The following is a 111,176-nucleotide window of genomic DNA, read 5'->3' as shown; positions in this document are numbered from 1 at the left end:
CCGTCCGATGCACGCGGTCACTTCACATTCAGGATCATTGCCCTATATGGGCACCTGCCGGCCTCGGTCGGATATGATGATAAATTGCAGCGTGCAATAGATGCAGCGGACCCGGGGGCGGTACCCGGCGGCTCCACCATCACCCGTCTCCGCAAGGAGGCTACCCTGTTGTCGCAGGGGTGATGACGGGGCCGAACTAGGATCGACGTGTGTTGAAAAGCGTTGTTTTCATCCGGGCTGAGTAACCCGTTCAAGGCTCAAAACTCATAAGTGCCAACGACAACGACGCACTTGCTCTCGCGGCGTAATTCTAGGGGCTAACGCCCTGAAGTTACAAAGTTAGAACACGGTTGGGCCCACCGGGTAACAGAAGGGATTCCAGGGGCTGGGGGCGAGCCTGTCAACAGAATCGCCCCACCTTCTCCTGTCTTTGATCGGTCATTGCCGGTTGGTCATCGTCGTCGCGGACCTGATCCGGGACCGCCGCCGTTCATCGAGGCGATTCCTCGCCGGATGCCGCTCCTAAAGACCGACGGCGCTCCCGGCCTTCGCAGCGCCGCGGGGGGCCTCGCCCAGCCTCGTGGCTTTCTCGTACTTGATGCAGTCCAGAATCTTGGCGCCGGCCATGAACACCGCGCCAGTGCAGGCGAGGAACAGCAGCTTGCCGCCGAAGCCCGGGAACCGGGTGAGATAGACGCTGCCACGCTCCACCGCGCCCAGGGCCAGCGCGTAGATGATCATGTACGCTTCCCAATTGGTCTTGATGACAAACAGGCGACCGATTTTCCGGAGCATTTCCATCCCTTTGTACTGGTCACCAATGAGCAACGTCCGTGCCAGGCACGCGTTCCCGCCGAGTCCGATGCTTAACGGAAGCTGGAATGTAAGGGTTTCCGACGCGTTATGTAAATCCGGTAAGACCCCGGAGGGCATGCTCGGTCCGGGCGAGCGACAAGTATCTGAAAAGGCGCGCGGGTCGGCGACGTGCCGGCGGGTTGCGGGGGATTTGCAAATGGGACCTTGGGCGCTGTTGCCAATCGCGCGGGCTTGCGCCATATCGCTGGCGATCCTTCCCCAGGGCAGTTTTGGTAGTTGTAATGACCGTGCGTGTCCCTCGTCGGGCATCGCGCGTTCCAAACAGTGCGAGGAAGTATGACTGACAGGGTTGATCGTTCCGGGCTCAAGGTCGACGCGGAACTGGCGCAGTTCGTCGAGGAGCAGGTGCTGCCCCCGATCGGGCAGGACGCCGCTGCGTTCTGGCAGGGCTTCGCGCAACTGGTGGCGACGTTCGCGCCGCGCAACCGCGCGCTGCTCGCCACGCGCGATTCGCTGCAGGCGCGGATCGACGCCTGGCACGGCGAACGGGCCGGCAAGCCGATCGACCAGGGCGAATACCAGGCCTTCCTGCGCGAGATCGGCTACCTCGTGCCCGAACCCGCCCCTTTCACCATCGACACCAAGGGCGTCGACCCGGAGATCGCCTCGATGGCGGGACCGCAACTGGTCGTCCCGGTCCTCAATGCCCGCTTCCTGCTCAACGCCGCCAATGCCCGCCGGGGCAGCCTCTACGACGCCTGGTACGGCACCGACGCGCTCGATGCGGCGCCGGCGCAGGGGCCGGGCTACGACCCGGTCCGCGGCGCCGCGGTGATCGCGGCGGGCAGGGCGTTCCTCGACCAGGCCGTGCCGCTCAAGGCCGGTTCCTGGGCCGACCTCGAGGACCCGGAGGTCCTCGAACTCGCCAACGAGGCGCAGTTCGTCGGCGATACCCAGGGCGGGCTGCTGTTCAGCAACAACGGCCTTACCATCGAGGTCGTCTTCGATGCCGAAAGCCAGGTCGGCAGAACCGACAAGGCGGGCATCGCCGACATCGTCCTGGAAGCCGCGCTGACCGCGATCGTCGATCTGGAGGATTCGATCGCGGCGGTCGACGCGGCCGACAAGGTCCTCGCCTATGCCAACTGGCTGGGCGTCATCCGCGGCGACCTGACCGACACGTTCGAGAAGGGCGGCAGGACGCTGACCCGCGAACTCGCCGGCGACAAGGTCGTGACCCTGCCGAGCGGCGAGGAAGCGACCCTGCCGGGCCGAAGCCTGCTGTTCGTGCGCAATGTCGGCCATCTCATGACCAATCCGGCGATCCTGCTGCCCGACGGGAGCGAGATTCCCGAAGGCGTGATGGACGCGGTCATCACCAGCGCCATCTCGACGCAGGACGTCAGGGGCCTCGCGAAGTACGGCAACAGCCGCGAGGGCAGCATCTACATCGTCAAGCCCAAGATGCACGGGCCCGAGGAATGCGCCTTCACCAATGACCTGTTCGACGCGGTCGAGGATCTGCTGGGCCTGCCGCGTCACACCGTCAAGGTCGGCGTCATGGACGAGGAGCGCCGGACCTCGGCCAACCTCGCCGCCTGCATCCATGCGGTGCGCAGCCGCATCGTCTTCATCAACACCGGCTTCCTCGATCGCACCGGCGACGAGATCCACACCTCGATGCGGGCCGGACCGATGATCCGCAAGGCCGCGATCAAGGGTTCGGCGTGGATCGCCGCCTACGAGAAGCGCAACGTCGCGATCGGGCTGGCACACGGCCTGTCCGGCGTCGCGCAGATCGGCAAGGGCATGTGGGCCGCGCCCGACCGCATGCGCGACATGATGGAACAGAAGATCGGCCATCCCCGGACCGGCGCCAACACCGCCTGGGTGCCGTCGCCCACCGCCGCCACGCTCCATGCGATGCACTATCACCAGGTCAACGTCTTCGGCCTGCGCGAGGATATCGCCGGCGAGGAGATCCCCGGCCTCGACCTGCTGCTGCAGGTGCCGCTGGCCGGCGGGGCGAACTGGTCCGAGGAGGAAGTCCGCGACGAACTCGACAACAACGCGCAAGGCCTGCTCGGCTACGTCGTGCGCTGGATCGACCAGGGCGTCGGCTGCTCCAAGGTGCCGGACATCGACGACATCGGCCTCATGGAGGACCGCGCGACGCTGCGAATCTCCAGCCAGCACATGGCCAACTGGCTGCTCCACGGCGTCTGCAGCAAGGAACAGGTGCTCGATTCGCTCAAGCGCATGGCCGCCAAGGTCGACGCGCAGAACGCGGGCGATCCGCTCTACGAGCCGATGGCCGGGAACTGGGAGACCAGCATGGCCTTCCAGGCGGGTTGCGACCTCGTGTTCAAGGGCGTCGACCAGCCCAACGGCTATACCGAGCCGCTGCTCCATGCCTGGCGCCTGAAGAAGAAGGCGGCTGCCTGAGACCGGCCCGGCGCTGCTGCCCTCGAAAGGAGCGGCGGCGCCGGGCGAATGAACCAGATTTAACGTGAAGTTAGGTATTTATACGTAGTACGTTTCCAGCTCTGGCTAGGGGACGGCTGGTATGTTCATTCACAGGCAACGCATGCTCGCTCGCACGGTCGTCGCGGTTAATGCGACCATGCGCATCGGCAACAGGACGGCGGACGTGACGCTGACCAATGCCTCGTCACGCGGGGTGCTTGCGACCGTCGAGGCGCCGCCGCCGCGCGGCACGGCGATCGAACTGGAGATTGGCGGCCATGTCCTCAAGGGCCAGGTCCGCTGGCGCGGCGCCGACCGCTGCGGCATCGCGCTGCGCAACGAGATCAGCGTCGCCGACCTGATCGAGGGCAAGGCGGTGCCGATCCACTACGTCGCCGAGCGGCCGGTTCGCCGCGGTCCCCTGGAAATCTTCCGCGCCATGCTCGGGTAGGGGTGTGGGGCCGGTGCCGCTTGAACAGGACACGTTCAGCGCGCGTCGAAATCTTCGCGCGCGCGTTCGACCTTGTCGAGATTGGCCGCGGCCCAGATCCATACGCCGCAGAAAGCCTCGCTCAGGCTGGAGCCTAGCGGGGTGAGCGCGTAGTCGACGCGCGGCGGCACCACGGCGTGGACGTGCCGGGTAATCATGCCGTCGCGCTCCATGCGGCGCAGTGTCTGCGTCAGCATCTTCTGGCTGATCTCGGGAACGCGCCGGGAAATCTGCGTGAAGCGCTGTTGCCCGTGCTCCTCGAATACCTCGAGCAGGATCATCGTCCACTTGTCGGCGACGCGGCCGATGAGTTCGGTGACCAGCGCCTCGACGCGCGGGTCGATGTCCGCGCAGGCGGGCCCCTGGAGCGGCGGCGTGGTCATGGGCGCAGTTTCGGTCTCCATCGGAGGGTCACTCTCTTTTGGGTGAGTATAAATCTTTCGGGTGCCTTCTTTCCGATCGAGTGTGAGGGGTTACATCGTTCGCGTCAACCAAGGAGGCCCCCATGAAAACGACCGGAAACACCATCCTCATCACCGGCGGCGGCTCGGGCATCGGCGAGGCGCTGGCGCATCGCTTCCACGACCAGGGCAATGTCGTGATCGTCGCCGGGCGCCGGCTCGAGGCGTTGCAGGCGGCCTGCGCCGGGCGCGACAACATGCATGCGCTGGTGCTCGACGTCGAAAGTGCCGTGGGCGTGGCGGCCTTCGCGAAGCAAGTGCTGGCCGATTTTCCCGCGCTCAACGTCGTCGTCAACAATGCGGGGATCATGCGCTACGAGCGGCTCGACCGGGCGCGCGACCTCGCCGATGCCGAAGCCACCATCGTCACCAACCTGCTTGGCCCGATCCGCCTCATCGACGCACTGGTCGACCATCTCGTCGCCCGCGGCGACGGTGCGATCGTCAACGTGACCTCCGGGCTCGCCTTCGTGCCGCTGTCGGGCACGCCGACCTACAGCGCGACCAAGGCGGCCATGCATAGCTATACCCAGTCGCTGCGCGCAATGCTGGCGGGCCGCGTCGAGGTGATCGAACTGGCGCCGCCGGCGGTGCAGACCGACCTCACGCCCGGCCAGAGCACGCGCGAGGGCTACCAGCCGCTCGAAGAGTTCGCCGCCGAAGTCCTGTCGCTCTTCGCGCAGGAGCCCACGCCGGGCGAAGTGCTGGTCGAGCGGGTCAAGCCGCTGCGTTTCAGCGAAGCGCAAGGCAAGCAGGCCGAAATCCTGGGGCATCTGACGGGAGCATCGATGCAGATGTTCGACGAACTGGGGATTTGAGGGCAACCGTCTTCCCGGGTCGAGCCCGGGACGACGGTGTTGTTCAATCCTCTTGCGGGTCGCTCAATCCTCGCGTGCGTCGAAGGTCGTGTATTCGCGGCGGGTGAACAGCCAGGCCCCGTCGATCTTCGCCAGTTCGTCGACGTAGCGGCCGCGCAGGCGGCGGGTCTTGCCGGTGGCCGGGTCCTCGAAGATCTCCGAGGTATAGGAGATCGCCGAGGCCCGGTCGCCCTCGACGCGAATTTCGCCGGGGTGGGCGACGTAGACCATCGGCCGCGCCACCGTCCCGTCCGGCCCGGCGCCGCCCAGGCCGTAGTGCTTCATCGATTCCACCCAGCCCGCGACGATCGCTTCCTTGCCGGTGAAGCCGCCCAGGTCGGGGAACTCGGGCAGAGCCCAGAAGGCATCGTCCGCCCAGGTCGCGGCCCAGGCCTCGGCGTCGCGGGTCATGACGCCGTGGGCATAGGTGTCTAGCAGTTCGCGGATGAGGATGCGGTCCTCCAGCGGGCCGGTGAATGCCATCGCCGGTCTCCTTACCAGGGGTGCTTCTCGCCGTTCCACTTGTAGAACTCGCCGGTGTCCTCGAGCGCCCAGCCGTCGGCGAGGGCGATGATGGAGGAGGCGCTTTCCTGCGGGGTGATCTCGGCGTTGGGGCCGCCCATGTCGGTCTGCACATAGCCGGGATGGATCAGGCCGACGACGATCCCGCGATCCTTGAGGTCGAACGCGACCGAGCGCATCAGGCGGTTGAGCCCGCCCTTGGTCGCCGCATAGGGCCAGTAACCGCCATAAGGCCAGGTCGAGGCGGCGAGCTGGCTGGAAAAGTTGATGACTTTCGAACCCGATCCGAGCCTCGGCAGGAAGGCATCGAGCACCCGCAGCGGGCCCTTGAGGTTGATCTCGATGGATTCGTCGAAGTCGTCCCAGTCGATCGCGCCGAACTGCGCCTCGCTCCGTCCTCCGACCCCGGCGACGTTGTAGAGCACGTCGATCGGCGCGTCGCCGGTCGATGCGGCACCGGCGGTGACCGAGGCGTTGCTGGCGACGTCGAGCGCATGGACGGTCAGCCTGCCGTCGGACGAGGCGGCGAGGGTGGCGAGGTCGGTCGCGCCGTCGGGATTGCGGACGAGGGCGAAGACCCGGTCGCCGCGCTCGAGGTGCTGCTTGACGAGTTCGAACGCGATGCCGCGCCCCGCTCCGGTGATTGCCACGTTCGCCATCAGGTTTCCTTCCTTCCTTCGATTCAGGTTTTCCGGCGCGTTACGATCTCGCCGCTTCGAATCGTTATCTAGGGGTGTTCTGGAAGAGCGCGGCGGCCCGAACACCTGTGACTTTGGAGAGAACGCGTGCCCCGCCGATCACCGCTCCTCGCTCAGCCGCTGCATGGTGCGCGCGGCGAAGCGGCGCAGGCGTTCGAGGCGCTCGCCGGTGCCGAAGACCGAAGCCTGGAGCAGCATCCCCATGTGGATCGCGCTGGTGAAGTCGTTGGCCAGCTTGAGGTTGTCCCAGTGCTCGCGCCCCGATCCCTCGCCCCATTGCGGGAAGGCCTCGATCATCTCGCTGGTCCAGATCGCGTCGTAGCGCCGCGCGGCGGGTTCGAAGATCGCCGCGAGTTCGCCGTCGGTGCGCGCGGCCAGCGCCAGCTCGACCCAGGCCGCATAGTCGCGCGTCTGTACCGAGCGCCAGTGCGCGTCGACCGCCAGTTCGATCATCGGCTCGTCCGGCCGGCGCCGGGCCACGGCCTCGAAGTAGTCCGCGAGGAACGTGCGCATGCGATGGTAGACGACGTGGTCGACCACCGCCGACACAAGCTCCATGCGCGAGGGGAAATGGTGGTGCATGGCGCCGCGGGAAACCTCGCAGGCACTGGCGACGGCGGCCGTGGTGAGGCCGGGATAGCCGCCGGCGACCAGGCAGTCGATCGCGGCGGAGACCAGCCGCTCGCGCATCAGGGCGCTCTTGCGCTGCTGCCACTTTTCGGGAGGCTCGGCATGCATCTCGGGCATGAGGGCAGCGAGCATCCGATCCTGCAGCGATTGCGTCTTCATCGTTTCTCCCCACGCTCCACCGCTTGTCGGTCCTGTCGCTGCCGATCCCACCTAGCAAAAGTCGCAGGTGAGCAAGCGGGCCGGATGGTAGCATAAAAAACCGGCAGTTGAGTCGGTTTATTTGTGATAGACTGCTGACGGGCAAGAGTGCGCAAGGATAGACGCGCTCGGCCCGGGTACGGGAGAGTGACAAGGCATGACTGCTAAGCGCGCGCATTTCGATCTTGAAGCCGAGGTCCGCGACCTTGCCGCCCGTCGCGACATCGCCGACGCCGCGGCCCGCTACATGCGCGGGCTCGACCGGCTCGACCCGGTGCTCCAGCGCAGCGCCTTCCATGACGACGCCGTGGTCGACTGTGGCCTGATGAAGGGCACGGCCGACGAATTCGTCGATTTCGCGCAAGGCTTCCTCGGCGACATGGGCGGCAGCCACCACATGCTCGGCCAGTCCCGTATCGCGATCGACGGCGATGCGGCGAGCGGCGAATGGTATTTCCAGGCCTGGCACTCCACCCGCGGCGAGGACGGCAGCCCCCGCGATCTGTTCATCGCCGGCCGCTATCTCGACGATTACGCCTGCCGCGAGGGTGAATGGCGCATCGTCCGGCGCCTGCTCGTCACCGACTGGTCGATCGACGACCCGGGCTCGCTCGATTTTCTCGCCACGTCCGGCGTGGTCCGCGGCGGGCGCCGCGGGGAGGACCCCAGCCAGCAACGTTTCCAGGAACTGACGTCTCACTGACGCGCCCCGCACAGGAATCAGGAACCAATCCATGAACATCCAGTCCACAGCCTCACGCTACTCGCCCGACTTCGACATCGCGGTGCGCGGCGACCCGATCACCGCCGACCGCTACATCTCGAAGGAGTGGATGGACGGCGAGATGAAGAACCTGTGGCCCAAGGTCTGGCACCTGGGGGGCCTCATCGCCGAACTGGAGGAGCCGGGCGACATCATCCGCCACAACTTCGCCAAGGAATCGGTCATCATGGTCCGCCAGGAAGACGATTCCATCAAGGCGTTCTACAATTCCTGCCCGCATCGCGGCAACCGCCTGATCGTGGGCGAGCAGGCCAGCGTCATGCGCATCACCTGCGCCTACCATAGCTGGACCTTCGACCTCGACGGCACCCTCGCCAAGGTCCAGGACCCCGACGACTTCGAGGGCGGCACCCCCTGCGGCCGGGTCCACCTCTCCGAACTGCGCTGCGAGACCTGGGGCCCCTTCGTGTTCTGGTGCATGGACGACGACGTCCCTCCGCTGCACGAGTGGATGGCGCCGCTGCCCGAGCGGCTCAAGGGCTACGGCGTCGACAACTGGGTGCGCGTGCTCAAGGTCTCGGCCGACGCGGACTTCAACTGGAAGATCATCCGCGACAACTTCAACGAGAGCTACCACCTCCCCACGATCCACCCGGAACTGGCGACCTTCATCAACGATGGTCTGCCCGACACGCTGTTCGAGATGTACCCCTCGGGCCACAACTCGATGTGGATGAAGGGCCATCAGGCCACCACCCGCGTAGACTACCACACCACCGAGGTTCCTGCCCCGCTTGGCGAGGTGGCGCGTGCCTGGGACATCGACCCGGACGAATACAACGGCCGCACCGGCGATCTGCGCGAAGCGGTGATCGAGGCCAAGCGCCGCCTCGGCCCGGGCCGAGGCTACACCAACTACAACGACATGTCCGACCAGCAGTTGGTCGACTACTTCCACTGCACCCTGTTCCCCAACCTCACGCTCACCATGAGCCCGGAGCAGCTACAGGTCCTGCGCACCGAACCGCACCCGACCGATCCGGAAAAGTGCGTGTTCCAGCACTGGTGCCTCTATCCGCCGGTGGAAGGCATGACGGAGGTCTTCACTCCGCTCGGCATGCTGCCGCTGGAGCACGACGCGGTGGCGCGCCACTCGGTCTACGGCGACGGCGTTTCGGTGGGCTACGTGGCCGACCAGGACCTCTCGATCGGCACCACCCAGCAGCAGGGCCTCAATTCGCGCGGCTTCAAGGGCTGCAACCTGCCCGGCCAGGAAAAGCGCATCCAGCGCTTCCACGAACTGCTCGACGACTACGTGAAGGGCGAGCGGCCGGCTTGACGATGATACCCGTTCCCGGTGTTCCCGGTCCCCATGTGATGCAGGTCGCCCTGATGGTCGAAGACATCGAGAGCGCCTGCAGGAACTGGGTGCGGACCACCGGGATCGGGCCGTTCCTGCACGTCCCGCATGTCGTGATCGACGAATACGACTACCGCGGCCGCATGGTCTCGGGTCTCGATTTCTCGGTGGCGATCGCCCAGTCGGGCGGGGTGCAGATCGAACTCGTGCAGCAGCACTGCGACAGCCCGTCCGCCTATCGCGACACGATCGCGCGCGGGAAGGGCGGCTTCCACCATCTCGCCATCTACACCGGCGACTACGACGGCGCTTACGCCGGCTACGTCGACCGGGGTTTCCTGCCCGCGGTCGAAGGCAGCTTCGGCGGCTTCCGCTTCGCCTACATCGACACCAGCGCCGCGATCGGCTGCATGATCGAGCTGATCGAGGAAAGCCCGCTGCAGGGCGACTTCTTCGCGCGCATCGCCGATGCCGCGAACGGATGGGACGGCGTCACCGACCCCATCCGCCCCGGCTTTCCCGCCGCGGCACGATAATCGACTTGCCCGGAGGATTTTCCCGAATGACCGCCAGCCCCATCGCGACATGCCCCATCGAAGATCGTCTCGCGATCCAGGACCTGCTCGTCTCGTACGCCCACGCGGTCGACAGCCTGCACGACCTCGACGGCATCTGCGACGTGTTCGTCGAGGATGCGGTGTTCGATCTTTCGGGGATCGGCTTCCCCAGCCTCGTCGGGCATGGCGAGATCCGCACGTTCTTCGAGGATACGTTCGCGGCGATGGCGGCGCATGCCCACTATCTCACCAACTTCGCGATCACCGCCTATGCGGGGGACACCGCCTCGATCCGGGCCTACGTCATCGGCATGGGCAAGTACAAGGCGGGCGGCGGCATCACCGTGAACGGGCGCTACTACTTCGACGTGGTGCGCACCGCTGCCGGGTGGAAGGCCACGCGCTACACGATGGACTTCCTGATTCCGCTGGAGGGGTAAGCTGCCGTTGTCCGGGGCTCGCGCCCCGCGACCGTGGGCAAGGCCGCCGCCTCGACGGTACGCCGCGGTCCCGGAGCACGTCCGGGACGACCTACGTGCCACACCTCAGCGCGAACCGAGGCTCACCCCGAAGATCTCCCGGCGCGGCCAGCCGTCATCGTCGTAGACCGGCTCGATGCCACTGGCGGTGTAGAGCTGCACATGAAACCCCGTCAGCTCGTAGGTTTCCAGGTGGCCGCGCATGTCGAGGTAGGCCGGGTCGGCGAAGTGCTGCAGCAGCGCCTCCTCGCTTTCCCATTCCTCGTAGACGTGGACCTGCCCGGGTTCGAGCGGGTCGACCGCCCAGTTGTAGGCGACGCAGCCCTGCTCGGCGCGGGCGGCGGCGATGTGCGCGGCGCCTCCGACGATGATTTCGGCGCAGGTCCTCTCGTCGCCAGCGAAGCGCAGCCAGCCGGCCACGATGATGCGCATGGAAATGATCCTCTCTCGGTCTTGTGGAGAGCAGGCTAGTGCGGGGGCAGGAACCGCGCCGCTGGCACTTTGCGCAGGTGCGCCGTCAGGCCGAGCGCGCCTCGTCCACCGCCAGGGTATCGGCCTGGCCCAGCACGCCTTTCCAGAACCGCACTATGTTGTGCGCATTGACGCCCCAACTGAAGCGGCTGACGTGCTCGGCGACGTCGGCCTGGCTGGGCGGGCGGGCGAGAATGTCGTTCACGGCCGAGGCGATGGCCTCGGGCGTGCGCGCGGCGATGCGGCCGGCGTTCTCGTCGCTGACGATCTCGCGCGCGCCGCCGATGTCGGGGATGACGATCGGGGTACCGCAGGCGAGGCCTTCGATCCACACGTTGGCGAGGCCCTCGCTGGCGGACGGCAGCACCAGCACGTCGGCGGCGCACAGGACGTGGGGAAGCAGTTCGTGGTCGATCAGGCCGAGGAAGTGGACGCGCTCCTCCACTCCCAGGCGCCTGGCGAGCGCCTTGAGCCGGGCTTCGTCCTCGCCGGTGCCGGCCAGGGCCAGGCGGGCGTCGGGCAGGCGGGCCAGCGCCTCGATCACGAGGCCCTGGCCCTTGCGCGGGATCAGCGCGCCGGGCGTCACCACCAGCGGGCCTTCGTCGGAAATCTGCAAATTGGGCATGGCCGAGACCAGCGCGCGGGCGGCGCCGCGCTCGATCGGGTGAAATTTCTCGCGGTCGAGGCCGGTGTAGTGGATCTCGATCCGGTCGGCCGGCATGCCCAGCGCGATCATGTCCTCGCGCAGCGCCCGGCTGACCGCGAGCAGTCCCGTCGCCTGATTGGCGGCCCGGCGCATCTGGTCGAGCGCGCGCGGGCGCTGGCCCCAGAAGTGGATGTCCGCGCCGCGCGACTTGATCGTCAGCGGCAGGCCCAGTTCCCGCGCGATGATTGCCGCGGCCGGCCCGTCGGGAAAGAAGAACTGCGCGTCGACGAGGTCGAACGGTCTTTCGGCGTGGAGGCGGCGCACCAGTGGCAGCACGGCCCGGGCGATGCGCGCCGGGTTGGTATCCCCGCCGACCTTGGGATAGGTGGTGAACTTGGGGTAATGGACGCACAGGCCTGCCGCATCGCTCACCTCGGGAATGTCCTTCAGGCGCACATAGGGTTCGCGCAGGGACAACGGCCAGGGCGGCACGCCGACGGGGCTGACCATCGTCAACTGGACTTCGCCGCTGGCGACGACCGCCCGCATCTGGTTGCCGACGAAAACCCCGAACGAGGGCTTTACCGGGTTCGGGAACAGCGTGGCTATCGAGAGGATGTGCAAGGGGCGTGCGCCTTCAGAGTTTCCGGACCAGCGTTTCGGCAACGGCCACCCACGCCGGATGTTCCACCGCGATCCGGTCCTGTCCGCTGGCCGGAGGCAGGAGCGCGACGGTATCGCCGCCAGCCTCGATGAGCCGTCCGAACGCGAAGGCGCCGCCGGGCAGGGGGGCGAGGACATCGCGGTTGAGGAGATTCGAGACCTCGGCGAAGGGGTGCTGGCGCAGCCAGACCTGGTCTCCGGTGCGGTATTCGCCGACCGACGCCTCGACCGCGAGCACCAGCCAGGGCACGTCTGCGGAAAGCGCGTTGGGCAGGACCGCCTCGATCGGCGTGCGCATCGGCTCGGCGCCCTTGCGGCCGAGCGCGGCGACGATCCGTGCCGGCTGGATCGTCTCGCTCCGCAGCAGCGTCTCGGGCTCGACGCCGAGCGCGGCGGCGATGCGGTTCATCCAGACCAGCGAGAGATTGCGCATGCCGGTCTCGAGCCGGCCGATGGTCTGCGCCGTCGTCTGCGGATCGCAGGCGAGCGCCACGTCCGCCAGGGTCAAGCCCTTCTGCAGGCGGATGTCGCGAATGCGGTTTATCATGACGGCGCCCCTAACCGATCTGGTTTTTTCGCTTTCCTACAGGCAATCCGCTTTGGCAAGCCTCCAGCCCAGGTAATTCGGGAGGTGACGGGCATGAGGCAGCAATGGGTGGAACGCGAACTGACGGCCGAGGGACCGGGGCAGAGCGGGCCCCGCCGGGGCGGGCGCAGCGTGACCGTGAACCTCGCCGAATCGCCGCTCACCTGGCTTCATGCGCGGGGACACCTCTCCGACCGGCAATATGCGGCCGGCGAACAGCTGCGCGCCGACTGGGAGCGTGCCCAACTGGCGCCGAGCGTGACCATGCGCTGGGACCCGGTGCGCGTATCGGGGAGCGGCGACGGGCAACTCACGCCCGGCGAGCGCCAGCTTGCGGCACGCGCGCGCCTCGACGGCGCGCTCGCCGCTGCCGGGCCTGGCCTGGCCGACGTGCTGTGGCGCGTGGCCTGTGCCGGCGAAGGACTGCCAGCGGCGGAAAAGGCGCTCCGCTGGCCGGTGCGGAGCGGCAAGCTGGTCCTGGGCCTGGCGCTCGACCGGGTGGCGGGTTTCTACCGGGTTCCCGGAGGAGACCCGTCGTCCCCGACCTGATCCGGGGCCGTGGGCCGTGTCTCGCAAGCTTGCACAGGAACGCCGCGCCGTAGTGGCCTACGGTGCGCCAACCCTGTTCTCCCGGATCAGGTCCGAGGGACGACGGGGTTGGACGACGATCAGCCCTCGACCTGCTCGGCCAGTTCGAGCCAGCGTTCCTCGGCGGCTTCCTTGTCGGCGCGGGCCTTTTCTATCGCAGCGGTGAGTGCCGCGAACTTCGTCGGCTCGCGGGTGTAGAGCGCGGGGTCGGACAGGGCCGTCTCGTCGCGCGCGATCGCGGCCTCGAATTCCTCGATGCGCTTGGGCAGCAGTTCGTAGTCGCGCTGGTCCTTGTACGAGAGCTTCGCCTTCTTGGCGGGCATCGGCGGCGGCGGGGCGGTTTCGGCCTTCTTCTTCGCAGCCCCCGCCGTGCGTTCGCGGCGCTTGGCTTCCCAGTCGGCATAACCGCCTGCGATCACGTCGATGTGCCCCGATCCGTCGAGGCCCAGCGTCACGTTGACGGTGCGGTCGAGGAAGTCGCGGTCGTGGCTGACGATCAGGACGGTGCCCTGGTAGTCGGCGATGACTTCCTGGAGCAGGTCGAGCGTTTCGAGGTCGAGGTCGTTGGTCGGCTCGTCGAGCACCAGCAGGTTCGAGGTCTTGGCGAACTCGCGCGCGAACAGCAGGCGCGAACGCTCGCCGCCCGACAGCGTGCCGACTTTGGCCTCGACGAGATTGGGGTCGAACAGGAAGTCCTTGAGGTAGCCCTGGATGTGCTTCCTCACGCCGACCACGTCGATCCAGTCGCCGCCTTCGGCCAGCACGTCGCGGATGCGCAGGTCCGGGCTCATGCGGCTGCGCTGCTGGTCGATCACCGTGGCGTCGAGGGTGTTGGCCAGCTTGATCTGTCCCTCGTCAGGCTCCATTTCGCCGGTCAGGATCTTGAGCAGCGTGGTCTTGCCCGAGCCGTTGGCGCCGACCAGGCCGATGCGGTCGCCGCGCTGGATGCGCAAGTTGAAGTCCTTGATGACCGTGCGGTCGCCGAAGCGCTTGGTGACGTGTTCGGCGACGATGACCGACTTGGTCTTGCTGTCGTCCGCCACCACGGCGAGCTTGGCGGACCCTTGCGGGCCCATCATCGCGGCGCGGGTGGCGCGCATCTCCCACAGCTTGGCGAGGCGGCCCTGGTTGCGCTTGCGCCGCGCGGTGACGCCGCGTTCGAGCCAGTGCGCCTCGATCTTGAGCTTGGCATCGAGCTTCTGCGCGGCGCGCTCCTCCTCGGCATAGACCTCGTTTTCCCAGGCCTCGTAGCCACCGAAGCCTATGTCCTTGCGGCGCATGCCGCCCCGATCGAGCCACAGCGTCGCATTGGTCAGGCGGGTGAGGAACGTGCGGTCGTGGCTGATGACCACGAAGGCACCGTTGTAGCGCTGGAGCCAGGACTCCAGCCAGTCGATCGCGGCGAGGTCGAGGTGGTTGGTCGGCTCGTCGAGCAGCAGCAGGTCGGGCTCGGAGGCCAGCGCCCGGCACAGCGCGGCGCGGCGGCGCTCGCCGCCCGAGGCGCTGTGTGCCTCGCGCGCGAGGTCGATGCCGAGCTGGTCGGCGATGGCTTCGACTTCATGGCGCGGCGGAGCGTCGTCGCCATGGATGGCGAAGTCGAGCAGGGTGTCGAAGCCGGTGAAGAAGGGGTCCTGCTCCAGCGTCACCACGCGGGTGCCGGGCTGGACCGAGCGGGTGCCCTTGTCGCCTTCGACGATCCCGGCGATGAGCTTGAGCAGCGTCGTCTTGCCCGCGCCGTTGCGCCCGATCAGCGCCAGCCGGTCGCGCGGACCGATGTTGATGTCGAGGTTCTGGAAGAGCCAGCCATTGCCCTGGACAAGGCCGAGGCCTTCCCAGCTAAGAATTGGTGCGAGTGCCATGGCGCCGCCCCTACAGGTGGGGGAGGGGGCAGGGCAAGCGCCGCGTCGTCCCGGACCTGACGCTGGATCGCCGGCCGTGCTCGAGGCGATGGGTCGCGTTGCAGCGCCCGGGGGTAAAGCTCGGACCGAAGTGACTGCCCGCGATCCCCGATCAGGTTCTGGATGGGGATCGGGACATTCAGGACTTGTTCAACGCTCGGGAATTAGGCACCGAAGCCGTGATGAAAAGGTTTACCGCTCCTCTCGCAGCGTTCGCCCTGCTTCCCTTGCTTGCGAGCACCCTTCCAGCCCAGGCCGATTCCGGCGGGGAGCAGGGGGAAGTGCGCAGGGAACGCCGTGCCGGCAACGTGCGTCCGCTGCGCGAGATCGAGCGCGAGGTGATCCCGCGCATGTCCGGCATGCAGTACCTCGGCCCGGAATACGACCCGGCGGCGATGGCGTACCGGCTCAAGTTCATCCAGAACGGAAAGGTCTACTTCGTCGACGTCGATGCCCGCACCGGGCGGATCATCGGGCAAAGCCGCTGATGCCGGGGCGCCTGGCCGGCGCGGGGAACCTTGGCGGCGGTCCGTCGCTTGACGCTTACGGCCTTTCAGCCCATCTCGTGCCCGTTCATAAAGGGAGGACGAACCATTGCGCATCCTGATCGTCGAGGATGAGCCCACCCTGGGCAACCAGCTCAAGACCACGCTGGAGCAGAACGGCTATGCCGTCGACCTCTCCACCGATGGCGAGGACGGGCATTTCCTCGGCTCGACCGAAGACTACGACGCGGTGATCCTCGACCTCGGCCTGCCCGAGATCGACGGGCTGACCGTGCTCGGCATGTGGCGTCGCGAGGGTCGCACGTTCCCGGTCCTCGTGCTGACCGCGCGCGACAGCTGGTCGGACAAGGTCGCCGGGCTGGATGCCGGCGCCGACGACTATCTCGCCAAGCCCTTCCAGACCGAGGAACTGATCGCCCGCCTGCGCGCGCTGATCCGCCGCGCCTCGGGCAATACCTCCAGCGAACTGACCGCCGGCGGCGTCCGTCTCGACACCCGCTCGGGCCGCGTCACGCTGGCAGGCGAGCCGGTCAAGCTGACTGCGCAGGAATACAAGCTGCTGTCCTACCTGATGCACCACAAGGGCAAGGTGGTCAGCCGCACCGAACTGATCGAGCACATCTACGATCAGGATTTCGACCGCGATTCGAATACGATCGAGGTCTTCGTCACGCGCATCCGCAAGAAGCTGGGTGCCGACGTCATCACGACGATCCGCGGCCTTGGCTACAGTCTCGACGATCCTGCCGAACCCGGCCGCGGCTGAGCCCGCGATACCCGCGAGCGCGGCGCCGCCGACCGTGACGCCGGTCGCGGCGGCCGCGCGCCGGCCGGCTTCGACCGGCTCGCTGGCGCGGCGCATGATGCTGATCGCGGCGGGGTGGATCTCGTTCCTCCTGCTCGCGGGCGGACTGGCGCTCGACCATACCGTCACCGGCATCGTCACGCGCAACTTCGACGAGCAGCTTGGCTACATGCTGACCGGCATGATCGGCTCGGCCGAGATCGGCCCGGACGGCGAGGTGTTTTTCATCCGTCCGCTCGGCGACCAGCGCTTCCTCGAGCCCAATTCCGGCCTCTACTGGCAGATCCGCGCCACCGGGCATGAGGATTTTCCCTCGCGCTCGCTGTGGGACCGCAGCCTTGCCGTGCCCGCCGGCCACTTCGACGCGCAGCCCCACGTCTACGACAGCGACCAGTTCGCGGGCGAGCCCCTGCGCGTGCTGGAACGCTCGATCATCCTGCCGGGCAGCAACACCCAGTGGATGTTCACCGTGGCCGCCAGCCGCAAGGACCTGAACGAGCAGATCAAGATGATCCGCTCGATCCTGGTCTACAGCTTCGTGGCGCTGGGCTTCGGGCTGTTGCTGATGGCGGGGATGCAAACCTGGTACGGGCTGTTCCCGCTGCGCCATGTGCGGCGCGCGATCCAGAAGCTGCGGACCACCGGAGCCGCGCGCGTCAACGACCCGCTCCCGCGCGAGGTCGAGCCGCTGGTGAACGAACTCAATGCCCTGCTCGCCCATACCGAGCGGCAGGCGGAGGAGGCGCGCACCCATGCGGGCAACCTCGCCCATGCGCTCAAGACGCCGCTGACGGTGGTGATGAACGCCGCCACCGCCAAGGCGCCGGACCTGGCCGATACCGTCATCCGCGAGGCGGCGGTGATGCGCCGGCAGGTCGATCACCACCTGGCGCGGGCGCGGGCAGTGGGCCGCCGCGCCGTCGGCATGTCGCGGGCCGAGGTCTGGCCCAGCCTGGAGGCGGTGCTGCGCGCGGTCGAGCGGCTCTACGACCAGGCCCGCTTCGACCTCGACGGCCCGCGCGACGTGACGGTCGCCATCGAGAAGCAGGACCTCGAGGAAATCCTCGGCAACCTCATCGAGAATGCCGCCAAGTACGGCGGCGGCAGCGTCTTCGTGACGGTGGACGCAGGCGAGCGGGATAGCCGCTTCTGCGAGATCTGGATCGAGGACGACGGCCTGGGCATTCCCGAGGCCGAGCGCATCCGCATCTTCGATCGCGGCGCCCGGCTCGATACCGGCAAGCCCGGCACGGGCCTGGGCCTTGCCATCGTGCGCGACGTGGTGGAAATCTACGGCGGCACCGTCCAGCTCGAGGAAAGCGACGACCTGGGCGGCCTGCTGGTCAAGCTGCGGTTGCCGCGCATCGCGGGGTAACCGATACCATTTTGGGGGTAACCGCCATCATGTGGTTGCCGTCGGTGCCGATCATGCTCAAGTGCGGCGCTTTGCACACTCAGGAGTTTTCATGTCCAAGACCATCAACGTCCCGCTGACCTCGGACGAGATCGAAATGCTGGTCGATGCGCTGGAGGTCGATCTCGAAGGCTATCTCGAATCCGCGAAGGAAGCCCGCGGCAACGGCAACCGCGAGGACGTGAAGACCTTCACCGAAGCGGCGACGCGCATCCAGACGCTGATGGCGCGCCTGCAGGATTTCGTGGAGGAGTGATCCTTCCCCGCCGGGGGAGGGGGGACCACCCGCAGGGTGCTGGAGGGGCCGCGCGCAGGCCGTGGGCCCTCGTCACCCCAAGTCCCTGTTGCGGGATGATTTTACACTGAATTGTCACTGCGAGCCCGACGAGGCGATCCATTGGCGGTCTACGCCACCCTGGTTCGCCTCGCCCGGCCTTTGCCGCGCCCGAAATGACGAAGAGGGTTTCAGGCCTCGTTCTTGGCCCGCTCGTGGTGGCGGATCACTTCGTCGATGATGAAGCGGATGAACTTCTCGCCGAAATCGGGGTCGAGGTGCGCGTCTTCGGCCAGTGCGCGCAGGCGGGAGATCTGGCGCTCCTCGCGGCCGGGATCGGAGGCGGGGAGATCGGTCCTGGCCTTGTATTCGCCCACCGCCTTGGTGATCCGGAAGCGCTCGGCGAGCATGTGGATCAGCGCGGCGTCGATGTTGTCGATGCTGGCGCGGTAGCCCGCGAGAACAGGGTCGGGTGCGCCGGTTGCCGGGCCAGTCGACGGGGGGGTGGCCGGGCCAGCGGCCAGAGATGTGTCCTGGGTCATATGGGCTCGCTCGCTAGCACGGGCGGGCGGGCTCTGCCAGATGGCTCGGAGCCTGGCGGCAGAGCGGGCACGACTTTGGCCGCATGAGTCAAGCACGGGTTCAGGCAGTCCGGTCGATCCACCATTTCGTGGCAATTGCACTTGCGTTGGCGGCGCCTTGCGCCCAAAGCGCGGGGCAATGAGTGCAGATGTCGTCGCCCTGCGTTCCCGCAGGCCCCAGCCCTCCCTTGCTCCCATGCTGGCGCTCACCGCGGCCGGTATGAACAGCGTCAACGCCGTCATTCTTGACCGCATGCAGAGCGAAATTCCGTTGATACCGGCCCTGGCCGGACACCTCATCTCGGGTGGCGGCAAGCGCATGCGGCCGATGCTGATGGTCGCCGCGGCGCAGCTCTGCGGCTACCAAGGCACGCGTCACCACAAGCTGGCGGCCGCGGTGGAGTTCCTCCACACCGCCACGCTGCTCCACGACGACGTCGTCGACGGTTCGGACATGCGGCGCGGCAAGGCCGCCGCCAACATCGTCTTCGGCAATCCGGCGACGGTTCTGGTGGGCGATTTCCTGTTCACCCGGGCGTTCGAGCTGATGGTGGAGGACGGCAGCCTCAAGGTCCTCAAGATCTTCTCCAAGGCCAGCTCGATCATCGCCGAGGGCGAAGTCGACCAGCTGACCGCGCAGCGCCGGATCGAGACGAGCGAGGAGCACTACCTCCAGATCATCGGCTCGAAGACGGCGGCGCTGTTCGCCGCGGCGACCCGCATCCCGGCCATCGTCGCCGAGAAGAGCGACGCCGAGGAACTGGCGCTCGACGCCTACGGCCGGAACCTGGGCATCGCCTTCCAGCTCGTGGACGACGCGATCGACTACGATTCGGAAAGCAGCGAATCGGGCAAGGACAAGGGCGACGACTTCCGCGAGGGCAAGATGACCCTCCCGGTGATCCTGGCCTATGCGCGCGGCAATGCCGAGGAGCGCAAGTTCTGGGAGGAAGCCATCGCCGGCTTCCGCACCGAGGACGAGGACCTCGCCCACGCCGTCACCCTGATAAACCGCCATGGCTGCGTGGAAGCGACGCGCGAGCGCGCCCGCCTCTACGCCCAGCGCGCGATCGACGCGATCGCCGGCTTCCCGGCGGGCGAGGCGCGTGCCGCGATGGGCGAGGCGGTCGAGTTCGCGGTGGCCCGCCGGTACTGAACATCCGGTAGTGAACTCCGTCGCCGGGCAGGCGTCGTTTTTGCGACACTCTGCAACATTGCGGTAATTGCGGTGCGAGCCCGGCTCGCTTATTGAGGCGCGCCATGCCCTCCGATGCAGATCGGGTCGCCACGGGCTACCAGCCCGGCTCGCCCCGCCAACGCCTGATCTCGACGCTGCTTTCCGCGGCGATCATCGTCATTGCCCTGCTGATAGCGCTCTACCAGACGACGGTGGCGCCGATGCGCGACAAGGCACGCAATCCCGTGACCTTCAACGTCGAGGGCGAGGACGCCGACAGCGGCCAGAAATCGCCCGAGAAGGCCAAGCAGGCGCAGAAGGAAGACAAGGACCTGCCAAAGCAGGACCAGGTCAGCGTCGAAACCCCGGTCACACCCGTCGAAAAGCCGCCGGTGCCGACCGAGAAGCCCGCCTTCTCGTTCCTCAAGGTCTCGCGCTCGGACATGGCCGCCGCCGACATCGGCGCGATGAAGAGCCCCGGCAGCGGCTCCCCTTCGGCCGGCGGGGGCAACAGCGGCTCGACGTACGGGCCGGGCGAAGGCCCGGGCGGGGCGACGCTCTACAATGCGGACTGGTACAAGGAGCCCACCGACGCCCAGCTCGGCGGCTATCTGCCCGCCAAGCGCCCGCCGGAGGGCTGGGGCATGATCGCCTGCCAGACGATCGAGCATTACCGCGTCGAAAACTGCCAGATCCTGGGCGAATCACCCCGTGGCTCCGGCTTCGGCCGCGCCGTGCTCAACGCCGCCTGGCAGTTCCAGGTGCTGCCGCCGCGCATCAACGGCAAGCCGCAACTGGGCGAATGGGTACGCATCCGGATCGACTACGGCGTGCGGCAGGCGGGATGAAATGCACGGGGTAACCGTTCCGGCTATCGCCTGACGGAGTACCCCACGGTCCCGGATCGGGTGCGGGACGACGCGAGCTTCACCCCGCCACGCTCCACATTTCCGCGCCGGGCTGCCGGGCGAGCCGGGCAAGCACGTCGTCCAGCGGCATGGGGCGCGCGATGAAGTAGCCCTGGGCGAGCGAGAAGCCGGCCAGTCTCGCGCTGACAAGCTGGTTCTCGGTCTCGATCCCCTCGATCACGCATTCCAGCGACAGCGAGCGCGCGAGGTGGCGGATCGCGGTTATCAGCCGGCGGCCGGCCGCCTCGTCGAGCCGGGTGGCGAAGCTGCGGTCGATCTTGACCATGTCGAGCGGGAGCTGGTGCAGCGAGGAGAGGCTCGAATAGCCGGTGCCGAAATCGTCGAGGGCGATGCGCATGCCCGTCTCGCGCAGCCGTTCCAGCGCGCTGCTGGCCTTGTCGAACTCGGAGATGAGCGAGGATTCGGTGATCTCGATCAGCACGCGGCGGGGATCGCATCCCGCCGCCGACATGCGCGCCAGCAGCGCGTCGATGGTGCCGGGGTTGCAGATGTCGTTGCCCGACAGGTTGAACGACACCCGCAGCGACGCGGGCAGGCGAGCCAGCGCGCCGAGCGCCAGGTCGAACAAGGTCAGCGTCACGTCGCGCGAGCGACCCAGTCGCTCCGCCGCGGCGATCAGCAGTTCCGGCGCGACCTGGCCCAGGCGCGGCGAATGCCAGCGGGCCAGGCATTCCACGCCGACGGGATCGAGGTCCTCGGTCGCGACGATGGGCTGGAACACCAGCGACAACTCGCTCGCAAGGTCCGCTCCCTGCAGCGCGGCGTCGATCGCCTGTTCGGTTCGGATCATCCGTTCCAGCTTATCGGAGAACAGCACGCACTGGCCGCGCTTTTGGTTCTTGGCGTGGTAGAGCGCGAAGTCGGCGCGATCGAACAGCAAGTCCACCGTCGTGGCGGTGTCGGGAAACACCGAAAGCCCCGCCGAGCAGCCGACCGATATCATCACCTCGCCGATGCGGGCCGGCTCGCGGATCGCCTTGCACAAATCGTTGGCGATGCGCTCGGCCTGCTTCGGGCCGCCCATGACGATCAGTCCGAACTCGTCGCCGCCGAGGCGCGCGACGATCGCGTCGGCCGGGCACTGGCCCATCATGCGCCCGCCGATCACCTGGAGCAGGCGGTCGCCTTGGGCGTGGCCGTGGGTGTCGTTGACCGGCTTGAAGCGGTCGAGGTCGATCAGCCCGACGCTGAAGGCATCTTCGGGGCCGCTGCGCAGGAGGAGACTTTCGAGCGTCGCGAAGAAGTAGCGGCGGTTGGGCATGCCCGTCAGCGCATCGGTCTGGGCGAGCCGGGCGTTCTCCTCGCCGAGGGCCTGGGCCTGGCGCCGCTCGAGGTTGAGGTCGCGCTGCGAGGTCTCGAGATCGACGAAGGAGCAGTACGAATCGCGCAGGACCTTGAGGATCAGGCCGGCGACCAGGACGATGTTGCAGGCGATCGCGATCAGCACCTCGGTGCCGATCCACAGGGAATAGGCCAGGAACGTGCCCAGCACGGTGACACAGACCGCCACCGCCGCCAGCGGCAGGAAATTGAGGCAGAACACGCAGCCCAGCACCGTCACCGACACGAAGACCGCGACGTGGCCGTGCTCGTAGGGGCCGCCGTACTGGTCGAGCCAGAGCGCCCAGGCGACGAAGGCCAGCGCCAGCACGACCGCGACGCCGAACGTGCGGTGCAGGCGGCTGCGAGCGATCGCCGGATCGAGATCGTCCGCCGTGACGGGCCGCATCCACGTCATCATGCGGATCATGCAGGCGGCGATGAGTATGGCGGGAAAGATGTAGACCAGCAGCGGCGGTGCCAGGTTCCGGTGGGTGAAGGCCAGCACGGCGGCATTGACCGACAGCAGCCCGTAGAGCGGCGGTATGTGCTCACGCAGTCGCAGGTACTGAGCGACGCTGAGGGGATACTGGCCGGCGCGATGCATTATGCGGATCTGCGTACAGTTGACGGGCAGGAGGCGGAGCGTGTGTCTTAGGTGCATAAGTCTTTAGGAAGAGTGGACGCGGCAGGCGGATTGATCTGTTGCGGTGCCGGCTCGACCCATGGCTTTGCGCGGATCGATTAGGCAGTTAAGGGAGCGCGCGTGACCACGCTTCCCATCCATGCCGTCCTGCCGGACCTGCTCGGCGCCCTGCGCGAGAACACCGGCGCGGTGCTGATCGCGCCGCCGGGCGCGGGCAAGACCACTGCGCTCGCCCCGGCGCTGCTGGGCGAGGACTGGTGCACCGGCACCGTCATCCTGCTCTCCCCCCGCCGCGTCGCCGCGCGCGCCGCCGCCGAGCGCATGGCCGAAGGGCTGGGCGAGCAGGCCGGCGGGACGATCGGCTATCTCACCCGCCTCGACGTCAAGCGCTCGGCGAAGACGCGGGTGCTGGTGATGACCGAGGCGATCTTCGTGGCGACGATCCTCTCCGACCCCGAGCTTTCCGGGGTCTCCGCGGTTTTGTTCGACGAAGCGCACGAACGCCATCTCGACAGCGACCTCGGCCTTGCGCTGGCGGTCGAGAGCCGGGCCGTCCTGCGCGAGGACCTGCGGATCGTGGTGATGTCGGCGACCATCGACGGCACCCGCTTCGCCCGCCTGCTGGGGGGCGAGGGAGAAGGAGGCACGCCGGTGATCGAAAGCGCCGGCAAGGCCTGGCCGCTCGCCGTCCGCTGGCTCGGCCACGCGCCCGAGCGGCGGATCGAGGAGGCGATGGCCACCGCGCTCCTCACCGCCTGGCGCGAGGAGACGGGCGATATCCTCGCCTTCCTTCCCGGCGTGCGCGAGATCGAGCGGGTGGCGGAAAGCCTTGCGCAGAAGCTGCCCTCGGCGCTGGTCCTGCCGCTCCACGGCCAGTGCGAGCCGGCGGCCCAGCGCGCGGCGATCCGGCGCGATGCGGAAGGCCGCCGCCGCATCGTTCTGGCGACCGCCATCGCCGAGACCTCGCTGACGCTCGACGGCGTCTCGGTCGTCGTCGACGCGGGCCTTTCCCGCCGCGCCGAGTTCGACAAGGGGGCAGGCGTCACGCGCCTCGTCACCCACCGCGCCAGCCGCGCCTCGGCCGCCCAGCGCGCCGGCCGCGCCGCGCGCCAGGGGCCGGGCACGGCCTATCGCCTGTGGGAAGAGGCCGCGCACGCCGGCCGGCCCGAGTTCGACCCGCCCGAAATGCTCACCAGCGACCTCGCGCCCCTGACCCTGACGCTGGCGCAGTGGGGAGCGGGCGATCCCGCCGCGATGGCGTGGCTCGATGCGCCGCCGGTCCCGGCGCTCGACGCGGCGCGCAAGGGCCTCGCCGCCCTGGGTGCGCTCGACGGGGAGGGGCGGATCACCGCGTTCGGCCGCAAGGTCGCCAGCCTGCCGATGGACCCCGCGCAGGCGGCGATGATCCTGCGCGCGAGCGAACTGGGCGCCGGCGACGTCGCCGCGCGTCTTGCGCTGCTGCTCCAGGAACGCGGCCTCGGTGGGCGCAGCGACGACCTCGTCCAGCGCCTCTCGCGCTGGGACGCGGACCGGTCGCCGCGCGCGCAGGCCTCGCGCAAGCTGGCCCAGGGCTGGGCGCGGCGGGCGCAGGGGATGGTGTCGGCCCCAAGCGCGGCCGAAGACGTGCCGCCCGGCATCCTGCTCGCGCTCGGCCGCCCGGACATGCTGGCGCGCCGCCGCGACGGTTCGGGCGAGACCTGGCTGAGCGCCGGGGGCAGGGGCTACGTGCTCGACCCCGCCTCACCGCTCGCCTCGCGCGACTGGATCGTGATCGGCGATGCGCAAGGGCAGGCCAAGGGCGCGCGCATCCTCTCGGGCGCCTCGCTGGAGACCGCCGAAGTCGAGGCCTGGCTGGCCGACATGATCGAGCGGCGCACGGTGCTGCGCTGGAACGACGACGATGCCCGCGTCGAGGCGCGGCTCGAACGCCGGCTCGGCGCGATCACGCTCGCCACCGGGCCCGATCCGTCGCCCGATCCCGACGCGATCCGCGCCTTCCTCATCGCTCGCATCCGCGCGAAGGGCCTGTCGCTGGTGCCGCTCGGCAAGGGCGCACAGGCGCTGCTGCGCCGGGCGCGCTATGCCGGGATCGCCGCGCTTTCGGACGAGGCGCTGCTGGCGGACCTCGAGGAGTGGCTGGGCCCGCTGCTGACCCGCCGCCTGGATGCGCTCGACGGCGCGGCCCTGTCGCAGGCCTTGCGCGATCGCCTCGGCTGGGACGACCAGCAGGCGCTCGAACGCCTGGCTCCGCCCAATTTCCGCAGCCCCGCCGGGACCACCCATCCGATCGACTACGAGGACGAGGGCGGCCCTTCCGTCGAAGTGCGGGTGCAGGCCTTGTTCGGGCTCGACCGCCACCCCAGCTTCGGCCAGCCGCCGCAGCCCCTGCTCCTCAAGCTGACCTCGCCTCCCGGCCGCCCGATCCAGACCACCGGCGACCTGCCGGGCTTCTGGCGCGGCTCGTGGCGCGACGTGCAGCGCGACATGAAGGGCCGCTACCCGCGCCACCGCTGGCCGGACCAGCCCTGGACCGAGGACCCCAGCCTCAAGACCCGCAACGCGTTCGAGCGCACGAAAGGCGATGGCGGCCGCAAGGAATGATTCGCGCTTGATTTCGGGCACGATTCGGGGGCAAGGCATCGGCTCATGAGCGCACGCATCTATCAACGCCCGAAGAACGCCATGCAGTCCGGCAAGGCGCTGCTCGACCAGTGGACTCTCGAGTTTACCCCGGCCGAGGCGAAGAAGCCCGACCCGCTGATGGGATGGGCCGGTTCCGGCGACATGCAGCAGCAGGTGGTCCTGCGCTTCCCCACCGCGGACGAGGCCAAGGCTTACGCCGACCGCTACGGCATCGAGGCGGCAATCCACGCCACCCCGCCGCGCCGGCTCAAGATCCAGGCCTACGCCGACAACTTCCGCTGAGCCTCTTGGTAATCGCACCAGGCGATTGCCCCAGGAAACAACGTCAGGAAATCGCATCGTCCCGGACTTGATCCGGGGGCGTGGGCAAGGCCGTGTCCGCGTTTCGGCGAGGCACTGCCTGAAGCACTGTCCACGGTCGCGGATCAAGTCCGGGATGACGAGGGCTCGAACGCATCTGCCCACTTGCATTCCTCGAAAACCCCCGCCATATGCGCGGCCGGGAGTCGGGGTGGGCGTTTGCGTCCGCCAACTTGGTCAGGTCCGGAAGGAAGCAGCCACAACGGGTTGCGGCGGGTCACCCGGCTCCTTTACAGCTTCACATCGTTACAGCTTGGGCTGAACCTCGCGCGCATCGGACTTTCTGTCCGGTGCGGCGCGAAGGCTGTGGACGGCAGCGGTTTTCCCCTGACATTCCCCGGCCCAGCCCCTAGTTTGCGCGACGATGGACGATTCACGCGACATGTTCGGCGACACGCCCCCCTGGGACGACGAGGACGAAGACCAGGACGCGCCCGACGCCGCCGAGCTGGAGGCGGCGGGGCAGCAGTCGATGTTCGGCGCGCCCGAGCCGGAAGCCGAGACCGGCCCCACCGCGGCCGAACTCGAAGCGGCGGGGCAGGCGGCGATGTTCGCCGAGCCGGCACCGGCCAAACCCACGACCCCGGCGCCCGCAGCGACCCCGGCGCCCGCGGCCGCGCAGCCCTACCGCGTGCTCGCGCGCAAGTACCGCCCGCAGACCTTCGCCGAGCTGATCGGCCAGGAAGCGATGGTCCAGACCCTCGCCAATGCCATCAAGCGCGACCGGCTGGCCCATGCCTTCCTGATGACCGGCGTGCGCGGGGTGGGCAAGACCTCGACCGCGCGCCTGATCGCCAAGGCGCTCAACTGCATCGGCCCGGACGGGCAGGGCGGCCCGACGATCGACCCCTGCGGCCAGTGCGAGCCCTGCGTCGCCATCGCCGAAGGCCGTCACATCGACGTGATCGAGATGGACGCCGCCAGCCACACCGGCGTCGACGACGTGCGCGAGATCATCGAGGCGGTGCGCTATTCGGCGGTCTCGGCGCGCTACAAGATCTACATCATCGACGAAGTCCACATGCTCTCGCGCAATGCTTTCAATGCCTTGCTCAAGACTCTTGAGGAGCCGCCGGCGCATGTGAAGTTCCTCTTCGCCACCACCGAGGTCGACAAGCTGCCGGTCACGGTGCTCTCGCGCTGCCAGCGGTTCGACCTGCGGCGCATCCCGGCGCCGATGCTCGCGGGCCACTTCGCCCACGTCTGCCGCCAGGAAGGCGTCGAGGCCGAGGACGAGGCGCTGGCCATGGTCGCCGCCGCCGCCGAGGGCTCTGTGCGCGACGGGCTGTCGATCCTCGATCAGGCGATCGCGCACGCCGACCTCGACGGCGAAGGCCGGGTGCTGGCGGACAAGGTGCGCGACATGCTCGGCCTGTCCGACAAGAGCGTGCAGCGCAATCTGGTCGCCGCGATTCTCGAAGGGCGCGGGCCCGACCTGCTCGATATCGTTGCCCGCCAGTTCGCGCTCGGGGTCGAGCCGATCGCGATGATGCGCGGGCTGATGGACCTCGTCCACCGCATCGCCGTGGCCCAAGTCGCCGGCAACGCGGCCGATGCGCATTCGACAGAGGAGCGCGAGGCGATCGAGGGCTGGGCCAGGGGCTTGCGCGCCGGCCAGCTCCACCGCCTGTGGCAACTGCTGCTCAAGGGCCACGAGGAAGTGAAGTCCGCGCCCGACCCGCTGGTCGCAGCGCAGATGGCGCTGTTGCGGATCATGCACGCGTCCGACATGCCCGATCCCGGCGCTCTGGTGCGCAAGCTGGAGGAGATCGCCGCGCGCGCTCCGGCCGCACCGGGGGCCGGCGAGGGCGTTGCGGCAGTCCCTGGGGCGCCGTCCGCATCGGCCCCGGCGGCGATCACGCCGCGCTGGGAAGCGCTTGTCGACGACGTCGAGCATGCGGGCGAAATGTCCACTGCCAACACCATGCGCATGCAAGTGCGGGTGGTCGAACTCGCGCCCGGCCTGCTGCGCTATACCCAGCCGCCCGCGTTCCGCGAGGATATCGCCGCGCTCGTGCGCGCAGGGCTGCAGGCCGCCACCGGCGAGCGCTGGCAGGTCGAGCGGGTCGATGCCGAAGGCGCGCCCACGCTTGTCGAGATCGCCGAAGTGAAGCAGAGCGCCGACGCCGAGGCGCTGCGCAGCGCGCCGCTGGTCGAGGCGACCCTGGCCGCCTTTCCGGGCGCCGAATTGATACAGGAAGACCGTCCGGCCGCGATCGGCGGCGGTCAGCGCAATTGGAGACGTTGAAATGAAGTCGATGGAAGAGATGATCCAGGCCGCGCAGGCGGCCGCCGAGACCATCCAGAAGCAGATGACCGAAACCCAGGGCAAGCTCGACCAGATGGAAGTCGAAGGCCTTTCGGGCGGTGGCCTGGTCAAGATCCGCTGCTCCGCCAAGGGACGCGTCATCGGCGTGGCCATCGACGACAGCCTGATGCAGCCCAGCGAAAAGCCGATCCTCGAAGACCTCATCGCCGCCGCCTACAACGACGCGCGCGTCAAGGCGGACTCGGTCGCCAACGAGGAACTGGCCAAGGCACAGTCGGGCATGGGCCTGCCGCCGGGCTTCAAGCTGCCGTTCTGAAAGCATTTTCCCGGCCCCGCCGCGGACCCGCCTGCGCGGGGACGGGGCGGGGCCTTCGTGCATCCGGTCCCGATGAAACTACCGGGGAACTATCCGCAACGGATCTACGCCCACATGGCCAGGCGGCGGTCTTGCGGATAATATCAAGGTGCAGGAAAAGGCTTTGCACAGTCTTTAGCCCGCAACGGATTGCATGGCGGTACATTGACCCCATATCGTCCGGGACAGCGAAGGGCGCTTCATGGGCACTCTTTGCGCGTGATGATTGGAATTTGCCTAGTGAACCTGCTTCCGCTTCTGCCTTTGCGCGACATCGTCGTCTTCCCGGGCATGGTCGTGCCCCTGTTCGTCGGCCGCGAGAAATCCGTGGCCGCGCTCGAGGCGGCGATGGCCGGCGACAAGGACATCTTCCTGCTCGCCCAGCTCGATCCGGGCTGCGACGATCCCGATCGTGACGATCTCTACGACACCGGCGTGGTCGCCAGCGTCCTGCAACTGCTCAAGCTGCCCGACGGCACCGTGCGCGTGCTGGTCGAAGGCCAGGACCGCGCCCGGCTCGAAACCCTCCGCTCCGAAACGACGGAAGAGGGCGAGATGCTGGTCGCCGGCGTCGAGATGCTCGAGCCCGTGGAGGCCGAGGGCACCGAAGTCGAAGCGATGATGCGCACGGTCGTCGACCAGTTCGCCGAATATGCCAAGCTCAACAAGAAGCTGAGCCAGGATGCCGGCGAGCAACTGGGCGACATCGAACATGCGGCCAAGCTGGCCGATACCGTCGCTGCCCAGCTTTCGGCCAAAGTGTCCGACAAGCAGGCGGTGCTGTCCGAGCCCGATCCGCTCAAGCGCCTGGAAATGGTCTATTCCTTCATGGAAGGCGAACTCGGCGTCTTGCAGGTCGAGCGCAAGATCCGTGGCCGCGTGAAGCGCCAGATGGAAAAGACCCAGCGCGAATATTACCTCAACGAACAGCTCAAGGCGATCCAGTCCGAGCTGGGCGGCGGCGAGGGCGACGAGGCCAACGAGCTTCAGGAACTGGCCGAGCGGATCGAGAAGACGCGCCTTTCCAAGGAAGCCAAGGAAAAGGCCGTCGGCGAGCTGAAGAAGCTCAAGTCGATGCAGCCGATGAGCGCCGAGGCGACCGTCATCCGCAACTACCTCGACGTGCTGCTGGGCCTGCCCTGGGGCAAGAAGAGCAAGCTCAAGCGCGACATCTCGACCGCGCAGGACATTCTCGACGCCGATCACTACGCACTCGACAAGGTCAAGGACCGGATCATCGAGTATCTCGCGGTGCAGGCGCGGACGAACAAGCTGAAGGGCCCGATCCTGTGCCTCGTCGGCCCGCCGGGCGTGGGCAAGACCTCGCTGGGCAAGTCGATCGCCAAGGCGACGGGGCGCGAGTTCATCCGCCAGTCGCTTGGCGGCGTGCGCGACGAGGCCGAGATTCGTGGCCACCGCCGCACGTACATCGGTTCGCTGCCGGGCAAGATCGTCACCAACTTGCGCAAGGCGGGCAAGTCCAACCCGCTGTTCCTGCTCGACGAGATCGACAAGCTGGGCCAGGATTTCCGCGGCGATCCGGCCTCCGCGCTGCTCGAAGTGCTCGACCCGGAGCAGAACGCCAAGTTCCAGGACCACTACCTCGAACTCGACATCGACCTTTCGGACGTGATGTTCGTGTGCACCGCGAACAGTCTGAACCTGCCGCAGCCGCTGCTCGACCGCATGGAGATCATCCGCCTCGAAGGCTACACCGAGGACGAGAAGGTCGAGATCGCCGAGCGGCACCTGGTTGCCAAGCAGGTGGAAGCGCATGGCCTGAAGAAGGGTGAGTTCACCCTGACCCAGGACGGGCTGCGCGACCTGATCCGCTACTACACCCGCGAGGCCGGCGTGCGCACGCTGGAGCGCGAGATCGCGCGCCTGGCGCGCAAGTCGCTGCGCCAGATCCTTGAAGGCAAGGCCACCGCAGTCACCATCACTGCGGAAAACCTCGCCGACTTCGCAGGGGTGCGCAAGTTCCGCCACGGTATGGGCGAGGAAGAGCACCAGGTCGGCGCGGTGACGGGCCTCGCCTGGACCGAAGTCGGCGGCGAACTGCTGACGATCGAGGCCGTGACCGTACCCGGCAAGGGCGCGATCAAGGCGACCGGCAAGCTGGGCGACGTGATGAACGAATCGATCCAGACCGCCTACAGCTTCGTGCGCGCGCGCTCGCCAGCCTACGGCATCAAGCCCAGCGTGTTCCACAAGAAGGACATCCACGTCCACATGCCGGAAGGCGCGGTGCCCAAGGACGGTCCCTCGGCCGGTGTCGGCATGGTCACCTCGATCGTCTCGACGCTGACCGGCAATCCGGTGCGCAAGGATATCGCCATGACCGGCGAAGTCACGCTGCGCGGCCGGGTGCTGCCGATCGGCGGCCTCAAGGAAAAGCTCCTCGCGGCCCTGCGCGGCGGCATCACCACGGTGCTGATCCCGGAGGAGAACCGCAAGGACCTCGCCGAGATTCCCGACAACGTGAAGCAGGGGCTGGAGATCATCCCCGTCGCCCACGTCGATGAAGTGCTGTCCCAGGCCCTGACCGAGCCTTTGACCGCGATCGAGTGGACCGAAGCCGACGAACTGGCCGCCGCCCCGCCACCGCACGCTTCCTCGGCAAGCACCACGGCTCATTGAAGCCAGGGCCGGAACCCGCCCGGTCCACGAACAAGAAAAGGGCGTCGGGTTCCGGCGCCCTTTTTCGTGTCGGTGGATGAGGGTGATGGCGCAGGCGGGCCACCCGACGGCCCTGTTCTATGGGTGGCCGGCTGGGCCCCGCGCGAGCGGACTTTTCCCCTGCGCTGCACAGGGGGCCTTGCGGCAATTTACCGGCCCGATCGGTTATGCCGGCCAGGGCGGGAGCGCGCTCTCCGCGGGTGGCGGCCCGGTGTCTCCTGAATGGGACAGCCTCGGCGCAAGACGGGTGTAGGTGACAATCGGACATCTACGCCGCCGAAACGAAGTCGAAGATATCCGGCAGCAAAAGATTGAACGCCCATCCAAAAGATCCGAAGAAGAACGCGACATTCATCGAATTGGGTGAAATACCAACATAATACCCCAAGCCCGGTTAAATTGACGAATTTCCGACCTTGACGTAACGTACTTGCAAACAACCTGCGGGGGTATGCATGGCGGGCGGATCTGCGGAATTCGGACCGGTGCGGGGTCGTGCCCGCATCGAGGTGCTCGACGTGCTGCGCGGGATCGCGATCCTGGGCATTCTCTACATGAACATCCCCTTCATGGGGACCAACGTGTCCTCGTGGATGAACGATTTCCGTCGCCTCTCGTGGAGCGCGGCGGACCAGGTGACCTGGGCGACGATCGCGATCATCTGGGAGGGGACGCAGCGCGGCCTGTTCGAATTCCTGTTCGGCGCCGGCATCCTCATTTTCACCGCCAAGGCCATGCGACCGGACGATCCGGTGGTGGTGGCGGACCTCTACTATCGCCGCAACCTGCTGCTCGTCGGCTTCGGGCTCATCGACATCTTCGTGATCGCCTGGGTGGGCGACATCCTGCTTGCCTACGGCCTCACCGCCCTGCTGCTGTTCCCGTTCCGCAAGGCGCCGCCCAAGGTGCTGCTGGCGATGGGCCTTGCGTTCGCGACCGTGATGGCGGTCGGCTGGCCTGGCGGGGGCGGGGTGATCGGCTATCAGGAGCGGATCGCAAAAATCCACAAGGTCGAGGTGCTGGAAGCCCGGCGTGCGCATGGCCAGAGGCTCTCGGCCGAAGACAACAAGACGCTGGAGAAATGGCAGGAGAAGCGCGACGCACACGACCTGTCCAAGCCGCCGGGCAAGGAAGCGCAAGCCATGATCGACGCCGAGCGCAAGGCGCGCGAGGGCGGGCCGCACAAGTACGTCGTCTACGCCTGGTTCGTCTGGAACAAGATCTTCGGAGACGGCAACGGCACGTTCTTCACGGTGCTGGAGGCGGCAAGCGGAATGTGCCTGGGCATGGCGCTGTTCAAGTGGGGCGTGATCCAGGGCGAGCGAACGGCGCGCTTCTACGCTTTGCTGGCGGTTTCGGCCTATGCGGTCGGCTGCGGGCTGCGCGGCTGGGACGTGGTGGAGGTCTATCGTTTCACCCCCTGGCCGGTATCGGGCATGATCTCCGGCGAATTTGCGAGGCTGGCCGTCACGCTGGGCCACGTCGGGCTGTTCAACCTGGTGATGAAGAGCGCGGCCGGGCGCAGGCTGCTGGCGCCGTTCAAGGCCGTGGGCCGCACGGCTTTCTCGATCTACATCCTGACCAGCATCGTGACCTTGTGGTTCGTCTTCGCGCCCTGGGGCCTGGGCTTGTGGAACCGGTTCGGGTGGACCGACCTTGTGATCGCCGCGACGGTGATCGACGTGTTCATGCTGGTGCTGGCCAACCTCTGGCTGCGCTTCTACCTCTGCGGGCCGCTCGAGTGGGTCTGGCGCTCGCTCGCCTATGGCCGGCGCCAGGCATTCGTGCGCCGTGCCGCCGGACCGGAGCCGGGCACGCTGGCGCCGGCCTGATCGGCCACTTGCCCTTCGTGTAGCGAGCCTGTAACCCGCCGCCTTCATATCGGGCGCCTTGTGCGGGCGCTGCTGGAAGGATCTTGCCATGGGTTATCGCGTAGTCGTCGTCGGAGCGACGGGGAATGTCGGCCGCGAAATGCTCAACATCCTGGCCGAGCGTGAATTTCCCGCCGACGAGATCGCGGTCGTCGCTTCGTCGCGTTCGATCGGGATCGAGATCGAGTACGGCGACACCAATCGCATGCTCAAGGTCAAGAACCTCGAGCACTTCGACTTCGCGGGCTGGGACATGGCGCTCTTCGCGGCCGGGTCCGAGGCGACCAGGATCTATGCCCCCAAGGCTGCCGCTGCCGGCTGCGTGGTGATCGACAACTCCTCGCTCTACCGCATGGACCCGGACGTGCCGCTCATCGTGCCCGAGGTGAACCCCGAGGCGATCGACGGCTATACCGCGCGCAACATCATCGCCAACCCCAACTGCTCGACCGCGCAGATGGTCGTCGCGCTCAAGCCGCTGCACGACAAGGCGCGGATCAAGCGCGTCGTCGTCTCGACCTACCAGTCGGTCTCGGGCGCGGGCAAGTCGGGCATGGACGAACTGTTCGAGCAGAGCCGCGCGATCTTCGTGGGCGACCCGCTGGTGCCGCGCAAGTTCACCAAGCAGATCGCCTTCAACGTCATCCCGCACATCGACGTCTTCCTCGACGACGGCTCCACCAAGGAAGAGTGGAAGATGGTGGTCGAGACCAAGAAGATCCTCGATCCCAGGATCAAGGTCCAGGCGACCTGCGTGCGGGTGCCGGTCTTCGTCGGCCATTCGGAATCGCTGAACATCGAGTTCGAGGACGAGATTTCGGCCACCGAAGCGCAGGACATCCTGCGCGAGGCGCCGGGCGTCATGCTCGTCGACAAGCGCGAGGACGGCGGATACGTCACCCCGGTGGAAGCGGTGGGCGACGGCGCGACCTACGTCAGCCGCGTGCGCGAGGACCCCACGGTCGAGAACGGCCTGGCGCTGTGGTGCGTGTCGGACAACCTGCGCAAGGGCGCCGCGCTCAACGCGGTGCAGATCGCGGAACTGCTTGGCCGGCGTCACCTCAAGAAGGGGTGAGCCTCGTCGCCCCGGAACCTGATCCGGGGCCGCGGGGTTTGCAACCGGCCTTGTCCGCGATATCCTCCCCGCATGACGCAGACCATGACCGGCGGCTGCCAGTGCGGCCGCATCCGCTACACGGCCCAGGTCGAGCCTGACGACGCCTACCTGTGCCACTGCAAGATGTGCCGCAAGGCGACCGGGGGCGTCTCGATCGCTTTTGCCAACGTCCCGCTTGACAAGGTGGCCTGGCACACCGAGCCGGACTGGTATCGTTCCTCCCCCATCGCGCATCGCCCGTTCTGTTCGCATTGCGGGACGCCGCTGGGATTTGCCTTCCTCGAGGGCGGGGAGAACATCGACCTCACCGTGGGCAGCTTCGACGATCCCACGCCGTTCCGTCCCCGCCGGAACTACGCCACCGAAAGCATGTTGACCGCGTGGACCGACGTGCGGCACTTGCCGGGCATGACCAGCGCGGAAAACCCGAACGTCGTGAAGCGCTGGGAGGAGGCGGGCCTCCAGCCGCCCGAGTGACGATACCGGCCGACCCGGCCCAGCGAGCGAGATTGCCGTGAACGATGTGAATACCGAATTCGTCGAGGGATTCGGCGGCGCGAAGCTGGCCGTCCACCGCATGGGCGACACCGGCGGGCGGCCGCTGGTCCTGCTCCACGGGCTGTTCTCCAGTGCCGAGGTGAACTGGATCAAGTTCGGCAATGCGAAGATCCTCGCCGATGCCGGCTTCGACCTCGTCATGCCCGACTTGCGCGCCCACGGCCAGAGCGACGGCCCGCACGATCCCGCGGCCTATCCCGCCGACGTGCTGGTGCGCGACCTCAAGGCCGTCGTCGCTGCGCAGGGCCTGGTCGACTACGATCTCGGCGGCTTCTCGCTCGGGGCGCGCACGGCGGTGCGCGGGGTGCTGGCCGGCCTCGCGCCGCGCCGGCTGGTGCTGGGCGGGATGGGGTTGACCGGCCTGTCGGGCTGGGCGCGGCGTTCCGCACATTTTGTCGATGCCATCGACCGTTTCGGAACCATCGAGCGCGGCGACAAGGCCTTCGTCGCGCAGGCCTTCATGAAGACCATGAAGATCGACCGCGTCGCCGCGCGCCTGCTGCTGGGATCGGTGGACGACACCGCGCCCGATGCCATCGCGCAAGTGGGGATGCCCACGCTTTGCGTGTGCGGGGCGGACGACCGCGACAATGGCTCCGCGCCCGAGCTTGCCGCCGCGCTGCCGGACGGCCTCTATGTCGAGACACCGGGCAATCACATGTCGTCGGTGACGTTCAAGGACATGGGGCGGGCGATCGCCGAGTTCCTGGACTAGCGGGGGCATTTCCCGGATCGTCGTCCCGGCGCGTGCCGGAATCGCCGGCAAGGCAGTGAAAGGTTGAGCCGCCGCGCCGCGTCGCGGTGGTCCATCGCAAGCTATCGCGCCAAGGATTGCCGGCAGTCCCGGATCAAGTCCGGGACGACGAACCGGCAACGGCCTTCCGGGAGGGCGCTCGTGCCTGCGGCCGTCCGCTTTCCTACAGCCATGGCGCTGCGATATCGTCACGCGATGACCCGCCCCACCCATTCTCTTCGTCCCGGTCGCCATGCGCGAGGCGACGGTTTCTGGCCCCGAGGTGACACTCGTCCCCAGGACAGTGTAAACCGTGTAAACCACTGTCACCTTGGGTCCACGGTCGGCGCAAATCGACCTGGCGGCGTTGATCTGCGGCGCAGGCGGTTTAGGGTCGCGCCATACGAAGGTTCGAAAGAGGTCCCCCCATGAAATTCGCTTCCACCGCGCTGGCAGCGCTTGCCGCCGGCCTGTCGTTTTCCGCCGTCCCGGCGCTCGCGCAGGAGACGCCGCAGGCCGCCTATCCGATGACGGCCGAGGGCGCCGCGAAGTTCGTCGCCGCCGCCGAGAAGGACCTGTTCGACTTCTCGCTCGACAACAACCGCACCAACTGGGTCAACTACACCAACATCACCGAGGACACCGACGCGCTGGCCGCCAAGTCGAACGGCGACCTTACCGAAAAGCAGGTGAAGTACGCGGTGGAAGCGGCCAAGTTCGCGCGAGTGGGCGGACTGGATGCGGACGTGTCGCGCAAGCTGGGCATCCTGCGCCAGGGCATCGTCCTGCCCGCGCCGACCACGCCGGGCGCCGCCGCGCAGCTCAGCGACATCACCACGCGCCTGTCCTCCACCTACGGCAAGGGCAAGGGCACGCTCGACGGCAAGCCGATCAACGGCTCCGACATCGAGGAGCAGATGGGCAATATCGAGCACACGCCCGCGCAGCTCGGCGAGATGTGGACCACCTGGCACGACAACGTCGGCAAGCCGATGAAGGGCGACTACGTCAAGATGGTCGGCATCGCCAACGAGGGCGCCCGGGAGCTGGGCTATGCCGACGTCGGCGCGATGTGGCGCTCGGGCTACGACATGACGCCCGAGCAGTTCGCCGCCGAGACGCAGCGGTTATGGGAGGAGACCAAGCCGCTCTACCTCGCGCTGCATACTTACGTGCGCCGCAAGCTGAACGAGAAGTACGGCGATGCGGTGCAGCCGCGCACCGGCCCGATCCGCGCCGACCTGCTGGGCAACATGTGGGCGCAGGAGTGGGGCAACATCTACCCGCTGGTCGCGCCTGCCGGAGCCGGCGATCTCGGCTACGACGTGGGCGATCTGCTGAAGGCCCAGGGCAAGACGCCGGTGGACATGGTCAAGGCCGGCGAGGGCTTCTACTCCTCGCTCGGCTTCGATCCGCTGCCGGGCACGTTCTGGACCCGCTCGATGATCGTCAAGCCCGCCGACCGCGAGGTGATCTGCCACGCCTCGGCCTGGGACGTCGACAACAAGGACGACATCCGCATCAAGATGTGCACCAAGGTGAACGCGGACGACTTCACCACGATCCACCACGAACTGGGCCACAACTACTACCAGCGCGCCTACAACAAGCAGCCGTTCCTCTACCTCAACGGTGCCAACGACGGCTTCCACGAGGCGATCGGCGATTTCGTGGCGCTGTCGATCACGCCGCAGTACCTCGTCCAGATCGGCCTGCTCGACAAGGCGCGGGTGCCCAGTGCCGACAAGGATACCGGGCTGCTGCTGCGCCAGGCCATGGACAAGGTGGCGTTCCTGCCCTTCGGACTGCTGATCGACCGCTATCGCTGGGGCATCTTCGATGGCACCATCAAGCCTGCCGACTACAACAAGGCGTGGAACCAGCTCCGCCTCGAATACCAGGGCATCACTCCGCCTTCGGCCCGGCCGGACGACGGCTTCGATGCGGGCGCCAAGTACCATATCCCCGGCAATACGCCCTACACCCGCTACTTCCTGGCGCGCATCCTGCAGTTCCAGTTCTACCAGGCCGCGTGCAAGCAGGCCGGCTGGAAGGGACCGCTGCACCGCTGCAGCTTCTACGGCGACAAGAAAGTCGGCGCGAAGCTGAATGCGATGCTGGCAATGGGCCAGTCCAGGCCCTGGCCCGAGGCCCTCAAGGTGTTCACCGGATCGAGCCGGATGAGCGCGAGGCCGATGCTCGACTACTTCGCGCCGCTCAAGACCTGGCTCGATGCGCAGAACAAGGGCGAGAAGGAGGGCTGGTAGAAAGCGCGAACGCCGTCGTCCCGGGCTCTGCCGGGACGACGCGTTTCACGCCACGGCCCGCGCCGATGCGCCCGCGCGCCTGCTTTCGCATGCGGCGCGCCACAGCGCGAAGTCCGCGGCGTAGAAGTCACGCACGAAGGCTTCCTGGCTCGGGCTGAGTGCCGGGGCCGGAGCGCTGCCGCAGCGGTTGAGTTGCGGCAGTTCGTCGAGGTCGCCCAGGCCGACGATGTCGCCGAGCTGGTCGAGTGCTTCGTAGGGAACCAGGGTGTCGATGCGGCAGCGCCCACGGGCGTCGGTGAGATACCAGTTCTGCGGCCGGAAGATGTGGTCGATGTCGAAGGGCCCGCGCGCGCAGGCGAGGTGGTCGATGGCATCGTCGATGCCGCGGAAGGCACGGTAGCGGGCGTTGAAGGGCCGGGCCACGGCGCGGTCGCCGGTGCCGCCGTTGCGGGCGTAGCGGTAGGCGGAAAGGAATCGTCCGATCGGATCGCGGACCACCGCGAAACTCGGCAGATCCAGCACGTCGGGGGCGACCATCGCGTAGTAGCGGACCGTCTCGTGCTTGATCTGGCGCCCGTAGAGGCTCTCGCACACCGAGGTGCCGGCATTCTTGGGAACGTGGATGAACAGGACTCCGCAGTCTCGGATCGCCGCGATCCGCTCGCGCCGCTTCGCATTGGGAAGGTAGGGAACGCGGCAACGCGATAGCCGCTCGGGCACGTCGCTGAGAAGCCGGACCCGCAAAGCGGAGGCGATGAGGCGGTTGAGGCGGGACTTGCAGGGGCGGGCGGAGGTCGGCTGATGCATGGTGCCGGGCCTAGCGGCTGCAGTTTAGCCGATGATTTCACGATGTTGCAGCCGGGGATGCAGCGAAATCGCGATTCGCGCGCTCAACGCAATATGCTAGGCAGACGCGAAGGAGGCGTGATGGGAGTGCTGGAAAACGAGGTCGATGCGGTACGGAAGATCGACATCGTTCCGACTATCCTGGACACCGTCTGCCGGCTCACCGGCATGGGCTTCGCCGCCGTCGCACGGGTAACCGAGGACCGCTGGATCGCCTGCGAGGTGCTCGACAAGATCGACTTCGGCCTCCTGCCCGGCGGCGAACTGAAGGTCGAATCCACGATCTGCCACGAAATCCGGCAGTCCGGCGAACCCGTCGTCATCTCCGACGTCCAGGCGGACCCGGTCTATCGCGAGCACCACACGCCGGCGCTCTATGGCCTGCGCAGCTATATCTCGATGCCGATCGTGCGGGCCGACGGCAGCTTCTTCGGCACCCTCTGCGCGATCGATCCCAACCCGGCGGACCTGGGACGGCCCGAGGTCCTGGCGACGTTCCGGATGTTCGCCGAATTGCTGGCCTTCCATCTCGACGCCTCGGACCGGCTGACGGTGTCGGAAGCCAGGCTGGCGACCGAAGTGGAGACGGGCGAACTGCGCGAGCAGTTCATCGCCGTTGTCGGCCACGACTTGCGCAACCCGCTTGCGGCGATCGACGCCGGGGTGGCGATGCTGCGCAGGTCGCCGGAACCGGAGCGCACCGAACTCATCCTCGACCAGATGCACCGCAGCGTCGAGCGCATGTCATCGCTGATCGTCAACATCCTCGATTTCGCGCGCGGCAGGCTGGGAGGCGGGCTGACGTTGGAGCGCCGCAACGAGGACGTCACGCGCATCGTACGCGAGGTCGTGGCCGAACTCGCGGCAACGCATCCCAACGGCGACCTGCAACTGAAATGCGATGCCGGCCCGGTGCTGGTGCGTTGCGATGGCCGGCGCATCGGGCAATTGCTGTCCAACCTGCTGGGCAATGCCTTCAGCCACGGCGACCTCGACCAGCCGATCATGGTGGACTGCATCGTGAGGGACGGCACGTTCGTGCTTTCGGTGACCAACGGCGGAACAGAAATCCCGCTCGCTGCTCGTGGCCGGCTGTTCCATCCCTTCGCGCGAGGGCATGACAGCGCCGGCAGCGAAGGGCTGGGGCTGGGGCTCTACATTGCCTCGGAAATCGCCAAGGCCCACCACGGCGGGCTGTCGGTCGCGTCTTCGCCGCAGCGGACGACGTTTACGTTCACGATGCCGCTGGCGTCCTAAAGTCTGTCCGGTTGGAGCGGAATCGGCCCCGGTGTAGGCCGGTGCCGATCAAATCAAATAGCCGGCCGTCCCGGGTCCAGCCCGGGACGACGGTCTTCAGCGGAACGGCGGTTCGTTGAACGCGCGCAATTTGCGCGAGTGCAGGCGGTCGCCCTGTTCGCGCAGCAGGTCGCAGGTGATGAGGCCGATCTTCAGGTGGCTGGCGATCGCCTCCTCGTAGAAGCGGTTGGCCTGGCCCGGCAGCTTGAGTTCGCCATGGAGCGGCTTGTCCGAGACGCAGAGCAAAGTGCCGTAGGGCACTCGGAAGCGATAGCCCTGGGCGCTGATGGTCGCGCTTTCCATGTCGATGCCGATCGCGCGGCTGAGCGAGAAGCGCTTGGCGGAATCGGTGTAGCGCAGCTCCCAGTTGCGGTCGTCGGTCGTGACGATCGTGCCGGTGCGCATGCGCTTCTTGAGGTTCGCGCCGCCGCCGCCGCTGACGATCTCGGCCGCCTGGGCCAGCGCCATCTGCACTTCGGCGATGGCAGGCAGCGGGATTTCGGGCGGAAGGACCGGATCGAGGACGTGGTCGTCGCGCAAGTAGGCATGGGCGAGCACGTAGTCGCCAATGCGCTGGCTTTCGCGCAGGCCGCCGCAGTGGCCGATCATCAGCCAGGCCTCGGGGCGCAGGACCGCGAGGTGGTCGGTGATGGTCTTGGCGTTCGACGGGCCGACGCCGATGTTGACCAGGGTGACGCCCGAGCGGTCCTCACGAACGAGGTGGTAGGCCGGCATCTGGTGGCGGCGCCAGGCAGTGTCGGACAAGCGGGCGCGGGCGTTGTCGACCGGCGCGTCGAGGTAGAGGCCGCCGGCGCCCGAGAGCGCAACGTAACCGTCCGAGCCGACCTGCTTGCCGGCCCAGTCGACGAACTCATCGACATAGCGGTGGTAGTTGGTGAACAGGATGAAGCGCTGGCAGTGCTCCGGGCTGGTGCCGGTGTAGTGCGCCAGCCGCGCCAGGCTGAAGTCGGTGCGCAACCCGTCGAACAGTGCGAGCGGCTGCGGCTCGTCCTCGCCGAAGACGTGGATGCCGTCGGCGATCTCGTCGCCGATCATGGCGAGGTCGGTGCTGGGGAAGTGGGTCGCCAGCTCCTGCGGGGTCACGGCACCGACGGGCACGCCTTCGAGCACGTAGGGGAAGGGGATTTCCTGGGTCGAGCGGGTGACTTCGAACTCGACTTCGTATTCCGCCTCGATCAGCGCCAACTGGTCGGCAAGATAGTCGGCGAAGAGGTGGGGACGGGTGACCGTGGTGGCGTACGTCCCGGCGACTTCGAGCCGTCCGAAGGCGCGCGAGGCCCGGGCGGCGCGCTCGGTGCCGCGATAGGTGATGCGCAGCTCCGGATACGTCCAGAGCCGTTCATCGCGGCGATCGGTGGGGGGAAGGGTGCCGTGCTCGACGAAGGCGGTGATATCAGCCTTGAGAGTGGAGACAGCGGCTTCGTAGACGCGGACCAATTCCGCGAGGGTTTCTTTCATCATCTGCATGGCCATCTATTACGCAAACCGTGTTGTGGCGCAATAGGGGGCGTCCTGGGCGGGCATGTGACGGTGCCTAGGCGGTTATGGGATATCGACGAAACACGTCGTCCCGGGCTTGATCCGGGACCGTGGGATACTCTCGGGGCGATAGCTTGCCATGGGCCATGCCGGCGTGGCTGGTCGTCGAAATCGCGTGCGGCCTTGCCGGCGGTCCCGGGTCGAGCCCGGGACGACACTGGTATCAGAGTTCCAGCGCGAGGTAGGTCACCGTCTTGCCATTCTCCAGCATCGCCTCTCCCACCGGCGCGAAGCCCAGCGCGCGGTGGAAGACTTCCGAGGGCGGGTTCGGCGGGTCCGAATTGACTTCGCACACGATCCGTTCGTGCCCGGCCGCACGGGCCGCTTCGAAGAGGTGCGCGTAGAGCTTGCGGGCGAGGCCGCGTCCGCGCGCTGGCGGCGCGGTGACGACCCGGTCGATGTAGACGAAGCTTTCGTAGCGCTTTGCGAACCACAGGAAATTGGCGCTGTCGTAGGCGGCGCCCGGGGCGAATGCGAGAAGCATGGCGTCGACCATGCCGACCCGCGCCGCGAGAAAGGCCCGCGCGACCAGCAGTTCCATGCGCGCCTCGTCGGCCCAAGAAAGCTCGACGGCATGGGCATTGTTGAGCACCAGCATCGCGGCGCGCAGGCGAGCGTCGGTGCGGTAGTCGGCGGGGGAGATGGGCGTAATCATGGCTGTCCCGTTGGATCGTCCCGGTGCATGCTGGCACCGCTGGGTACTCTTGAGGCGATGGCTCGCCAAGGGCACGGCGGTTTTCCACCTTGCCTGCCGTTGGCGTCGCCTTGCCGGCGGTGCCCGCCTTCGCGGGGACGACGGGCAAAAGAAAAGCCCCCGCTCCGGAGGAGCGAGGGCCTTTTATTCCTTGGCAGGAGCCGAAGGGAAAGCTCAGGCCTGAGCTTCGCCCTCTTCGGCTTCTTCCTCGACCGCGATCTCGCCGGGTTCGGCGTTCGGGTCGTAGGCTTCGGTGAAGCCCGAGACGTCCTGTTCGAACATCGCGGCCATCACGTCCACGCCCTGCGTCTGCAGTTCGGCTTCGTCGGGCGAACGGGCGACGTTCACCTTGACGTTGACCGACACTTCAGGGTGCAAGCTGACCTTGACGTCGAAGATGCCGAGCGTCTTGATCGGGCGTTCCAGCACGATCATGTGCTTGGCAACCTTCGCGCCGTCGGCGTTCAGAGCGTCGACGATGTCGCGCACCGAAACCGACCCGTAAAGCTGGCCCGAGTTCGACGAAGCGCGGATCAGGATGACCTGCTTGCCTTCGACGTCGCTCGAGTGGCCCTGCGCGGCGGCGCGGCGCTCGGCGTTCTCGGCCTCGATCTTGGCGCGGTTCGCCTCGAAGACCTTCTTGTTGCGCTCGTTGGCGCGAAGGGCCTTCTTGTTCGGCAGCAGGTAGTTACGGGCGTAACCGTCCTTGACCGAAACGACGTCGCCGATGGCGCCGAGCTTCTCGACGCGCTCCAGGAGGATGATATCCATGGGTCAGTCCCTCCTTACTTGACGATGAAGGGCAGGAGGCCGATGTGCCGGGCGCGCTTGATCGCCTGGCTCAGCTCACGCTGCTTCTTGGCGGAAACCGCCGTGATGCGGCTGGGGACGATCTTGCCACGCTCGGACATGAAGCCCTGCAGCAGACGGACGTCCTTGAAGTCGATCTTCGGCGCGTTCTTGCCCGAGAAGGGGCAGGACTTGCGGCGACGGAAAAATGCACGTGCCATGACGGTCAGTTCCCTTCACGTTCGCGACGGCGGGTACGCTCGCGGTCGCTCTTGCGCATCATGACCGAAGGGCCATCCTCGTGCTCTTCCACGCGAATGGTCACGTAGCGGATCACGTCTTCGTTGATCGAGGTCTGACGCTCGAGCTCGGCGACGGTGGCGCCGTTGGCTTCGATGTTCAGCATCACGAAGTGCGCCTTGCGGTTGCGCTTGATCTTGTAGGCGAGATTCTTGAGGCCCCAGGTCTCGGTCTTGGTGACCTTGCCCTGGTTCGACTCGACGATCTCGGTGGCGGCGGCGGCAAGCGCATCGACTTGCGCCTGGCTGAGGTCCTGGCGAGCCAGGAACACGTGCTCATAGAGAGCCACGGCATTTCCTTCCATCTATCTAACCGATCGCTGGCTTGTCCGCGGGATTGCGGGGCCCCTCCGGCTTTCTTTCGGGTGTTCCGCGCCATCGCATGACGACGGGGAAGGCGGGCCCTTACCGGATTCTCACGGGAATGCAAGCGCCGCGGTCCCGGGCATGCGCGACCACTCGCTCGCGATCTGCGTGCAAAGTTGCGCACATCTGCATTTTTGTTGCGTGATGAGGAGCGGGTGTTAGCAAGGCGCACTCCCGGAAAAAGCACGAGTCGCCCATGAAAACAACTGTCCGCTCCGCCACGCTGGGGCTTCTTGCCGGCGTTGCTCTCCAGGCGCTCGCGCCGCTTCCCGCGTTCGCACAGGCTTCGACGAGCCAGGGGGCCACTGCCGAGACCGTGACCACCCAGCTTCCCCGCGCCGTACGGCCCAGCCACTACGACGTGACCGTGACGCCCGACGCGAAGGCGCTGACCTTCGCCGGTAAGGCGTCGATCACGGTGGACGTCGTCGAGGCGACGAGCACCATCACCCTGCAGGCGGCGGACCTGACGATCGCCGAGGCCGCGCTCGCGAGCAGCGCCGGCAAGCAGGTCGGTGCGGCGACCGTCTCGCTGGACACCGAAGCGCAGACGGCGACGTTCACGTTCGCCAAGGCCGTGGTGCCGGGGCGCTACGTGCTGTCGATCGATTATACGGGCAAGATCAATACCCAGGCTTTCGGCCTCTTCGCGCTCGACTACAAGGCGGCGGACGGCTCGGACAAGCGCGCGCTGTTCACCCAGTTCGAGAACTCGGATGCACGCCGCTTCATGCCCTCGTGGGACGAACCGTTCTACAAGGCGACCTTCAGCCTCAGGACTATCGTGCCGAGCGACGAAGTCGCCGTCGGCAACCTGCCGGTCGAGAGCCGCAAGGACCTTGGCGATGGCACGACGCTGGTCACGTTCGGCACCAGCCCGAAGATGTCGACGTACCTGCTGTTCCTCGGCCTCGGCGATTTCGAGCGCAAGACCACGCAGGCCGCCGGCACCGAAATCGGCGTGCTGACCAAGCGCGGCGACCTCGCCCAGGCGGACTATGCGCTCGATTCATCGGCAGCGCTGCTGCCCTGGATGAACGACTACTTCGGCACGCCCTATCCGCTGCCCAAGCTCGACCACATCGCAGCGCCCGGCCGCAGCCAATTCTTCAGCGCTATGGAGAACTGGGGCGGCATCTTCTACTTCGAGAACGCGATGCTGCTCGACCCCAAGATCGCGTCCAACGAACTGCGCGAGCGGATCTTCACCGTCGTCGCGCACGAGATGGCGCACCAGTGGTTCGGCGATCTCGTCACCATGGCGTGGTGGGACGACCTGTGGCTGAACGAAGGCTTCGCCTCGTGGATGGAAAGTCGGGCGATCGAGAAGTTCCATCCGGAATGGCACCCGGAACTGACCGCCCTGGGCTCGCGCGAACTGGCCATGGGGCAGGACGCCTACCTTACCACGCACCCGATCATTCACCCGATCAAGACGGTGGAAGAAGCCAGCCAAGCCTTCGATTCCATCACCTATTCCAAGGGTGAGGCGGTGATCCGCATGCTGGAGGCCTATGCCGGTTCGGCGCAGTGGCAGGCCGGCGTGCAGGCCTACATGAAGCGTTACCAGCATGCGAACACGGTCACCGACGACTTGTGGGCCGAGATCGAGAAGGCCTCGGGCAAGCCCATCGCCCAGATCGCCCACGACTTTACGCTACAGCCGGGAATCCCGCTGGTGAAGGTATCGGCCTCCTGCCGCGCCGGGCAGACCAGCGTGTCACTGGAGCAGGGCGAGTTCACACGCGACCGCGGCGCCGACAAGCAGCCGCTCGCCTGGCGCGTGCCGGTGCGCGCGGCGGGGCTGGGGGGCGATGCCGTCGAAACGCTGCTGCAGGGCAAGGGCGCGCTGACGGTGGCGGGCTGCGCGCCCGTCGTCGTCAATGCGGGGCAGTCGGGCTATTACCGCGTGCTCTACGATCCTGCGACGTTTGCCGGCCTCGCCGGGTCCTTCGCCAAAGTGCAGCCGGTCGACCAGTTGGGCATCCTCAACGATGCCGTGGCGCTGGGCTATGCCGGGCGCCAGCCGATGGCCGACATGCTCGGGCTGGTGAAGGCGCTGCCCGTCACGACTTCCCCGCAGGTGATGGAACGGGCGGCGAGGGTGATCTCCGAACTGGGGGGCTACGCCCGCGGCGATGCCAGCCGCGAGGCCACCTTGGCGCGGTTCGCCACGGCGCGGCTGCTGCCCGTGCTCCGGCGCCTGGGCTGGACTCCGCGCGCGGACGAACCGGTCGTCGACGGCGACTTGCGCGCCACGCTGATCGAGACGCTGGGCAGCCTTGGCGAGTCCACGGTGGTCGCCGAGGCACGCCGCCGCTTCACCGCCTCGAAATCGAGTAGCTCGGCGATCGATCCGTCGCTGCGAGTGCCGATCCTCACCGTCGTCGCCAAAAACGCCGATGTACCGACCTGGGACGCGCTGCACGCGATGGCGAAAAGGGAGACTTCCGCCCAGGTCCGGACCACGCTCTATTCGCTGCTGGGCATGGCGCGCGATCCGGCGCTGGCCGACAAGGCGCTGGCGCTCTCGCTCACCGACGAGCCGGGCGTGACCACTACTCCGGTCATCATCAGTTCGGTCGCGGCCGGCCAGCCCGACAAGGCCTTCGATTTCGTGGTGGCCCACCACGAGGCGGTCATGGCCCGCGTCGACAGCTCCGGCGCGACGCGCTACGTCGCCAAGCTGGCGCAAGGCAGCGCCGACCCCGCGATGGTCGACAAGCTCAAGGCCTATGCGCAGGCGCATCTTGCGCAAGGCGCGCGCCGCCCGGTGGACGAGGCGATCGCGAAAATTCGCGACCGGATCGAGGTCAGGCAGGCGCGGATGGGCGAAGTCGGCGCCTGGCTGGCGAAGGCGGGTTACTGAAGGATACCATCGTCCCGGGCTAGACCCGGGATCGCGGGGTACTCTTGAGGCGAACGCTTGCCGCGGGCCACAGCGGCCTGGCGTTCGTACTCAGGCTTGCGCGGACTTGCCCGAGGTCCCGGATCAAGTCCGGGATGACGAGGTCCGACAGCTCAAGCCATCGCCAGGATCATGTTGCGCACCTGCGGGTAGACCTCGCGCTCCCACTTGGAGCCGGAGAACACGCCATAGTGCCCCACGCCGGGTTGCAGGTGGTGGCGCTTGAGGTGAGGGCGCAGGCTGGTGCACAGCAAGTGGGCCGCCGCCGTCTGCCCCACCGCGCAGATGTCGTCGCGCTCACCCTCGACCGTGAGCAGGGCGGTCTTGCGGATCGCGGAGCAGTCCACCTTGCGACCCCGGTGCGTCAGTTCGCCCTTGGCGAGCAGGGCCTGCTGGAAGACCTTGTCGATCGTCTCCAGATAGAACTCGGAGGTGAGGTCGAGGACGGCGAGGTATTCGTCGTAGAAAGTCTCGATCTTGTCGGCCTCGGCCTGCTCGAGGTCGGCGAGATGCTTGTAGAGCTTGCGGAACTGGCCGAAATGCCGGCCCGAATTCATCGACATGAAGGCGCTGAGCTGGATGAAGCCGGGGTATACCTTGCGCCCGGCGCCCTTGTGCCGCCAGGGAACTGCGTGGATCAGGTTGTTCTCGAACCATTCGTAGCTGTGCGCATTGGCGAGTTCGTTCACCACCGTCGGCGATTCGCGCACGTCGACGGGACCGCCCAGCAGCGACATCGTGCGCGGCTGGCAGGGATCGTCGTCCTGCGCCATCAATGCCACGGCGGCAAGCACGGGCACGCAGGGCTGGCACACCGCAAGCACATGGGCACCGCGGCGCCCCGCGTTCGCATCGGCCGGATCGGCCAGTTCCTGCAGGAACCGGATCACGTAGTCGATATATTCGTCGAGGCCGAACTTGCCGGCAGACAGCGGCACGTCGCGGGCGTTGTACCAGTCGGTGACGTAGACGTCGTGATCGCGCAGGAGCGTGTGCACGGTGTTGCGCAGCAGCGTCGCGAAGTGCCCGGAGAGCGGGGCGACGACGAGCACCTTGGGCTGCGGTACGCCGATCTCGGGCTTGGTGAAGTGCAGCAGGTCGCCAAAGGGTAGCGACAGCGCGACTTCCTCCACCACTGGCGTCACGGCATTGCCCGAGAGTACCTCATGGATGGCGTAGGGCGGGCGCTTGTGGGTTATCGCGGACTTTTCGAACGTTTCGGCAAGCGCGAAGAGGCGGCGCGCGAAAGGCATGTTGCCGGCGCCGCCCAGAACCTTGTCGCGAAATCCGGTTGCCGTGCGCGCGGCGAAGCGGGCCGGGGCCAGCGTGTCGCAATATGCCTGGTAGGCCTGGTAGAGCATCTGCAAAAAATCCCCGTACCGCTGCAGGCCCTGCCGGTCGAACGGGACGATTCGACAGGCGGGTGCAATCGGTTCTGGATTCATGCTGCGCTGCATCATAAGCTGATGCAAGAAAAAGCGCCCAGGCAACTCGAACACAGGACCCAGGCTGATGACAATAGCCGGCGAAACCGTCGCAACTCTGACGATCTCGAGCAAGACCTACTCTGCCTGGTCGTTGCGCGGCTGGCTGCTGTGCCGCCTCGCGGGGCTCGACGTGGTGGAGAAGATGGTGGCGAACGATGCCGCCAACCGTGCCGAACTGCTGCTGCTTTCGCCGTCGGTCCTGGTGCCGCGCCTGACGTGGCAGGGCGCCAGCGTGTGGGATACCCTGGCGATCGCCGAATTCCTCAACGAGCATTTCCCCGACGCCGGCATGCTGCCCAAGGACCCGATCGCGAGGGCGCACTGTCGTTCGATCTCCGGCGAAATCCACTCGGGCTTCACCAACTTGCGCTCCGCACTGCCTATGAACCTCAAGGTGCGGCACGAGAAGTTCCCCGTCTTCTCTGGCGCGCGCCCGGATATCGAACGGATCGAGGCGATCTGGATCGATTGCCTGCAGACTTACGGCGGACCGTTCCTGTTCGGCGCGACACCGACGGTAGCGGACGCGATGTATGCGCCGGTGACGACCCGCTTCGTGACGTACGCCGTCGCGCTGCCGCCCGAATGCTCGGCCTATTGCCGCACGATCGCCCAGTGGGCGCCAATGGATGAATGGGTCGCGGCGGCAAAGGTGGAGCCTGAGGAGATGGAGGAACTCGACGTCGAGTTCTGATCGTCCTATGATCGGCGCCAAAGGAGGCAACGAGACCTCCCATCGCACGAGAACCATGGATACGAATTCGCCGTGATACTGCAAATGCCCTATTGCCTCATCAATCGCCACAAGCCGAAGAAGGGCAGCGATCGATGGAACGGCAGCATGTACGTCCGGATCTGCAAGGGGTGCGGCAGTGACGTCGTCCGCCTTCCCGGAAGCCATCGCTGGATCCGTAAGTCCACCTGACGCCGTCGGCGGGGCGAAAGGCCAGGCCACGGCGCTTGTCGGTCGCCTGGCGACAGCGCCAATCGGTGCAGAGAACTCAGTCCGCGCCAACGGTCGATTTCGGGAAGGCTGGGAAACGTGTTGGTCGGGGAGACAGGATTCGAACCTGCGACATCCTGCTCCCAAAGCAGGCGCGCTACCGGGCTGCGCCACTCCCCGACCTTACGGGCGTCGATGGTCCGATGCCTCCGGAAAGAGGCAGCAGTGTCCGGCATTGGTGGGCCCGGCAGGATTCGAACCCGCGACCTAGCCGTTATGAGCGGCCAGCTCTAACCGCTGAGCTACAGGCCCACCGTACCGGACCCGACCCCATCGACGGGGCCGGACGGATGCGCGTTAGCTTGGCTTGCGCGTGGTGGCAAGCGCCTCTCGCCGAGTTTAGTCGACTTTCAACGATGTCATGATGTCGGCGACGCTGGTCGGCTTCACGCCGCGCTTTTCAAGGTGGGTGAACAGCGCGCGCCACCAGTCGTAGAGCGCGTCGAGGTCGGCGGCGTTACGGACGTAGGGCGTGTGCCCCGGCGCGAGCGAGGGGCTGTGGAACGAGAAGACCAGAACCGGCAGTCCCTCGTCGATGGCGATGTCGACGCCGCGCAGGGCTTCCTCGGCGGTGATGCCCTCCGGCGTAAGTGGAATGCGTTCCAGCAGGCCGGCACGCGCCAGCACGCCCCGCACCTGCGGCGTGCGCCACAAGTGAGGGTAGATCACGTTGCCGACCTGCCGCAGCGGACCCCAGTACACGGTGGTCAGCGGCAGTTCGAGCAGGCTGCGTTCCGGGTCAGCCCAGTAGGGATGCAGCGGATGCTCGCGGTAGTTGGGGCCGCCGGTGCCGCTGTAGTCCCAGCGCGCGCGGACGGACGTGTCGATCGCGATGCCGCATTCGCGCAAAATCTCGGCAGTGCGTGGCCCCAGTCCGTAGCGCCCGGCGCGGTAGATCAGCGGGGCGACGCCAAAGGCGCTCTCGATCCGGTCGCGTAGAGTGCGCAGCTTCTCGCGCTCCAGTTCGAAAGGGAGGTTGCCGGCGAAGCTGTTGAACTCGCCCACTTCCTCGACGAAGGGCGGGCTGACCCAGGGGTGCAACTGTACGCCGACTTCGGCGGTGCCGCGCGAGACTGCATCGCCGATCGCCTCGGTTGCGGAGGCGGAGGAGGCGACCGGCCAGTCGATGAGGTAGGACGGCACCACGCCGAAGCCCTCGCAAAACTGCTGGAACTTGCGCAGCGCCGGCACGGTGACGACGCTGTGCTTTTCACGGTCGAGCGGGGCCGACCAGTCGAACTCCTCTTCGGTATCGACAGTAACGATGAAGCGTTGCCCGAAGCCTTTGCCGAACGAGGCAAAGGCCCGCCTGCCGGGCGGCTCCAGGAGATTGGGTCCTGGCAAAAAAATTCCCCTCTGCGGGTCGCATCCGTCAGGGTGACAGGGTTGGAAGTGCTTTAGGACGAAAAGGTTGCGGAAGTGCTATTGCCTGTATTTACAGTGGTCAAGGCGGGCAGGGACAAGTGCAGGACACGGTCGACGCGCTGCAGCATTCCACCGGCCGCGGCAGCTTCGGCAAAGGCGAGGCGCAGGGTGAAGCCGATCCCGAACATGCCGGTGGCAAGGGTCTGGCCGCGTTCGCCCGCGACTGCATCGAACAGCTCGGCAGGGTCGCGCTCGGCCAGCAGGGCCGGCAGGGCGACAACCACTTCGACCATTGGCGCGTGTGCCGGTCCGCCATGGGACCAGGTCAGTTCGAGCGCCTCACCCGGCGCGGTGGAGCCGGCAAGCGCGGCGAAGAGGCGCCAGACGAGGCGTTCCACCTCGGGCCGCGCCACCCGCACCGGAAGGCTGGTTGCGGATGGGTCGGACGCGAGGGCGAAGCCGCTGCCGCGAGGCTCGGTCCAGGCGCGCAGGCGCACCACGGTCTGCGCTAGCACGCGCGCGAGATCACACTCGCCCTCGTCGAGCGGAAGCGCGCCGGTCTCCAGCTTCACCAGACGGTCCAGTTCCTCGAACCCGGCAAGGATGTGCGCGCAGTCACCGGCAATGGCGGCGGCAAGCGCGCGGTATTCGTGCGGAGCGGGGCCGTAGAGTTGCTGCTGGATGATCTCGGCGGCCACCTGGATGGCGTTGGCCGGGGTGCGCAGTTCGTGGAGCACCTCGCGCATCCGGTCTGCCTCGGCCGAGTCGGCTACCGGGGCGGCCGGGACCACGACGGGCGGCGGCGGGCGGCGCAGGCGGCCGCAGTAACCGACGAAGCTGCCTGCCTCGAAACTGGCGATGGCGTCGACTTGCCAGGCTCCGCGGACGGCGGGCGCTCCGGAAATGGTGATGCGGGCGGCGCGCAGCGGCAGGCGCTGGCGCATGGAGACGGCGAGATCGCCCGCGCCGTCCTGTGCCGCGGCGAGGTTCAGGCCGATGACCGAGGGTGCGTGAGGGCCATCGGCCCAGGCGACCCGGCCGTGCGCGTCGGTCGTGAAGTCGATCGCCTGGGCCAGGCGTACTGTGGGCGGCGCCGTGTCGCCAAGCGGCAGGCGGGGCGCATCGCTCCCGACGTCGGCACCGGAGCCTGCAGCGTTCATCGCCGCGCGCGCCTTGCGGAACTCCTCGATGCGCCGCACGATCGCACCGATGCCGGCCTCGCTGCCGGCGCTGCCATCGGCACCGGGCTTGTGCTGCGGGTCCCTGTGAAGAAGGTCTCTTTGCTGCTGGGCCGCGCGCGCCTTAGCCCATTCGCTCAGCGACGTGGGGGGCGGCGGGTCGTCCGCCATGTCGAGCAGTTCGAGCACGGCTTCGGACATGTCTTGGTCGACGGCGATGTTGCCGGTCGGGGCCTTGAAGGACGTGCGTGGTTCTTCGGGAAGCGAGGCGTCGGGATCGGGTTCGGGTTCGAAGACGAGATCGGGAACGAGGACCAGTTCCGGCTCGGCGGCTTCAAGTGCGGCGGGAGCGTTGTCGGGCAGCGCGCGGTCGCGCACTCCCAGCCGGGCGAGCAGAGCCTCGACCCGCGGCGACAGGTCGGTGCGGTGACGCAGGATGCCGCGGGCTTGAACGGGCAGGGCGGGAATCAGGACGAGCCAGGCGTCGTCGTCGAGCCGGGCGGCGCGAATCGCTGCGCCGGCGACGTCGGGCTCGGCTTCGGCGAGCCATGCGAGCAGGCGCGGGTTGACGATCGGCTGCAGGGGCTGGCGCAGCAGGCGCGCGCGATCGGGTGCCGGGATCTGCCGGCCGAGTTCCTGCAACCGTGCGAATCCGGCCTCTACCGTCGCGCTGGTCACGGGCGAATCAGGCGCGCGCCCGAGGATGTCGACGAGCTGCCGGAACTGGATGCGCGCCAAACCGTCGCCCGAAGGCGGCAGGCGCAGAACCGTGGCTAGGCGATCGTCGAAATGCATTCGGTCTCCGAAAGGCTGCCGTGTCATGGCAGACCAGTCCCTATGCCCTCCCTATGTTTACCATAAGGAAAACAACAGGGGGGACACTCTCCTAGCAAAGCCGGGGAGAAGCGGAAGGGGACAGTTGGCACTGCATGGGAGGCGTTGCAAAGCGGGACGATTACGCTATGGCATAATATTATTACGGCGCACTGGCGTTTTCGATGTGTAAGTTGCAACGCGGGGATGCGAAAGCACTCCGCCGGGGAAATTTCGAATGATTAATCTCGATGAAATCGACCGCCGCCTGCTTGCGGAGCTGCAGGCCGAAGGCCGGGTCACCAATGTCGAGCTGGCCCAGCGCGTGGGCCTGACCGCCCCGCCGTGCCTGCGCCGTGTGCGCAGCCTCGAGGAAGCGGGCGTGATTCAGGGCTATCACGCGGATCTCGATGCATCGAAACTGGGCTTCACGATCACCGTCTTCGCGCTGGTCAGCCTCAAGAGCCAAGCGGAAGAATCGCTGCGTGCCTTCGAGGACCACATGAAGGGCCTGCCCGAAGTGCGCGAGTGCCACATGCTCAACGGCGAGATCGACTTCATCCTCAAGATCGTCAGCCGCGACCTGCAGAGCTTCCAGGAATTCCTGACCAGCAAGCTGACCCCGGCTCCCAACGTCGACAGCGTCAAGACCTCGCTGACGATTCGTACCGCGAAGAACATCCCCGGCGTGCCGCTGGGCTGAGGACGGTCGAATGCGCAAGACGGGACGTTCGTGGCGCACCCCGCTGCTGGTGGCGGTGGTCCTGACGCTGGCCGCGGCGAACTTGTGGTGGTTCGTGCTGCGCACGCCTGAGCCGCCCAAACCGGCCTTCGAGCTGGGCAGAACCGATGGTTCTACGCTTGGTGTCGACGCCGCCGAGGCACTCTCCGTACCGCTTTTCGACCCTGTGCATGACCGATGGACCGTGAACGGCGCTGTCGTCACGGACTTGCCCTCCCGGGTGCGCCGGTCGCAGCCGGCTGACGACTATCATGCCGCAGGCTTCCTGATGGTCCGCATCGCCGATGATGCCGATACGGAACAAGTTCGTCGTGCGCTGCTAAGTCTCACGCAGCAGCATATTTGCTGGGTCGCGCTGGTGGATCAGGTGAAGCCCATGAGCGACGGTAAAGTGGTGCCTACCCCCGTCCATCGCATCGTCTCCGTCCGTGACAACGATGGCAATGTGGTCGCCTGTACCCGGCCCTGATCCGTCTTCCCGGACTGGGGGCGGCAACGTGGGGTACTCTTGAGGCTATAGCTTGCCGTGGTCCCCTGCACCGGATGCCAATACTCTGGCACGCATTCGTCATTGCGGCCTAAGGGACGACGCCCGGCGCAAAACGCGCCCGCTCAGAGCCCCGCGACAGCCTCCAGCGCCACCATGTAGCTCTGCGCGCCGAAGCCGGCCACGGTGCCCTTGGCGGCCATGCCGACCCAGGACTTGTGCCGGAATTCCTCGCGGGTGTGCGGGTTGGAAAGGTGGACCTCGATCACCGGGACCTTGATCGAACGGATCGCGTCGTGCAGCGCGACCGAGGTGTGGGTATAGGCCCCGGCGTTGAGCAGGACCGCGTGCGCGCCGGCATCCTCTGCCTCGTGCAGCCAGTCGACGAGGGCGCCCTCATGGTTGGACTGGCGCATGTCGATGGCCAGGCCCAGCGCCGCGCCGCGTTGCGCCAGCATCGCGCCGATATCGTCGAGCGTCTGCGATCCGTAGATTTCAGGTTCGCGCTTGCCCAGCCGGTTGAGGTTGGGGCCGTTGAGGACATAGACCAGCTTGTTCGCCATCGTTGCGCGTGTTCCCGTTGTCGATGGCGTTCGCTTTAGCGGGCTGTCCGACCGGCGCAAGCAGCAGCGATCATTGCGGGACCGGGTTTGGCGGTCCAACCGGCATCGGTTCCGCAGCCGGCGGCGGCGGAGGGGCAGGCGCAGCGTCGGCCGGGGAGGGGCCTTCGTCCTCGTCGGGTGCCTCGGCATCGTCCGCGGCGCTGTCGCCCGCGTAGAACTGTTCGAGCGACTCCCGGCTCTCAGCCGCCCGCGCCGAGGCAGCGTCGCGCTCGGCCTTGAGCGCGGTCGCTTCCTCGCTCGCGGTTGCCTTGGCATCGGCGAGCTGCTTTTCCAGATCGTCCTCGTGCGAGGAGCCGCAGGCGGCCAGCGCCAGCGCGGGCAGCGACATCAGGGCGATGCGCGTGACAATGCGAAACACTCGAAGGCTCCTTGGATGACGTGAGCGCGGCTATAGCAGGGGATGGTTAGCGTTTGCTTATAGTTCGCCTTGTTTGAACGACACCGGTGCCGTTTACGCTGCAAGCGGGCAGTCCCTAGCGGTCGGACCCCTTGGTCTTGCCCCATTGGCGCATCGCCGAATAGCCCAAGTAGCCGGTGCCGAAGAGGGCGTAGAGCGGTTCGGGAATGCCGTTGAGATAGGCGGTCATGCTCTGGCCAATGGCGCGGGCGGTCGCCGGGCTGAACGCGCCTATCAGGCCCATCGGCAGGGCCCACAGGATCATGAGGTAGATGACATAGAGAAAGCTGGGCCGTGCGCGGCTGGTCCAGGGATCGGCGGAGTTGGCCTCGGCGACGATCGCGGAGAGGCTGGCCTGGAGCATATCGAGTTCCTGCGAATTCTCGAGCTTGAGCAGTTCCAGCTTGGCGCGGTCGCGCGCTTCGGGGTCGGGGACGACCTTGTCGATGATGCGGGTGACGGGGCCGAGGAGCGAATCGAGCAGGGCCATGGCGAGTCCTTTTCCGGTGCGGATGGATAACTCGCGCTCAAATAACCATATCGGTTCATGTAGGAAAACGGAAAAGCAGTCGCGCGCCCGCTGGGCGGCAACCCTTATGTCATGGCCTCGACCGATGGGTTGATGCCGCGTTCGATCAGCGCCTGGTGCGTACCGGCGGGGTGCCAGCCGAGCGCGGCGACGCTTTCCGCCGGGTCGTAGATTGCGCGGTGGGAGCGGCATTGCCAGTCGTGCAGGCTGGAGAGATGGCGATTGGGATGGCGAATCGCGGTCTTGACGATTCCGCGGGCGAAGTCCTCCAGCCAGTAGCGCCAGATTGCGCGCGGCGCGGCCCGGACGTTCCCGCCGGAACGCGCCTGCATCGCTGCGACATAGTCGCGCGCGGAAAGCAGCGGGGCATCGGTAATCAGGAAACTGCGCGTCTCGATGGCCGGCACGTCGAGCGCGCGAACGAGGGCATCGGCGGCGTCCTCGACCAGCACGAAAGGCAGCTTGTGTCTACCGTCGCCCCAGTAGGTCAGCCGGTTCCATGCGCTGAAGCGGCCGACGCCGTAATGGATCGGGGAACTGCCGGCGCCGATCACGATCCCGAGGCGCAGGATCACCAGCGGCAGGCCCCGTTCACTCGCCATGCCCAGGAGCATGCGCTCGCAGGTCGCCTTCGATCGCGCGTAGTGGTTGCGGCGGTCGATGCGCGGGTCGAGGGCCGTCGATCCGTCGATGCGGTCCGCGGCGCTGCCGGATGCGTAGGAGTCGATCGATCCGACGTAGATGAACCGGCGCACGCCCCGGCGCAGCGCCGCCTCCGCGACCTGACGTGTCGGCTCCACGTCATTGTCGAGATATTCCTGCCAGTTGCGTCCTTCACCCTTGGCGAGATGGCAGACCGCGTCGACTCCATCGAGCGCCGCATCCAGCGTGGCCGGATCGCGGTAGCTTCCCTTTACCAGCTCGACATGTTCGCGGTGCAGCTCGGGCGGCGCAGTTTGCGGATCACGGGTGAGCACACGCGAAGCGCGCCCGTCTTCCGCCAGCCGCGCGACGAGGTGCCGTCCGACGAAGCCGGTGCCGCCGACCACGAGAACGCGCCGTGCTTCCCCCGCGAGGTCGCAAGCGGGGGTGGCCTGCGCCTCGGCGCCGTCTTGATCCAATCGTGAAGGCATGGCGACGGCGCTCTCCTCGAGGGCAGATCGGCGCGAGGCCGGCCCCGGTCCGCGGGACCAAATCGCCTCAGTGTAATACCCGGATCGCACGGTGGAATTGGCAGAACTAAGGACAGGAAAATCCGGGTTGCCTATGTTGCTGAACCGTATCAGACGTTTAGTCGAACGGTTAGAAATTGCCCCGGATTCCGGGGCCAGTTGCTTGCCGAAGCCGGGCCAGACAGCCGCATCGTCAAGAAATGCCTTATTACAGGAGGCGGGATGTCCAACAGCCTTTCTCAGAGAATATTGAATCGGCTTGGAGACAAGCCGGCACAACTTGCCTTCAACTTGTCGAACACGCCGCTGATGCGGCGCCGGCTCGGCCGACGCTATAGCGAAGCGCTCGACCGGCATCGCCCGTCGCTGCCGAAATTGGACGGCATTCATCGCGAGATCGTCGAAGGGCTGGAGCGGGACGGCATTTTCGTGACCTCGCTGGACGCGCTTGGTCTGCCGGGCTCTGCCGAAATGCTCCGCGCGGCGCAGAAGGTGGCGGGCGAGTGCACCGAAAGAGCCTGGCGCGAAGCCAGCGCCGGGCGGGAATTCATCTGTGCGCCGGCCTCGGCCACGATCGACAATCCCGAGATATTCCACTGGGGCCTGAACGACCGGTTGCTCGACATCGCCGAGGCCTATATTGGCCTGCCAGCCGCCTACGACGGCATGTCGCTCATCTATACCGTGGCCGACGGGACCGAGCTTGGCCCGCGCCAGTGGCATCGCGACCGCGAGGACCGCAAGATGATAAAGCTTGCGGTCTACTGCACCGACGTGACCGACCGCGGTGGCCCGTTCGAACTCATCAGCCGAGTCGACACCTCGCAGGGGGTCGACGATCGCTACGCCTTCGAGTTCGGAACCGAGGAAGTGCTGAACAAGCGCCTCGGCCCCGATTATTCCCGCGACATCGTCAGTTGCACCGGCCCTGTCGGAACGGTGGTGTTCGCAGACACGGCGCGTTTCTTCCACCGCGGCGCGCCGGCGCACGACAAGGATCGCGCCGCGCTGTTCTACGGCTACTTCGCCAATCGCACGCGGCACCCGTACTTCTGCGAGCGATCGGGATTGAAACGGCGCGAGATCGCCGCGCTGACGCAGGGCCTGTCGTTGCGGCAGCGCGCAAGCGCACTCTGGCATGAGGCATTGCCCCCCTGGCTCAGGCTGATCCCTTCGGCCCCGGTCTGAAACGGCCTTGCTTGTCTCCTTGCCGCAAGGGGCGGCGAGGGCGTTGTTCGAAGAACGGGAAATGAGTGCGCGATGTCGACTATGCAAACCGGGAATGACGATCGCGATGCCACGGGCGTGGTCGTAATCGGACGCAACGAAGGCGAACGGCTGCGGGCGTGCCTGCAATCGGCAACACGGGCGAGCGAGCACGTCATCTACGTGGACTCCGGTTCGAAGGACGGCAGCCCCGTTCTGGCGCGCACCTTCGGGATCGAGGTGATCGAACTCGACGCAACCTTGCCGTTCACGGCCGCGCGCGGCCGCAATGCGGGCTTTGCCCGCATGCGCGCGCTCTGGCCGGATACGCGTTTCGTCCAGTTCATCGATGGCGACTGCGAACTCGATCCCGGCTGGCTGGACGCGGCCCGCGCGGGAATCGCAAGGGACGAGCGCACTGCCGTAGTCTTCGGTCGCCGCCGTGAACGCTACCCCGACAAGACCGTCTTCAATCGCGTCTGCGACCGGGAATGGGACGGGCAGGCCGGCCCCGTCGACAGTTGCGGCGGGGACGCGCTCATGCGAGTCGAGGCGATGCTGGCGGTCGGCGGCTACGACGCCGGCCTGATCGCCGCCGAGGACGACGACCTGTGCCACCGAATGCGCCGTCGCGGCTGGAAGATCGTCCGCCTGGCCGACGAAATGACGCTGCACGACGTGGCGATGACCACATGGTGGCAATGGTGGCAGAGAAACCGGCGCAGCGGCCATGCCGGGGCGGAAGCCTGGTACCGGCGCGGCGCGGAAGACCCCAAGCTCATCAAGCACGTCGTGAGCAACCTGCTCTGGGGATTGCCACCGTTCTGGCTGCTCTGGCCCGTGCTGTGGTGGCGCGTCTATCGCCGCTCGGACGCGATCTACGCGACGCATATCGTGCTGGGGAAGATACCCCATTGCTTCGGCCTGCTCGGCTTCTGGTGGACCCGGCTGCGCGCGCGAAAGACGCTGCTCATCGAGTACAAGTAGCACGCAGGATCGCCACCTGCCTCGCGCCCACGCCCCGCCGAATGTTTCCTCGGTCGGAGCGTGGGGCGGTGTGGCCAATCCGTCAGGCAGGCTTCAGGACGTAACTTCTTCCCACCGAGTGACGTATACAGTCTGCACGATGCAAAGAACGTGACCTTTCCCCGATCATGTTCCGGGGCGACTTCGCCAATAGTCCCCAGGATGGCCGGAAACTCAACGGCCGATCGCTGCGGACAGAAATCCAAGACCGGATAAAGCAAAACGGGCGGCTTTCGCCACCCGTTTTGCTTTTGATACATCTTGAACATCTTTGGTCGGGACGAGAGGATTCGAACCTCCGACCCCCACACCCCCAGTGTGATGCGCTACCAGGCTGCGCTACGTCCCGACCGGAGCGCGGCCTATAGGCAGGTCTTTTCGGATACGCAAGCGGCTGATCGCGCATTTTTCACATGGCCGCATGATGCTTGAACGTCTCGTGCGGCGTCCTATCTGACGGCCTGTCGGTGGGGAACCGCGCCAGCCGCGCGCGTTGCCACGGGTGCGCTTTATTGCTAACCGCGCGCATCCGGTTGCGTCCGGTCGGGGATTTTTTCCGATCACGCGCATCCAGCCGACCGGCTGCCAGAATCGCCGGCCGACACGAGACAAAGAAGGCCCATCATTTCCATGCAGACCTCGATCCTCGCCCAGCTCGCCGCCGCCGCACCCGCCGGTGCGCCGCCGGCCTGGATTACGTACATGCCGTTCGTGGCCATGGCGCTGATCTTCTGGTTCCTCATCCTGCGCCCGCAGATGAAGCAGCAGAAGGAGCACAAGACCAAGCTTTCCGCGCTCAAGAAGGGCGACGAGGTGCTGACCGGCGGCGGTTTCGTGGGCAAGATCGTCAAGGTCGACGAGACGTATGCCGAAGTCGAACTGGCCCAGGGCTTCAAGGTCAAGGCGCTCAAGTCGACGATCGTCGACGTGATACCGCCCGCCGGTGCCAAGCCCGCCAACGACTGATCCGGGCCGACGATTTCCCGAGCGGGACGCCCGACGCCCCGCTGCCTGGACAGAACGCCCGTCTGGAGAGAACGATAGGCAATGCTTGAATTTCCCACCTGGAAGAAGGTCTGGTACTGGGGGCTGGCGTTCGTGCTGTGCGCGCTGTCGCTGCCGACCCTGCTGTCCCTCACCAACATGCGCTGGCCCGACAGCCTGCCCCATCCCAAGATCAACCTGGGCCTCGATCTCGCCGGCGGCTCGCGCCTCCTGCTCGAGGCGAACCGCGACCAGGTCGTCGCCCAGCGGCTGGAGGGCATGGAGGAGTCGGTGCGCACCAAGCTGCGCGGCGCCGAGCCGCGCATCGCCATCGGCGACGTGTCCAGCCGCGGCGGGCGCCTGTCGTTCACCGTGCGCGATGCCGCGCAGGTCGATGCCGCGCGCGAGGCGATCCTGCCGCTGACCACCGGCGCCGGGCTTTCCGGCCAGCGCGACTGGGACATCCAGGTCGTCAACGGCAACCAGTTCGTGCTCGCGCCGACCTCGGAAGGCATCGACCTTGCCGTCGGCAACGCGATGGAGACCGCGGTCGAAGTCGTGCGCAAGCGCATCGACGCGCTGGGCACCAAGGAGCCCGACATCCGGCGCCTGGGCGGCACGCGCATCGACGTGCAGGTTCCCGGCCTCCAGGACCCCGCCGCGCTCAAGTCGCTGCTGGGGCAGACCGCCAAGCTCGAATTCAAGCTGGTCGACGAGACCGCCGTGCCGAGCGACTTGGCTCAGGGCATCGTCCCTCCAGGCGACGAGATCGTGCCTTATGCCGATGCGGCTGCCGCTGGTGGCCAGGCTCCGGTCATCGCGGTCAAGCGTCTCGGCGGCATCAAGGGCGACGAGCTTACCGACGCCAAGCAGAGCTTCGAATCGAAGACCAACCAAGCCGTCGTCTCCATCACCTTCAATCAGCAGGGCGGTGAGAAGTTCGCCAAGCTGACGACCGAGAACGTCAACAAGCGCTTCGCCATCATCCTCGACGGCAAGGTGCTTTCCGCCCCCAGCATCAACGAACCGATCCTGGGCGGTAGCGCTCAGATCTCGGGCAGTTTCGACGTCAAGTCGGCCACCCAGCTCGCGATCGCGCTGCGTTCGGGCGCACTGCCGGTCGATCTCACCGTGGTCGAGGAACGTACCGTCGGTCCCGACCTCGGCGCGGATTCGATCAACAAGGGCGTCGTCGCGATGGGCGTCGGCACCGGACTGCTGATGATCTTCATCTTCGTCACCTATGGCCGCTTCGGCGTCTACGCCAACGTCGCGCTGGTGGTGAACCTGTTGATGATCCTGGGCGTCATGGCGGTGTTCGGCACCACGCTGACATTGCCCGGCATCGCCGGTTTCGTGCTCACGATCGGCGCGGCGGTGGACGCCAACGTGCTCATCAACGAGCGCATCCGCGAGGAGCGTCATCGAGGGCGGCGCGTCGTGCAGTCGGTGGAGATGGGCTACAAGGAAGCCAGCCGCGCGATCTTCGACGCCAACATCACCAACGTCATCGCCGCCATCTCGATGGCCTACTTCGGCACCGGTCCGGTGCGCGGCTTCGCCATCGTCCTGCTGATCGGCATCGCGACCTCGGTCTTCACGGCCGTGACGCTGACCCGCATGTGGGTCGCCGGCTGGCTGCGCAAGGCGCGGCCCGCAGACCTGAACCTGTAAGAGGAGAGGACATATGAAGCTCCTCAAGCTCGTTCCCGACCACACCAACATCCACTTCCTGAAGTGGCGCATCCCGTTCTATGTCGTCAGCTTCGTGCTGATGGTGGCATCGATCGGCCTGATCGCCACCAAGGGCCTGAACCTGGGCGTCGACTTCGTCGGCGGGCAGGTGATCCGCGTCACGTTCGAACGCACGCCCGAGGCGCCGGTGGCTCAGCTTCGCGACGAAGTCGACAAGCTGGGCTACGGCGAGCCGATCATCCAGCGCTTCGGCAAGGCGAACGAGATCTCGATTCGCATGAAGCTGCCGGACGGCACGGACAAGAACCCCAAGCTCGCCGAAGCGATGGCGACGAAGATCACCGGCAACATTCGCAGCAACCACGCCGACGCGCGGATCGACGGCGTCGATTCGGTTTCCGGAAAGGTCTCGGGCGAGCTGGGCCGCAGTGCCATGCTCGCGCTCGGACTCGCGGCGATCCTGGTGGCGATCTACATCTGGGTACGCTTCGAGTGGCAGTTCGGCGTGGGAGCGCTGTTCAGCCTTGTCCACGACGTGACGCTGACGCTGGGCATGTTCGCGCTGACGCAGATGGAGTTCGATCTCAACATCGTCGCGGCGCTGCTGACGCTGATCGGCTATTCGCTGAACGACACCATCGTGGTCTACGACCGCATTCGCGAGAACCTGAAGAAGTATCGCCGGATGCCGATGGAGGAGCTGCTCAACCTCTCGGTCAACGAGACGCTGGCCCGTACCATCGTGACCTCGCTGTCGATGCTCATCACGCTGGTGGCGCTGCTGGTGCTGGGTCCGGACGTGATCTTCGGCTTCACCGCCGCGATCGTGCTGGGCATCTTCGTCGGCACCTATTCGTCGATCTACATGGCCGCGCCGATCCTGATCTGGCTGGGGGTGAAGCCGGACAGCTTCGTCGCCACCGAGACCGCGATCGACCGCCAGGACCGCCTCGCGCGCGAGGCGACTGCACCGAAGAAGGGGTAATTTTTTCGGTCATGGACATGCGAAAGGGCGGCGCGAAAGCGTCGCCCTTTTTTTGACCCGTCGTCACTGGCTCGACTCGGGACCGTGGGCAAGGCCGCACCGAATTCCAGGCGGGGCGCCGCTTAGCCTATAACTTCCCCGACTCTTTCCGCGGTCGCGGGTCGAGCCCGGGACGAGGTAGATCTTTCGGCTTATTCCGGGCTTTGTCTGGGCTTGGTCAGCACTTTGGCGATGCTCACGAACTCCGCCACCGACAACGTCTCGGCACGGCGCTGGGAATCGATGCCCAGGCCTTCCAGCGCCTCGAGGGCGCCGGGAACGCCCTTTAGGCTCTGGCGCAGCATCTTGCGGCGCTGGCCAAAGGCGGCCTCGGTCACGCGTTCGAGGACTCGCATCGAGACGCCTTGGGGCGCCTCGGCCGGTTCGACGTGGACGATCGCGGACATGATCTTGGGCGGCGGCGTGAAGGCGCTGCGGTGGACCTTCATCGCCAGCTTGGGCTTGCTGCGCCACTGCGCCAGCACCGCGAGGCGGCCATAGGCGGAAGTATCCGGCTCCGCGACGATGCGGCGGGCGACTTCCTCCTGGAACATCAGCGTCAGCGAAGCCCACTGCAGTGGCCATGTCTCGCCCGAGAGCCAGCCGATGAACAGCGCGGTGCCCACGTTGTACGGCAGGTTGGCGACGATGTGGTAGGGCCCGTCGAACAGCGTGGCCGGGGCGAACTGCAGCGCGTCGCCCTCGATCACCTTGAGCTTGCCGGGAAAGGCCTCCTCGACTTCCGCCAGCGCGGGCATGCAGCGCCGGTCCATCTCGATCGCGGTGACGGCGGCGCCGGCGCGCAGCAGGGCACGGGTCAGGCCGCCGGGGCCGGGGCCGACTTCGAGGACGTTCCGGCCTTCCAGCGATCCGGGAATCGCGGCGATGCGGTCGAGCAACTGCTCGTCGAGCAGGAAGTTCTGGCCGAGCGCCTTGGAGGCCGAGAGGCCGTGGCGGGCGATGACTTCGCGCAGCGGCGGCAGGTTGGGCGGAGGAAGAGTGGTCATGCTGTCCTTCTGGCAGCGCATTCGCCGGCCATGCGGATCGCGGCGATCATCGCGCCGGCGCTCGCCTCGCGCTTGCCGGCGATGGCGAAGGCGGTGCCGTGGTCGGGCGAGGTGCGCACGATCGGCAGGCCGAGCGTCACGTTGACGCCCTGGTCGAAGTCGAGCGTCTTGATCGGGATCAGCGCCTGGTCGTGGTACATGCACAAGGCCACGTCGTAGCGCGTGCGTTCGTGCGCGGCGAACAGGGCGTCGGCAGGGTGCGGGCCGGTGACGGCGAGGCCCTCGGCGCGCAGCGCGGCGATGGCGGGGGCGATGACGTCGCGGTCCTCGGTGCCCATGCGCCCGTCCTCGCCCGCGTGGGGGTTGAGCCCGGTCACGGCGATGCGCGGGGCGGCAAGGCCGAAGTCACGGGCGAGGGCTCGGGCGACGATGCGCACCTTGCGCTCGATGAGCGCGCGGGTGACGAGGCCGGGTACGGCGGCCAGCGCCTCGTGGACCGTCAGCGGAACCGTGCGCAGCGATGGGCCTGCGAGCATCATCACCGCCTCGTCATGGGCAAGGCCGCAGGCATCGGCGAGAAATTCGGTCTGGCCGGGCTGGGTGAAGCCGATGGCGGCGAGTTTCGACTTGGCGATGGGGCCGGTGACGACCGCGCTCGCCGCGCCGGACACGGCAAGCTGCGTCGCGAGGGTCAACGAGTGAAGGGCAAGGCGTGCGCCGTCGAGGGTGGGGGTACCGGGCGAGGGTACGCAATCCTCGCCGCCGAGCACGGGCAGGGCAGTGTCGAAAACGTCGAAGGCATCGCCCGGCGAGGCGATCGCTGCAACCTGCAGGTCGATGCCGAGCGTCGCGGCGGCAGCGCGCAGTACGGCCGCGCCGCCCACCACGAAGAAAGGCACGAGGCCCTGTGCTTTGCGCTGGGTCCAGGCCTCGACGATCACTTCGGGCGCGATGCCCGCCGGGTCGCCCAGCGAGATCGCCAGGGGGGCGATGGTCATGGTCAGGGAACGCTTCCGCTATACTTCGACATTCCCGCCTGCGCGGGAACGTCGAAGAAAGGTGGTACGCGTCGCGAGCGGGGCGACCCCAGTCGTCGCAGGGGTCATGTCAGCCGCCCGCCCGTCGATCAGTTGTATTCGATGACGGCATCGCGACGCAGGTCGCGCAAGTAGATCTGCGCCCGCTTGTTGACGCGGTCGTCCTCGAGCTGCGCCTGGAGCTGCTCGAAGCTGGGGCCATCGTTGACCTGCGGATCGTCGCGGCCGCACAGCATGAGGATGCGTACCCCGTCGTCGAGCGAGCCGAAAGGCGGCAGGGTCTCGCCGGGCGAGAGCTGGAGCACCGAGTTCTGGATCTGCGCGGGCAGGTCGCGTGCCTTGACCTGGTCGTTGGTGACGACTTGGGCGCCAAGCCCGGTGGCGACCTTGTCGACGTCGCCGCAGCCCTTGGCGGCCTTCATCGCGGTGGAGAACGCTTCGGCGCGCTTGCCGGCCTCGGTCTCGCTGATGCCCTTGGGGAAAGGCAGCGAGATCTGCTTGAGCGCGAGGACCGCATCGCGCGGGTCGGCGGTGAGCACCTGGCGCTTGTCGATCAGGTAGAGGATGTCGAAGCCGCCGGGAACCTCAATCGGGCCGACCAGCTGGCCGGTTTCGAGGTCGCGCGCGACGGTCGCCAGCTCGCCGGGCAACTGGGCGAGGCGCACCCAGCCCAGGTCGCCGCCGACCGATGCGGTGGTGGCTTCGGAATACTGGCGGGCATAGGCGACGAAGCTGCCACCCTGGCGCAGTTGCTGGACGATCTTCGTGGCGTTTTCATACACCTGCTGGCGCGCGTCGGGTGCGGCAGACATGTAGATTTCGCCGAGCCGGTATTCTTCGGTACCCTTCGCGGCCTTGAGGCGTGCGAGGTTCTCGTTCACCTCGTCGTCCGAGACGTTGATGAAGGGCTGGACGTTGCGCTGGAGCAGGCGCTGCCACGACAGTTCGCCGCGGATCTGGCGCTTCAGCGATTCCGGCGAGGAGCCAATGCGCTTGAGGTAAGCGTCCATCGCGCCGACGTTCTGGTTGAAGTTCTGCTGCGCTACGCGGGCATAGGACTGGTCGACCTCGGCCTGGGCCACTTCGACGTCGGCGGCCTTGGCTTCCTGGATCTGCAGCGTCTCGTCGATGAGGTTGCGCAGGATCTGCAGGCGCAGGCGCTTCATTTCCTCGTCGTCGATCTTGCCCTGGTTGGCCGCGACGATGAGCGCGAGGCGCTGGTCGACGTCGGTGCCCGTGATGACGTCGCCGTTGACCACGGCGGTGGCGCGGCGGAGGTTGGGGTTGTCGTTGCCGAAGATCTTGACGTCGTCGGGGATGACGATCTCGCCTTGGGGAGCCGACTGGGCGCTTGCCGCAACGGCGCCGAGAGCCGACGCCAGCGCGGCCAGGCTGCCGACGGAAAGGAACGCGCGCCTGATGAACCTGCTGCTTTTGACTGCTTGCACCGTGATTTCAATCCCGTCTTCGACCGGCCGAAAGCCGGATCATCATCGGGCAGGGCCCTTTCGGAAATCCTGCCTTACCGTACCGCGCACCTGCCCCGCCGCGGCTTAACTGAAAATGAGCACACCCGATAGCGGCTTTGCTCGGGACTGCCAATGTTTCCGCCGCGTGAGGCCACAGGCCATCGGCCGGAGGAAGAAACCTCCGATCAGTGTGCCCCGATGTTCTTCAGGGCGAAGCCTAGCTGGAACGAATCGCCGCGCTTCACGTCGCCCAGTGCCACGTAATCGCGTCGCCAGGTGAGCGAGATCTGGATGCAGTCGTCCTCGTAGGCCGCACCCAGGCGGGTGCGCAGCGGCTGGAAGCCGTCCGAGCCGTTTTCCGGGTCCTCGCTGCGATCGGTCATGTTGACTACTGCGGAACCGAACAGCGACCAGTAGTTGGCGAAGGCGATACGGCCGGCGGCGCGCAGTTCCTCGCGGTCCTGGAGATCCTCGATATCCTCGGAGATGTCGCGATTGAGCTTGGTGTAGCCGATCTCGAGGTAGGACCGGGTGTTGCCGATCACCGCGTCGAATTCGTTGCGGCGCACCGCCAGGCTGTCCTTGTCGACGCGGAAGCGGTGGACGAGGTTGATGAAGTCGCGGTAGCGCACTTCGGTGCGGCCGACGATGTCCGAGGTCTTGTTGGCGAGGCCGGTGCCGTCGGGCAGAACCGTGGCGCGGTTGCTGAGGCGGACCGACTGGCCGACGGTGGTCTTGATCCGCCAGCGCGGCCGCTCGAACTGCCAGTCGAAGCCATACGTGAAGCGCACCCCGTCCTCGATCCGGTCGTAGCCGGGGAAGCGGTTGAGCGCGAACAGGTTGCCGGTGTCGAGTTCCAGCGCGCGCGAATCCTCGTTGGGGATGTCGAGGTTCTTGATCCTGGGGCTGGCGACGATCTGGAAGCGGGGGGTGAGCACCTGCGTGCCGCCGAAGGCCTGGCCGACGAATGGCCATTTCACGTCGACCGCGGCGGTCGCGACGCCGCGCCCCTGCCAGCCCCCGGTTCCCCGGTACAGCAGCGTTTCGGTGTCGAGGTTCTCGTCCGAATGATAGACGTCGCCACGCACGAGCCCGGTCAGCGTGACCTCCTGGCCCATTCCGGTGAGCTTGCGCAGCGACCATTGACCGCTGAGGAAGCCGCGTTGGGTATCCTGGCCATCGGCGCGCGTGATTCCCAGGGTGTTGGCCTGGATTTCGAACTTTCCGCCCAGCAGCGGGTCGTCGATGCGGCGGCGGTAGTCGATGACCGGCAGGGCGACGGGAATCTGGCCCTGGGCACGGTCCGACTGCATGGTCTGCGTGGTGTAGCCGGCGAAGGAGAAGTAGCTGTCCTCGTCGATGCGCTCGACGTCGATCATCGAGCGCAGGCGGTCGTCGCGGCTGAGGTCGTAGCGGCGCAGGAAGGTGCGGTCGGTGGCACGCCGGATCGAGGCGGTGACGCTCCAGTTGTCGTCGAGCTGGAAGCGCCCGTTGGCGAAGATGTAGCCACGGAACGCGCGCTGCCCGTTGAGCGGATCGGTGCTGGTGCCGCCGAAGATCGGGATGCGGCTGCTGGCCGTCGCATAGCCGGTAATCTGGTAGGCGCCCCGTTCGGTGAGCGCCCGATACTGGAGCGAGGCCATCGGCGCGCCCTTGGTAAAGGCGGACAGGGTGCCGGTGAGGTCGCGGTTCTTGGCGATCTGCCAGTAGTAGGACTGGGCCAGCTCGATGCCGTTCGAGGGACTGGAGCGGATGTCCGGCATCAGGAAGCCGGATACCGAACTGCCGTCGGTGCCGATGGTGAGCCCCAGCAACGGAAGCTGGATCAGGCCGAACAGCTCGATCCGCGCGTTCTTGAAGCGAACGCGGTTCTGCGTGTCGGAATAGATGACCTGCTTGGCGACGATTCGCCAGCTCGGCTTCTTGGGGCAGCCATCGTCGTCGGTGACGTCGCAGCCGGTGTAGGCCGCCTGGTTGAGGATGACGTCGCCATTGGCGATCCGCTCGCCCTTGAGCGCCGCCAGGCGGCCGCCCTCGCGCATGACGAGAAGGAGGTTCTCCATCATGCCGGTCTTGAGTTCGTCGGTCAGCTCGACCTGTTCGGTGTAGAGCTGGTTGCCGTCCTGGTCGACCATGCGCACGTTGCCGGTGGCCAGGATCTTGCCGCTGTTGCGGTCCCAGGTGACCTTGTCGGCGCGGACCGACTGGGCCTGGCCTTTGTCGTCCCGGCGGCGGAGCACGACATTCCCGGTCGCCGTGACCAGTTCGCTGTTCTGCGCATACTCGACGTCGTCCGCCTCGAAGGCGACCGGCTCGGTGTCTCCGGTGGCCGGGGGCGGGGTGGCTGGAGCACCCGCGATCGGACCGGTATCGACCTGGCGGGAAAGGTCCTGCGCGACGGCGATGCCGGGGATGGCGGAAAGGAGCGGGGCTGCGACGATCCCGAAGGCCAGCGCGCGCAAGGACAGGTGGCGCAAGCGGCGGTCCATGAGGCGGGTCGGGGCTTGCAGCGAGGTCTGCACGGCTGGGAGCATGGGTTGCCTATCGCACCGGCTGTGCCTAACTGCAATCCAGTCATGCGGTGAAGCGCACAAGTTCGGCGCTCCACCGGGGAAATCCAGGAGAATCCATGAAGATCCAGTTCCTTGGGGCGGCTGCTGAGTCGAATGCCCGCCTCGTTGCCCGTTTCGTAAACCAGGACGCGGTGCCCGCCGATATCGAGCCCGTTCTGGCCGAAGGGGCGAAGATCGCGCGGTTTTCGGGCAAGGCAGGGCAGGTCTTCGAAGGATTCGTCGAGCGCGGCGGCCAGGTGGTGCGGGTGGCGCTCGCCGGTGTGGGCGAGGCGTCGGCCAAGGATCGCAAGGGCGCCATCGAGCGCGCGGGCGCAGGCGTCGTCGCCAAGTACCTCACCAGCGGCGAAGCGGCGCTGACGCTCGACCTGACCGGCGCGGGCCTGACGGCCGAGGAGGCGGCCGGCGCGCTGCTGGGCGCGGTGCTGCGGGCGTGGCGCCATGACGTCTACCGCACCAAGCTGAGCGCCGACGCCAGGCCCAGCCTCGCCGAGATCGCCGTCGTCGGCGCGCCGGAGGGCACCGAGGCCGCGTGGGAGATCGAGCAGGCGATCGCGCAGGGTGTCTCGTTCACCCGCGAACTCGTCACCGAACCTGCCAACATCATCTATCCGGAGAGCTTCGTGGAGCGCTGCAAGGCGCGCATGGAAGGCACCGGCCTCAAGATCCGGGTCCTCGACGTCGAGGAAATGACGGCGCTCGGCATGGGCTCGCTACTGGGCGTGGCGCAGGGCTCGGTGCGTCCGGCGCGCATCCTCGTCCTGGAATGGCTGGGCGGCACCGAGGGCCAGCAGCCGGTCGCCTTCGTCGGCAAGGGCGTGACTTTCGACACCGGCGGCATCTCGATCAAGCCGGCGGCGGGCATGGAAGACATGAAGTGGGACATGGGCGGCGCCGGCGCGGTCGCCGGCACCATGCTCGCGCTCGCGCTGCGCAAGGCCAAGGCCAACGTGATCGGCCTGTGTGGGCTCGTCGAGAACATGCCCGATGGCAATGCCCAGCGCCCCGGTGACGTCGTCACCTCGATGTCGGGCCAGACCATCGAGGTCATCAACACCGACGCCGAAGGCCGGCTCGTCCTGTGTGACGCGCTGACCTTCGTGCAGCGCGAGTACAAGCCGGCCAGGATCGTCGACCTCGCGACGTTGACCGGCGCCATCATCCTGAGCCTGGCGCACGAATATGCCGGCCTGTTCTCGAACGACGACGGTCTTGCCGCCGACCTCGCCGCAGCCGGCGATGCCTCGGGCGACCGCCTGTGGCGCATGCCGATGGGCCCGGCCTACGACAAGATGATCGACAGCCCCATCGCCGACATCAAGAACGTGGGCCCCCGCTACGGCGGTTCGATCACCGCGGCGCAGTTCCTGCTGCGCTTCATCGAGAACGGCACTCCCTGGGCGCACCTCGACATCGCCGGTACCGTCTGGACCGACAAGCCCGGCGCAACCTGGGACAAGGGTGCGACCGGCTTCGGCGTGCGCCTGCTCGACCGCTTCGTGCGCGACACGCTGGAAGCTTGAGCGGGGAAACGCGGCTCATGCGCGTGGACTTCTACCAGCTGAGCCGTGACCCCGCCGAGGCGGCGCTGCCGCTCATCGCGCGCAAGGTGGTGTCGGACGGCGCGCGGCTGCTGGTCGTCTCCAGCGATCCGCAGCAGCGCGAACGCATCTCGCGCGCGCTTTGGTCGCTGGGGCCCGAGACCTTTCTCGCCCACGGTGCCGCGGGGGATGGACAGGAGGCGCGCCAGCCGATTCTCCTGTCCGACGCGGCCGACCCGGCCAACGGCGCGAGCTTCCTGGCGATCACCGACGGTCAGTGGCGCGAGGGCGCGCAGCCCTTCGCGCGGACGTTCTACATGTTCGATGATGAAACCGTGCAGCAGGCTCGGCAGGTCTGGCGCGAACTGCGCAAGCGGGAGGGTGTCGAGCACTTTTACTGGAAGCAGGAAGGCGCCCGCTGGGTAAAGGCTGGCTGAGGCGTTGCGTCGTGCCGGCGAAGGCCGGGACCGCTGGGCACTCTTCAGGCGACAACGCGCGCCGGGCCGCCGCGGCCCAGCCGTCTGCCAGGCAGATCCGGGGCGACATGCCTGTACACTTGCCGCTTTCCGGAAAGCCCGCTAGGGGGCCGCGCAACAATTCCCGCTTTCCCATCCTGCAAGGAACAGTCCCATGGCGGTCACCCGCACCTTTTCGATCATCAAGCCCGACGCCACCCGCCGCAACCTGACCGGCGCGGTGACCAAGATGCTCGAGGAAGCCGGCCTGCGCGTCGTCGCCTCGAAGCGCCTCCAGCTCTCCAAGGAGCAGGCCGAGGGCTTCTACGCCGTCCACGCCGAGCGCCCCTTCTTCAACGACCTCGTTTCGTTCATGATCTCGGGCCCGGTGGTGGTTCAGGTCCTCGAGGGTGAAGACGCCGTGAAGCGCAACCGTGACATCATGGGCGCCACCAACCCGGCCAATGCCGATGCCGGCACGATCCGCAAGGAACTGGCCGAATTGATCGAAGCCAACTCGGTCCACGGTTCGGACTCGGAAGAAAATGCGGCGATCGAGATCGCCTACTTCTTCAAGCCGGAAGAAATCGTCGGCTGAGCCTGCGATTAAATATTGGCAACAAGGACGAAGGTCGCCGGTTTCGGCGGCCTTTTTCTTTGGCACGAATCGCGCCTGCCAGTATCTTTCGCGGCGTCATGGGGCATCTGCCCCGCCGAAGGAGTTTTACATGTCGATGGGAAAGACGATCCTGATCGCCGCTTCCCTGTCGTTTCTCGGCGCAGTTCTCGTTTCGCGGGCGGCCAGCGTCACGCATGGGGCGCCTGCCGGTCCACTCCAGGCACACGCGGCCACCGTGGCGGGACCTTGAGGTGAAAGCCGCGTATGATATCGACCATGCGCTGCCTGTCCGCGGATAGGATTTGATCCGCGTCGCTTCGCTTGTACCATGCCCCCCAGAGGAGAAACGATATGCAGGGCATGGGCGAGGGGGGCGAAAACTGCCCCTTCGAATTCAATTTCGACGAAAAGACCTTCAAGGTCGGCGATACCGTGAGTTTCCGGGTCAACGGCAGCCTCGAAGGCTTCCCCTTCGTCGGCACCCTGGTCGAAGTGAATGACGACCACGTCATGATCGCGGGCGACCCGAATGACCCGGCCAAGTTTTATCGCGGTACCCGCGAAAGCCGGCCCCAGGTGGATTTCAGCGAGGTTTGATCCCGGGCGTGGCAGTCCCCGGTTCGACCGGGGATGCGATCCCGTCGTCCCGGGCTCGACCCGGGGCCGCAGGGGTACAGTTGAGGCGATAGTTCGACACGGGCCACTGAGAGGCGTCGCGTTTCAACGTAAAACGGCGCGGCCTTGCCCGCAGTCCCGGATCAAGTCAGGGACGAGGCGAGCGCTAGGTATCGCTCAGAACGCGTCCGCGGCGTCTATCAGGCTCGTCAGTTTCCTCGGCGCCACCGCGCGCCAGGAACGGGCGAGCCAGTCGCGAATCGCTTCCCAGTCGGTGTCGCCAAGGTCGAGGCGGATGCCGATCCAGCCGTCACCGAAGTAGGCAGGGCGGAAATAGCGGTCCTCGTCCTTGTCGATCAGCATCCCCTGTTCCTCGGGGCCGCTGATCTTGACCAGCAGCGCGACGCGGCCGTCGCCGTGATGGTCGGCGCTGAAGTAAGCGAACTTCTTGCCTTTGACGATGCCGAAGCAGGCCATTCCATGGCTGGTGGTCTCTTCCGCTTCCGGCATGTACATGGCGCGCTCGCGCACGCGTCCGAGCAGCCACTCGGGCCTGGTCTCCCGCGTCACGAGATCGGCGAGGCAGCGCGAATAGAGCTGGTGCTCGGCGATCAGTACGCGTGCGGCAAGGCTGTCGGCCGTGTCGCCGGGCAGGATCGCAACGGGGGTCTGGCCCAGCACCGGGCCATCGTCGAGTTCCGCCGTGACGAGGTGAACGCTGACGCCGCCGTGGCTGTCGCCGGCCTCGATCGCGCGGTCATGGGTGTGGAGCCCGGTGTACTTGGGCAGCAGGGACGGGTGGATGTTTACCATCCTGCCTTCCCATTTGCCCACGAACTCGGGTGTCAGGATGCGCATGTAGCCGGCCAGGGCGACCCACTGCGCGCCGTGGCTGCGGATCGCCGCATCCATCGCGGCGTCGTGCTCGGGCCGCTTCATGCCCTTGTGGCTGAGCGCGAAAGTCGCCACGCCTTCCGCTTCGGCGAGCTGCAGCCCCTTGGCCTCGGGGTCGTTGGCGGCGACCAGCACGATTTCGTAGGGGCAGTCGGCCGCGCGGCTGGCGTAGAGCAGGGCGGCCATGTTGGTGCCGCTGCCGGAGATGAGTACGGCGACTTTCTGGCGGGTCATTTGCGTTTTTCCCAACCGTCATCCTGAACTCGTTCCAGGATCCGTTGCGCCTCCCGGCGATACCGGGGTGTGGCGCACGATGGCCCGTGAAACAAGTTCAGGGTGACGCGATGTGCGGGGAGCTTGTCGGCCTTACCCCAGGTGCACGGCTTCCCAGGTCTCGCGTGCGGACCAGGTCTCGACCGAACCCTGCACGGTGCAGCCCTTTTCGCCCGGCTCGATGGCGCCGATCACGAAGACCGTCTCGCCCGCAGTTTCCAGCTCGGTCTTGAGTACGGCGGCTTCGTCGGCGGCGACCGCCAGGACCATGCCGATGCCGCAGTTGAAGGTACGCGCCATCTCGGCGGGCTCGATGTGTCCCTGCGCCTGGAGGAATGCCATGATACGCGGCTGGGGCCAGGCGTCCGCATCGATTCGCGCGTGGAGGCCCTTGGGCAGAACGCGCGGGATATTCTCGAGGAGGCCGCCGCCGGTGATGTGGGCGAGCGCATGGATGCGGCCTGCACGGATGAGGGGCAGCAGGCTCTTTACGTAAATTCGCGTGGGCGCGATCAGGGCGTCGATCAGCAGCACTTCGGGATCGAACAAGGCAGGGCGGTTCAGCTTCCAGCCCTTGTCCTCGGCGAGGCGGCGCACGAGCGAGTAGCCGTTCGAGTGTACACCCGAAGAGGCGAGGCCCAGCAGCACGTCGCCCGAGGCGACCTTGTCGCCGGTCAGCTGCTCGCCGCGTTCCACCGCGCCGACGCAGAAGCCCGCGAGGTCGTAGTCGCCGGCGGCATACATGCCCGGCATTTCCGCCGTCTCGCCGCCGATCAGGGCGCAGCCGGAGATCTTGCAGCCATCGGCGATGCCCGCGACGACTCGCTCGGCGATGCCGCTCTCCAGCTTGCCGGTGGCGAAATAGTCGAGGAAGAACAGTGGCTCGGCGCCCTGGACGATGAGGTCGTTGACGCACATGGCGACGAGATCGATGCCGATCTGGTCGTGTCGGTCGTGGTCGATCGCAAGCTTGACCTTGGTGCCGACGCCGTCGTTGGCGGCGACCAGCAGCGGGTCCTTGTAGCCGGCCGCGCGCGGGTCGAAGAAGCCGCCGAAGCCGCCCAGTTCCGCGTCTGCGCCCGGACGCGCGGTGGATTTCGCGAGCGGGGCGATGGCCTTGACCAGCGCGTTTCCGGCGGCGATCGAGACGCCAGCCTGCTCGTAGCTATAGCTCTTGCGAGAGTTATCGTCGGACATGTGGGCGCGCCTAGCGCTTTGTGGCTTGGATTTCCATCGCCGTTTGGGCAAAAGGCCCCCGGTTTCGACATGGCGATCACGATTTCCCCAAAAACTCCGCGGCCTGCCCGCATCAGCCCGGTCCGCCGCAACGCGCTCGTTCTCGGAGGGGTGGCCGCGCTCGCGCTCGCCGTGTTCGGTGGGGCACAGCTCGTGGCCCAGATCGAGGGCGATCGCGGCATCGCCCCGCTCGCCAATTCCGAGGACATCCAGGTCAACGGCATCCAGGTCGACGTCACCGGCAAGACCGGGGCCGAAGCGCGGATCGCGGGCTGGAAACAGGCGGAAAAGGAAGCCTGGAAGAAAGTCGGCGGGCCCGACATGCCGCTGGAATCGATCGATGCGATGGTGTCCTCGGTCGTCATCGGCCACGAGCAGGTCGGCCCCAGGCGCTATATCGCGACGCTCGGCGTCATCTTCGACAAGGCCAAGGCTGGGCAATACGTAGGCGGCGGCACCGCCGGCACCGGGCCGCGCTCGGCGCCCTTGCTGCTGATCCCGGTGCTGCAATCGGGCGGCGTCCGGCAGGTCTTCGAGGTGCGCGGCCCCTGGCAGCGCGCCTGGGCGGAATTCCAGACCTCCACCAGCCCAGTAGATTACGTGCGCCCGACCGGTTCGGGCGGCGAATCGCTGATTCTCACCGCCGGCCAGGCGGGGCGTCGCAGCCGCCTGTGGTGGCGCACCGTGCTCGGCCAGTTCGACGCGTCCGACGTGCTCAGCCCCGTCGCACGGCTGGAGCGGCAGTGGCCCGGCGGCCCGATCAACGGCACGTTCACGGCGCGTTACGGCCCCGACAACAAGTTCCTCGGCAGCTTCACGATGACGGCAGCTAGCGAGCAGGACCTGCCGCGGATGCTGGAGCAGGCCGTCGGCCGCGTCGACGGGCTCTACCGTGACGCGCTGATGCAGGGCGCGCTGCAGCCCGACCCGACGATCAATGCCGGCGGTGCCGCGCTCGACCGCGCGTTCGAGGAATTGCGGATCAAGCTGATGCCCAAGGAAGGCGAAGGCCCTGTCGCTGCCGCGCCGCAGCCCACGCCGACGATTCGCGCCGAGGATGTCTCCGGCGCGCCGACGGAAACCGTCGTAGTCCAATTCGCGACGCCCGATGCGGCTGCCGTCGATGCGGCGCTGGGCGCCGTCCGCGGCGCGCCCGGCGTACAGGGCGCCGCGACCGTGAGCCTTGCGATCGGCGGCACGTCCGTGATGCGCGTCACCGTCGCCGGGGGCGGCGAACGGCTCGCCTCGGCCTTGCGCACGCAAGGCTGGAAGGTCGCGGGCGGGGGCGGCACGCTGAGGATCAGCCGCTAGGCTGGTTTCGCAGATGAGGCAGATCGCCCTTCCGCTGTCCGCCGCGAGCGACAGTCCGCCGCGCATCGTCGTGGGCGTCGGCAACGCCGGCGTCGTCGATGCGCTGCTGGAGCCCGGCCAGTGGCCGTTCCATACCGCCATCCTTTCCGGCCCGCCGCGTTCGGGCAAGTCGTTGCTCGCACGCTGGTTTGCCCAATCGGGCGCCGGTGATGCCATCGACGACGCCCAGCGGCTCGACGAGGACGACCTCTTCCATCGCTGGAACCGGGCCCAGGAAAGCGGCCGCCCGCTGCTGATCGTGGCCGAACATCGCTTCGCTCCCGGAATTGCCGGAGCCGAGGGGGACGGCGCTGGCGCGCGCTGGCGGGTCAGGCTGCCCGACCTTTCCTCGCGGCTGGGCGCGGCGCTGGACCTGGAGATCGGCGAGCCCGACGACGACATGCTGGCGGCACTGATCGAAGTCCACGCCGAGATGCGCGGGCTGGTTCTCGATCACACGGCCACGCAATACCTTGCGGGACGCTGCGAGCGTAGCCATCTGGGCGTCGAACGCCTGGTTGCGGCGATCGACCGTCTCAGTCTGGAGCGCAAGCAGGCCCCGACAATGGCCATCTGGCGCGATGCCCTGATTGAGACTAAGGGCGGCGGCGCGATTTAAGTCGTTTTGGCGTTTAGATCGTTTTGGCAAGGCATGAGGGCAGGGCGTTGCGCAAGAGTTGCAATCCGGGCCGATTGATGGGAGTTTCCGGCAATGCTGGGTAATCTTGTCCGCTACCTGGATTCCGTCGTCGCACGGGACCCCGCGCCGCGTTCGCGGTGGGAAGTGCTGCTCTATCCGGGCGTCTGGGCCTTGTTCTGGCATCGCATCGCGCATGCGCTGTTCGAAGCGGACCTGTTCTTCCTCGCGCGCGTGGTCAACCACCTGTCGCGCTTCCTGACCGCGATCGACATCCACCCCGGTGCGCAGATCGGCCGCAACTTCTTCATCGACCATGGTTTCACCGTCATCGGCGAGACCGCGATCATTGGCGACAACGTGACGATCTACCAGTGCGTGACGCTGGGCGGTTCCAACCCGACCAACGGAGTGGGCGGCAAGCGCCACCCGACGCTGCTCGACAACGTGATTGTCGGTTCGGGCGCGCAGATCATCGGACCGGTCACCATCGGCCGCCGCGCGCGCATCGGCGCCAGCGCGGTCGTGACCGAGGACGTACCCGAGGGTGCGACGATGATCGGCGTCAAGGCCCGCTCCACGCTGGTCAAGGCGGAGACGTACGCCAAGGACTTCATGCCTTACGGGACGCCCTGCAAGGAGCCCTGCGAGCCGGTCGGCAGCCAGCGCGATCCCCGGCCGGACCATCGGGTGGACGAACTGGAGGCGCAGGTCGCACTGCTGCGCGCGCAAGTCGAGGCGCTACTGGCCGAGCGCGAGGTCCGCGGGCCCGAACGCGCTAGCGAGCCGGTGTTGAAGGGCATCTGATCTGGATGGCAGGACCGCAGGGTAGCAGTTCGATCACCGGCAGTGGCAGTGGCAGTGTCGTGGCCTTTCCCGGCGTGCAGAACGCCGGCGCCCTCCAGGTGGGCTTCGAGCGCCTCGAACTCCAGCGTATCCTCGATCTCTACGGGCGCATGGTCGCCGCGGGACTGTGGCGCGACTATGCGATGGACTTCGCCCGCGACGCCGCCAGCTTCTGCGCCTTCCGTCGCGCCGCCGAGCGTCCGCAGGCGCGCATCGAAAAGCGCCCTGCGCTGCGCGGCAAGCAGGGCATGTGGACGCTGTTCGGCGAAGTGGGCCAGGTGCTCAAGCGCGGGCACGACCTCGCCAACGTGCTCAGCCCGCTGGAGCGCAAACTGCTCAAGGTGGTCGAATAGGGCCTGCCCGCTGTCGCCGGCGGCATCTTCGCCGGCACTGAAATTTTCCTGCTAAATTGGACGGGCAGACGAGCATCATGCGCAAGACATCTCTCCTCCTCGTCGCGGCCTCGTTGTCGCTGGTTGCCGCTCCCGCGGCGTTTGCCCAGGACATGCCCGGGGGCATGGACGGCGGAATGGGCGGGGGCATGGGAGGAATGGGCGGCGGTGGTCCTGGCGGGGACGGTCCCGGCGAAGGCGGCGGCAAGCCGGCCGCGCCGCGTCCGCCCAAGCCTGTGAAGCGCAAGCAGTTTGACAAGATCGTCACTGCCATGTTCCGCGAGGCCGATGCCGACCGGAACGGCACGGTCACCATCGCGGAATTGCACACGGTGGTCGAGGCGCGGCGCGAGGCCACCATCCGGGCGCGATTCGCGGCCGTAGACAGCAATCGCGACGGTAGCGTCTCGGCGGCGGAATTCATGGCTTGGCAGAAGCAGATGGGCTCGGTCGCATCGAGCGACACGCAGGCGTCCGGCGATCGCAACGGTCCGATCGCGGATGCTATCATTCCCGCCGCCGAGGGCGAGGACGATTACCTGCTGGTCGCGATGATCGAGCCGCTCAACGGCACCACGATCGCGCGCGCCAACACCAACTACGACGCGGGCGTCTCGCTGGAGGAACTGCTGGCCTACGAGGGCAAGCACTTCGACGAGGCCGACAAGGACCACGACGGCGAACTGTCGATGCAGGAACTGCGTCCTGCGGGAGGTCCCGGCAGGGGGCCGGGCGGCCGTGGACCGGGTGGTCCCGGCGGCGCGGGTGGTCCGCCGCCGTGCCCGCCGGGCCAGAGCTGCTGAGAGACCGTTTGAGAATGGGCGCTGCCCATTCTGCGGGCCGGTGCCGCCTCAAAATGCACGCTCCCGCGCATTTTCAAACGCGCTTTTAGACGATTTGCGGCGTTCCCGCGCCGGCTGGTCGCAGCCTTCGAGGCGGCGCGTCAAACCGCGATGACTTTGGCATTGAAGCATGTTCGTCGCTACGCTCGCAGCGACGATTCCACGTAAAGTCATCCGGCTCCATGCCGAGAATGGAATTCGAGGTGATCGCGCTCAGGAGCCGTTCGGTTTCCCGTCTGGCCTGACGCAAATGCGCCTCGTCCGAGCGCAGGCTCCGCCCGATGGTCCGGCGCGTGCAATCAGTTCCGCCGCTCAGCCAGCATCGCCAGCGCATGCTGGGCCTGTTCCATGCCGTTCTCGAACACATGGTCGCCGCTCCGGTCGGAAATCTGCGACCATGCGGTCGCCACGTCCTCGGCGCTGCGCTGGTCCTGTGGGAGAAGGACGCCTTCGTTCATGGTGATCCATGCGCACTGGAAGACGCCGCCGCCTGCTGCCACGATCGCGTCGGTGGGCGCCTCGCGCGAGACGAGGAAGATTGCGGCGGGCACTACGTTGTCGGGCTCGAACGCCTTGTAGGCGTCTTCGGGGAAAATGTCGGCGGTCATGCGGGTGCCGGCGGTGGGGGCGATCGCGTTGACGTGGATGCCGTATTTCGCTCCCTCCAGGCGCAGGGTGCGGGCGAGGCCCAGCGTACCGGCTTTCGCGGCGCCGTAGTTGGCCTGGCCGAAGTTGCCGCCGAGCCCCGAGGAGGAGGTCGTCATCAGCACGCGGCCGTAAGCCTGCTCGCGCATGGTGTTCCACACTGCCTTGGTGGCGAAGGCGCTGCCAAGCAGGTGGACGCGCAGGACCAGTTCGAAATCTGCCGGGTCCATCCTGGCGAACGTCCGGTCGCGCAGGATGCCGGCATTGTTGATGAGGACGTGAATGCCGCCCCACGCCTCCTTGGTGCGGGCGGCCATGGCCTCCATCTGCGCATAGTCGGAAACGTCGCCGCCATCGGCCATTGCCTCGCCGCCGGCCGCGCGGATTTCCTCGACCACGGCGAGCGCGGTCTCGGCGTTTCCGGTGCCGTCGCGCGCTGCGCCCAGGTCGTTGACGACGACTTTCGCGCCGCGACGCGCCAGTTCGAGGGCATAGGCCCGGCCCAGCCCGGTGCCCGCGCCGGTGACCACTGCCACCTGTCCCGCAAAGGAGATGGTCATCGCTCGCAAACTCCAAGAAGGCCTGGGCGCGCAGATGACAGGTTGCGCTTTTCCGTTCAATCCCGCGCGTTCCGGCAAGCCGCGACTTGCCCCGAAGCGCCGGTGGAGTCATAGGCGCTCCCAACGAATCCGCGCCCGCAAAGCGAAAGGCCCTTCCGATGAAAGTCCGCGTCCACGTCAGCCTCAAGCCCGGCGTCCTCGATCCGCAGGGCCGGGCGATCCATCATTCGCTCGAAGGGCTCGGCTTCGCGGGCGTCAACGACGTGCGCGCTGGCCGCCTGTTCGAGCTGGACGTGGCCGAAAGCGTGACGGACGAAGCGCTCGACGACATGTGCCGCAAGCTGCTCGCCAACATGGTGATCGAAAATTACCGCATCGAGAAGGTAGCCGCCTGATGGCCTTCACTTCCGCCGTCATCACCTTCCCGGGCTCGAACTGCGACCGCGACATGGCGGTGGCGCTGGAGAAAGTCTCAGGCTTCGCGCCGCACCGCGTCTGGCACGGTGACAGCGAACTGCCGACCGGGCTGGACTTCATCGCCGTGCCCGGCGGGTTCTCCTATGGCGACTACCTGCGCTGCGGCGCCATCGCCTCGCGCTCGCCGATCATGCAGGCGGTGATCGCCGCTGCCGAGCGCGGCGTGCCGGTGCTGGGCGTCTGCAACGGCTTCCAGGTGCTGACCGAAAGCGGCCTGCTGCCCGGCGCGCTGCTGCGCAATGCCGGACTGAACTTCGTGTGTCGCGAAGTCGCGCTCGAAGTCGCCAACGCACAGTCGCTGTTCACCTCGGCCTACGAGGAGGGCCAGGTGATCCGCGTGCCGGTGGCGCACCACGACGGCAACTACTTCGCCGACGAAGCGACGCTGGACCGCCTCGAGGGCGAGGGTCGCGTCGCCTTCCGCTATGCCGAGGAGGTCAACGGTTCGGCGCGTTCGATCGCGGGTCTGCTCAACGATGCCGGAAACGTGCTGGGCATGATGCCGCACCCCGAGCGCGCGATCGAGACCACCCATGGCGGCACCGACGGGCGCGGCCTGTTCGAAAGCGCGATCCGGGGGTTGGTCGGGGCCTGATCCCGACCAATGCTCACAATGACGAGATGAGATTGGCTGGGCGAGCGTGTGCTACTTCGCCTCGCCCATCAGCCGCTTCGCCAGCAAGAGCTTGAACGCTCCGAAGCCGACCAGCCCGACCATCGCGGTCCCGGCGTGGAACAGCCAGAACTGGGTCGTCGGCATCGTCTGGAACCATGTGCCGATCTTGCCCACGGCCAGGTTGGCGCCGAAGAACGCGAGATAATAGATCCCCACGATCGAGGCGTTCAGCGCGCGCGGGGCGAGTCGGGTGAACAAGGCCAGACTCACCGGCAGCAGGTGCGAGAACCCGATCGAATTGAGCAGGTGGAACATCACCGGCCAGAACAGGCCGATCTTGCCCGTCCCCTGTGTCGCCGCGGCCATGTAAAGGCACAGTGCGCCGCCGGTGATGAACGCGCAGCCCAGGATCATCTTGCCCAGTTCGTCCGGTTCGCGCCGGGTGCGCTTGCCGATGAACGCCCAGAATGCGGCCACCGCCACCAGCATTGAGAAGCTGAGCGTCGCATCGAGGGTAATCATCCAGCTCGTCGGCAGGGTGGTGCCGAGGAACGTCAGCTGGAACTGCTGGTCGGCCCAGACGAGATAGGCGTTGAAGATCTGCTGGTTGGTAAGGAGCGCCAGCCCCATGATCGGCACCAGCATGAGGACGGCGACGAGGCGCAAACCGTCGCCCGGCTCGAACTTCGCGCGGGGCTCTGTCGACCGGGCGGACCGGGGCGTCTCGGCGGGTAGCCAGGGGCGGGCGCGCAAGTAGATCAGCAGACCCGCCACCATCACCACGCCGGCGCAGCCGAAGCCCCAGTGCCAGCCGACTTTCTCGCCCAGCGTGCCCGAAATGAGGGGCGCCGCGATCACCGAGACGTTGATGAAGATGTAGAAGATCTGGAACGCCATGGCGCGGCGGATGTCGGTGGGGCCGTAGAGTTCGCCCACCTGGCTCGCGATGTTGCCCTTGAACAGGCCGACACCGACGACGAGCGAACCGAGCGCGAGCAGGAACGCGCCCTCGAAGGCCATCAGGAAGTGGCCCAGGGACATGACCAGCGCGCCCGCGATCAACGCGGCGCGGCGGCCCAGCAGCAGGTCGGCGAGCAATCCGCCCAGGATCGGCGTGAGATAGACGAGTGCGGTGTAGAGACCGAAGATCTCGGAGGCGAGCGGCTGGCCCTCCAGACCGGAGAACAAATGGACCTTGATCCATTCCAGCCCGATCACACTTTCCTGTCGGCCGGGCAGCAGCAGGTAGTTGACCATGTAGAGCGTCAGCAGCGTCTGCATCGAGTAGTAGGAGAAGCGCTCGCAACCCTCGACCACGCCGAGGTAGCCGAGCCCTTTCGGGTGGCCGAGAAATGCGCGATCATCGTGGGTGGCCTGCTCGGGAAAGTCGAGTTCGGGGGTCGCTTCGGCTGCTGTCATGGATGAGGGCCCGTAATTATCTTGTCTTCGCGCGCAATCGTGGTGCGTGACAGAGCAATGTCACGTCGAAACACCGTCGTCAATTTCGGCATGGTGAAGGCAAGCGGAAAGGCGGCAGGCTCCGATAAAGCCTGCCGCCTCCGGTGCGCCCCGGGGGTTTCGCGCGGGACGCAGCGGCCCCCCGGCCGCGCCATGAGGCGGGATTTCAGGAAACCATGTCGGAAACGGGTAGAACGGCAAGCGCGTTCCCGTTGCCGGGGGCTTCGTCCCTCGCAGGCAACGGGGCACCGCTTCCGCCCCGATCGGGAGGATCAGCGCGCCAATTCCTCGTCGAGGAAAGCGGCGACGTCGTCGAGCGAGACCTGCTTGTCGAGATAGGTCTGGCCGATGCCCTTGAGCAGCAGGAAGGGCAAGGTGCCCGCGTCCATCTTCTTGTCGTGCAGCATGTGCCGCACGAGGCCGGCACCGTCGCAGTCCATGCCGAGCGCGCGAAGGCTTGCGGGCAGGCCCACGTCGGCGATGTGGCGGGCGACATGCTCGGCGGTGGCGCGCGGCATCAGCCCGGCCCGCGCGGAGTAGCGCGCCGCCAGTACCATGCCCAGCGCCACCGCCTCGCCATGCAGCAGGCGTTGCGAGAAGCCCGTCTCGGCCTCCAGCGCGTGGCCGAAGGTGTGGCCCAGGTTCAGCAGGGCGCGGCGGCCGGTGGTCTCGAATTCGTCCTCGGCGACGATTCGTGCCTTCGCCGCCACCGAATGCGCCACCGCGTATTCGCGCAGGGCGCCGTCGCCGGCGATCATCCGTCCGGCATTGGCATCGCACCAGGCGAAGAAGTCTGCGTCGTCGATCAGGCCGTACTTCACGACTTCGGCATAGCCCGCCAGCAACTCACGCGTCGGCAGGGTTTCCAGCACCGCGAGGTCGGCCAGCACCAGCGCCGGCTGGTGGAACGCGCCGACGAGGTTCTTGCCGGCCGGGGTATTGATGGCGGTCTTGCCGCCCACGCTCGAATCGACCTGGGCGAGCAGGGTGGTAGGCACCTGGATGAAGTTGCAACCGCGCTTGAGTACCGAAGCGCAGAAGCCGGTAAGATCGCCGATGACGCCGCCACCCAGCGCAATGACGTGGTCGCCCCGCTCGACCTCGAGGCCGAGCAGCCAGTTCACCGTGGCGGCCAGTTCGTCCCAGGACTTGGTCGCCTCGCCGGGAGGGAGAATGCGCCAGTGCGGCTCGTGACCGTTGTCGCGCAGGCTGGCCTCGACGACCGGGCCCCAGGCGGCATGGACGTTGGCGTCGGTTACGATCGGCACCCCCTGCTTGCGCAGCTTGCCTCGGCAGTGCGGTACCAGTTCGGCCAGAAGCCCGGCGCCGACGCGCACTTCGTAAGGCCGCGAAGCGATGTCGACACGAATCACAGCCATTGTGAAATTCCCTGGAGGACCTTGTTGATCGTCTGCATGTGGGGCCCGCTGCCGCTGGTGACGTGGATGGAAGCCTGGGCGTAGTGCACCGCGCGATCCTGGCGCAGCCGCGCAAGGATCTCGTGCGGGTCGCCACCGCGCAGGAGCGGGCGGTTGTGGTTGCGGGCGGTACGCTCCACGAGGGTCTCGACCTCGCTGTCGAGCCAGACGGTGATCGCCTTTTCGAGGATCAGCGCGCGGGTCTCGGCATTGCAGAAGGCGCCGCCGCCGGTGGCGATGACGATTCGGCCCTTCCGGCTTTCGCTGTCGGCAAGCAGCCGGGCGATCACCCGGCGCTCGCCGTCGCGGAAGTAGTCTTCGCCGTAAGTGTCGAAGATTTCCGGGATCGTCATCTGCGCGGACCGTTCGATCTCGTCGTCGGCATCCACGAACGGGCAGTCCAGCAGGGTCGACAGCCGCTTGCCCACGCTCGACTTGCCGACACCCATCATGCCGACCAGCACGATCGGGCGATCGATGCGGCGGCCGAGCGCCGCTATTTCCTGCGCGGAAAACCGGGTCTGTTGAACGTCCATTGCTCGATTGCCTATAGTTGCGCTAGGTCCCAGCGCAAGCATGTGAAGGAAGACGAGTGACGATCATGATGCGCAGGCGCAGGCTTGCAGGAGCAATCGCCATCGCCGTCCCGATTGCCGCCGTCGCCCTGGGGCTCGCCGCCTGGAACGACGCGGGCAGGCAGCCCGTGCAGGACCAGACGATCGCGGTGCCGCTGCCGCAAGCTGGGCCGGAGCAGTCGAAGTGAGGGCGGTCCATCTATTCGCCGGTGCGGCTCTGGCGCTGACCTCGGCGTGGGTCGCGGCGCAGGATGCGCCCGAATCGTTGCTTCCCAAGATGTTCGACGAGCCCGCCCCGGCACCCTCGCGCGCCGCGCCGCGGCCGGCGACGCCGCGCCCCGCCGCGCCGAGCAGTGCGGCCCCCGCGCCGCGTTCGGAATCCACCCCGGTGGTGCAGGCCATTCCGAGCGGCACGCCGCAGGTCCCCGTCCTCGCAGCCGCACAGCAGCAGGACGACGGCACGCTCAAGCGCATCCCCTCGCTCGAGGAGCTGGAACGGATGTCGCCCGAGGATTTCGAGGCGCTGCTGGGCGCCAAGGTCGTGATCGACATGCCCGACCAGGCCCGCCGCTCCATCGATCAGGCCGGCCTCCTCGACGAGAGCGAGGGCGGGTTGCGCCAGGATTCGCTGGCGATCCAGAACGCTCGGCTGATCCAGGTCGCGTTGTCGGGCAACCGGGGCATGCTCGTCTCGCGCTGGGGGCATATCCTGTTGCGCCGTGCGCTGGCCTCGCGCCTGCAACCGCCAAGAGGCATGAGCGCGCAGGACTTCCTGGCGCTGCGCGTCTCGCTGCTGCTGCGCATGGGCGAAACCGACGCCGCGCGCGCCGTGCTGCAGGACATGGACATCGCCGACTACACCCCGGCGATCGGCTCGGTGGTGCTCGACGTCTACGCCAGGAATGCGGACTTTACCGGCATGTGCCCCGTCATGGCGACGCAGGGCTCGCTGCGCGAAGACCCCGAGTGGGCTCTATCGCGCACCATCTGTGAGGCGTTCCGGGGCAATTCCACCGCGGCGATCTCCAAGCTGGAGCGTGATCGCAATCGCGGGACGATGGACCAGATCGACGTGCTGCTCGCGCAGAAGTACGCGGGCGCGGCCGGCAAGTCGCGCCGCGCCGTGACGATCGAGTGGGACAAGGTCACCGGCCTGACGCCCTGGCGCTACGGCCTGGCGATCGGGACCGGGCTGGAGCCGCCGACGGCGCTGATCGCCAATGCGGGTCCGTCCTATGATTACGTGACCGCGCTGGCGCCGATGGTCGGCCTCGCCCGGCGGGCGGCGGCGGCGGATCGCGCGGCGGCGGCGGGGGTGCTGTCGAACACGGCGATGGTCGACCTCTATTCGCAGATCTACGCGGACCCCGACGTCACCGGCGAATGGCAGGACCGCGCCGAATCCTTGCGCGATGCCTATACCCAGGAAGACGCCTCAGCACGGATTGCGGCGATGACAGCGCTGTGGGACGCGACCGGGCCGGCCAAGTATGCGCGCCAGGTCCTGACGGCCGCCGCCGCCGCGCGGGTGGCGCCCAGTGCCGATCTCGTCGACAGTGCACCTGCGCTGATCGCCTCGATGCTGTCGGCCGGATACGATGCCAATGCCTTGCGCTGGTCCACCGTGGTCAACGCCGGTTCGCGCGGCTGGGGCTTGCTGGTGTTGGCCGCGCCGGGCCGGGTCTCTGGCGTCGATACCGGCAATATCGATAGTTACGTCGACGACGACGACAGCACGAACAAGCGTCGTTCGGCGTTCCTCGTGGCGGGCCTTGCAGGGCTGGGCCGGGTCGACGACGGCGTTGCCGAGCGAGTTTCCGCCGACACCGGCGCGGGCATCGCCGGCACGTCGCGCTGGACCCAGGCGATCGACAGCGCGGCGCAGCGCGGCGATGCCGCCAGCGTGGTGCTGCTCGCCGGCTTCGGCATGCAGGGCGACGACTGGCAGCGCATGACCCCGCGCTACCTGTTCCACATCGTGTCTGCCCTGCGCCAGGTCGGCCTTGACGCCGAGGCGAGGATGATCGCCGCCGAGGCCGTGGCGCGGGTCTGAGGGTGGCGGGCAGGGCGTTTCGGCCAAGCATCGTCCCGGGCTCGCCCCGGGACCCGGGACAAGGCCGCGCCCACTTTTATCGGGACGCCACGTAGCGGTGCCCCACGGCAAGCTCCCGCCTCAAGAGTACGCTGCGGTCCCGGATCAGGTGCGGGACCACGGTATGCCGTTTTCCCCGGCCCGGCCGGGCCTCCGCTCACGGGGGCGGCATGCCCGTTGACACCGACCTGCCGGAGCGCTTCCTCTCGATGCTGGCGGCCGAGCGTGGTGCCGCGGCGAATACCCTGGCCGCCTACCGCCGCGATCTCGAAGCAGCCCGCGAAGTCCTGGGCGACGTTGCGAGCGCGGATACCAAGGCACTCGAAGGCCTGGGCTCGGCGTGGAGCGGTCTGGCCGCATCCAGCCTCGCACGGCGCTGTTCCGCACTGCGCCAGTTCTACGGCTTCCTGATCGACGAGGGCCTGCGTGCCGACGATCCCTCTGGCGCCTTGCCCCGCCCGCGCGCCCGTCGTCCGCTGCCGCGCCTGCTGAGCCACGAGGAAGTCGAACGCTTCATCGCCACCGCAGACGACGAAGCCGCCGCAGGACGGCCCGAAGCGGTGCGGCTGCTGGCGCTGCTCGAACTGCTCTACGGCTCGGGCCTGCGCGCGACGGAGCTGGTCTCGCTGCCGCTGGCGGCGGTGCCGCGCGATGCGCCGTTCCTGCACGTCACCGGCAAGGGCGGCCAGCAGCGCATGGTGCCGGTGAGCACGCGGGCGGCGGCGGTGCTTTCGCGCTGGCTCGCGGTTCGCAAGAGTGCCTCGCGCTTCCTTTTCCCCTCGCGCGGGGCCAGCGGCCACCTCACGCGGGTGCGGCTGTTCCAGCTCCTGCGCGAACTGGCCGCCCGCGCCGACATCGACCCGGAACGCGTATCGCCCCACGTCCTGCGCCATGCCTTTGCGACGCACCTGCTCGAAGGAGGCGCGGACTTGCGCGTGCTGCAGATGTTGCTCGGTCATGCAGATATCGCCACGACCCAAATCTACACCCATGTCGACAGCGCGCGGCTGGTCGCGCTGGTGAATTCGCGCCATCCGCTGGCAGGGGGCAAGGTGGTCTGAGGGCGTTCGGAACAAGGCGCTCTCCGTCCCGTTTTCGACTCGGGAAGAAGACTTGAAAGACAACGCGGAACGGTCACTTCCGCGCAAGAAAGGGACGGACATGGGCATCGATTCGAAACGCATGCTGCGATCCACTGCCGCGCTCGGCGTGCTGGGTCTGCTGGTGGCCATGCAGGGCGCCGCGCCGCTGGAGGCGCAAAGTGCCAAGGCACCACGGGTCTACGCGATCAGTGCCAGCGACAAGGCACAAGGGGCCAAGGCCCACCCGGACCTGCTTACCGAGTTCGGCGGCGCGGTCACCGGCACCCAGGCGAGCTATGTCGAGCAGGTGGGCAAGCGGATCGCGGTGCAGTCCGGCCTGTCGAACGCTACGGGAGACTTCACGGTGACGCTGCTCAATTCGCCGGTGAACAACGCTTTCGCGATCCCCGGCGGCTACGTCTACGTGACGCGGCAACTGACGGCGCTGATGAACAACGAGGCCGAACTGGCCGGCGTGCTCGGGCACGAAGTCGGCCACGTCGCGGCCCGGCACTCGGCGCAGCGGCAGAAGGCGGCGCAGCGTAACCAGATCATCGGCGTGCTCGGCTCGATCCTGTCCAGTGCGGTGCTGGGCGACAATGCCTTCGGGCAGCTCGGCCAGAAGGTCTTCACGCAAGGCTCGCAACTGCTGACGCTCAAGTTCTCGCGTTCGCAGGAACTTCAGGCGGACCAGCTGGGCATCACCTACCTCAAGCGCGCCGGCTACGATCCGCGCGCGATGGCAAGCGTGCTGGAAAGCCTCGCGCGGCAGAACGCCCTGGAAGCGCAACTGCGTGGCGGCACCAGCCAGACGCCCGAATGGGCCTCGACCCACCCCGACCCTGCGTCGCGTGTGCGCACGGCGCTTACCTACGCGGGCAATTCCGCGGCGGGGGCGACGAATCGCGATACGTTCCTGACCCGAATCGACGGGCTGGTCTATGGCGACGATCCCAAGCAGGGCGTCGTAGACGGGCGCAAGTTCACTCATCCAGTCCTGCGTTTCGCCTTCGACGCGCCGGACGGCTTCTTCATGGTCAACGGCAGCAGCGCGGTGTCGATCAGCGGCACGGCGGGCAAGGCGCAATTTTCGGGAGGAAAGCTCTCGGGCGGCCTCGATTCCTACATCAACACCGTGTTCGCCGGGCTGACCGAATCAAACCAGGCGCGAATCACGCCCTCTAGCATCGAGAAGACCACCGTGAACGGCATCCCCGCCGCCTATGGCGTTGCGCGCGTGCAGAGTTCGAGCGGAGCGGTCGACGTCGTCGTCTTCGCCTACGACTTCGGCAACGGGCAGGCCTATCACTTCGTGACGCTCGTTCAGGCGGGCGGGGCGGACGTGTTCACGCCGATGTTCCGTTCGCTGCGACGCATTTCGGCCGCCGATGCGGGCAGCGTGAAGCCGCGTTTGCTCGACGTGGTGACGGTAAGGGCCGGGGACACCGTGCAGTCGCTGGCAGCGAAGATGGCCTACACCGATGCCAAGGTCGACCGTTTCCTTGTGCTCAACGGGCTCCAGGCCAATGCCGCGCTGACGCCGGGCCAGAAAGTGAAGATCGTCACTTACTGAAATCGGCCGATGCGGCCTTGAAAATGCGCTCTGTCACGCATTTTCAAACGGTCTCTCACGTCCATTGCGTAATGGATCGCAAACAAACGAAAAAGGGCGGCAGGTTTCCCTGCCGCCCCAATTCGTAGTAATTGCCGTAGTCAGGCTATTACTTGATGCCTTCAGACATCTTCGACGAAGTCTTGTCGAAGGTCGACATCAGCTGCGAACCCATACCCTGCATGGCGGCAATGGCGGCAACGGCGATCAGAGCGGCGATCAGGCCGTACTCGATGGCGGTGGCACCCTTTTCATTACGGCGCAGCTTGGCGAGAAACTTCATGAATTGTCTCCTGATAAAGCAGTCTAGTGTACCCGGTCCGCCTCGCTTCAGTCTCTCTTCTGCGCCTTGGACAATTTGTTCTCTACAGTGCAATCGTTGACAAAGGTTTAAGCTTGTTTGCCCTCAGTTCGCGGTCGCTGCCTTGGAGGACTTCTCGGCGACGTCGGACCACATCTGCACGGTCTGGCTGGCCATCGCCTGGAGGGCGATCAGCATGACCAGGACAATGAAGGCGAGGATCAGCCCGTACTCGACCGAGGACGTGGCGACCTCGTCCCTGGTGATCTTCGAAAGGATGCTATGAAGCCGCATGTTCACCGTAGAGTTCGCCCGAGTGAACGCCGCAATCGCACCGCGGCGTTAAATTGCCTTTAAGCAGGAGGATAGACTGCAGGAAATCCTGACACCCATGCTGGTCGTTGCCGTGGCGCTGGTCGACGGCTCCGGCACGGTACTTATGCAGCAACGTCATTTCGATGCGGTACACGGCGGCCTATGGGAGTTTCCTGGAGGAAAGGTCGAGCCTGGCGAGACGCCCGAGGACGCCGTCGTGCGCGAACTGGCGGAGGAGCTGGGCATCGTGGTCGATGCGGAGGCCCTCGAGACTGTGGGATTTGCCAGCGGGCAGACCGTTCCGCGCGAAAAGGGCGGGAAGGGGCCGTCGCGTCCGCTGGTCATACTCCTTTACGCCTGCCGTGTCTGGCAGGGAACGCCCGCCGCGCTGGAGGCTGCCGATCTCGCGTGGCTGGTTCCGGGGGCGATCGGCGACCTTGCCATGCCGCCGCTAGACTATCCGCTTGCCGAGGCGCTTTGCCGGCACCTTTGACGCGATGAGCGGATAATCTTGCAGGAAGGCGATATAGGCGTTGACCGCACCCGATTCCCTTCCTAAAGGGCCACCTCCAACGCGCCCGTAGCTCAGCTGGATAGAGCATCAGACTACGAATCTGAGGGTCGGACGTTCGAATCGTTCCGGGCGCACCACTCCCCTTTCAGGGGTTTCCGTGGTGTAGTTGGTATAGTGATGGTCATGTGCGCCCGTAGCTCAGCTGGATAGAGCATCAGACTACGAATCTGAGGGTCGGACGTTCGAATCGTTCCGGGCGCACCACCATCACCATGCAAGACCCCGCCACTGGCGGGTTTTTTCGTATCCGGGCCGGCTCAAAGAAAACCCGAACGCAAGAAGGGCCGGGAAGCCGACGTTCAAGTCGGTCCCGGCCCTTGCGATTCCCGCGCCTGGGCGCGGAAATTACGAAGTTACTGTTCGGTGCCTTCGGTCGCGGCGGTCGTGCCGCCGGCGGCTGCACCGGCCTCGGTGCTGGCCTGGGCGGAGCCCGCAGCCTGGGTCGCCTTGGCGAAGTCGGCGGCGGTCATGCCCAGTGCGAGCGAACCATCGGCGGCAAGGCCGATGTACGACTTCTTGAGCGCGGCGGCGGAGCCGTTGCTCAGCGCCACGGTCACGTCTTCGCCAACTACCTTGGTGACGGTGCCGATGACCACGCCGTCGCTGCTCTTGATCGGGGCATCCGCAACGATCTTGGCATCCTTGGCAGCGCCGTTCTCGGCCTGTGCGCCGTTCACGGCGGCTTCCAACTGGGCCTTGTTCATGCCGATGGTGAGACCCTTCTCGCGCGAGACGAAGGCGCTCTTGGGAAGTCCGGCGCGGGCGGTGCCGGTAGAAACCGTCACGATGTCGCCGGCGACCGATTCGACGGTTCCGACTTCGCCGCCTTCCGCGTCGAAGACCTTTGCGCCAACGGTTGGTGCAGCCGCGGCGGCTGCCGGAGTTGCTGCTTCCTGGGCCATGACGGCGGCAGGCATGAGGCTGGCGGTGGCGATCGCGGCGGCAATGAGCGTTTTCTTCATAGCGTACTCCTTCTTGGCGGGACCGTGGGAGGGCGGTCCCGGGACAAGCCCCCTGTCGGGGCGCGAAAGGCTGTCCGGGCTGCAACGCGCGTCCGGACCTTGGACCCCGGCCTGCCGTCACGTGGCATTTTCGCACGAAAGCAGGCGAGGTAACCGATGGGTATAAGTCCCAAATGCATCGCCGGGTGAACGGTTGCTCATGCGAGGGGCGAGTCGACCGATATGCGCGGCGAACGGCCCTCCGCTCTATGGAAAATGGCGGATTTCGGTCGCTGTGCGATCAGAAGCGGACCGCCAGAAGAGAATCGCCGTGCGTCGCGAGGCCTGCGCTACGGGCAAAAGGGAACATATCGGGCCTTCACGGCTTGATCGCGCGTGGTGGAAGCTCCAGCAAGGTCGACGATGGAACAGCATGCGGGAGAGGGCGCGCTCGCGCAGGCGAACCCTCGCGAAAACGAGGTCGGAGACGACTACGACGAGGGCGTTTCGCCCTCGGTCTGGCGCTATGCGAAAGCGAGGCGGGCCTATGTCGTCATCGACGCCGCGGATTACTTCGAGGTGATCCGCGAAGTCATGGACGAGGCGCGCCAGCGCATCTTCATGATCGGCTGGGATTTCGATTCCCGCATCCTGCTCTCGTCTGGCAGGCGCTGGTGGCAGCGCGGGCGGCGGCGCAAATTCCCGGCGCGGCTCGGCTCCTACATGCTTTGGCTGGTCAGGCGGAAGCCGGGGCTCGAGATACTGCTGCTGAAATGGAACTTCGCCATGGTGAAGTACCTGTTCCGCGGCACAATGCTGTTCGACGTGGCGCGCTGGGCGGCCCATCCGCGTATCGACTTCAAGTTCGATTCCGCTCACCCGGTCGGTTGCAGTCACCACCAGAAGATCGTGGTGGTCGACGACGTCGTCGCGGCCTGCGGCGGCATCGACATGACGTCCGACCGCTGGGACACCCCCGACCATGTCCCGCAGGACCCGCGACGCCGTCGCCCCACCGGCCGCCTCTACGGTCCCTGGCACGACGTCACCATGCTGCTGGAGGGCGAAGTCGCCGCGGCCCTCGGCGAACTGGGGCGAGAGCGGTGGAAGGTCGCGGGCGGGGACGACCTTGCCCCGTGCCGCCCGCAGCAGGAATCGCCCTGGCCCGACGGGCTCCGCGCCGAGTTCGAGAACGTGGAGATCGGCATCGCCCGCACTCGCGCCGAACACGAAGGCTGCCCGCAGGTCTCGGAGATCGAGCAGCTCTTCGTCGAGCAGATCCGCCGGGCCAGGCGCTTCATCTATGCCGAGACGCAGTACTTCGCCTCACGGGCCATCGCCGAGGCCGTCTGCGAGCGCCTCGCAGAGGACGATCCGCCCGAGTTTCTCATCATGAACCCGCGCGAGGCCGACGGGTGGCTGGAACAGAAGGCGATGGATACCGCGCGAGTCGAACTGGTCGAGGCCTTGCAGGAAGCGGACCATCGCGGGCGCTTCCGAATCTTCAACCCGATGGCCGCCGATGGCACGCCGATCTACGTCCACGCCAAGCTGATGATCGTCGACGACGAGATCCTGCGCGTCGGTTCGGCGAACATGAACAATAGATCGATGGGGCTGGACAGCGAGTGCGACGTCTTCATCGACATGGCCCGTCCGGGCAACGCCGGGATCGGTCCGGCGATCACCGCCTTGCGCCTGCGCCTCCTGGCCGAGCACTGCGGCATTCCCGAAGCGGAAGTGGAAGCGGGGATCGGGCGGCACGGCTCGATGGCGGGAATGATCGATGCCTTGAATCACGCTACCCCGCGCACCGGCAAATATTGCGAGCCCTTGCCCTTGAAACAGTTGTCGGAAGCTGAAAGAGCGCTGGGCAAGAGCGGGGTTCTCGATCCGGAACGCCCCGGCGAAATGTTCGAGCCCATCGAGCGGCGGGGGTTGTTCCGGCGCAAGGGACGGCTGATGCGCATGCGCCTGATGAAGACGCTGAGAAGGAGCAAGAGGGATGAGCAGTCTGGTCGGTCCCGATGAGGACGATCCCATGGACGGCGCGCTGGGCAAGCCTGCCGTGCCCGGGCACGTACAGGACGCCATCCGCACCCTGATCGAGTGGGCGGGGGACGATCCCTCGCGCGAGGGCTTGGTCGACACCCCCAAGCGCGTCGCGCGCGCCTGGCTGGAATATTGCCAGGGCTACAAGGAGGACCCGGCGGTCCACCTTGCCCGCGTGTTCGAGGAAGTGGGGGGCTACGACGAGGTCGTGCTGCTCAAGGACATCCCGTTCCAGTCGCATTGCGAACACCACATGGCGCCGATCATCGGCAAGGCGGCAATCGCCTACCTGCCGCGCAACCACGTCGTGGGTATCTCGAAGCTCGCGCGGGTGCTCCACGGTTTCGCGCGCCGGTTGCAGATCCAGGAGCGCCTGACGGCCGAAGTCGCGCAGTGCATCTGGGAGCACCTCAAGCCCCAGGGCGTCGCCGTGGTGATCGAGGCCAACCACGCCTGCATGACCGCGCGCGGCGTGCGCACCCCGGGAGTGGGCATGATTACCAGCCGCATGATGGGCACCTTCCTCGAGGACGAGCGTTCCCGCAAGGAGGTGCTCAGCCTGATGGGCTACTGATCGACGGGAGAGTCGGCATGGGACAGGCGCAGGTTCAGGAGGGCGGATGCCGCTGCGGGCGTGTGCGCTTCCGCCTGACCGCGCCTCCCTTGATCGAGAGCCTGTGCCACTGCTCGGGCTGCAAGCGCATGACCGCCAGCGCTTTCTCGACCACGATCTCGGTGCCTACCGAAGGTTTCGAGCTTATCTCGGGTGATCCCGAGATCGGCGGCCTTCACGGCGACGAGGCGCGCCATCACCATTGTCCCTGGTGCAAGTCATGGGTGTTCACGGAGGTGGACCCGGCCATGGGCTTCGTGAACGTGCGCGCCACGCTGCTGGACGATCCGCGCGCGTTTTCGCCTTATGTCGAGATGCAGGCGGCGGAGAAGCTGCCATGGGTCGAGACGCGGGTTGAGCGCAGCTACCACAGATTTCCCGAACTCGACGAATATCCGGGACTCATCGCCGAATATGCGCAGTGGCGGGCAGGGCGTTAGCAACCGATCCGTAGTCTTCGTTCACAAGGCGCTTGAACCTCGCCCCGGCTGCGGCAAAAGGCGGGTCGATCCGGGGCGTACAGGTAGATTGCAGTGCAAGGTCGCGTTGACGATGACGGCAAGGTGAAGCGCGGCTTGCGCCTGGAGCATCTGCTCGCGCTGGTCCCGGCGGGAATGCTGCTGGCGTTGCTGCTGCGCACGGTCTGGGACGTTGACATCTTCTGGCAGCTCAAGCTGGGCGAGCTGATCCTCGACCACCGGGGGCCCGTGACGCGCGAGCCTTTCTCGGCGCTGCATCTGGGAGAGCCGTTGCCGACGGTCGCATGGGCCGGGCAGGCGGCGATGGCGTTCGTCCGGCGGATCGGCGGATGGAACCTGCTGCGGGTGGTCGACGCGCTGTGCTGGCTGGGCGGTTTCTGGACCGTAGCCGTGGCCTGCCGCAGGCGCGGGGCGCCGATGCCGGCGGTGATGTTCGCGCTGCTGCTGGCGTTTCTTGCCGCGCTGCCCACCGCCAGCATTCGGCCGCAGAGCTTCGCATGCCTGTGCTTTGGCCTGTTGCTCGCACTCCAGCGCCTAGGCCTCAAGCCAATGCCGACGATCGCGCTGGGCGTGCCGTTGCTGGTCGCCTGGCAGAACCTGCATCCATCGGTGAGCGTGGGGGTGCTCGCGATGGGGCTCGTCGCCCTGCCGGGCTGGATTGCGTGGCTGCTCGACCACCGCCGCCCCGTGCCGCTGGCGCCGACGGTCCTGGCGCTTGCCGGCATCGCGGCGATCTTCGCAACGCCCGACGGCGGATCGATCCTCCATACCTCCGCCGTCAATGCCGAGGCGAGCATGGCCATCGGCGCGAGCGAATGGATGCCCTTGTGGATCGCCGCCAACCATTCGAACGCCGTGCCGGTCGTGGTGGTTGCGCTGCTGGCCCTGAGGCTGGTCCTGCGCCATCGCTCGCGGGTGGATGCGGGGGAACTGGCGGTCGCGATCGGGTTGCTGCTGCTGACGCTGACGGCCTATCGCTTCGTCCTGTTCTGGGCCGTGGCGATGGTCCCGGTGATCGCCCGCGCCGCCGGGGACGCCGAACGCGAACCTGTGCGCACTCCCGCGACGGTGCTGATGCCGATCCTTCTCGTCGCCGTGCTCGCGCCGTTGCTGGCGCCTACGCGCTTCGCTCCGACGCTGCCGCGCGCGGCGCTGGAGCGGCTTCGGCACGAGGGGCTGCGCGGCACCGTCTATGGCGACTTCCCGTTCGGGGGAGCGATCATCGACGCCGGCTATCCGGCCTGGCGCGTCGCCTACGACGGGCGCTACTACCGCTATTCGCGTCAGGAATGGCAGTACAACGGCGGCATCGAGAACGGCATCGTCCCGCTGGTCGACGTGATCGCCAAGTGGCACCCGGCCGCCTTCGTGCTCGACGCAAACCACAATGCGCCGCTGGCGGGGGAACTCGCCCGCAGCCGCAACTGGCGCTGCATCTGGGCACGCGACGGCATCGTCGTCTACGTGCGGCGATCCCGGTGATCGACGCATTCCCTTAGGGTTTGAACGCAGTCCTCACCCCGCGTCATCCGCTTGCAGGCGGGGTCCGGTCGGTCGGGCCGGTGCAGCTTGAGCAGGACAGAATCTAGCCGCCGCGCGTGACCGGAATCAGCGCCCCGGTGAGGGCCCGGGCGGCGGATGAACTGAGGAAACCGATGACGTCGGCGATGGCCGCCGGCTGGACCCAAGTGGAAAAATCGGCATCGGGCATGTCGGCGCGGTTGGTCGGCGTGTCGATGATGCTGGGCAGGACCGCGTTGACGGTGACGCGGGTGCCGGCCAGTTCCTCGGCCAGCGCTTCGGTCAGGCGGTGGACACCCGACTTCGACGCGGCGTAGGCGCCCATGCCCATGCCGGCCTTCACCGCCGCCCCCGCGCCGATGTTGACGATGCGTCCGGCGGCCGACGCCTTGAGCGCTGGCAGGGCCAGTTGAGTGATCGTCGCCGCGGTGAGCAGGTTCATCGCATGCATTCTCGCCCACGCATCGATCGAGCCGTCTTCCAGCGTTTCCCAGGTGAACCCGCCGGCGACGTTGACCAGCACGTCGATCCCGCCATGTGCAGCAGCGATCCGGTCGAGCGCGGCGCCGGTAGAGGCGGCATCGGTGAGGTCCACGCCGCCGAGGTCGAGCGCGTCGCTGAGCGCACACTTTGCCTCGGGTGCGAAGTCGATGCGGGCGACTTTGTCGCCGGCATCGAGGAAAGCCCTAGCCACTGCCTCGCCCAGGATGCCGAAACCGCCGGTGACGATAACCGAACGTGCCATGATGCTTTCCCTGCCAAACGCCTGTCGAACGAAGTCGCGGTGCTACCGTGGGGGCGGGCGGCCGACAAGGAGCCCGGGGGCTCCAACGCCCCGCCGATGTTGTAGGTCCACACGAAAGGGCGGCCTTCCCGGTCGGGAAAGCCGCCCTTGGCGTTCAGGAGAGGCCTGGGATCAGAGTTTGCCGAGCAGGTAGTCCGCCGAGCTGACCTCGAACGTGCCGGGCGCCTCGACGTTGACTTGCTCGACGACGCCGTCGTTGACGATCATCGAGTAACGCTGGCTGCGCGTTCCCATGCCGAAGCCCGAGCCGTCCATCACCAGGTCGACGGCCTTGGCGAAGTCGGCGTTGCCATCGGCGAGCAGGGTCACGCCGCCCGCTTCGGTGGACTTGCCCCACGCGCCCAGCACGAAAGCGTCGTTGACGGCGGTGCAGACGATCTCGTCAACGCCCTTGGCCTTGAGTTCCCCGGCCTTCTCCACGAAACCGGGCAGGTGCTTGGCCGAGCAGGTCGGGGTGAAGGCGCCGGGAACGGCGAACAGCGCGACCTTCTTGCCAGCGAAGTATTCGGACGACTGGACCGGCTCGGGGCCGCTCTCGCCGACCTTGATGAGCTTTACGTCGGGCAGCTTGTCTCCAACGGCGATGGTCATGAATTCGTCCTTTCGATGCGAGTGACTCGGGTCGCGGGAGATATAGGGAGGCGCGCCAGCGCGGCAACGCTTAGAGTACGGTGAATTTCGCCCTAGGCCCGATTGCACCCATTAGTGCCCACGACTCGAAACGCTGCCGCATGAGGTCTCATCGACCTTGTGAGTCGTGAAAGCACGAAGTGTGTGCGCAATTCTGCTTTCCGCCCCATTATTGTCCGTATAATTCCGTTTACCATCAGCGATTTGCGTTCACTATTGCGCATTGATCAGGTCAATTTGTGGCAATTTCGCAGCTAAAGCGGATGGTAAATTTCGATTTACGACGGAACTTCAGATCTGGGTAAATGCAATCGATGTCATTTCGTTCCCGCGGGTAATTAACTTGCGGGGAAAACGGCAAAATGCGTATTTTTGAACATAAGGGTCACAAGTGGTTTTCAGCGGCTGCGGGCGCCGTCGGCTGTATCGCAATGGCGATGCCGGCGAATGCCGCCGAAGGCGATGCTCAGAAGCTGCGGCGGATGGACATCATGCTGATGGTAACGGGCCTGAGGTGCCGGACCACGGCGGACAACTTCATCGAGGACTACGGCCGCTTCACCAGCAGCCACATGACCGAACTGAACGAGGCGAACCACGAGCTTCGCACCCAGCTTGCGGCAGAAGCGGGAGAGGAAGGCGCGGAGCGCGCGCTCGACCGGATGAGCGTGGTCATGGCCAACGAGTATGGCGGCGGTCACCCTTGGCTGACGTGCCACGACCTGCGGCAGGTCGCGCAGAGCCTGGCCCTGGTGAAGGGGCGCGACACGCTGGTCGAGGCGGCCGGGCAGCTGCTCGAGCGCCAGCCGCGCCCGCTCCTGGCGCTCGCGGGGCGCTGAGGCAAGGATGCGGCGGTTGGTTCGCAAGGCATATAAAGATATCTTTATATTTGCCACCAGAAGGCGAAAACGCTAGGGACGCGTCATTGTCGGCGCTGCGTCGGGCTCGTCCCGGCTGCGGCGCCGACGTGACACCTTCCAGGAGCTTTCCCTTGGCCACTGCCTCGATCACCGCCCAAGACTACGCCATCGCCGATCTGTCGCTCGCCGACTTCGGCCGCATGGAAATCGACATCGCCGAGACCGAGATGCCGGGCCTGATGGCGCTCCGCGCCGAGTTCGGCGACAGCAAGCCGCTCAAGGGCGCGCGCATCACCGGTTCGCTGCACATGACGATCCAGACTGCTGTGCTGATCGAGACGCTCGTGGCACTCGGCGCCGAAGTGCGCTGGGCGACCTGCAACATCTTCTCGACGCAGGACCACGCCGCCGCCGCAATCGCCGCGCAGGGCATCCCTGTATACGCGATCAAGGGTGAATCGCTGCACGACTACTGGGATTACGTCGGCAAGATCTTCGACTGGGCCACCGAAGAGAACCCCGACCTCACCGCCAACATGATCCTCGACGACGGTGGCGACGCCACCATGTTCGCGCTGTGGGGCGCGCGCGTCGAGGCCGGGGAAGCGCTGTTCGAGCCTTCCAATGCCGAGGAAATCGAGTTCGTTCGTGCCCTCAACGCCTTCCTCAAGGCCAAGCCGGGCTACCTCACCCGCTCGGTCGCGGCGATCAAGGGCGTCTCGGAAGAGACCACCACCGGCGTCCACCGCCTCTATCACCTCGCCAAGGATGGCAAGCTGCCGTTCCCCGCGATCAACGTGAACGACAGCGTCACCAAGTCGAAGTTCGACAACCTTTACGGCTGCCGTGAATCGCTGGTCGACGCGATCCGCCGCGCTACCGACGTGATGCTGGCCGGCAAGGTCGCCTGCGTCGCCGGATTCGGCGACGTCGGCAAGGGCTCGGCCGCCAGCTTGCGCAACGGCGGCGCCCGCGTCCTGGTTACCGAGATCGACCCGATCTGCGCCCTGCAGGCGGCCATGGAGGGCTACGAGGTCGTCACCATGGAAGACGCCGTCAAGCGCGCCGACATCTTCGTGACCGCCACCGGCAACGAAGCCGTCATCACCGGCGAGCACATGGCCGCGATGAAGGACAAGGCGATCGTCTCGAACATCGGCCACTTCGACAGCGAGATCCAGATCGCCGCGCTCGACAACTACGAATGGAAGGAAGTCAAGCCGGGCACCGACCTCGTGACTTTCCCGGACGGCAAGCAGATCATCGTCCTGGCGAAGGGCCGCCTCGTGAACCTGGGCTGCGCCACCGGCCACCCCAGCTTCGTGATGTCGGCCAGCTTCACCAACCAGACACTGGCGCAGATCGAGCTGTTCTCGAAGAACGACGAGTACGAAAACCGCGTTTACGTGCTGCCCAAGCACCTCGACGAGAAGGTCGCCGCGCTTCACCTCGAGAAGCTGGGCGTCAAGCTGACGGTGCTGTCCAAGAAGCAGGCCGACTATATCGGCGTTCCCGAGGCCGGCCCGTTCAAGCCGGACCACTACCGCTACTGATCCACGCGGTACTTTTCGATCGAACGCGAGCCCCGTGTCCTTTCCCAAGGACGCGGGGCTTCGTCCATCGTCGTCGCGGACTTGCTCCGGGACCGCGCAGTCCGCTCTAGGCGATGGCTTGACGCGCGGCGGGCGCGGCCTTGACCGCGCCGCTCCCGGGACGGCAGGTTCCTGCCTCTGTATCTACCAGATTCGCAGCATCCCCCATTGTCAGCGCTGCGCCCGCGCACCATAGCTTTTCGCGATGGAATTATCGCGCTTTCTGCCTCTCCTGATCGGCCTCCTGCTTGGCGCATGGACCATTGCCGCGGCTTGGGCCGTGCTTGCGGCCCGCGGACGGCAGCAGCGGGCGGAGGCGCAGCTGCGCTCGGCCCGACGGTTGGGCAAGATGGTCGAGGAATCGCCGGCGCTGCCGCTGCTGGTCCGCACCGATGGGCGGATCGAGGCCAGCCCGCGCCTCGGGCAATGGCTCGGCCTCGACGGCATGCCGCAGTACCTTTCGGAGTTGGATGGCAATGGCAAGGGCTTGCCCACTGAAAAGCTGGCCGAACTGACCGAGGCCGTGCGGCGCTGCCAGAAGACCGCCGCGCCGTTTCGCATGGTGGCGACCCCGCACGGGTCGAGCCGCAGCCTGGCGTTGCGCGGCCATCTCGCCGACCCGCAGGTTTCGCCCGGCGGCGCGGCGATGGTCTGGGTCTTCGACTTCAGCGACAGCGAAACCGAACTCACCCGCCTGCGCGATGAGGCGGCGAGGGCGAGGGGCGACTTCCACGCCCTCGTCTCGCTGATCGAGGCGGCGCCGATGCCTATGTGGTTCCGCCGCCCGGACGGGGAACTACAGCTCGTCAACCACGCTTATGTCGCCGCGGTCGGAGCGGAGAGCGCGGACGCGGTGGTGGCCAAGGGCACCGAACTGATCGAGGCGGTCGACGGCCTCGCCCCCGGTCAGGTTGCGAGACAGGCGATGGAGAAGGGCACGCCGATCGAGCGCATCGTCTCGACCACGATCGCTGGCCAACGCCGCGCCCTGCGTGTCAGCGACTTGCCGCTGGGAGAGGATGGCGTTGCGGGCTACGCGGTCGACATCGAAGACCTTGAGGAGATGTCGCGCTCGTTCCGCGCCTTCCGCGAGGCGCAGCGGGCACTGCTCGACCAGCTTTCCGCAGGCGTCGCGCAGTTCGACGCCCGACGGCGCCTGACGTTCGCCAACCAGCCGTTCCAGCGCCTGTTCAAGCTGCCGGCGCGGGTGATGCAGGACCCGCCTGCCTTCGAGCGCCTGCTCGACGCCGCGCGCGACGCCGGCCGCGTTCCCGAAGCGCGCGACTTTCCGGCCTGGCGTCGCGAGAAGGCCGCCTGGTTCTCTGCCGGCAGCACGCAGGAGGAAGCCTGGGCGCTGGCCGACGGCACGCACATGCGCATCGTTGCGCAGCCGGTGCCCGATGGCGGGTTGCTGCTTATCGTCGAGGATCGCACCGAGCAACTGCGTCTCTCGGCCATGCGCGACACGCTGTTGCGGACCCGCACGGCGACGTTCGACAGCCTGTTCGAATCGATCGCGGTCTTCGCACCGGACGGTCGCATGCAGATCTGGAACCGCCGCTTCGCCGCCGACTGGGGACTGGACAGCGATTTCCTCGACACTCACCCGCATATCGAGAGCCTGCTGCGCAAGATCGCCGCGCGCCTCAAGCGTCCGGTCGAGGCCGAGACGGTCGGCAACGTCGTGCGTGCCGCGACGCTCGATCGCACGCAGACGGGAGGGCGCATCGCGTTGGCGGACGGGCGGATGCTGGAATTCGCCGGCGTGCCGCTGCCCGACGGCAACGGGCTGCTCGCCGTGCTCGACATCACCAATTCGCAGAAGGCCGAGGATGCCTTGCGCGAAAGCAACGCAGCGCTCATCGAGGCGGATGCGATCAAGACCCGCTTCCTTGCCAACATGAGCAAGGAACTGCGCACCCCGCTGACCTCTATCGGCGGCTTTGCCGAGATGCTCGAGATCGGCCTCGGCGGTGAGCTGAGCGAGGCCGGCAAGGACTATGTCGTTTCCATCATCAGCGCCTCGGCGCAGCTTGGCGAACATATCGACAGCCTGCTCGACCTATCGCAGAGCGAGGCGGGACTGCTGCCGCTCAAGCTGGAGGAGATCGACCCGATGCCCTTCGTGCGCGCCGTCGTCGAGGAGCGGGGAGCGCGCCTGCAGAAAGCCGGTCTGACGCTCGACCTGCAGGCCAACGGGCTGATGCGGCCTCTGGTAGCCGATCGGCGCCGACTGGCGCGCGCGGTCGGGCACATCGTCGACAATGCCATCGCCGCCTCGCCGCGCGGTGGACGCATTCTCGTGCGCCTGTCGCGTCGCAAGGCGTCCTCGGGAGACGGTGATGCCCTGCAGATCCTGGTGCAGGACAAGGGTCTGGGGATGGACAGCCGCAGCCTCGCTCGCGCGCTCGACGGCATGAAGGTGAGCGCCGACGGCAAGAGCGTCGACCGCCTGCGCGGTCTCGGCCTGCCGCTCGCCCGGCAGCTCGTCGAGGCGCATGGCGGCAACCTGCGCCTCGTCTCCGAGCCGGGCAAAGGCACCAGCGCAGTGATCGAGCTGCCATGACCATCGCCCTGCCTGATCTCGCCGCGATGGATCGTTTCGGTCGGGCGATCGCACGGGAACTGCGTGCCGGCGACGTCGTCGCGCTTGCCGGCGGGCTCGGAGCGGGCAAGACCACGCTGGCCCGCGCGATCATCGCCGGCCTGGGCCACGAGGGCGAGGTTCCGTCCCCCAGCTTCGCCATCATCGAAGTTTACGATCCGCCGCCCCCGGGTCGGCCGGGCGTGCGCCTGCCGCTGGTCCATGCCGATTTCTATCGTCTGAAACATCCCGACGAGGCGCAGGAGATCGGCCTGGACGACTATCGCGAAGGCGCCGCGCTCCTTGCCGAGTGGCCCGATCACGCCGGCGGCTTCGCACATGAGGCGGGATGCCTCTCGATTACGCTGGAAGTTGCGGAGGAAGGCAGGATCGCCATTGCCCGGGGCGGGGCGGATTGGCTAGGGCGGATGCCACGATGACGCAGAACCCAGTCACCTTGCCCGCGGGCCTCGACGTATTTCTCGCAGCCGCCGGTTGGGCCAGCGCGGAGGTCGAGCCATTGCCCGGCGACGCCTCGTTCCGCCGCTACTTCCGCATCCGCAAGGCGAGCGGCGATACTGCCATGCTGATGGACGCACCGCCGCCCAACGAGGACCCCGGCCCGTTTCTGCGGGCCGCGCACTGGCTCGAGGACAACGGCATGCGCGCCCCGCGTATCCTGGCCGAGGATGCCGCGCAGGGCCTCGTCCTGCTCGAAGACTTCGGCGAAGCGCGGATGCGCGACTACCTCGACCAGTGGCCGGACGACGAAACCGCGATCTACACCGCCGCGGTCGGCGAACTGGCGAGGCTCCACCAGTTGCCGCCCGGCCCGTTCCTCGCCTATTCGCTCAGCGAGTACCAGCGCGAGGCCCGGCTGTTCGTCGACTGGTACTGCACCGCGCAGAACCTCTACGTCGATGCCGCCGGCTTCGTAGCCGCCTGGGAGCAAGTGCTGGGCGAACTGCTCGCCCGCCAGCGCCCCGGAGTGACCGTGCTGCGCGACTATCATGCCGAGAACATCATGCTGCTGGGCAGCCTGGAGAAGCAGGGCCTGCTCGACTTCCAGGATGCGCTGGTCGGGCATCCGGCCTACGATCTGGTTTCGCTGCTGCAGGATGCGCGGCGTGACGTATCGCCCGAGCTGGAAGCGGCGATGTTCGACCATTACGTGCAGCGGTCCGGTGCCGATGCCGATACCCTGCTGGCCGACTACGCGCGGCTGGGCGCGCAGCGCAACACCAAGATCGTCGGCATCTTCGTGCGGCTGTGGCGGCGCGACGGCAAACCGCGCTACCTCGACCTGATCCCGCGCGTCTGGGCCCTGCTGGAGCGCGACCTCGCGCATCCCGCGTTGGCGCCGGTCGCGGCGTGGTTCGACGCCAATATTCCGGCCGCCTTGCGCGATGCCGACGGGGGCACGTTCGACCGATGAGTTCCAAACCGCTCGCCAGCGACACGGCGATGATCCTGGCGGCTGGGCTGGGCAAGCGGATGCGCCCGCTCACCGCCACGCAGCCCAAGCCGCTGGTACGCGTCGCCGGCAAGTCGCTGATCGACCATGCGCTCGACAAGCTGGGCAGCGCCGGGGTCGGCAAGGCGGTGGTCAACACGCACTACATGGCCGATGCGCTGGAAGGGCACCTGAAAGTCCGCAAGACCGCGCCGCAGGTCACCGTGTCGGATGAGCGCGACCAGTTGCTCGAGACCGGCGGCGGCATGGTGCGCGCGGCACCGCTGCTGCCCGAGCCGTTCTTCTGTCTGAACAGCGACAACATCTGGCTCGACGGCCCGACCGACGTCTTCGCCGAACTGTCGCAGGGCTGGGACCCTGAGCGCATGGACGCGCTGCTGCTGATGGTCCCGCATACCCGCGCGCTCAATTATCGCGGCGAGGGCGATTTCCACCTCGATCCCAACGGCCGCGTCACGCGCCGCCGTGCGGGCCGCGTCGCGCCGTTCATCTATACCGGCATCCAGCTTGTGTCGCATCGCCTGCTGCGCGACGCGCCCCAGGGGCCGTTCTCCACCAACCTCCTGTGGTCCCGCGCGATCGAGGAGGGGCGCCTCTACGGTATCTCGCATATGGGCTTGTGGTTCGAAGTGGGCGAGCCATCGGCGATCAAGCCCACCGAGGAGTGGATGACGCGTGCCTGAAAGGGCGAGGCCGAAAGTCTACTCGATTGCCGCCCATCGCGGGTTTGCCGATGCCCTCGTGGCGGGGCTCGTCCCGCGCTATTCCCAAGGAGAGCTGGGCCTCGCCCGGTTGACTCTGCTGCTGCCGAGCCGCCGCACGGTGCGCACGGTGACGGAAGCGTTCGTGCGCCATTCGGGCACGGGAATGCTGCTGCCGCGCATGGTCGTCGTCGGCGACCTCGATCTCGACGAGACTCTGGGTCCGCTGCTCGATCCGCTCGGCGCAGCCGACATCGCGCCCGCGGCGGACCCGACGCGCCGCTGGCTGCGGCTGGCGCACCATCTGCGCGTGGTCGAGGGCGACGCTGCAGGGAAGGGGGCGGCCCTGCTGCGCCGCGCCTGGGAAATCGGGCGCACCATGGACCGCCTCATGGCCGAGGGTATCGCCCCGATCGATCTGCTCTCCGACCGCGTGATCGGGATCGTCGGCGAGATGGCCGGGCACTGGACGGACAACACCCGCACTTTCCTGATGGTGCAGCAGCACTGGATCGCCGAACTTGCCGGCCGTGGCGAGATCGACGCGCCCGAACGCCGCAACCTGTTGTTCGACCACGCCGCTGCGCGATGGCGCGAGAGCCCGCCCCTATATCCGGTCGTCGCGGCGGGCGTGACCGGCGCCTCGCCTTCGCTGGCGCGGTTGCTGCGGGTGGTGAGCGAAATGGAACAGGGCAGCGTCGTGCTGCCCGATCTCGACTTGTCGCTCGATCCGCAAGTCTGGGACGAACTGGGCACCGCAGGTGATCCCGCGCAGCATGACGACCCCCCGTTCGCCCGGGCGGACGCCGTCACGCATCCGCAGTACCACCTCAAGCTGCTGCTGAACCGCATGGGAATCGCCCGTAGCGAAGTGCAGCATTGGCATCGTTCGGGCCTTGCCGCCGCGCCGCCGGAACGTAGCCGCGCGATTTCCAACCTGTTCCTGCCACCCCGCGCTTCTGCGGCGTGGGTCGATCTCCCGGCCGAACATCGCCGCCTCTCCGGCGTGCGCCTGATGGAAAGCACCCATCCGGGCGAGGAAGCCCAGGCCATCGCGATCCTGATCCGCGAGGCGCTGGAGACCCCGGAACGCCGTGTCGCGCTGGTCGCGCCCGACCGGGGCCTCGCGGCGCGTGTCGTCGCCCACCTCGAACGCTGGGGCATCGAAGCGGACGACACGGCCGGTCGTCCGTTGCCGCAGACCGCGGCCGGGCGCCTCATGCTGCTGCTGGCCGAAGTGGTCGCGGAGCAGGCGGCACCGGTGCCGCTCGTCGCGCTGCTGGTCCATCCGCTCGCCGGTGCCGGCGAAGGCCGTGCGCGCTGGCTCGAAAACGCGCGCCGCCTCGATCTCGCCCTGCGCGGTCCGCGCCCCGGTGTCGGCCTTACGCCGATCGAGGCGCGGGCGGAGACGGCGAAGCTGGGCGAATGGTGGCGCGGGCTCGCAGCGATGCTGGCGCCGCTCTTCACCTTGGCCGAGACCGAGCCGCTGGAGACGTTGCTGGGCCTGCTCGCCGAAGTCGCAGAGAAATTGTGCGGTGACATGATCTGGAGCGGGCCCGACGGGCGCGCGCTCAGTGCGTTCGTCGAGGAACTGCGCGTTGCCGCCGGCGCAGCCGGAACCTTGCTCGACCCGCGCGAACTGCATGCCGTGCTGCGCGATGCAATGGATCGCGTCTCGGTGCGCCCGCCCTGGGGAGGTCATCCCCGCGTGGCGATCTACGGCTTGCTCGAAGCGCGCATGAGCCGTGCCGACCTGGTGGTGTGCGGCGGCCTGGTCGAAGGTGTCTGGCCCGCCAGCCCGGCGCAGGATTCGCTGCTGCCGCCGGCCGTACTGCGAGCGCTCGGCGTGCCGGGGGCGGACTTCCGCATCGGCCTTGCAGCGCACGACCTTGCCGCCGCCTTGGGCGCGCCCGAAGTCGTGCTGAGCTGGGCGCAGCGGGACGAGGGCGGTCCCGTCATTCCTTCGCGTTTCGTGCTGCGCGTGCGCGCGATGCTGGGCGACCAGTTGGAACGCCATGTCGAGCGCGGGGCGCTGCGTCTGGCCCGCCTGATCGACGACGCCGCATCGGTGCCGCCGCATCCGCGGCCGCAGCCCATGCCTTCGCCGGAGCAGCGCCGCGTCGACCTTTCGGTGACCGGCCTCGACCGCCTGCGGGGCGATCCCTACCAGTTCTACGCCAGCGCCATCCTCGGCCTGCGCAGCATCGACGGGCTCGATGCCGAGCCGAGCGCCGCCTGGAAGGGCGAGGTCGCCCACCTCATCATGGAGCGGTGGCACCGAGCCGGGGAGCCCGAGGCGGGCCTCCGTGCCATCGCGCAGGAAGTGCTGACGGAGCAGAACGCCCATCCGTTGATGCGCGCGCTGTGGTGGCCGCGCCTCTCGGCCGCGCTGCAGACGTTCGAGCGCAGCATTCTTGCCGCAAAGGGCAGGGGGCGCGAGGTGTTGGCGGTCGAGGCCTGGGGCGACATGCGCCACCGCGACGTCCGCATCCACGGCCGCGCCGACCGCCTGGACCGGCGGGAGGACGGCAGCCTCGCCGTGGTCGACTACAAGACCGGCCAGCCGCCGACCGGGCGGCGGGTGCAGGAAGGCTTCGCGCTGCAGCTTGGCCTCGTCGGGCTGATCGCCGAGGCTGGCGGCTTCGAAGGGATCGACGGCAAGGCCAGCGCCTTCGAATACTGGTCGATGGCCAAGGCCAAGGACGGCACGATGGGCTACGAATTCGAACCTGTGCTGGAAGGCCGCAAGAAGTCCGGCATCCCCCGCGAGGATTTCCTGCCCGAGACGCAGCGCTATCTCGACGATGCGCTGGACCGCTGGATACTGGGCGAGGAAGCCTTCACCGCACGACTCAATCCCGAACTGGGCAGCTATGCCGACTACGACCAGTTGATGCGGCTCGACGAGTGGATCACGTCTCTGGGCGGCAGCGGTGCGCATGGCGAACCGGAGCCGGGCAGGCCAAATCCCAGCGGGGAGACCGCGGCATGAGCGGCCCGGCCACCGTCCATCCGCTGCACGGCAACCAGATGCGCGCGGTCGATCCGCGTGAGACGGTGTGGCTCTCTGCCTCTGCCGGCACGGGCAAGACCCAAGTCCTATCCTCCCGCGTGCTGCGGCTCCTGCTCCAGCCGAGCGTCGAACCTTCGCAGGTATTGTGCCTGACGTTCACCAAGGCCGGCGCGAGCGAGATGGCGGCGCGCATCAACGGCACGCTGGCGGAATGGGTGCGCCTCGAAGACGACGCGCTGGGCATGCGGCTCGCGGCGATCGGGGCGACGGCTACGGACGAGAACAAGGCGCGCGCTCGCACGCTGTTCGCCTCGGTGCTCGACAGTCCAGGCGGTGGCCTCAGGATCGACACCATCCACGCCTTCTCGCAATGGTTGCTGGCGACGTTCCCGCAGGAGGCGGACCTCATTCCCGGCAGCCGCCCGATGGAGGAGCGCGAGCGTGAACTTCTGGCCCGCCAGGTGCTGGCCGACCTGCTGGTGGGCGCGCAGGACGATGCCCTGGGCGATCCGGACTTGCTGCGCGCGGTCGAGCAACTTTCGCTGCGGCATGGGCCCGATGCGGTGCTGGGCTTCCTGCTGCGCTGTGCATCTGCACGCTCGGCATGGTTCGGGCCGGGCGGTTGGCAGGCGGGCGACATGCGCGCCAACGTGCTGCGCCTGCTCGGCCTTTCGCCCGATGCGGATTGGGACTGGCTTGCGGGCCAGTGCGGGGACGATGCCTTCGACGTCGCGTCGCTGCGCCGTTGCATGGAGGTCAACCACCAATGGGGCACCAAGACCGGTCTTGCGGCGGTCGATGCGATCAGCGAGTGGCTGCTGGGCGATGCTGCGCAGCGACTGGCCGGGATCGACGTCCTCGCGCGGGAATTCCTGACCCAGAAGGGCGAGCCCAAGGCCAGCAAGTCGCAGGACAAGATCGACCCGGACTATGTCGGTCATTGCGCCCGCGTGGTCGAGTGCATCTCCGGCATCCGCGCGATCCGCGGCCTGCTGTCGCTGGCGGACCGGCTGGTGCCGGCGCTGCGGCTGGGCCGTGCCTTCGCTCTGGCGTGGGACGAGGCCAAGCAACGCGAGGGGCTGATCGACTTCGACGACCAGATCCGCCGCGCCGCCGACCTGCTCGGCAACCGCGCCCAGGCCGACTGGATACGCTACAAGCTCGACCGCCGTTTCGATCACATCCTCGTCGACGAGGCGCAGGACACCAATGCGGCACAGTGGGACATCATCTTTGCCATGGCCGGCGAGTTCTGGGCCGGGCTCGGGCAACACGAAGGTATGCACGGTGGCCGGCACGGGGAACTGATGCGCACGCTCTTCGTGGTGGGCGACTACAAGCAGGCGATCTTCCGTTTCCAGGGCACCAGTCCCGAGAACTTCCGCCGGGCCGCCGACCGCGTGCGGCGCGAGATGGGCGAGGCGGCACAGAACGCGCAAGAACTGCGCAGCAACCTGACTCCGCGCAACTTGCTCGAACTGGGCCTCGACCGTTCGTTCCGGACCGCGCAGACCGTGCTGGATTTCGTCGACGACGCCATCGCCGGGGTCGGCCATGAGAATTTCGGGCTCGATCGGCCGGCAGAGCCGCACAAGGGAGAGGATCGCCCGGGCTATGTCGCGCTTTGGCGCCCAGTGAGCGAAGGCGGCGACGTCGAGGACGAGGAGACCGGGGAGGACGAGGACGGTACCGCGCCGAACTGGCTGTCGCGCCCCGATCGCCAGATGGCAGAGCGCATCGCGCTGCAGGTGCGCGAGTGGCTGCACCCGCAGGGGCCGGGCTTCACGCTGGCCAAGGGCGGCAATCGTCGAGCCGGGGCGGGCGACATCATGGTGCTGGTGCGACAGCGCAAGGAACTGGCGGGGCTGATCGTGGCGCGGCTCCATGCAGCCGGCGTGCCGGTGGCGGGGGTCGACCGCCTGCGCCTGGGAGCACCGCTGGCGGTCAGGGACCTGGTCGCGGCGCTGCGCTTCGCGGCGCAACCGCTCGACGATCTCAACCTGGCCGCGCTGCTGGTCTCGCCGCTGGTCGGGTGGAGCCAGGAGCAGTTGCTCGCGCATGCCTGGAGGCCGAAGCACACCCACTTGTGGGAGCACTTGCGGCGATCGCGCGAGCCTGAAGTGGGCGCGGTGATGGCGCAACTGGGCGAACTGCTTGCGCTTGCCGACTACGATCCGCCCCAGGACCTGCTGCACTGGCTGCTGGTCGGCCCGTGGCAGGGGCGCCGCCGTCTGGTGGCGCGCCTGGGGACCGAGGCGAACGATCCGATCGACGAACTGGTCAACGCCGCGCGCGCCTATGTCGTGACGGGCACGCCCAGCCTGGCCGGGTTCCTCGCCTGGTTCGATGCAGGCGACGGCGAACTGAAGCGCGAGGCGGACAATGCCGCCGGGCTGGTGCGGGTGATGACCGTCCACGGCTCCAAGGGCCTTCAGGCACCGATCGTCATCCTGGCCGACGCGACGAGCAATCCCGACAACGCGCGCGAGCGTGGCCTGGACTTGCCCGACCCCGCCCACACGGCACGCGGCATTCCCCTGCCGCCGCTTTCGAAGGACGAGAAGCAGGGCCGCATCGCCACTTACATCGAGGAGGCCCGCAGCGCCGACGAGCAGGAACACTGGCGCCTGCTCTATGTCGCCATGACCCGCGCCGAGGAAGCGCTGTTCGTCGGCGGGGCGCTGGGCGCCAGGGACCGCGACGGACCGAGCCCCAAGAGCTGGTACGCCCGGCTGCGGGACCTCTTCCCGCCCGAGGCCGAACTTGCCGATCCGATCTGGGGCGCTCGCTGCGAGCATGGCAGTCCGGGCGACCCGGTGCCGGTCAGGGCGAGTGCGCCGCAGCTGGACTTGCGTGATCCCCTGCCTGCATGGCTGGAGCGCAGCCCGCCCGCCGAACCGCGCCCGCCGCGTCCGCTCGCTCCGTCGGCCCTCGGCGAGGAAGACGCACCCGATCCACCGTTTCCGCCCGGCGCCGGGCGCGACGCGGCACGGCGCGGGACATTGGTGCACAAGCTGCTCGAGCGGTTGCCCGAAGTTTCCGCATACGGGCGTGAGGACGCGGGCCTGGCCTGGCTGGCGCGCCATGCCGCGGACCTTTCGCCCGAAGACCGCAAGGTTCTGCTGGCAAGCGCGATGGCGGTGCTTGCCAATCCCGCGTGGGCGGACCTGTTCTCGCCCGACAGCCTTGCCGAAGTTCCGGTGGCGGCCGTCGTCGGCGGGCAGGTGGTGGCGGGCACCATCGATCGGCTGGTGATCGAGCCCGGCCGGGTCCGTCTGGTCGACTACAAGAGCGCGCGCCGCCCGCCCGAGACGATCGACAAAGTGCCGCGCGGCGTGTTGCGACAGATGGGCGCCTATGCCGCCGCACTGGAAGGCACGTTTCCGGGGCGCACGATCGAGGTCGCGCTGCTCTACACCGCCGTGCCGCGGTTGATCGAGGTGCCAGCGCGCGTGCTGGCGGAGCACAAGCCGGATTTGGCGCCCCGCGAGTAAAGCTTTCGTCCGCCACCGTTGCGTCCTTCGGTTTCGTCCCTAGATTGCAGCTCAACCCGTTTCGAGGAGTCCCTTTCGATGTCTACCATTGCCGTTACCGACGCCAGCTTCGAGGACGACGTCCTCAAGTCCGACAAGCCCGTCCTCGTCGATTTCTGGGCGGACTGGTGCGGTCCGTGCAAGATGATCGGCCCGGCCCTGGAAGAGATTGGCGAGGAACTGGCCGACAAGGTCGTCATCGCGAAGATGGACATCATGGCCAACACCGGCATTCCGGCGCAGATCGGCGTGAAGTCGATCCCGCTCCTGGTGCTGTTCAAGGACGGCCAGCCGGTCGCCCAGAAGCTCGGCGCGGCGCCCAAGAACGCGCTCAAGGGCTGGCTCGAAGGCGAACTGTGATCGCCTGACCGACAGGTCGCATATCAGGATGAGCCCCCGTCGCTGCGAAGCGACGGGGGTTTTCTTGTTCGTTCAGCCGGCTCTCGAATTACTGCTCTATCTGCGCCACGATCTGAGCGAAGGCGTCCCACAGGGCCGGGCTTGCCGCGCCGATGAGGTCGCGGCGTTCGTATTCGTCGGCGCGGTAGGGGCTGCCGTCGGGACGGGCGGCCTTTCCGCCGGCTTCGTTGAGGAACAGCACGCCCGCCGCGTGGTCCCAGGGCAGGGTGCGGTTGAACACGGAGAGGTCGTTCACTCCGGTCACCAGGCGCGGGTACTGTTCGGCGGCGCAGCGGGGGATGTCGACGAGGCGATAGTGCGGCGCGATGTGCGCCCGCACTTTCTCGCGCGCCTCGGGATCGAGGAAC

At 67.2% G+C, this 111,176-nt stretch carries 104 protein-coding genes, 5 tRNA genes and 2 other RNA genes (1 of these 111 cut by a window edge); 68 read left to right on the top strand and 43 right to left on the bottom strand.

Features of this window, described 5'->3' with window-relative positions; all coding sequences use genetic code 11:
* Window positions 1–17: 17 nt before the first annotated feature.
* Window positions 18–419: a transfer-messenger RNA gene (ssrA, locus tag ACFFDA_RS16330) on the top strand.
* Between the two features lie 103 nt (window positions 420–522).
* Here the strand turns inward: ssrA and ACFFDA_RS16325 are convergent.
* Window positions 523–795 (bottom strand): hypothetical protein, encoded by a 273-nt coding sequence (locus ACFFDA_RS16325; RefSeq protein WP_404481788.1) that lies wholly within the window; start codon window positions 793–795, stop codon window positions 523–525.
* A 357-nt stretch (window positions 796–1,152) separates the two neighbouring features.
* Between ACFFDA_RS16325 and ACFFDA_RS16320 the strand changes: the two genes are divergently transcribed.
* Together ACFFDA_RS16320 and ACFFDA_RS16315 are read left to right on the top strand one after the other, a co-directional pair.
* On the top strand, window positions 1,153–3,261 hold the full coding sequence (locus ACFFDA_RS16320) for a malate synthase G (protein ID WP_404481786.1): 2,109 nt from the start codon (window positions 1,153–1,155) through the stop codon (window positions 3,259–3,261).
* Between the two features lie 121 nt (window positions 3,262–3,382).
* Window positions 3,383–3,733: a pilus assembly protein gene (locus ACFFDA_RS16315; RefSeq protein WP_404481784.1), complete on the top strand. Its 351-nt coding sequence runs from the start codon at window positions 3,383–3,385 to the stop codon at window positions 3,731–3,733.
* Between the two features lie 35 nt (window positions 3,734–3,768).
* On the opposite strand, the gene ACFFDA_RS16310 is transcribed toward ACFFDA_RS16315, so the two are convergent.
* Complete coding sequence (locus ACFFDA_RS16310; protein ID WP_404481782.1) at window positions 3,769–4,176, bottom strand: winged helix-turn-helix transcriptional regulator; 408 nt, start codon at window positions 4,174–4,176, stop codon at window positions 3,769–3,771.
* 101 nt (window positions 4,177–4,277) lie between these two features.
* On the opposite strand from ACFFDA_RS16310, the gene ACFFDA_RS16305 reads away from it, so the two are divergent.
* Entirely contained in the window at window positions 4,278–5,051 is a 774-nt protein-coding gene (locus tag ACFFDA_RS16305; RefSeq protein WP_404481781.1) for an SDR family oxidoreductase, read from the top strand.
* Between the two features lie 63 nt (window positions 5,052–5,114).
* Here ACFFDA_RS16305 and ACFFDA_RS16300 read toward each other — a convergent pair whose 3' ends face one another.
* From ACFFDA_RS16300 to ACFFDA_RS16290, 3 genes are all read right to left on the bottom strand, one after another.
* Window positions 5,115–5,573, bottom strand: coding sequence for a nuclear transport factor 2 family protein (locus ACFFDA_RS16300; protein WP_404481779.1), 459 nt, complete (start codon window positions 5,571–5,573; stop codon window positions 5,115–5,117).
* 11 nt (window positions 5,574–5,584) lie between these two features.
* The gene (locus ACFFDA_RS16295; RefSeq protein ID WP_404481777.1) at window positions 5,585–6,271 is read right to left on the bottom strand and encodes an SDR family oxidoreductase; all 687 of its coding nucleotides are present in this window, start codon (window positions 6,269–6,271) and stop codon (window positions 5,585–5,587) included.
* A 138-nt stretch (window positions 6,272–6,409) separates the two neighbouring features.
* Window positions 6,410–7,099: a TetR/AcrR family transcriptional regulator gene (locus ACFFDA_RS16290; RefSeq protein WP_404481775.1), complete on the bottom strand. Its 690-nt coding sequence runs from the start codon at window positions 7,097–7,099 to the stop codon at window positions 6,410–6,412.
* A gap of 196 nt (window positions 7,100–7,295) precedes the next feature.
* Here ACFFDA_RS16290 and ACFFDA_RS16285 point away from each other — a divergent pair, with 196 nt between their 5' ends.
* The 4 genes from ACFFDA_RS16285 to ACFFDA_RS16270 are packed head-to-tail and all read left to right on the top strand — an operon-like array spanning window position 7,296 to window position 10,219.
* A complete protein-coding gene (locus tag ACFFDA_RS16285) occupies window positions 7,296–7,841 on the top strand; it encodes a nuclear transport factor 2 family protein (RefSeq protein ID WP_404481773.1) in 546 nt (181 codons plus the stop codon).
* Window positions 7,842–7,872: 31 nt separating this feature from the next.
* Window positions 7,873–9,201 (top strand): SRPBCC family protein, encoded by a 1,329-nt coding sequence (locus tag ACFFDA_RS16280; RefSeq protein WP_404481771.1) that lies wholly within the window; start codon window positions 7,873–7,875, stop codon window positions 9,199–9,201.
* Window positions 9,202–9,203: 2 nt separating this feature from the next.
* On the top strand, window positions 9,204–9,758 hold the full coding sequence (locus ACFFDA_RS16275) for a VOC family protein (protein WP_404482771.1): 555 nt from the start codon (window positions 9,204–9,206) through the stop codon (window positions 9,756–9,758).
* 26 nt (window positions 9,759–9,784) lie between these two features.
* Complete coding sequence (locus tag ACFFDA_RS16270; RefSeq protein WP_404481769.1) at window positions 9,785–10,219, top strand: nuclear transport factor 2 family protein; 435 nt, start codon at window positions 9,785–9,787, stop codon at window positions 10,217–10,219.
* A gap of 105 nt (window positions 10,220–10,324) precedes the next feature.
* On the opposite strand, the gene ACFFDA_RS16265 is transcribed toward ACFFDA_RS16270, so the two are convergent.
* The 3 genes from ACFFDA_RS16265 to ACFFDA_RS16255 form a co-directional block, all read right to left on the bottom strand.
* Window positions 10,325–10,690, bottom strand: a complete 366-nt coding sequence (locus ACFFDA_RS16265) for a putative quinol monooxygenase (protein WP_404481767.1) — start codon at window positions 10,688–10,690, stop codon at window positions 10,325–10,327.
* An 85-nt stretch (window positions 10,691–10,775) separates the two neighbouring features.
* Window positions 10,776–11,999, bottom strand: a complete 1,224-nt coding sequence (locus ACFFDA_RS16260) for a glycosyltransferase (protein ID WP_404481765.1) — start codon at window positions 11,997–11,999, stop codon at window positions 10,776–10,778.
* Between the two features lie 13 nt (window positions 12,000–12,012).
* A complete protein-coding gene (locus ACFFDA_RS16255) occupies window positions 12,013–12,585 on the bottom strand; it encodes a helix-turn-helix transcriptional regulator (protein WP_404481763.1) in 573 nt (190 codons plus the stop codon).
* 93 nt (window positions 12,586–12,678) lie between these two features.
* Here ACFFDA_RS16255 and ACFFDA_RS16250 point away from each other — a divergent pair, with 93 nt between their 5' ends.
* Window positions 12,679–13,173, top strand: coding sequence for a DUF6456 domain-containing protein (locus ACFFDA_RS16250; protein WP_404481761.1), 495 nt, complete (start codon window positions 12,679–12,681; stop codon window positions 13,171–13,173).
* A 119-nt stretch (window positions 13,174–13,292) separates the two neighbouring features.
* On the opposite strand, the gene ACFFDA_RS16245 is transcribed toward ACFFDA_RS16250, so the two are convergent.
* Window positions 13,293–15,071: an ABC-F family ATP-binding cassette domain-containing protein gene (locus tag ACFFDA_RS16245; RefSeq protein ID WP_404481760.1), complete on the bottom strand. Its 1,779-nt coding sequence runs from the start codon at window positions 15,069–15,071 to the stop codon at window positions 13,293–13,295.
* 221 nt (window positions 15,072–15,292) lie between these two features.
* Between ACFFDA_RS16245 and ACFFDA_RS16240 the strand changes: the two genes are divergently transcribed.
* The 4 genes from ACFFDA_RS16240 to ACFFDA_RS16225 all read left to right on the top strand — a co-directional run bounded on the left by ACFFDA_RS16240 (window position 15,293) and on the right by ACFFDA_RS16225 (window position 18,091).
* The gene (locus ACFFDA_RS16240; protein WP_404481758.1) at window positions 15,293–15,598 is read left to right on the top strand and encodes a PepSY domain-containing protein; all 306 of its coding nucleotides are present in this window, start codon (window positions 15,293–15,295) and stop codon (window positions 15,596–15,598) included.
* A gap of 106 nt (window positions 15,599–15,704) precedes the next feature.
* Window positions 15,705–16,382 carry a response regulator transcription factor gene (locus tag ACFFDA_RS16235; protein ID WP_007684487.1) on the top strand — a complete coding sequence of 226 codons (678 nt, stop codon included), beginning with the start codon at window positions 15,705–15,707 and terminating at the stop codon, window positions 16,380–16,382.
* A 94-nt stretch (window positions 16,383–16,476) separates the two neighbouring features.
* A complete protein-coding gene (locus tag ACFFDA_RS16230) occupies window positions 16,477–17,796 on the top strand; it encodes a sensor histidine kinase (protein WP_404482770.1) in 1,320 nt (439 codons plus the stop codon).
* A gap of 91 nt (window positions 17,797–17,887) precedes the next feature.
* Window positions 17,888–18,091, top strand: a complete 204-nt coding sequence (locus ACFFDA_RS16225; protein WP_404481756.1) for a hypothetical protein — start codon at window positions 17,888–17,890, stop codon at window positions 18,089–18,091.
* A 209-nt stretch (window positions 18,092–18,300) separates the two neighbouring features.
* Here ACFFDA_RS16225 and ACFFDA_RS16220 read toward each other — a convergent pair whose 3' ends face one another.
* The gene (locus ACFFDA_RS16220) at window positions 18,301–18,651 is read right to left on the bottom strand and encodes a chorismate mutase (RefSeq protein WP_404481755.1); all 351 of its coding nucleotides are present in this window, start codon (window positions 18,649–18,651) and stop codon (window positions 18,301–18,303) included.
* A gap of 178 nt (window positions 18,652–18,829) precedes the next feature.
* On the opposite strand from ACFFDA_RS16220, the gene ACFFDA_RS16215 reads away from it, so the two are divergent.
* Window positions 18,830–19,846 carry a polyprenyl synthetase family protein gene (locus ACFFDA_RS16215; RefSeq protein WP_404481753.1) on the top strand — a complete coding sequence of 339 codons (1,017 nt, stop codon included), beginning with the start codon at window positions 18,830–18,832 and terminating at the stop codon, window positions 19,844–19,846.
* Between the two features lie 104 nt (window positions 19,847–19,950).
* Complete coding sequence (locus ACFFDA_RS16210) at window positions 19,951–20,715, top strand: energy transducer TonB (RefSeq protein WP_404481752.1); 765 nt, start codon at window positions 19,951–19,953, stop codon at window positions 20,713–20,715.
* 79 nt (window positions 20,716–20,794) lie between these two features.
* Here ACFFDA_RS16210 and ACFFDA_RS16205 read toward each other — a convergent pair whose 3' ends face one another.
* The gene (locus tag ACFFDA_RS16205) at window positions 20,795–22,723 is read right to left on the bottom strand and encodes a putative bifunctional diguanylate cyclase/phosphodiesterase (protein WP_404481750.1); all 1,929 of its coding nucleotides are present in this window, start codon (window positions 22,721–22,723) and stop codon (window positions 20,795–20,797) included.
* Between the two features lie 159 nt (window positions 22,724–22,882).
* On the opposite strand from ACFFDA_RS16205, the gene hrpB reads away from it, so the two are divergent.
* From hrpB to ACFFDA_RS16150, 11 genes are all read left to right on the top strand, one after another.
* On the top strand, window positions 22,883–25,363 hold the full coding sequence (hrpB, locus tag ACFFDA_RS16200) for an ATP-dependent helicase HrpB (RefSeq protein WP_404481748.1): 2,481 nt from the start codon (window positions 22,883–22,885) through the stop codon (window positions 25,361–25,363).
* Window positions 25,364–25,408: 45 nt separating this feature from the next.
* Window positions 25,409–25,687: an ETC complex I subunit gene (locus ACFFDA_RS16195; RefSeq protein WP_404481746.1), complete on the top strand. Its 279-nt coding sequence runs from the start codon at window positions 25,409–25,411 to the stop codon at window positions 25,685–25,687.
* Between the two features lie 218 nt (window positions 25,688–25,905).
* An RNA gene (gene ffs / locus ACFFDA_RS16190) (signal recognition particle sRNA small type) lies at window positions 25,906–25,999 on the top strand.
* Window positions 26,000–26,129: 130 nt separating this feature from the next.
* A complete protein-coding gene (locus ACFFDA_RS16185) occupies window positions 26,130–28,013 on the top strand; it encodes a DNA polymerase III subunit gamma/tau (RefSeq protein ID WP_404481744.1) in 1,884 nt (627 codons plus the stop codon).
* A gap of 1 nt (window position 28,014) precedes the next feature.
* Window positions 28,015–28,350 (top strand): YbaB/EbfC family nucleoid-associated protein, encoded by a 336-nt coding sequence (locus ACFFDA_RS16180; RefSeq protein ID WP_404481743.1) that lies wholly within the window; start codon window positions 28,015–28,017, stop codon window positions 28,348–28,350.
* A gap of 261 nt (window positions 28,351–28,611) precedes the next feature.
* Window positions 28,612–31,029, top strand: a complete 2,418-nt coding sequence (lon, locus tag ACFFDA_RS16175; protein WP_404482769.1) for an endopeptidase La — start codon at window positions 28,612–28,614, stop codon at window positions 31,027–31,029.
* 494 nt (window positions 31,030–31,523) lie between these two features.
* Window positions 31,524–32,900, top strand: a complete 1,377-nt coding sequence (locus ACFFDA_RS16170) for a DUF418 domain-containing protein (RefSeq protein WP_404481741.1) — start codon at window positions 31,524–31,526, stop codon at window positions 32,898–32,900.
* A gap of 88 nt (window positions 32,901–32,988) precedes the next feature.
* On the top strand, window positions 32,989–34,014 hold the full coding sequence (locus tag ACFFDA_RS16165) for an aspartate-semialdehyde dehydrogenase (RefSeq protein WP_404481739.1): 1,026 nt from the start codon (window positions 32,989–32,991) through the stop codon (window positions 34,012–34,014).
* A 72-nt stretch (window positions 34,015–34,086) separates the two neighbouring features.
* Complete coding sequence (locus ACFFDA_RS16160) at window positions 34,087–34,533, top strand: GFA family protein (RefSeq protein WP_404481737.1); 447 nt, start codon at window positions 34,087–34,089, stop codon at window positions 34,531–34,533.
* A 37-nt stretch (window positions 34,534–34,570) separates the two neighbouring features.
* Entirely contained in the window at window positions 34,571–35,329 is a 759-nt protein-coding gene (locus ACFFDA_RS16155; RefSeq protein WP_404481736.1) for an alpha/beta fold hydrolase, read from the top strand.
* Between the two features lie 446 nt (window positions 35,330–35,775).
* Window positions 35,776–37,614 carry a M2 family metallopeptidase gene (locus ACFFDA_RS16150; protein WP_404481734.1) on the top strand — a complete coding sequence of 613 codons (1,839 nt, stop codon included), beginning with the start codon at window positions 35,776–35,778 and terminating at the stop codon, window positions 37,612–37,614.
* Window positions 37,615–37,659: 45 nt separating this feature from the next.
* Here the strand turns inward: ACFFDA_RS16150 and ACFFDA_RS16145 are convergent, their stop codons facing one another.
* Window positions 37,660–38,421, bottom strand: coding sequence for a sulfotransferase (locus ACFFDA_RS16145; RefSeq protein WP_404481732.1), 762 nt, complete (start codon window positions 38,419–38,421; stop codon window positions 37,660–37,662).
* A gap of 120 nt (window positions 38,422–38,541) precedes the next feature.
* Between ACFFDA_RS16145 and ACFFDA_RS16140 the strand changes: the two genes are divergently transcribed.
* Window positions 38,542–39,717 carry an ATP-binding protein gene (locus ACFFDA_RS16140; RefSeq protein ID WP_404481731.1) on the top strand — a complete coding sequence of 392 codons (1,176 nt, stop codon included), beginning with the start codon at window positions 38,542–38,544 and terminating at the stop codon, window positions 39,715–39,717.
* Window positions 39,718–39,813: 96 nt separating this feature from the next.
* Here the strand turns inward: ACFFDA_RS16140 and ACFFDA_RS16135 are convergent, their stop codons facing one another.
* From ACFFDA_RS16135 to rpsF, 5 genes are all read right to left on the bottom strand, one after another.
* The gene (locus ACFFDA_RS16135; RefSeq protein ID WP_404481729.1) at window positions 39,814–41,244 is read right to left on the bottom strand and encodes an AMP nucleosidase; all 1,431 of its coding nucleotides are present in this window, start codon (window positions 41,242–41,244) and stop codon (window positions 39,814–39,816) included.
* Window positions 41,245–41,479: 235 nt separating this feature from the next.
* Complete coding sequence (locus ACFFDA_RS16130; protein WP_404481728.1) at window positions 41,480–41,971, bottom strand: GNAT family N-acetyltransferase; 492 nt, start codon at window positions 41,969–41,971, stop codon at window positions 41,480–41,482.
* Between the two features lie 213 nt (window positions 41,972–42,184).
* On the bottom strand, window positions 42,185–42,781 hold the full coding sequence (gene rplI, locus ACFFDA_RS16125; RefSeq protein WP_404481726.1) for a 50S ribosomal protein L9: 597 nt from the start codon (window positions 42,779–42,781) through the stop codon (window positions 42,185–42,187).
* 14 nt (window positions 42,782–42,795) lie between these two features.
* A complete protein-coding gene (gene rpsR, locus ACFFDA_RS16120) occupies window positions 42,796–43,020 on the bottom strand; it encodes a 30S ribosomal protein S18 (protein ID WP_404481724.1) in 225 nt (74 codons plus the stop codon).
* A gap of 5 nt (window positions 43,021–43,025) precedes the next feature.
* Window positions 43,026–43,388, bottom strand: coding sequence for a 30S ribosomal protein S6 (rpsF, locus tag ACFFDA_RS16115; RefSeq protein WP_404481722.1), 363 nt, complete (start codon window positions 43,386–43,388; stop codon window positions 43,026–43,028).
* A gap of 272 nt (window positions 43,389–43,660) precedes the next feature.
* Between rpsF and ACFFDA_RS16110 the strand changes: the two genes are divergently transcribed.
* Window positions 43,661–46,333: a M1 family metallopeptidase gene (locus tag ACFFDA_RS16110; RefSeq protein WP_404481721.1), complete on the top strand. Its 2,673-nt coding sequence runs from the start codon at window positions 43,661–43,663 to the stop codon at window positions 46,331–46,333.
* 152 nt (window positions 46,334–46,485) lie between these two features.
* Here the strand turns inward: ACFFDA_RS16110 and ACFFDA_RS16105 are convergent, their stop codons facing one another.
* Window positions 46,486–47,733, bottom strand: a complete 1,248-nt coding sequence (locus ACFFDA_RS16105; protein ID WP_404481719.1) for a polyhydroxyalkanoate depolymerase — start codon at window positions 47,731–47,733, stop codon at window positions 46,486–46,488.
* Between the two features lie 151 nt (window positions 47,734–47,884).
* Between ACFFDA_RS16105 and ACFFDA_RS16100 the strand changes: the two genes are divergently transcribed.
* Window positions 47,885–48,553 carry a glutathione S-transferase gene (locus ACFFDA_RS16100; protein ID WP_404481717.1) on the top strand — a complete coding sequence of 223 codons (669 nt, stop codon included), beginning with the start codon at window positions 47,885–47,887 and terminating at the stop codon, window positions 48,551–48,553.
* 352 nt (window positions 48,554–48,905) lie between these two features.
* Here the strand turns inward: ACFFDA_RS16100 and ACFFDA_RS16095 are convergent.
* The 4 genes from ACFFDA_RS16095 to ACFFDA_RS16080 all read right to left on the bottom strand — a co-directional run bounded on the left by ACFFDA_RS16095 (window position 48,906) and on the right by ACFFDA_RS16080 (window position 52,200).
* Window positions 48,906–48,982, bottom strand: a tRNA-Pro gene (locus tag ACFFDA_RS16095).
* A 56-nt stretch (window positions 48,983–49,038) separates the two neighbouring features.
* Window positions 49,039–49,114, bottom strand: a tRNA-Ile gene (locus ACFFDA_RS16090).
* An 87-nt stretch (window positions 49,115–49,201) separates the two neighbouring features.
* Window positions 49,202–50,206, bottom strand: a complete 1,005-nt coding sequence (locus ACFFDA_RS16085) for a polysaccharide deacetylase family protein (protein WP_404481715.1) — start codon at window positions 50,204–50,206, stop codon at window positions 49,202–49,204.
* Between the two features lie 53 nt (window positions 50,207–50,259).
* Window positions 50,260–52,200, bottom strand: a complete 1,941-nt coding sequence (locus tag ACFFDA_RS16080) for a sensor histidine kinase (protein ID WP_404481714.1) — start codon at window positions 52,198–52,200, stop codon at window positions 50,260–50,262.
* Window positions 52,201–52,456: 256 nt separating this feature from the next.
* On the opposite strand from ACFFDA_RS16080, the gene ACFFDA_RS16075 reads away from it, so the two are divergent.
* Both ACFFDA_RS16075 and ACFFDA_RS16070 read left to right on the top strand, forming a co-directional pair.
* A complete protein-coding gene (locus tag ACFFDA_RS16075) occupies window positions 52,457–52,921 on the top strand; it encodes an Lrp/AsnC family transcriptional regulator (protein ID WP_404481713.1) in 465 nt (154 codons plus the stop codon).
* Between the two features lie 10 nt (window positions 52,922–52,931).
* Window positions 52,932–53,429 carry a hypothetical protein gene (locus tag ACFFDA_RS16070; protein ID WP_404481711.1) on the top strand — a complete coding sequence of 166 codons (498 nt, stop codon included), beginning with the start codon at window positions 52,932–52,934 and terminating at the stop codon, window positions 53,427–53,429.
* A 143-nt stretch (window positions 53,430–53,572) separates the two neighbouring features.
* Here the strand turns inward: ACFFDA_RS16070 and aroQ are convergent, their stop codons facing one another.
* From aroQ to ACFFDA_RS16050, 4 genes are all read right to left on the bottom strand, one after another.
* A complete protein-coding gene (gene aroQ / locus ACFFDA_RS16065) occupies window positions 53,573–54,010 on the bottom strand; it encodes a type II 3-dehydroquinate dehydratase (RefSeq protein WP_404481710.1) in 438 nt (145 codons plus the stop codon).
* Between the two features lie 70 nt (window positions 54,011–54,080).
* Complete coding sequence (locus ACFFDA_RS16060) at window positions 54,081–54,428, bottom strand: hypothetical protein (RefSeq protein WP_404481709.1); 348 nt, start codon at window positions 54,426–54,428, stop codon at window positions 54,081–54,083.
* A gap of 115 nt (window positions 54,429–54,543) precedes the next feature.
* Window positions 54,544–54,957, bottom strand: a complete 414-nt coding sequence (locus ACFFDA_RS16055) for a holin family protein (protein WP_404481707.1) — start codon at window positions 54,955–54,957, stop codon at window positions 54,544–54,546.
* Window positions 54,958–55,061: 104 nt separating this feature from the next.
* Window positions 55,062–56,129, bottom strand: coding sequence for an NAD-dependent epimerase/dehydratase family protein (locus ACFFDA_RS16050; protein ID WP_404481705.1), 1,068 nt, complete (start codon window positions 56,127–56,129; stop codon window positions 55,062–55,064).
* Between the two features lie 288 nt (window positions 56,130–56,417).
* Between ACFFDA_RS16050 and ACFFDA_RS16045 the strand changes: the two genes are divergently transcribed.
* Both ACFFDA_RS16045 and ACFFDA_RS16040 read left to right on the top strand, forming a co-directional pair.
* Entirely contained in the window at window positions 56,418–57,356 is a 939-nt protein-coding gene (locus tag ACFFDA_RS16045; protein WP_404481704.1) for a hypothetical protein, read from the top strand.
* 72 nt (window positions 57,357–57,428) lie between these two features.
* Window positions 57,429–58,361, top strand: coding sequence for a glycosyltransferase family 2 protein (locus tag ACFFDA_RS16040; protein ID WP_404481702.1), 933 nt, complete (start codon window positions 57,429–57,431; stop codon window positions 58,359–58,361).
* A gap of 311 nt (window positions 58,362–58,672) precedes the next feature.
* Here the strand turns inward: ACFFDA_RS16040 and ACFFDA_RS16035 are convergent.
* Window positions 58,673–58,749, bottom strand: a tRNA-Pro gene (locus ACFFDA_RS16035).
* A gap of 281 nt (window positions 58,750–59,030) precedes the next feature.
* Between ACFFDA_RS16035 and yajC the strand changes: the two genes are divergently transcribed.
* The 3 genes from yajC to secF all read left to right on the top strand — a co-directional run bounded on the left by yajC (window position 59,031) and on the right by secF (window position 62,064).
* Window positions 59,031–59,366 (top strand): preprotein translocase subunit YajC, encoded by a 336-nt coding sequence (gene yajC / locus ACFFDA_RS16030; RefSeq protein ID WP_404481700.1) that lies wholly within the window; start codon window positions 59,031–59,033, stop codon window positions 59,364–59,366.
* Between the two features lie 81 nt (window positions 59,367–59,447).
* A complete protein-coding gene (gene secD, locus ACFFDA_RS16025) occupies window positions 59,448–61,058 on the top strand; it encodes a protein translocase subunit SecD (protein ID WP_404481699.1) in 1,611 nt (536 codons plus the stop codon).
* A gap of 13 nt (window positions 61,059–61,071) precedes the next feature.
* Window positions 61,072–62,064: a protein translocase subunit SecF gene (gene secF, locus ACFFDA_RS16020; protein ID WP_404481697.1), complete on the top strand. Its 993-nt coding sequence runs from the start codon at window positions 61,072–61,074 to the stop codon at window positions 62,062–62,064.
* A 191-nt stretch (window positions 62,065–62,255) separates the two neighbouring features.
* On the opposite strand, the gene rsmA is transcribed toward secF, so the two are convergent.
* From rsmA to ACFFDA_RS16000, 4 genes are all read right to left on the bottom strand, one after another.
* Window positions 62,256–63,110 (bottom strand): 16S rRNA (adenine(1518)-N(6)/adenine(1519)-N(6))-dimethyltransferase RsmA, encoded by an 855-nt coding sequence (rsmA, locus tag ACFFDA_RS16015; RefSeq protein ID WP_404481695.1) that lies wholly within the window; start codon window positions 63,108–63,110, stop codon window positions 62,256–62,258.
* Complete coding sequence (pdxA, locus tag ACFFDA_RS16010; protein ID WP_404481693.1) at window positions 63,107–64,108, bottom strand: 4-hydroxythreonine-4-phosphate dehydrogenase PdxA; 1,002 nt, start codon at window positions 64,106–64,108, stop codon at window positions 63,107–63,109. Before pdxA ends, rsmA begins: the two co-directional genes overlap by 4 nt.
* Window positions 64,109–64,236: 128 nt before the next feature.
* Entirely contained in the window at window positions 64,237–65,595 is a 1,359-nt protein-coding gene (locus ACFFDA_RS16005) for a peptidylprolyl isomerase (RefSeq protein WP_404481692.1), read from the bottom strand.
* A 206-nt stretch (window positions 65,596–65,801) separates the two neighbouring features.
* Window positions 65,802–68,150, bottom strand: coding sequence for an LPS-assembly protein LptD (locus ACFFDA_RS16000; protein WP_404481690.1), 2,349 nt, complete (start codon window positions 68,148–68,150; stop codon window positions 65,802–65,804).
* Window positions 68,151–68,245: 95 nt separating this feature from the next.
* Between ACFFDA_RS16000 and ACFFDA_RS15995 the strand changes: the two genes are divergently transcribed.
* The 5 genes from ACFFDA_RS15995 to ACFFDA_RS15975 all read left to right on the top strand — a co-directional run bounded on the left by ACFFDA_RS15995 (window position 68,246) and on the right by ACFFDA_RS15975 (window position 71,398).
* Window positions 68,246–69,709, top strand: coding sequence for a leucyl aminopeptidase (locus tag ACFFDA_RS15995; RefSeq protein ID WP_404481689.1), 1,464 nt, complete (start codon window positions 68,246–68,248; stop codon window positions 69,707–69,709).
* Window positions 69,710–69,726: 17 nt separating this feature from the next.
* A complete protein-coding gene (locus ACFFDA_RS15990) occupies window positions 69,727–70,164 on the top strand; it encodes a DNA polymerase III subunit chi (RefSeq protein ID WP_404481687.1) in 438 nt (145 codons plus the stop codon).
* 193 nt (window positions 70,165–70,357) lie between these two features.
* Window positions 70,358–70,780, top strand: a complete 423-nt coding sequence (gene ndk / locus ACFFDA_RS15985; protein WP_404481685.1) for a nucleoside-diphosphate kinase — start codon at window positions 70,358–70,360, stop codon at window positions 70,778–70,780.
* 130 nt (window positions 70,781–70,910) lie between these two features.
* Window positions 70,911–71,051, top strand: coding sequence for a hypothetical protein (locus ACFFDA_RS15980; RefSeq protein WP_404481684.1), 141 nt, complete (start codon window positions 70,911–70,913; stop codon window positions 71,049–71,051).
* Window positions 71,052–71,152: 101 nt separating this feature from the next.
* On the top strand, window positions 71,153–71,398 hold the full coding sequence (locus ACFFDA_RS15975) for a hypothetical protein (protein ID WP_404481683.1): 246 nt from the start codon (window positions 71,153–71,155) through the stop codon (window positions 71,396–71,398).
* A 195-nt stretch (window positions 71,399–71,593) separates the two neighbouring features.
* On the opposite strand, the gene purN is transcribed toward ACFFDA_RS15975, so the two are convergent.
* Window positions 71,594–72,544 (bottom strand): phosphoribosylglycinamide formyltransferase, encoded by a 951-nt coding sequence (gene purN / locus ACFFDA_RS15970; protein ID WP_404481681.1) that lies wholly within the window; start codon window positions 72,542–72,544, stop codon window positions 71,594–71,596.
* Window positions 72,545–72,676: 132 nt separating this feature from the next.
* Window positions 72,677–73,780, bottom strand: coding sequence for a phosphoribosylformylglycinamidine cyclo-ligase (purM, locus tag ACFFDA_RS15965; RefSeq protein WP_404481679.1), 1,104 nt, complete (start codon window positions 73,778–73,780; stop codon window positions 72,677–72,679).
* Between the two features lie 69 nt (window positions 73,781–73,849).
* Between purM and ACFFDA_RS15960 the strand changes: the two genes are divergently transcribed.
* The 5 genes from ACFFDA_RS15960 (at window position 73,850) to ACFFDA_RS15940 (ending at window position 77,847) form a co-directional block, all read left to right on the top strand.
* Complete coding sequence (locus ACFFDA_RS15960; protein WP_404481677.1) at window positions 73,850–75,130, top strand: heavy-metal-associated domain-containing protein; 1,281 nt, start codon at window positions 73,850–73,852, stop codon at window positions 75,128–75,130.
* A gap of 13 nt (window positions 75,131–75,143) precedes the next feature.
* Window positions 75,144–75,788 (top strand): ATPase, encoded by a 645-nt coding sequence (locus ACFFDA_RS15955; protein WP_404481676.1) that lies wholly within the window; start codon window positions 75,144–75,146, stop codon window positions 75,786–75,788.
* A 93-nt stretch (window positions 75,789–75,881) separates the two neighbouring features.
* Window positions 75,882–76,613: a serine O-acetyltransferase EpsC gene (gene epsC, locus ACFFDA_RS15950; RefSeq protein WP_404481675.1), complete on the top strand. Its 732-nt coding sequence runs from the start codon at window positions 75,882–75,884 to the stop codon at window positions 76,611–76,613.
* Window positions 76,614–76,618: 5 nt separating this feature from the next.
* Complete coding sequence (locus ACFFDA_RS15945; RefSeq protein ID WP_404481673.1) at window positions 76,619–77,005, top strand: DUF2794 domain-containing protein; 387 nt, start codon at window positions 76,619–76,621, stop codon at window positions 77,003–77,005.
* A 77-nt stretch (window positions 77,006–77,082) separates the two neighbouring features.
* Window positions 77,083–77,847 carry an EF-hand domain-containing protein gene (locus ACFFDA_RS15940; protein ID WP_404481671.1) on the top strand — a complete coding sequence of 255 codons (765 nt, stop codon included), beginning with the start codon at window positions 77,083–77,085 and terminating at the stop codon, window positions 77,845–77,847.
* Window positions 77,848–78,185: 338 nt separating this feature from the next.
* On the opposite strand, the gene ACFFDA_RS15935 is transcribed toward ACFFDA_RS15940, so the two are convergent.
* A complete protein-coding gene (locus ACFFDA_RS15935) occupies window positions 78,186–79,091 on the bottom strand; it encodes an SDR family NAD(P)-dependent oxidoreductase (RefSeq protein WP_404481669.1) in 906 nt (301 codons plus the stop codon).
* A gap of 158 nt (window positions 79,092–79,249) precedes the next feature.
* Between ACFFDA_RS15935 and purS the strand changes: the two genes are divergently transcribed.
* Both purS and purQ read left to right on the top strand, forming a co-directional pair.
* Window positions 79,250–79,486, top strand: a complete 237-nt coding sequence (purS, locus tag ACFFDA_RS15930; protein WP_404481667.1) for a phosphoribosylformylglycinamidine synthase subunit PurS — start codon at window positions 79,250–79,252, stop codon at window positions 79,484–79,486.
* Window positions 79,486–80,163 carry a phosphoribosylformylglycinamidine synthase subunit PurQ gene (gene purQ / locus ACFFDA_RS15925; protein WP_404481666.1) on the top strand — a complete coding sequence of 226 codons (678 nt, stop codon included), beginning with the start codon at window positions 79,486–79,488 and terminating at the stop codon, window positions 80,161–80,163. The genes purS and purQ overlap by 1 nt, the downstream gene beginning before the upstream one ends.
* 51 nt (window positions 80,164–80,214) lie before the next feature.
* Here purQ and ACFFDA_RS15920 read toward each other — a convergent pair whose 3' ends face one another.
* From ACFFDA_RS15920 to ACFFDA_RS15910, 3 genes are all read right to left on the bottom strand, one after another.
* Complete coding sequence (locus ACFFDA_RS15920; protein WP_404481665.1) at window positions 80,215–81,603, bottom strand: peptide MFS transporter; 1,389 nt, start codon at window positions 81,601–81,603, stop codon at window positions 80,215–80,217.
* Between the two features lie 311 nt (window positions 81,604–81,914).
* Entirely contained in the window at window positions 81,915–83,021 is a 1,107-nt protein-coding gene (aroB, locus tag ACFFDA_RS15915) for a 3-dehydroquinate synthase (RefSeq protein WP_404481663.1), read from the bottom strand.
* Window positions 83,012–83,596, bottom strand: a complete 585-nt coding sequence (locus tag ACFFDA_RS15910) for a shikimate kinase (RefSeq protein ID WP_404481661.1) — start codon at window positions 83,594–83,596, stop codon at window positions 83,012–83,014. The genes aroB and ACFFDA_RS15910 overlap by 10 nt, the downstream gene beginning before the upstream one ends.
* Before the next feature lie 65 nt (window positions 83,597–83,661).
* Between ACFFDA_RS15910 and ACFFDA_RS15905 the strand changes: the two genes are divergently transcribed.
* From ACFFDA_RS15905 to ACFFDA_RS15890, 4 genes are all read left to right on the top strand, one after another.
* Window positions 83,662–83,823, top strand: a complete 162-nt coding sequence (locus ACFFDA_RS15905) for a hypothetical protein (RefSeq protein WP_404481660.1) — start codon at window positions 83,662–83,664, stop codon at window positions 83,821–83,823.
* The gene (locus tag ACFFDA_RS15900; RefSeq protein ID WP_404481658.1) at window positions 83,820–85,688 is read left to right on the top strand and encodes a hypothetical protein; all 1,869 of its coding nucleotides are present in this window, start codon (window positions 83,820–83,822) and stop codon (window positions 85,686–85,688) included. Before ACFFDA_RS15905 ends, ACFFDA_RS15900 begins: the two co-directional genes overlap by 4 nt.
* A gap of 209 nt (window positions 85,689–85,897) precedes the next feature.
* Entirely contained in the window at window positions 85,898–86,788 is an 891-nt protein-coding gene (locus ACFFDA_RS15895) for a tyrosine recombinase (RefSeq protein ID WP_404481656.1), read from the top strand.
* A 100-nt stretch (window positions 86,789–86,888) separates the two neighbouring features.
* Entirely contained in the window at window positions 86,889–88,382 is a 1,494-nt protein-coding gene (locus ACFFDA_RS15890) for a M48 family metalloprotease (RefSeq protein ID WP_404481655.1), read from the top strand.
* Between the two features lie 148 nt (window positions 88,383–88,530).
* On the opposite strand, the gene ACFFDA_RS15885 is transcribed toward ACFFDA_RS15890, so the two are convergent.
* Window positions 88,531–88,704: a Flp family type IVb pilin gene (locus tag ACFFDA_RS15885; protein WP_404481653.1), complete on the bottom strand. Its 174-nt coding sequence runs from the start codon at window positions 88,702–88,704 to the stop codon at window positions 88,531–88,533.
* A 123-nt stretch (window positions 88,705–88,827) separates the two neighbouring features.
* Window positions 88,828–89,016 carry a Flp family type IVb pilin gene (locus ACFFDA_RS15880; protein WP_404482768.1) on the bottom strand — a complete coding sequence of 63 codons (189 nt, stop codon included), beginning with the start codon at window positions 89,014–89,016 and terminating at the stop codon, window positions 88,828–88,830.
* Window positions 89,017–89,113: 97 nt separating this feature from the next.
* Here ACFFDA_RS15880 and ACFFDA_RS15875 point away from each other — a divergent pair, with 97 nt between their 5' ends.
* The 3 genes from ACFFDA_RS15875 to ACFFDA_RS15865 all read left to right on the top strand — a co-directional run bounded on the left by ACFFDA_RS15875 (window position 89,114) and on the right by ACFFDA_RS15865 (window position 89,815).
* Window positions 89,114–89,530, top strand: a complete 417-nt coding sequence (locus tag ACFFDA_RS15875) for a (deoxy)nucleoside triphosphate pyrophosphohydrolase (RefSeq protein ID WP_404481651.1) — start codon at window positions 89,114–89,116, stop codon at window positions 89,528–89,530.
* 81 nt (window positions 89,531–89,611) lie between these two features.
* Window positions 89,612–89,688 (top strand) — tRNA-Arg (locus tag ACFFDA_RS15870).
* Between the two features lie 50 nt (window positions 89,689–89,738).
* Window positions 89,739–89,815, top strand: a tRNA-Arg gene (locus tag ACFFDA_RS15865).
* 149 nt (window positions 89,816–89,964) lie between these two features.
* Here the strand turns inward: ACFFDA_RS15865 and ACFFDA_RS15860 are convergent.
* Window positions 89,965–90,573, bottom strand: coding sequence for a hypothetical protein (locus tag ACFFDA_RS15860; protein ID WP_404481648.1), 609 nt, complete (start codon window positions 90,571–90,573; stop codon window positions 89,965–89,967).
* 402 nt (window positions 90,574–90,975) lie between these two features.
* On the opposite strand from ACFFDA_RS15860, the gene ACFFDA_RS15855 reads away from it, so the two are divergent.
* The 4 genes from ACFFDA_RS15855 (at window position 90,976) to ACFFDA_RS15840 (ending at window position 95,178) form a co-directional block, all read left to right on the top strand.
* Window positions 90,976–92,583 carry a phospholipase D-like domain-containing protein gene (locus tag ACFFDA_RS15855; protein ID WP_404481646.1) on the top strand — a complete coding sequence of 536 codons (1,608 nt, stop codon included), beginning with the start codon at window positions 90,976–90,978 and terminating at the stop codon, window positions 92,581–92,583.
* The gene (gene folE / locus ACFFDA_RS15850) at window positions 92,558–93,178 is read left to right on the top strand and encodes a GTP cyclohydrolase I FolE (protein WP_404481644.1); all 621 of its coding nucleotides are present in this window, start codon (window positions 92,558–92,560) and stop codon (window positions 93,176–93,178) included. The genes ACFFDA_RS15855 and folE overlap by 26 nt, the downstream gene beginning before the upstream one ends.
* Window positions 93,179–93,195: 17 nt before the next feature.
* A complete protein-coding gene (locus ACFFDA_RS15845) occupies window positions 93,196–93,657 on the top strand; it encodes a GFA family protein (protein ID WP_404481642.1) in 462 nt (153 codons plus the stop codon).
* Between the two features lie 93 nt (window positions 93,658–93,750).
* Window positions 93,751–95,178: a hypothetical protein gene (locus ACFFDA_RS15840; RefSeq protein WP_404481640.1), complete on the top strand. Its 1,428-nt coding sequence runs from the start codon at window positions 93,751–93,753 to the stop codon at window positions 95,176–95,178.
* 103 nt (window positions 95,179–95,281) lie between these two features.
* On the opposite strand, the gene ACFFDA_RS15835 is transcribed toward ACFFDA_RS15840, so the two are convergent.
* The gene (locus ACFFDA_RS15835) at window positions 95,282–95,962 is read right to left on the bottom strand and encodes an SDR family NAD(P)-dependent oxidoreductase (RefSeq protein ID WP_404481638.1); all 681 of its coding nucleotides are present in this window, start codon (window positions 95,960–95,962) and stop codon (window positions 95,282–95,284) included.
* A 171-nt stretch (window positions 95,963–96,133) separates the two neighbouring features.
* Complete coding sequence (locus ACFFDA_RS15830; RefSeq protein ID WP_404481636.1) at window positions 96,134–96,613, bottom strand: peroxiredoxin; 480 nt, start codon at window positions 96,611–96,613, stop codon at window positions 96,134–96,136.
* A 401-nt stretch (window positions 96,614–97,014) separates the two neighbouring features.
* Between ACFFDA_RS15830 and ACFFDA_RS15825 the strand changes: the two genes are divergently transcribed.
* The 9 genes from ACFFDA_RS15825 (at window position 97,015) to trxA (ending at window position 110,769) form a co-directional block, all read left to right on the top strand.
* Window positions 97,015–97,491 carry an S-adenosyl-L-homocysteine hydrolase gene (locus ACFFDA_RS15825; RefSeq protein WP_404481634.1) on the top strand — a complete coding sequence of 159 codons (477 nt, stop codon included), beginning with the start codon at window positions 97,015–97,017 and terminating at the stop codon, window positions 97,489–97,491.
* A 152-nt stretch (window positions 97,492–97,643) separates the two neighbouring features.
* Window positions 97,644–99,065 (top strand): adenosylhomocysteinase, encoded by a 1,422-nt coding sequence (ahcY, locus tag ACFFDA_RS15820; RefSeq protein ID WP_404481632.1) that lies wholly within the window; start codon window positions 97,644–97,646, stop codon window positions 99,063–99,065.
* Window positions 99,066–99,309: 244 nt separating this feature from the next.
* On the top strand, window positions 99,310–101,670 hold the full coding sequence (locus tag ACFFDA_RS15815) for a PAS-domain containing protein (RefSeq protein WP_404481631.1): 2,361 nt from the start codon (window positions 99,310–99,312) through the stop codon (window positions 101,668–101,670).
* Window positions 101,667–102,128, top strand: a complete 462-nt coding sequence (gene tsaE, locus ACFFDA_RS15810; protein ID WP_404481629.1) for a tRNA (adenosine(37)-N6)-threonylcarbamoyltransferase complex ATPase subunit type 1 TsaE — start codon at window positions 101,667–101,669, stop codon at window positions 102,126–102,128. The genes ACFFDA_RS15815 and tsaE overlap by 4 nt, the downstream gene beginning before the upstream one ends.
* Window positions 102,125–103,123 (top strand): aminoglycoside phosphotransferase family protein, encoded by a 999-nt coding sequence (locus tag ACFFDA_RS15805; RefSeq protein ID WP_404481628.1) that lies wholly within the window; start codon window positions 102,125–102,127, stop codon window positions 103,121–103,123. Before tsaE ends, ACFFDA_RS15805 begins: the two co-directional genes overlap by 4 nt.
* Window positions 103,120–103,845: a nucleotidyltransferase family protein gene (locus ACFFDA_RS15800; protein ID WP_404481626.1), complete on the top strand. Its 726-nt coding sequence runs from the start codon at window positions 103,120–103,122 to the stop codon at window positions 103,843–103,845. Before ACFFDA_RS15805 ends, ACFFDA_RS15800 begins: the two co-directional genes overlap by 4 nt.
* Window positions 103,838–106,855 (top strand): double-strand break repair protein AddB, encoded by a 3,018-nt coding sequence (gene addB / locus ACFFDA_RS15795; protein ID WP_404481625.1) that lies wholly within the window; start codon window positions 103,838–103,840, stop codon window positions 106,853–106,855. Before ACFFDA_RS15800 ends, addB begins: the two co-directional genes overlap by 8 nt.
* Entirely contained in the window at window positions 106,852–110,370 is a 3,519-nt protein-coding gene (addA, locus tag ACFFDA_RS15790) for a double-strand break repair helicase AddA (RefSeq protein ID WP_404481623.1), read from the top strand. The genes addB and addA overlap by 4 nt, the downstream gene beginning before the upstream one ends.
* Window positions 110,371–110,448: 78 nt before the next feature.
* The gene (trxA, locus tag ACFFDA_RS15785) at window positions 110,449–110,769 is read left to right on the top strand and encodes a thioredoxin (RefSeq protein ID WP_404481621.1); all 321 of its coding nucleotides are present in this window, start codon (window positions 110,449–110,451) and stop codon (window positions 110,767–110,769) included.
* An 88-nt stretch (window positions 110,770–110,857) separates the two neighbouring features.
* On the opposite strand, the gene ACFFDA_RS15780 is transcribed toward trxA, so the two are convergent.
* Window positions 110,858–111,176 carry the 3' portion of an inositol monophosphatase family protein gene (locus ACFFDA_RS15780; RefSeq protein WP_404481619.1) on the bottom strand. The gene runs 494 nt beyond the window's last position, so the window shows 319 of its 813 coding nt (coding positions 495–813); the start codon falls outside the window, past its right edge; it ends in the stop codon at window positions 110,858–110,860.

The sequence above is a fragment of the Novosphingobium sp. BL-52-GroH genome, assembly GCF_044813085.1.
GTDB lineage: Bacteria > Pseudomonadota > Alphaproteobacteria > Sphingomonadales > Sphingomonadaceae > Novosphingobium.
This window is presented reverse-complemented; position numbering and strand designations above follow the sequence as displayed.

Coding starts and splice junctions, on each gene's coding strand:
- ACFFDA_RS16325 (WP_404481788.1), bottom strand. CDS start 795: ATGCTCCGGAAAATCGGTCGCCTGTTTGTCATCAAGACCAATTGGGAA.
- ACFFDA_RS16320 (WP_404481786.1), top strand. CDS start 1,153: ATGACTGACAGGGTTGATCGTTCCGGGCTCAAGGTCGACGCGGAACTG.
- ACFFDA_RS16315 (WP_404481784.1), top strand. CDS start 3,383: ATGTTCATTCACAGGCAACGCATGCTCGCTCGCACGGTCGTCGCGGTT.
- ACFFDA_RS16310 (WP_404481782.1), bottom strand. CDS start 4,176: ATGGAGACCGAAACTGCGCCCATGACCACGCCGCCGCTCCAGGGGCCC.
- ACFFDA_RS16305 (WP_404481781.1), top strand. CDS start 4,278: ATGAAAACGACCGGAAACACCATCCTCATCACCGGCGGCGGCTCGGGC.
- ACFFDA_RS16300 (WP_404481779.1), bottom strand. CDS start 5,573: ATGGCATTCACCGGCCCGCTGGAGGACCGCATCCTCATCCGCGAACTG.
- ACFFDA_RS16295 (WP_404481777.1), bottom strand. CDS start 6,271: ATGGCGAACGTGGCAATCACCGGAGCGGGGCGCGGCATCGCGTTCGAA.
- ACFFDA_RS16290 (WP_404481775.1), bottom strand. CDS start 7,099: ATGAAGACGCAATCGCTGCAGGATCGGATGCTCGCTGCCCTCATGCCC.
- ACFFDA_RS16285 (WP_404481773.1), top strand. CDS start 7,296: ATGACTGCTAAGCGCGCGCATTTCGATCTTGAAGCCGAGGTCCGCGAC.
- ACFFDA_RS16280 (WP_404481771.1), top strand. CDS start 7,873: ATGAACATCCAGTCCACAGCCTCACGCTACTCGCCCGACTTCGACATC.
- ACFFDA_RS16275 (WP_404482771.1), top strand. CDS start 9,204: ATGATACCCGTTCCCGGTGTTCCCGGTCCCCATGTGATGCAGGTCGCC.
- ACFFDA_RS16270 (WP_404481769.1), top strand. CDS start 9,785: ATGACCGCCAGCCCCATCGCGACATGCCCCATCGAAGATCGTCTCGCG.
- ACFFDA_RS16265 (WP_404481767.1), bottom strand. CDS start 10,690: ATGCGCATCATCGTGGCCGGCTGGCTGCGCTTCGCTGGCGACGAGAGG.
- ACFFDA_RS16255 (WP_404481763.1), bottom strand. CDS start 12,585: ATGATAAACCGCATTCGCGACATCCGCCTGCAGAAGGGCTTGACCCTG.
- ACFFDA_RS16250 (WP_404481761.1), top strand. CDS start 12,679: ATGAGGCAGCAATGGGTGGAACGCGAACTGACGGCCGAGGGACCGGGG.
- ACFFDA_RS16245 (WP_404481760.1), bottom strand. CDS start 15,071: ATGGCACTCGCACCAATTCTTAGCTGGGAAGGCCTCGGCCTTGTCCAG.
- ACFFDA_RS16240 (WP_404481758.1), top strand. CDS start 15,293: ATGAAAAGGTTTACCGCTCCTCTCGCAGCGTTCGCCCTGCTTCCCTTG.
- ACFFDA_RS16230 (WP_404482770.1), top strand. CDS start 16,477: ATGATGCTGATCGCGGCGGGGTGGATCTCGTTCCTCCTGCTCGCGGGC.
- ACFFDA_RS16225 (WP_404481756.1), top strand. CDS start 17,888: ATGTCCAAGACCATCAACGTCCCGCTGACCTCGGACGAGATCGAAATG.
- ACFFDA_RS16220 (WP_404481755.1), bottom strand. CDS start 18,651: ATGACCCAGGACACATCTCTGGCCGCTGGCCCGGCCACCCCCCCGTCG.
- ACFFDA_RS16215 (WP_404481753.1), top strand. CDS start 18,830: ATGAGTGCAGATGTCGTCGCCCTGCGTTCCCGCAGGCCCCAGCCCTCC.
- ACFFDA_RS16210 (WP_404481752.1), top strand. CDS start 19,951: ATGCCCTCCGATGCAGATCGGGTCGCCACGGGCTACCAGCCCGGCTCG.
- ACFFDA_RS16205 (WP_404481750.1), bottom strand. CDS start 22,723: ATGCATCGCGCCGGCCAGTATCCCCTCAGCGTCGCTCAGTACCTGCGA.
- ACFFDA_RS16195 (WP_404481746.1), top strand. CDS start 25,409: ATGAGCGCACGCATCTATCAACGCCCGAAGAACGCCATGCAGTCCGGC.
- ACFFDA_RS16185 (WP_404481744.1), top strand. CDS start 26,130: ATGGACGATTCACGCGACATGTTCGGCGACACGCCCCCCTGGGACGAC.
- ACFFDA_RS16180 (WP_404481743.1), top strand. CDS start 28,015: ATGAAGTCGATGGAAGAGATGATCCAGGCCGCGCAGGCGGCCGCCGAG.
- lon (WP_404482769.1), top strand. CDS start 28,612: ATGATTGGAATTTGCCTAGTGAACCTGCTTCCGCTTCTGCCTTTGCGC.
- ACFFDA_RS16170 (WP_404481741.1), top strand. CDS start 31,524: ATGGCGGGCGGATCTGCGGAATTCGGACCGGTGCGGGGTCGTGCCCGC.
- ACFFDA_RS16165 (WP_404481739.1), top strand. CDS start 32,989: ATGGGTTATCGCGTAGTCGTCGTCGGAGCGACGGGGAATGTCGGCCGC.
- ACFFDA_RS16160 (WP_404481737.1), top strand. CDS start 34,087: ATGACGCAGACCATGACCGGCGGCTGCCAGTGCGGCCGCATCCGCTAC.
- ACFFDA_RS16150 (WP_404481734.1), top strand. CDS start 35,776: ATGAAATTCGCTTCCACCGCGCTGGCAGCGCTTGCCGCCGGCCTGTCG.
- ACFFDA_RS16145 (WP_404481732.1), bottom strand. CDS start 38,421: ATGCATCAGCCGACCTCCGCCCGCCCCTGCAAGTCCCGCCTCAACCGC.
- ACFFDA_RS16140 (WP_404481731.1), top strand. CDS start 38,542: ATGGGAGTGCTGGAAAACGAGGTCGATGCGGTACGGAAGATCGACATC.
- ACFFDA_RS16135 (WP_404481729.1), bottom strand. CDS start 41,244: ATGCAGATGATGAAAGAAACCCTCGCGGAATTGGTCCGCGTCTACGAA.
- ACFFDA_RS16130 (WP_404481728.1), bottom strand. CDS start 41,971: ATGATTACGCCCATCTCCCCCGCCGACTACCGCACCGACGCTCGCCTG.
- rplI (WP_404481726.1), bottom strand. CDS start 42,781: ATGGATATCATCCTCCTGGAGCGCGTCGAGAAGCTCGGCGCCATCGGC.
- rpsR (WP_404481724.1), bottom strand. CDS start 43,020: ATGGCACGTGCATTTTTCCGTCGCCGCAAGTCCTGCCCCTTCTCGGGC.
- ACFFDA_RS16110 (WP_404481721.1), top strand. CDS start 43,661: ATGAAAACAACTGTCCGCTCCGCCACGCTGGGGCTTCTTGCCGGCGTT.
- ACFFDA_RS16105 (WP_404481719.1), bottom strand. CDS start 47,733: ATGCTCTACCAGGCCTACCAGGCATATTGCGACACGCTGGCCCCGGCC.
- ACFFDA_RS16100 (WP_404481717.1), top strand. CDS start 47,885: ATGACAATAGCCGGCGAAACCGTCGCAACTCTGACGATCTCGAGCAAG.
- ACFFDA_RS16080 (WP_404481714.1), bottom strand. CDS start 52,200: ATGCATTTCGACGATCGCCTAGCCACGGTTCTGCGCCTGCCGCCTTCG.
- ACFFDA_RS16075 (WP_404481713.1), top strand. CDS start 52,457: ATGATTAATCTCGATGAAATCGACCGCCGCCTGCTTGCGGAGCTGCAG.
- ACFFDA_RS16070 (WP_404481711.1), top strand. CDS start 52,932: ATGCGCAAGACGGGACGTTCGTGGCGCACCCCGCTGCTGGTGGCGGTG.
- aroQ (WP_404481710.1), bottom strand. CDS start 54,010: ATGGCGAACAAGCTGGTCTATGTCCTCAACGGCCCCAACCTCAACCGG.
- ACFFDA_RS16055 (WP_404481707.1), bottom strand. CDS start 54,957: ATGGCCCTGCTCGATTCGCTCCTCGGCCCCGTCACCCGCATCATCGAC.
- ACFFDA_RS16050 (WP_404481705.1), bottom strand. CDS start 56,129: ATGCCTTCACGATTGGATCAAGACGGCGCCGAGGCGCAGGCCACCCCC.
- ACFFDA_RS16040 (WP_404481702.1), top strand. CDS start 57,429: ATGTCGACTATGCAAACCGGGAATGACGATCGCGATGCCACGGGCGTG.
- yajC (WP_404481700.1), top strand. CDS start 59,031: ATGCAGACCTCGATCCTCGCCCAGCTCGCCGCCGCCGCACCCGCCGGT.
- secD (WP_404481699.1), top strand. CDS start 59,448: ATGCTTGAATTTCCCACCTGGAAGAAGGTCTGGTACTGGGGGCTGGCG.
- secF (WP_404481697.1), top strand. CDS start 61,072: ATGAAGCTCCTCAAGCTCGTTCCCGACCACACCAACATCCACTTCCTG.
- rsmA (WP_404481695.1), bottom strand. CDS start 63,110: ATGACCACTCTTCCTCCGCCCAACCTGCCGCCGCTGCGCGAAGTCATC.
- pdxA (WP_404481693.1), bottom strand. CDS start 64,108: ATGACCATCGCCCCCCTGGCGATCTCGCTGGGCGACCCGGCGGGCATC.
- ACFFDA_RS16000 (WP_404481690.1), bottom strand. CDS start 68,150: ATGCTCCCAGCCGTGCAGACCTCGCTGCAAGCCCCGACCCGCCTCATG.
- ACFFDA_RS15995 (WP_404481689.1), top strand. CDS start 68,246: ATGAAGATCCAGTTCCTTGGGGCGGCTGCTGAGTCGAATGCCCGCCTC.
- ACFFDA_RS15990 (WP_404481687.1), top strand. CDS start 69,727: ATGCGCGTGGACTTCTACCAGCTGAGCCGTGACCCCGCCGAGGCGGCG.
- ndk (WP_404481685.1), top strand. CDS start 70,358: ATGGCGGTCACCCGCACCTTTTCGATCATCAAGCCCGACGCCACCCGC.
- ACFFDA_RS15980 (WP_404481684.1), top strand. CDS start 70,911: ATGTCGATGGGAAAGACGATCCTGATCGCCGCTTCCCTGTCGTTTCTC.
- ACFFDA_RS15975 (WP_404481683.1), top strand. CDS start 71,153: ATGCAGGGCATGGGCGAGGGGGGCGAAAACTGCCCCTTCGAATTCAAT.
- purN (WP_404481681.1), bottom strand. CDS start 72,544: ATGACCCGCCAGAAAGTCGCCGTACTCATCTCCGGCAGCGGCACCAAC.
- purM (WP_404481679.1), bottom strand. CDS start 73,780: ATGTCCGACGATAACTCTCGCAAGAGCTATAGCTACGAGCAGGCTGGC.
- ACFFDA_RS15960 (WP_404481677.1), top strand. CDS start 73,850: ATGGCGATCACGATTTCCCCAAAAACTCCGCGGCCTGCCCGCATCAGC.
- ACFFDA_RS15955 (WP_404481676.1), top strand. CDS start 75,144: ATGAGGCAGATCGCCCTTCCGCTGTCCGCCGCGAGCGACAGTCCGCCG.
- epsC (WP_404481675.1), top strand. CDS start 75,882: ATGCTGGGTAATCTTGTCCGCTACCTGGATTCCGTCGTCGCACGGGAC.
- ACFFDA_RS15945 (WP_404481673.1), top strand. CDS start 76,619: ATGGCAGGACCGCAGGGTAGCAGTTCGATCACCGGCAGTGGCAGTGGC.
- ACFFDA_RS15940 (WP_404481671.1), top strand. CDS start 77,083: ATGCGCAAGACATCTCTCCTCCTCGTCGCGGCCTCGTTGTCGCTGGTT.
- ACFFDA_RS15935 (WP_404481669.1), bottom strand. CDS start 79,091: ATGACCATCTCCTTTGCGGGACAGGTGGCAGTGGTCACCGGCGCGGGC.
- purS (WP_404481667.1), top strand. CDS start 79,250: ATGAAAGTCCGCGTCCACGTCAGCCTCAAGCCCGGCGTCCTCGATCCG.
- purQ (WP_404481666.1), top strand. CDS start 79,486: ATGGCCTTCACTTCCGCCGTCATCACCTTCCCGGGCTCGAACTGCGAC.
- ACFFDA_RS15920 (WP_404481665.1), bottom strand. CDS start 81,603: ATGACAGCAGCCGAAGCGACCCCCGAACTCGACTTTCCCGAGCAGGCC.
- aroB (WP_404481663.1), bottom strand. CDS start 83,021: ATGGCTGTGATTCGTGTCGACATCGCTTCGCGGCCTTACGAAGTGCGC.
- ACFFDA_RS15910 (WP_404481661.1), bottom strand. CDS start 83,596: ATGGACGTTCAACAGACCCGGTTTTCCGCGCAGGAAATAGCGGCGCTC.
- ACFFDA_RS15905 (WP_404481660.1), top strand. CDS start 83,662: ATGATGCGCAGGCGCAGGCTTGCAGGAGCAATCGCCATCGCCGTCCCG.
- ACFFDA_RS15895 (WP_404481656.1), top strand. CDS start 85,898: ATGCCCGTTGACACCGACCTGCCGGAGCGCTTCCTCTCGATGCTGGCG.
- ACFFDA_RS15890 (WP_404481655.1), top strand. CDS start 86,889: ATGGGCATCGATTCGAAACGCATGCTGCGATCCACTGCCGCGCTCGGC.
- ACFFDA_RS15885 (WP_404481653.1), bottom strand. CDS start 88,704: ATGAAGTTTCTCGCCAAGCTGCGCCGTAATGAAAAGGGTGCCACCGCC.
- ACFFDA_RS15880 (WP_404482768.1), bottom strand. CDS start 89,016: ATGCGGCTTCATAGCATCCTTTCGAAGATCACCAGGGACGAGGTCGCC.
- ACFFDA_RS15875 (WP_404481651.1), top strand. CDS start 89,114: ATGCTGGTCGTTGCCGTGGCGCTGGTCGACGGCTCCGGCACGGTACTT.
- ACFFDA_RS15860 (WP_404481648.1), bottom strand. CDS start 90,573: ATGAAGAAAACGCTCATTGCCGCCGCGATCGCCACCGCCAGCCTCATG.
- ACFFDA_RS15855 (WP_404481646.1), top strand. CDS start 90,976: ATGGAACAGCATGCGGGAGAGGGCGCGCTCGCGCAGGCGAACCCTCGC.
- folE (WP_404481644.1), top strand. CDS start 92,558: ATGAGCAGTCTGGTCGGTCCCGATGAGGACGATCCCATGGACGGCGCG.
- ACFFDA_RS15845 (WP_404481642.1), top strand. CDS start 93,196: ATGGGACAGGCGCAGGTTCAGGAGGGCGGATGCCGCTGCGGGCGTGTG.
- ACFFDA_RS15835 (WP_404481638.1), bottom strand. CDS start 95,962: ATGGCACGTTCGGTTATCGTCACCGGCGGTTTCGGCATCCTGGGCGAG.
- ACFFDA_RS15830 (WP_404481636.1), bottom strand. CDS start 96,613: ATGACCATCGCCGTTGGAGACAAGCTGCCCGACGTAAAGCTCATCAAG.
- ACFFDA_RS15825 (WP_404481634.1), top strand. CDS start 97,015: ATGCGTATTTTTGAACATAAGGGTCACAAGTGGTTTTCAGCGGCTGCG.
- ACFFDA_RS15815 (WP_404481631.1), top strand. CDS start 99,310: ATGGAATTATCGCGCTTTCTGCCTCTCCTGATCGGCCTCCTGCTTGGC.
- tsaE (WP_404481629.1), top strand. CDS start 101,667: ATGACCATCGCCCTGCCTGATCTCGCCGCGATGGATCGTTTCGGTCGG.
- ACFFDA_RS15805 (WP_404481628.1), top strand. CDS start 102,125: ATGACGCAGAACCCAGTCACCTTGCCCGCGGGCCTCGACGTATTTCTC.
- ACFFDA_RS15800 (WP_404481626.1), top strand. CDS start 103,120: ATGAGTTCCAAACCGCTCGCCAGCGACACGGCGATGATCCTGGCGGCT.
- addA (WP_404481623.1), top strand. CDS start 106,852: ATGAGCGGCCCGGCCACCGTCCATCCGCTGCACGGCAACCAGATGCGC.
- trxA (WP_404481621.1), top strand. CDS start 110,449: ATGTCTACCATTGCCGTTACCGACGCCAGCTTCGAGGACGACGTCCTC.